127 protein-coding genes and 2 tRNA genes (1 of these 129 running past the window's edge) are annotated in these 105866 nt (G+C 70.8%); 46 read left to right on the top strand and 83 right to left on the bottom strand.

The window, feature by feature from the left end:
- A protein-coding gene (queE, locus tag BM333_RS08920; RefSeq protein ID WP_092310708.1) for a 7-carboxy-7-deazaguanine synthase crosses the window boundary here: on the bottom strand, positions 1–333 show its 5' portion. 303 nt of this gene lie to the left of the window's left edge; the window shows 333 of its 636 coding nt (coding positions 1–333); the start codon lies at positions 331–333; the stop codon falls past the left edge of the window.
- Entirely contained in the window at positions 330–1049 is a 720-nt protein-coding gene (gene queC, locus BM333_RS08915; RefSeq protein WP_092310056.1) for a 7-cyano-7-deazaguanine synthase QueC, read from the bottom strand. The genes queE and queC overlap by 4 nt, the downstream gene beginning before the upstream one ends.
- Positions 1050–1236: 187 nt before the next feature.
- On the opposite strand from queC, the gene BM333_RS08910 reads away from it, so the two are divergent.
- On the top strand, positions 1237–2853 hold the full coding sequence (locus BM333_RS08910) for a response regulator (protein WP_092310053.1): 1617 nt from the start codon (positions 1237–1239) through the stop codon (positions 2851–2853).
- Here BM333_RS08910 and BM333_RS08905 read toward each other — a convergent pair.
- Positions 2832–3881 (bottom strand): ligase-associated DNA damage response exonuclease, encoded by a 1050-nt coding sequence (locus BM333_RS08905; RefSeq protein ID WP_092310050.1) that lies wholly within the window; start codon positions 3879–3881, stop codon positions 2832–2834. The genes BM333_RS08910 and BM333_RS08905 overlap by 22 nt on opposite strands.
- 82 nt (positions 3882–3963) lie before the next feature.
- Between BM333_RS08905 and BM333_RS08900 the strand changes: the two genes are divergently transcribed.
- The 7 genes from BM333_RS08900 to BM333_RS08870 all read left to right on the top strand — a co-directional run bounded on the left by BM333_RS08900 (position 3964) and on the right by BM333_RS08870 (position 7361).
- Positions 3964–4440 (top strand): PaaI family thioesterase, encoded by a 477-nt coding sequence (locus BM333_RS08900; RefSeq protein ID WP_092310047.1) that lies wholly within the window; start codon positions 3964–3966, stop codon positions 4438–4440.
- Entirely contained in the window at positions 4437–4835 is a 399-nt protein-coding gene (locus BM333_RS08895) for a PaaI family thioesterase (protein ID WP_245777207.1), read from the top strand. The genes BM333_RS08900 and BM333_RS08895 overlap by 4 nt, the downstream gene beginning before the upstream one ends.
- A gap of 60 nt (positions 4836–4895) precedes the next feature.
- A complete protein-coding gene (locus BM333_RS08890) occupies positions 4896–5306 on the top strand; it encodes a hypothetical protein (RefSeq protein ID WP_092310044.1) in 411 nt (136 codons plus the stop codon).
- A gap of 33 nt (positions 5307–5339) precedes the next feature.
- Positions 5340–5681 carry a hypothetical protein gene (locus BM333_RS08885; protein ID WP_177221850.1) on the top strand — a complete coding sequence of 114 codons (342 nt, stop codon included), beginning with the start codon at positions 5340–5342 and terminating at the stop codon, positions 5679–5681.
- Positions 5682–5768: 87 nt separating this feature from the next.
- Positions 5769–6221 (top strand): hypothetical protein, encoded by a 453-nt coding sequence (locus BM333_RS08880; RefSeq protein ID WP_092310041.1) that lies wholly within the window; start codon positions 5769–5771, stop codon positions 6219–6221.
- Positions 6222–6231: 10 nt separating this feature from the next.
- A complete protein-coding gene (locus BM333_RS08875) occupies positions 6232–6660 on the top strand; it encodes a hypothetical protein (protein WP_092310038.1) in 429 nt (142 codons plus the stop codon).
- Between the two features lie 65 nt (positions 6661–6725).
- On the top strand, positions 6726–7361 hold the full coding sequence (locus tag BM333_RS08870; protein WP_092310035.1) for a S24 family peptidase: 636 nt from the start codon (positions 6726–6728) through the stop codon (positions 7359–7361).
- Between the two features lie 70 nt (positions 7362–7431).
- Here the strand turns inward: BM333_RS08870 and BM333_RS08865 are convergent, their stop codons facing one another.
- From BM333_RS08865 to BM333_RS08850, 4 genes are all read right to left on the bottom strand, one after another.
- Positions 7432–7917: an SH3 domain-containing protein gene (locus BM333_RS08865; RefSeq protein ID WP_092310032.1), complete on the bottom strand. Its 486-nt coding sequence runs from the start codon at positions 7915–7917 to the stop codon at positions 7432–7434.
- A gap of 118 nt (positions 7918–8035) precedes the next feature.
- Complete coding sequence (locus tag BM333_RS08860) at positions 8036–9706, bottom strand: lysine--tRNA ligase (protein ID WP_092310028.1); 1671 nt, start codon at positions 9704–9706, stop codon at positions 8036–8038.
- 31 nt (positions 9707–9737) lie between these two features.
- Positions 9738–10202 (bottom strand): hypothetical protein, encoded by a 465-nt coding sequence (locus tag BM333_RS08855; protein WP_092310025.1) that lies wholly within the window; start codon positions 10200–10202, stop codon positions 9738–9740.
- A 62-nt stretch (positions 10203–10264) separates the two neighbouring features.
- On the bottom strand, positions 10265–10735 hold the full coding sequence (locus tag BM333_RS08850; RefSeq protein ID WP_092310022.1) for a hypothetical protein: 471 nt from the start codon (positions 10733–10735) through the stop codon (positions 10265–10267).
- Between the two features lie 81 nt (positions 10736–10816).
- On the opposite strand from BM333_RS08850, the gene queA reads away from it, so the two are divergent.
- Positions 10817–11923 (top strand): tRNA preQ1(34) S-adenosylmethionine ribosyltransferase-isomerase QueA, encoded by a 1107-nt coding sequence (queA, locus tag BM333_RS08845; RefSeq protein ID WP_092310019.1) that lies wholly within the window; start codon positions 10817–10819, stop codon positions 11921–11923.
- Positions 11920–13044 carry a tRNA guanosine(34) transglycosylase Tgt gene (gene tgt, locus BM333_RS08840; protein ID WP_092310703.1) on the top strand — a complete coding sequence of 375 codons (1125 nt, stop codon included), beginning with the start codon at positions 11920–11922 and terminating at the stop codon, positions 13042–13044. Before queA ends, tgt begins: the two co-directional genes overlap by 4 nt.
- 121 nt (positions 13045–13165) lie before the next feature.
- Here the strand turns inward: tgt and BM333_RS08835 are convergent, their stop codons facing one another.
- From BM333_RS08835 to BM333_RS08820, 5 genes are all read right to left on the bottom strand, one after another.
- A complete protein-coding gene (locus BM333_RS08835) occupies positions 13166–13708 on the bottom strand; it encodes a hypothetical protein (RefSeq protein ID WP_092310016.1) in 543 nt (180 codons plus the stop codon).
- Between the two features lie 55 nt (positions 13709–13763).
- Positions 13764–14099 (bottom strand): hypothetical protein, encoded by a 336-nt coding sequence (locus BM333_RS08830; RefSeq protein ID WP_092310013.1) that lies wholly within the window; start codon positions 14097–14099, stop codon positions 13764–13766.
- Positions 14100–14164: 65 nt separating this feature from the next.
- A complete protein-coding gene (locus tag BM333_RS15935) occupies positions 14165–14338 on the bottom strand; it encodes a hypothetical protein (RefSeq protein ID WP_177221849.1) in 174 nt (57 codons plus the stop codon).
- A gap of 104 nt (positions 14339–14442) precedes the next feature.
- On the bottom strand, positions 14443–15387 hold the full coding sequence (locus BM333_RS08825; protein WP_177221848.1) for an alpha/beta fold hydrolase: 945 nt from the start codon (positions 15385–15387) through the stop codon (positions 14443–14445).
- Positions 15388–15490: 103 nt separating this feature from the next.
- Positions 15491–15567: transfer RNA gene (locus tag BM333_RS08820), tRNA-Lys, on the bottom strand.
- A 108-nt stretch (positions 15568–15675) separates the two neighbouring features.
- On the opposite strand from BM333_RS08820, the gene BM333_RS08815 reads away from it, so the two are divergent.
- Positions 15676–16758 (top strand): CaiB/BaiF CoA transferase family protein, encoded by a 1083-nt coding sequence (locus BM333_RS08815; protein WP_092310007.1) that lies wholly within the window; start codon positions 15676–15678, stop codon positions 16756–16758.
- Here the strand turns inward: BM333_RS08815 and BM333_RS08810 are convergent, their stop codons facing one another.
- Positions 16759–18492, bottom strand: coding sequence for an ATP-binding protein (locus tag BM333_RS08810; RefSeq protein ID WP_092310004.1), 1734 nt, complete (start codon positions 18490–18492; stop codon positions 16759–16761).
- 175 nt (positions 18493–18667) lie between these two features.
- Here BM333_RS08810 and BM333_RS08805 point away from each other — a divergent pair, with 175 nt between their 5' ends.
- From BM333_RS08805 to BM333_RS08795, 3 genes are all read left to right on the top strand, one after another.
- On the top strand, positions 18668–18931 hold the full coding sequence (locus BM333_RS08805; RefSeq protein ID WP_092310001.1) for a hypothetical protein: 264 nt from the start codon (positions 18668–18670) through the stop codon (positions 18929–18931).
- An 82-nt stretch (positions 18932–19013) separates the two neighbouring features.
- Positions 19014–20801, top strand: a complete 1788-nt coding sequence (locus BM333_RS08800) for an autotransporter assembly complex protein TamA (RefSeq protein WP_092309998.1) — start codon at positions 19014–19016, stop codon at positions 20799–20801.
- Positions 20798–25027 (top strand): translocation/assembly module TamB domain-containing protein, encoded by a 4230-nt coding sequence (locus tag BM333_RS08795; protein ID WP_092309995.1) that lies wholly within the window; start codon positions 20798–20800, stop codon positions 25025–25027. The genes BM333_RS08800 and BM333_RS08795 overlap by 4 nt, the downstream gene beginning before the upstream one ends.
- Positions 25028–25106: 79 nt before the next feature.
- Here BM333_RS08795 and BM333_RS08790 read toward each other — a convergent pair whose 3' ends face one another.
- On the bottom strand, positions 25107–25637 hold the full coding sequence (locus BM333_RS08790) for a hypothetical protein (RefSeq protein ID WP_092309992.1): 531 nt from the start codon (positions 25635–25637) through the stop codon (positions 25107–25109).
- Positions 25638–25742: 105 nt separating this feature from the next.
- Between BM333_RS08790 and BM333_RS08785 the strand changes: the two genes are divergently transcribed.
- The 6 genes from BM333_RS08785 to BM333_RS08760 are packed head-to-tail and all read left to right on the top strand — an operon-like array spanning position 25743 to position 31761.
- Complete coding sequence (locus BM333_RS08785; RefSeq protein ID WP_092309988.1) at positions 25743–26993, top strand: hydrolase; 1251 nt, start codon at positions 25743–25745, stop codon at positions 26991–26993.
- Positions 26994–26997: 4 nt separating this feature from the next.
- Complete coding sequence (locus BM333_RS08780; RefSeq protein ID WP_092309985.1) at positions 26998–28005, top strand: arginine N-succinyltransferase; 1008 nt, start codon at positions 26998–27000, stop codon at positions 28003–28005.
- Positions 28006–28022: 17 nt separating this feature from the next.
- Positions 28023–29441, top strand: coding sequence for a succinylglutamate-semialdehyde dehydrogenase (gene astD / locus BM333_RS08775; protein ID WP_092310701.1), 1419 nt, complete (start codon positions 28023–28025; stop codon positions 29439–29441).
- Between the two features lie 32 nt (positions 29442–29473).
- A complete protein-coding gene (locus BM333_RS08770) occupies positions 29474–29821 on the top strand; it encodes a hypothetical protein (RefSeq protein ID WP_092309982.1) in 348 nt (115 codons plus the stop codon).
- On the top strand, positions 29818–31152 hold the full coding sequence (astB, locus tag BM333_RS08765) for an N-succinylarginine dihydrolase (RefSeq protein WP_092309979.1): 1335 nt from the start codon (positions 29818–29820) through the stop codon (positions 31150–31152). The genes BM333_RS08770 and astB overlap by 4 nt, the downstream gene beginning before the upstream one ends.
- 3 nt (positions 31153–31155) lie before the next feature.
- Positions 31156–31761 carry a DUF998 domain-containing protein gene (locus BM333_RS08760; RefSeq protein ID WP_092309976.1) on the top strand — a complete coding sequence of 202 codons (606 nt, stop codon included), beginning with the start codon at positions 31156–31158 and terminating at the stop codon, positions 31759–31761.
- Positions 31762–31764: 3 nt separating this feature from the next.
- Here BM333_RS08760 and BM333_RS08755 read toward each other — a convergent pair whose 3' ends face one another.
- Entirely contained in the window at positions 31765–32574 is an 810-nt protein-coding gene (locus BM333_RS08755) for a LytTR family DNA-binding domain-containing protein (RefSeq protein WP_245777206.1), read from the bottom strand.
- Positions 32575–32734: 160 nt separating this feature from the next.
- Between BM333_RS08755 and BM333_RS08750 the strand changes: the two genes are divergently transcribed.
- From BM333_RS08750 to BM333_RS08740, 3 genes are all read left to right on the top strand, one after another.
- A complete protein-coding gene (locus tag BM333_RS08750) occupies positions 32735–33979 on the top strand; it encodes an acyltransferase family protein (protein ID WP_092309970.1) in 1245 nt (414 codons plus the stop codon).
- Between the two features lie 419 nt (positions 33980–34398).
- Entirely contained in the window at positions 34399–34857 is a 459-nt protein-coding gene (locus tag BM333_RS08745) for a RidA family protein (protein WP_092309967.1), read from the top strand.
- A gap of 170 nt (positions 34858–35027) precedes the next feature.
- Entirely contained in the window at positions 35028–36179 is a 1152-nt protein-coding gene (locus BM333_RS08740) for a GNAT family N-acetyltransferase (protein ID WP_092309964.1), read from the top strand.
- A gap of 1 nt (position 36180) precedes the next feature.
- Here the strand turns inward: BM333_RS08740 and BM333_RS08735 are convergent, their stop codons facing one another.
- Positions 36181–36537 (bottom strand): phage holin family protein, encoded by a 357-nt coding sequence (locus tag BM333_RS08735; protein ID WP_092309961.1) that lies wholly within the window; start codon positions 36535–36537, stop codon positions 36181–36183.
- A 104-nt stretch (positions 36538–36641) separates the two neighbouring features.
- Here BM333_RS08735 and BM333_RS08730 point away from each other — a divergent pair, with 104 nt between their 5' ends.
- Together BM333_RS08730 and BM333_RS08725 are read left to right on the top strand one after the other, a co-directional pair.
- Positions 36642–37079: an HIT family protein gene (locus BM333_RS08730; protein ID WP_092309958.1), complete on the top strand. Its 438-nt coding sequence runs from the start codon at positions 36642–36644 to the stop codon at positions 37077–37079.
- A 50-nt stretch (positions 37080–37129) separates the two neighbouring features.
- A tRNA-Thr gene (locus BM333_RS08725) sits at positions 37130–37205 on the top strand.
- Positions 37206–37744: 539 nt separating this feature from the next.
- Here the strand turns inward: BM333_RS08725 and feoB are convergent.
- Positions 37745–39613, bottom strand: a complete 1869-nt coding sequence (feoB, locus tag BM333_RS08720; RefSeq protein WP_092309955.1) for a ferrous iron transporter B — start codon at positions 39611–39613, stop codon at positions 37745–37747.
- The gene (locus BM333_RS08715; protein WP_092309953.1) at positions 39613–39882 is read right to left on the bottom strand and encodes a FeoA family protein; all 270 of its coding nucleotides are present in this window, start codon (positions 39880–39882) and stop codon (positions 39613–39615) included. Before BM333_RS08715 ends, feoB begins: the two co-directional genes overlap by 1 nt.
- A 144-nt stretch (positions 39883–40026) precedes the next feature.
- Here BM333_RS08715 and BM333_RS08710 point away from each other — a divergent pair, with 144 nt between their 5' ends.
- A complete protein-coding gene (locus tag BM333_RS08710) occupies positions 40027–40515 on the top strand; it encodes a c-type cytochrome (protein ID WP_092309950.1) in 489 nt (162 codons plus the stop codon).
- A 1-nt stretch (position 40516) separates the two neighbouring features.
- Here the strand turns inward: BM333_RS08710 and BM333_RS08705 are convergent, their stop codons facing one another.
- The 4 genes from BM333_RS08705 to BM333_RS08690 all read right to left on the bottom strand — a co-directional run bounded on the left by BM333_RS08705 (position 40517) and on the right by BM333_RS08690 (position 46558).
- A complete protein-coding gene (locus BM333_RS08705; RefSeq protein ID WP_218151448.1) occupies positions 40517–43750 on the bottom strand; it encodes an efflux RND transporter permease subunit in 3234 nt (1077 codons plus the stop codon).
- A complete protein-coding gene (locus tag BM333_RS08700) occupies positions 43750–44868 on the bottom strand; it encodes an efflux RND transporter periplasmic adaptor subunit (protein WP_092309944.1) in 1119 nt (372 codons plus the stop codon). Before BM333_RS08700 ends, BM333_RS08705 begins: the two co-directional genes overlap by 1 nt.
- A gap of 146 nt (positions 44869–45014) precedes the next feature.
- Positions 45015–45797: a hypothetical protein gene (locus BM333_RS08695; protein WP_245777205.1), complete on the bottom strand. Its 783-nt coding sequence runs from the start codon at positions 45795–45797 to the stop codon at positions 45015–45017.
- Positions 45794–46558 (bottom strand): class II aldolase/adducin family protein, encoded by a 765-nt coding sequence (locus BM333_RS08690; RefSeq protein WP_092309941.1) that lies wholly within the window; start codon positions 46556–46558, stop codon positions 45794–45796. Before BM333_RS08690 ends, BM333_RS08695 begins: the two co-directional genes overlap by 4 nt.
- A 140-nt stretch (positions 46559–46698) precedes the next feature.
- Between BM333_RS08690 and BM333_RS08685 the strand changes: the two genes are divergently transcribed.
- The 3 genes from BM333_RS08685 (at position 46699) to BM333_RS08675 (ending at position 49190) form a co-directional block, all read left to right on the top strand.
- The gene (locus BM333_RS08685) at positions 46699–47832 is read left to right on the top strand and encodes a DUF2336 domain-containing protein (RefSeq protein WP_245777204.1); all 1134 of its coding nucleotides are present in this window, start codon (positions 46699–46701) and stop codon (positions 47830–47832) included.
- 31 nt (positions 47833–47863) lie between these two features.
- Complete coding sequence (locus BM333_RS08680) at positions 47864–48646, top strand: NAD kinase (RefSeq protein ID WP_092310692.1); 783 nt, start codon at positions 47864–47866, stop codon at positions 48644–48646.
- 67 nt (positions 48647–48713) lie between these two features.
- Positions 48714–49190, top strand: a complete 477-nt coding sequence (locus BM333_RS08675) for an Hpt domain-containing protein (protein ID WP_092309938.1) — start codon at positions 48714–48716, stop codon at positions 49188–49190.
- A gap of 49 nt (positions 49191–49239) precedes the next feature.
- Here BM333_RS08675 and spbR read toward each other — a convergent pair whose 3' ends face one another.
- Both spbR and BM333_RS08665 read right to left on the bottom strand, forming a co-directional pair.
- Complete coding sequence (gene spbR, locus BM333_RS08670) at positions 49240–50379, bottom strand: SpbR family protein (protein WP_092309935.1); 1140 nt, start codon at positions 50377–50379, stop codon at positions 49240–49242.
- An 82-nt stretch (positions 50380–50461) separates the two neighbouring features.
- Positions 50462–51259 carry a transglycosylase SLT domain-containing protein gene (locus BM333_RS08665; protein ID WP_092309932.1) on the bottom strand — a complete coding sequence of 266 codons (798 nt, stop codon included), beginning with the start codon at positions 51257–51259 and terminating at the stop codon, positions 50462–50464.
- Between the two features lie 156 nt (positions 51260–51415).
- Between BM333_RS08665 and BM333_RS08660 the strand changes: the two genes are divergently transcribed.
- Complete coding sequence (locus tag BM333_RS08660; protein ID WP_092309929.1) at positions 51416–52150, top strand: TonB family protein; 735 nt, start codon at positions 51416–51418, stop codon at positions 52148–52150.
- On the opposite strand, the gene BM333_RS08655 is transcribed toward BM333_RS08660, so the two are convergent.
- Entirely contained in the window at positions 52151–53158 is a 1008-nt protein-coding gene (locus BM333_RS08655) for an NAD(P)/FAD-dependent oxidoreductase (protein ID WP_218151442.1), read from the bottom strand.
- Between the two features lie 39 nt (positions 53159–53197).
- A complete protein-coding gene (locus tag BM333_RS08650; protein ID WP_177221847.1) occupies positions 53198–55042 on the bottom strand; it encodes a phosphoenolpyruvate carboxykinase (GTP) in 1845 nt (614 codons plus the stop codon).
- Between the two features lie 208 nt (positions 55043–55250).
- Here BM333_RS08650 and BM333_RS08645 point away from each other — a divergent pair, with 208 nt between their 5' ends.
- Positions 55251–55886, top strand: a complete 636-nt coding sequence (locus BM333_RS08645; RefSeq protein ID WP_092309925.1) for a DUF938 domain-containing protein — start codon at positions 55251–55253, stop codon at positions 55884–55886.
- On the top strand, positions 55887–56642 hold the full coding sequence (locus tag BM333_RS08640) for a pseudouridine synthase (RefSeq protein ID WP_092309922.1): 756 nt from the start codon (positions 55887–55889) through the stop codon (positions 56640–56642).
- Positions 56643–56852: 210 nt separating this feature from the next.
- Here BM333_RS08640 and BM333_RS08635 read toward each other — a convergent pair whose 3' ends face one another.
- Positions 56853–57524, bottom strand: a complete 672-nt coding sequence (locus tag BM333_RS08635) for a glutathione S-transferase family protein (protein WP_092309919.1) — start codon at positions 57522–57524, stop codon at positions 56853–56855.
- 58 nt (positions 57525–57582) lie between these two features.
- On the opposite strand from BM333_RS08635, the gene BM333_RS08630 reads away from it, so the two are divergent.
- A complete protein-coding gene (locus tag BM333_RS08630) occupies positions 57583–58044 on the top strand; it encodes a MarR family winged helix-turn-helix transcriptional regulator (RefSeq protein WP_092309916.1) in 462 nt (153 codons plus the stop codon).
- Between the two features lie 3 nt (positions 58045–58047).
- On the opposite strand, the gene BM333_RS08625 is transcribed toward BM333_RS08630, so the two are convergent.
- Positions 58048–58458, bottom strand: coding sequence for a MarR family winged helix-turn-helix transcriptional regulator (locus tag BM333_RS08625; protein ID WP_143105799.1), 411 nt, complete (start codon positions 58456–58458; stop codon positions 58048–58050).
- 299 nt (positions 58459–58757) lie between these two features.
- Between BM333_RS08625 and BM333_RS08620 the strand changes: the two genes are divergently transcribed.
- Both BM333_RS08620 and BM333_RS08615 read left to right on the top strand, forming a co-directional pair.
- Positions 58758–60284 (top strand): methyl-accepting chemotaxis protein, encoded by a 1527-nt coding sequence (locus tag BM333_RS08620; RefSeq protein WP_092309909.1) that lies wholly within the window; start codon positions 58758–58760, stop codon positions 60282–60284.
- Positions 60284–60739: a chemotaxis protein CheW gene (locus BM333_RS08615; RefSeq protein ID WP_092309906.1), complete on the top strand. Its 456-nt coding sequence runs from the start codon at positions 60284–60286 to the stop codon at positions 60737–60739. The genes BM333_RS08620 and BM333_RS08615 overlap by 1 nt, the downstream gene beginning before the upstream one ends.
- A gap of 111 nt (positions 60740–60850) precedes the next feature.
- Here BM333_RS08615 and BM333_RS08610 read toward each other — a convergent pair whose 3' ends face one another.
- From BM333_RS08610 to BM333_RS08550, 13 genes are all read right to left on the bottom strand, one after another.
- On the bottom strand, positions 60851–61360 hold the full coding sequence (locus BM333_RS08610) for a hypothetical protein (protein ID WP_092309903.1): 510 nt from the start codon (positions 61358–61360) through the stop codon (positions 60851–60853).
- A gap of 161 nt (positions 61361–61521) precedes the next feature.
- Entirely contained in the window at positions 61522–62910 is a 1389-nt protein-coding gene (locus BM333_RS08605) for a hypothetical protein (RefSeq protein WP_092309900.1), read from the bottom strand.
- A gap of 59 nt (positions 62911–62969) precedes the next feature.
- Positions 62970–63257, bottom strand: a complete 288-nt coding sequence (locus tag BM333_RS08600) for a hypothetical protein (RefSeq protein WP_092309897.1) — start codon at positions 63255–63257, stop codon at positions 62970–62972.
- A 59-nt stretch (positions 63258–63316) separates the two neighbouring features.
- Positions 63317–63775: a hypothetical protein gene (locus BM333_RS08595; protein ID WP_092309894.1), complete on the bottom strand. Its 459-nt coding sequence runs from the start codon at positions 63773–63775 to the stop codon at positions 63317–63319.
- Positions 63776–63805: 30 nt separating this feature from the next.
- The gene (locus BM333_RS08590; RefSeq protein ID WP_092309891.1) at positions 63806–64159 is read right to left on the bottom strand and encodes a hypothetical protein; all 354 of its coding nucleotides are present in this window, start codon (positions 64157–64159) and stop codon (positions 63806–63808) included.
- 51 nt (positions 64160–64210) lie between these two features.
- Complete coding sequence (locus BM333_RS08585; protein ID WP_092309888.1) at positions 64211–64612, bottom strand: helix-turn-helix domain-containing protein; 402 nt, start codon at positions 64610–64612, stop codon at positions 64211–64213.
- Between the two features lie 89 nt (positions 64613–64701).
- The gene (locus BM333_RS16060) at positions 64702–65109 is read right to left on the bottom strand and encodes an OmpA family protein (protein ID WP_218151441.1); all 408 of its coding nucleotides are present in this window, start codon (positions 65107–65109) and stop codon (positions 64702–64704) included.
- A 519-nt stretch (positions 65110–65628) separates the two neighbouring features.
- Complete coding sequence (locus BM333_RS08575) at positions 65629–66063, bottom strand: hypothetical protein (RefSeq protein ID WP_143105798.1); 435 nt, start codon at positions 66061–66063, stop codon at positions 65629–65631.
- Positions 66060–67592 (bottom strand): acyl-CoA carboxylase subunit beta, encoded by a 1533-nt coding sequence (locus BM333_RS08570; RefSeq protein ID WP_092309879.1) that lies wholly within the window; start codon positions 67590–67592, stop codon positions 66060–66062. The genes BM333_RS08575 and BM333_RS08570 overlap by 4 nt, the downstream gene beginning before the upstream one ends.
- A 52-nt stretch (positions 67593–67644) precedes the next feature.
- Positions 67645–67971 carry a winged helix-turn-helix domain-containing protein gene (locus BM333_RS08565; RefSeq protein WP_092309876.1) on the bottom strand — a complete coding sequence of 109 codons (327 nt, stop codon included), beginning with the start codon at positions 67969–67971 and terminating at the stop codon, positions 67645–67647.
- Positions 67968–68414: a hypothetical protein gene (locus BM333_RS08560; RefSeq protein ID WP_092309873.1), complete on the bottom strand. Its 447-nt coding sequence runs from the start codon at positions 68412–68414 to the stop codon at positions 67968–67970. Before BM333_RS08560 ends, BM333_RS08565 begins: the two co-directional genes overlap by 4 nt.
- A 79-nt stretch (positions 68415–68493) precedes the next feature.
- Complete coding sequence (locus tag BM333_RS08555; RefSeq protein ID WP_092309869.1) at positions 68494–69258, bottom strand: ATP12 family chaperone protein; 765 nt, start codon at positions 69256–69258, stop codon at positions 68494–68496.
- Between the two features lie 46 nt (positions 69259–69304).
- Positions 69305–69796, bottom strand: a complete 492-nt coding sequence (locus BM333_RS08550; RefSeq protein WP_092309866.1) for a flavodoxin family protein — start codon at positions 69794–69796, stop codon at positions 69305–69307.
- Positions 69797–69902: 106 nt separating this feature from the next.
- On the opposite strand from BM333_RS08550, the gene BM333_RS08545 reads away from it, so the two are divergent.
- The gene (locus BM333_RS08545; protein ID WP_092309863.1) at positions 69903–70280 is read left to right on the top strand and encodes a YidH family protein; all 378 of its coding nucleotides are present in this window, start codon (positions 69903–69905) and stop codon (positions 70278–70280) included.
- A 3-nt stretch (positions 70281–70283) separates the two neighbouring features.
- On the opposite strand, the gene BM333_RS08540 is transcribed toward BM333_RS08545, so the two are convergent.
- The 3 genes from BM333_RS08540 to crcB all read right to left on the bottom strand — a co-directional run bounded on the left by BM333_RS08540 (position 70284) and on the right by crcB (position 72452).
- Positions 70284–70961, bottom strand: a complete 678-nt coding sequence (locus BM333_RS08540; protein WP_092309860.1) for an HAD-IA family hydrolase — start codon at positions 70959–70961, stop codon at positions 70284–70286.
- A gap of 100 nt (positions 70962–71061) precedes the next feature.
- A complete protein-coding gene (locus BM333_RS08535) occupies positions 71062–72072 on the bottom strand; it encodes an RluA family pseudouridine synthase (RefSeq protein ID WP_092309857.1) in 1011 nt (336 codons plus the stop codon).
- A complete protein-coding gene (crcB, locus tag BM333_RS08530; protein ID WP_092309854.1) occupies positions 72069–72452 on the bottom strand; it encodes a fluoride efflux transporter CrcB in 384 nt (127 codons plus the stop codon). Before crcB ends, BM333_RS08535 begins: the two co-directional genes overlap by 4 nt.
- Before the next feature lie 209 nt (positions 72453–72661).
- Here crcB and BM333_RS08525 point away from each other — a divergent pair, with 209 nt between their 5' ends.
- Entirely contained in the window at positions 72662–73873 is a 1212-nt protein-coding gene (locus BM333_RS08525) for a hypothetical protein (protein ID WP_092309851.1), read from the top strand.
- 82 nt (positions 73874–73955) lie between these two features.
- Here the strand turns inward: BM333_RS08525 and BM333_RS08520 are convergent, their stop codons facing one another.
- From BM333_RS08520 to BM333_RS08505, 4 genes are all read right to left on the bottom strand, one after another.
- On the bottom strand, positions 73956–74462 hold the full coding sequence (locus BM333_RS08520) for a CC0125/CC1285 family lipoprotein (protein ID WP_092309848.1): 507 nt from the start codon (positions 74460–74462) through the stop codon (positions 73956–73958).
- Between the two features lie 165 nt (positions 74463–74627).
- Positions 74628–75353, bottom strand: a complete 726-nt coding sequence (locus tag BM333_RS08515; RefSeq protein WP_092309845.1) for an RluA family pseudouridine synthase — start codon at positions 75351–75353, stop codon at positions 74628–74630.
- A 39-nt stretch (positions 75354–75392) separates the two neighbouring features.
- Entirely contained in the window at positions 75393–75833 is a 441-nt protein-coding gene (locus BM333_RS08510) for a hypothetical protein (protein WP_092309842.1), read from the bottom strand.
- A 62-nt stretch (positions 75834–75895) separates the two neighbouring features.
- Positions 75896–77215 (bottom strand): replication-associated recombination protein A, encoded by a 1320-nt coding sequence (locus BM333_RS08505; RefSeq protein ID WP_092309839.1) that lies wholly within the window; start codon positions 77213–77215, stop codon positions 75896–75898.
- A 71-nt stretch (positions 77216–77286) separates the two neighbouring features.
- Here BM333_RS08505 and BM333_RS08500 point away from each other — a divergent pair, with 71 nt between their 5' ends.
- Entirely contained in the window at positions 77287–77709 is a 423-nt protein-coding gene (locus BM333_RS08500) for a VOC family protein (protein WP_092309836.1), read from the top strand.
- Between the two features lie 13 nt (positions 77710–77722).
- Here BM333_RS08500 and BM333_RS08495 read toward each other — a convergent pair whose 3' ends face one another.
- Positions 77723–79111 carry a trypsin-like peptidase domain-containing protein gene (locus BM333_RS08495; protein ID WP_245777203.1) on the bottom strand — a complete coding sequence of 463 codons (1389 nt, stop codon included), beginning with the start codon at positions 79109–79111 and terminating at the stop codon, positions 77723–77725.
- A gap of 58 nt (positions 79112–79169) precedes the next feature.
- Positions 79170–80471, bottom strand: coding sequence for a TCR/Tet family MFS transporter (locus BM333_RS08490; protein WP_092309834.1), 1302 nt, complete (start codon positions 80469–80471; stop codon positions 79170–79172).
- 111 nt (positions 80472–80582) lie between these two features.
- On the opposite strand from BM333_RS08490, the gene BM333_RS08485 reads away from it, so the two are divergent.
- From BM333_RS08485 to BM333_RS08470, 4 genes are all read left to right on the top strand, one after another.
- The gene (locus tag BM333_RS08485) at positions 80583–80810 is read left to right on the top strand and encodes a DUF433 domain-containing protein (RefSeq protein WP_092309832.1); all 228 of its coding nucleotides are present in this window, start codon (positions 80583–80585) and stop codon (positions 80808–80810) included.
- Entirely contained in the window at positions 80807–81157 is a 351-nt protein-coding gene (locus BM333_RS08480) for a DUF5615 family PIN-like protein (RefSeq protein ID WP_092309830.1), read from the top strand. Before BM333_RS08485 ends, BM333_RS08480 begins: the two co-directional genes overlap by 4 nt.
- A gap of 72 nt (positions 81158–81229) precedes the next feature.
- Positions 81230–82141, top strand: coding sequence for an ABC transporter ATP-binding protein (locus BM333_RS08475; protein WP_092309826.1), 912 nt, complete (start codon positions 81230–81232; stop codon positions 82139–82141).
- Positions 82131–82997 carry an ABC transporter permease subunit gene (locus tag BM333_RS08470; RefSeq protein ID WP_092309823.1) on the top strand — a complete coding sequence of 289 codons (867 nt, stop codon included), beginning with the start codon at positions 82131–82133 and terminating at the stop codon, positions 82995–82997. Before BM333_RS08475 ends, BM333_RS08470 begins: the two co-directional genes overlap by 11 nt.
- 112 nt (positions 82998–83109) lie before the next feature.
- Here the strand turns inward: BM333_RS08470 and BM333_RS08465 are convergent, their stop codons facing one another.
- From BM333_RS08465 to rpsJ, 29 genes are all read right to left on the bottom strand, one after another.
- Positions 83110–83595: a GNAT family N-acetyltransferase gene (locus BM333_RS08465; protein WP_092309820.1), complete on the bottom strand. Its 486-nt coding sequence runs from the start codon at positions 83593–83595 to the stop codon at positions 83110–83112.
- A 97-nt stretch (positions 83596–83692) separates the two neighbouring features.
- Positions 83693–84112 carry a 50S ribosomal protein L17 gene (rplQ, locus tag BM333_RS08460; RefSeq protein ID WP_092309817.1) on the bottom strand — a complete coding sequence of 140 codons (420 nt, stop codon included), beginning with the start codon at positions 84110–84112 and terminating at the stop codon, positions 83693–83695.
- Positions 84113–84218: 106 nt separating this feature from the next.
- The gene (locus tag BM333_RS08455) at positions 84219–85238 is read right to left on the bottom strand and encodes a DNA-directed RNA polymerase subunit alpha (RefSeq protein ID WP_092309813.1); all 1020 of its coding nucleotides are present in this window, start codon (positions 85236–85238) and stop codon (positions 84219–84221) included.
- A gap of 87 nt (positions 85239–85325) precedes the next feature.
- Complete coding sequence (rpsK, locus tag BM333_RS08450; protein WP_092309809.1) at positions 85326–85715, bottom strand: 30S ribosomal protein S11; 390 nt, start codon at positions 85713–85715, stop codon at positions 85326–85328.
- A gap of 16 nt (positions 85716–85731) precedes the next feature.
- Positions 85732–86100 (bottom strand): 30S ribosomal protein S13, encoded by a 369-nt coding sequence (gene rpsM / locus BM333_RS08445; RefSeq protein ID WP_092309806.1) that lies wholly within the window; start codon positions 86098–86100, stop codon positions 85732–85734.
- Positions 86101–86240: 140 nt separating this feature from the next.
- Complete coding sequence (locus BM333_RS16255; RefSeq protein WP_281246042.1) at positions 86241–86963, bottom strand: energy transducer TonB; 723 nt, start codon at positions 86961–86963, stop codon at positions 86241–86243.
- A gap of 66 nt (positions 86964–87029) precedes the next feature.
- Positions 87030–87590: an adenylate kinase gene (locus tag BM333_RS08435; RefSeq protein WP_092309800.1), complete on the bottom strand. Its 561-nt coding sequence runs from the start codon at positions 87588–87590 to the stop codon at positions 87030–87032.
- 25 nt (positions 87591–87615) lie between these two features.
- A complete protein-coding gene (gene secY / locus BM333_RS08430) occupies positions 87616–88995 on the bottom strand; it encodes a preprotein translocase subunit SecY (protein ID WP_092309797.1) in 1380 nt (459 codons plus the stop codon).
- Between the two features lie 103 nt (positions 88996–89098).
- Complete coding sequence (gene rplO, locus BM333_RS08425) at positions 89099–89692, bottom strand: 50S ribosomal protein L15 (RefSeq protein ID WP_092309794.1); 594 nt, start codon at positions 89690–89692, stop codon at positions 89099–89101.
- Between the two features lie 215 nt (positions 89693–89907).
- Positions 89908–90102, bottom strand: coding sequence for a 50S ribosomal protein L30 (gene rpmD, locus BM333_RS08420; protein ID WP_092309791.1), 195 nt, complete (start codon positions 90100–90102; stop codon positions 89908–89910).
- Between the two features lie 2 nt (positions 90103–90104).
- Positions 90105–90707, bottom strand: a complete 603-nt coding sequence (gene rpsE, locus BM333_RS08415) for a 30S ribosomal protein S5 (protein WP_092309788.1) — start codon at positions 90705–90707, stop codon at positions 90105–90107.
- Between the two features lie 12 nt (positions 90708–90719).
- Entirely contained in the window at positions 90720–91076 is a 357-nt protein-coding gene (gene rplR, locus BM333_RS08410; protein ID WP_092309785.1) for a 50S ribosomal protein L18, read from the bottom strand.
- A 3-nt stretch (positions 91077–91079) separates the two neighbouring features.
- Positions 91080–91613, bottom strand: coding sequence for a 50S ribosomal protein L6 (gene rplF / locus BM333_RS08405; protein WP_092309782.1), 534 nt, complete (start codon positions 91611–91613; stop codon positions 91080–91082).
- 1 nt (position 91614) lies between these two features.
- Positions 91615–92013: a 30S ribosomal protein S8 gene (rpsH, locus tag BM333_RS08400; RefSeq protein WP_092309779.1), complete on the bottom strand. Its 399-nt coding sequence runs from the start codon at positions 92011–92013 to the stop codon at positions 91615–91617.
- A gap of 16 nt (positions 92014–92029) precedes the next feature.
- Positions 92030–92335, bottom strand: coding sequence for a 30S ribosomal protein S14 (rpsN, locus tag BM333_RS08395; protein WP_092309776.1), 306 nt, complete (start codon positions 92333–92335; stop codon positions 92030–92032).
- A gap of 19 nt (positions 92336–92354) precedes the next feature.
- The gene (rplE, locus tag BM333_RS08390; protein ID WP_092309773.1) at positions 92355–92912 is read right to left on the bottom strand and encodes a 50S ribosomal protein L5; all 558 of its coding nucleotides are present in this window, start codon (positions 92910–92912) and stop codon (positions 92355–92357) included.
- Positions 92912–93220 carry a 50S ribosomal protein L24 gene (gene rplX / locus BM333_RS08385; protein ID WP_092309770.1) on the bottom strand — a complete coding sequence of 103 codons (309 nt, stop codon included), beginning with the start codon at positions 93218–93220 and terminating at the stop codon, positions 92912–92914. Before rplX ends, rplE begins: the two co-directional genes overlap by 1 nt.
- 2 nt (positions 93221–93222) lie before the next feature.
- Positions 93223–93591, bottom strand: coding sequence for a 50S ribosomal protein L14 (rplN, locus tag BM333_RS08380; RefSeq protein ID WP_055832151.1), 369 nt, complete (start codon positions 93589–93591; stop codon positions 93223–93225).
- 18 nt (positions 93592–93609) lie between these two features.
- The gene (gene rpsQ / locus BM333_RS08375) at positions 93610–93849 is read right to left on the bottom strand and encodes a 30S ribosomal protein S17 (RefSeq protein WP_056450347.1); all 240 of its coding nucleotides are present in this window, start codon (positions 93847–93849) and stop codon (positions 93610–93612) included.
- A gap of 10 nt (positions 93850–93859) precedes the next feature.
- Positions 93860–94057, bottom strand: a complete 198-nt coding sequence (rpmC, locus tag BM333_RS08370; protein WP_092309767.1) for a 50S ribosomal protein L29 — start codon at positions 94055–94057, stop codon at positions 93860–93862.
- Positions 94057–94497, bottom strand: a complete 441-nt coding sequence (gene rplP / locus BM333_RS08365; protein WP_092309764.1) for a 50S ribosomal protein L16 — start codon at positions 94495–94497, stop codon at positions 94057–94059. Before rplP ends, rpmC begins: the two co-directional genes overlap by 1 nt.
- A gap of 3 nt (positions 94498–94500) precedes the next feature.
- Positions 94501–95256, bottom strand: coding sequence for a 30S ribosomal protein S3 (gene rpsC / locus BM333_RS08360; protein WP_092309761.1), 756 nt, complete (start codon positions 95254–95256; stop codon positions 94501–94503).
- A complete protein-coding gene (gene rplV, locus BM333_RS08355; protein WP_092309758.1) occupies positions 95256–95636 on the bottom strand; it encodes a 50S ribosomal protein L22 in 381 nt (126 codons plus the stop codon). The genes rpsC and rplV overlap by 1 nt, the downstream gene beginning before the upstream one ends.
- Before the next feature lie 3 nt (positions 95637–95639).
- Complete coding sequence (rpsS, locus tag BM333_RS08350) at positions 95640–95918, bottom strand: 30S ribosomal protein S19 (RefSeq protein ID WP_017506055.1); 279 nt, start codon at positions 95916–95918, stop codon at positions 95640–95642.
- A gap of 3 nt (positions 95919–95921) precedes the next feature.
- Complete coding sequence (rplB, locus tag BM333_RS08345) at positions 95922–96755, bottom strand: 50S ribosomal protein L2 (protein WP_092309755.1); 834 nt, start codon at positions 96753–96755, stop codon at positions 95922–95924.
- A gap of 4 nt (positions 96756–96759) precedes the next feature.
- Positions 96760–97065, bottom strand: a complete 306-nt coding sequence (locus tag BM333_RS08340) for a 50S ribosomal protein L23 (protein WP_092309752.1) — start codon at positions 97063–97065, stop codon at positions 96760–96762.
- Positions 97065–97703, bottom strand: a complete 639-nt coding sequence (gene rplD, locus BM333_RS08335; protein WP_092309749.1) for a 50S ribosomal protein L4 — start codon at positions 97701–97703, stop codon at positions 97065–97067. Before rplD ends, BM333_RS08340 begins: the two co-directional genes overlap by 1 nt.
- Entirely contained in the window at positions 97703–98455 is a 753-nt protein-coding gene (gene rplC / locus BM333_RS08330; RefSeq protein WP_092309746.1) for a 50S ribosomal protein L3, read from the bottom strand. Before rplC ends, rplD begins: the two co-directional genes overlap by 1 nt.
- 21 nt (positions 98456–98476) lie before the next feature.
- Entirely contained in the window at positions 98477–98782 is a 306-nt protein-coding gene (rpsJ, locus tag BM333_RS08325) for a 30S ribosomal protein S10 (RefSeq protein ID WP_003164367.1), read from the bottom strand.
- Between the two features lie 540 nt (positions 98783–99322).
- Here rpsJ and BM333_RS08320 point away from each other — a divergent pair.
- A complete protein-coding gene (locus BM333_RS08320; protein WP_092309744.1) occupies positions 99323–100093 on the top strand; it encodes a TonB-dependent receptor in 771 nt (256 codons plus the stop codon).
- 150 nt (positions 100094–100243) lie between these two features.
- Here BM333_RS08320 and BM333_RS08315 read toward each other — a convergent pair whose 3' ends face one another.
- The 3 genes from BM333_RS08315 to BM333_RS08305 all read right to left on the bottom strand — a co-directional run bounded on the left by BM333_RS08315 (position 100244) and on the right by BM333_RS08305 (position 103297).
- On the bottom strand, positions 100244–101125 hold the full coding sequence (locus BM333_RS08315) for a GIN domain-containing protein (RefSeq protein WP_092309741.1): 882 nt from the start codon (positions 101123–101125) through the stop codon (positions 100244–100246).
- A gap of 100 nt (positions 101126–101225) precedes the next feature.
- A complete protein-coding gene (locus BM333_RS08310; protein ID WP_092309738.1) occupies positions 101226–102167 on the bottom strand; it encodes a hypothetical protein in 942 nt (313 codons plus the stop codon).
- Complete coding sequence (locus BM333_RS08305) at positions 102164–103297, bottom strand: GNAT family N-acetyltransferase (protein WP_092309735.1); 1134 nt, start codon at positions 103295–103297, stop codon at positions 102164–102166. The genes BM333_RS08310 and BM333_RS08305 overlap by 4 nt, the downstream gene beginning before the upstream one ends.
- 145 nt (positions 103298–103442) lie before the next feature.
- Between BM333_RS08305 and BM333_RS15930 the strand changes: the two genes are divergently transcribed.
- From BM333_RS15930 to BM333_RS08295, 3 genes are all read left to right on the top strand, one after another.
- A complete protein-coding gene (locus BM333_RS15930; protein WP_177221845.1) occupies positions 103443–103607 on the top strand; it encodes a hypothetical protein in 165 nt (54 codons plus the stop codon).
- Positions 103604–104359: an SGNH/GDSL hydrolase family protein gene (locus BM333_RS08300; protein ID WP_092309732.1), complete on the top strand. Its 756-nt coding sequence runs from the start codon at positions 103604–103606 to the stop codon at positions 104357–104359. Before BM333_RS15930 ends, BM333_RS08300 begins: the two co-directional genes overlap by 4 nt.
- A gap of 67 nt (positions 104360–104426) precedes the next feature.
- On the top strand, positions 104427–105470 hold the full coding sequence (locus BM333_RS08295; protein ID WP_092309729.1) for a L,D-transpeptidase family protein: 1044 nt from the start codon (positions 104427–104429) through the stop codon (positions 105468–105470).
- 149 nt (positions 105471–105619) lie between these two features.
- On the opposite strand, the gene BM333_RS08290 is transcribed toward BM333_RS08295, so the two are convergent.
- The coding region (locus BM333_RS08290; protein WP_483861817.1) for an elongation factor Tu at positions 105620–105866 on the bottom strand (247 nt) is incomplete at its 5' end.

Genomic DNA, 105866 nt, shown 5'->3' with positions numbered 1-105866 from the left:
CCCGCGCGCGTGCAGGGCCTCGATCAGCGGTCCGTCCAGCTGCAGCAGGGGCTCGCCGCCGGTGCAGACGACCAGTTTCGGATCGCCCTCGCGGCCGCGCCACATCGAAGCGACATGCTCGGCGAGGGCGTCGGCGGTCTGGAACTTGCCGCCGCCGTCCCCGTCGGTCCCGACGAAGTCGGTGTCGCAGAAGCTGCACACCGCCGCCGCCCGGTCCCGTTCCAAGCCGTTCCAGAGGTTGCAGCCCGCGAAGCGCAGAAACACGGCCGGACGGCCGGCCTGACCGCCCTCCCCCTGCACCGTCAGGAACACCTCCTTGGCCGCGTAGCTCATGGCCGCGCCGCCCACTCGCCGTAGCCCACGGCGCGCAGCTCGCAGGCCGGGCAGTCGCCGCAGCCGTAACCCCACGCGTGGCGCTGGTCGCGGTCGCCGCGGTAGCAGGTGTGCGACGCCTCCACGATCAGATCGACCAGCGGCGGTCCGCCGATCCGCTGGGCCAGGGCCCACGTCTCCGACTTGGTCAGCGCCATCAGCGGCGTCTCGATGACCAGCGGCTTGTCCAGCCCGAGGCTGAGCGCCCGCGCCATGGCCTCGATGGTGTCGCGGCGACAGTCGGGATAGCCGGAATAGTCCGTCTCGCACATGCCGCCGACCAGCACGTCCAGCCCCCGACGGTCCGCCAGCGCCGCCGCGACGGTCAGGAACACGAGGTTGCGCCCCGGCACGAAGGTCGTCGGCAGGCCCCGCGCGTCCAGTTCGATGGCTCGTTCGGCGGTCAGGGCGCTTTCGGCGATGCGGCCATAGCCGGTGAGATCGACGACGTGATCGGGCCCCAGCCGGTCGGCCCAGTCCTTCCGCAGCGCGGCCATGCGGGCGCGCACCTCCAGCCGGGCCTCCATCTCCACGGCGTGGCGCTGACCGTAGTCGAAACCGACCGTCTCCACGCGCGCGAACCGGTCCAGCGCCCACGCCAGGCAGGTGGCGCTGTCCTGCCCGCCGGAGAACAGGACGAGTGCTGATATTTCAGGGTTCTGGCCGATTTCGCTCATGACAAACCTGCGGTCGGCCGCCGGCCGCGCGCATGGACAGGAAGATGAAGCCGTGTGGATACGGGCCGGCCTTCTACACCACCCTCCCCGCGGGCGCAAAAAGGGAGGAAACGGCGAAGCTGGCCTTAACGCTTCCGAAAACCGTTGGCGGCCAAGGTCGATCCGACCCAGTGGAGTGCCGGCCAGTATGCCGACGATCGAAGTCCTCACCGACCGCGCCGAGGCGATCGCTCCGGAAACGCCCGGCAGCGAGGTCTTCGCGCGCTTCGCCCGTGAGCCCGACACCCTCGTCATCCCCGTCGTGGAGAACGATCGCCCCGTCGGCCTGATCGAGCGGCACGACTTCCTGCTCAAGATCGCCGGAGCCTTCGGCTACGCCGCCTACGCCCACCGCCCCGCCCTTCATGTCATGGACCCCGAGCCGGCCGTCGTCGAGGCGGGGGTCGAGATCGACGCCTTCTGCGACAGCCTGCTCCGCGGCGGCGCCGGCGCGTTGATGCGCGGCTTCATCGTCACCCGACAGGGCCGTTACCAGGGCGTCGGCACGGTCGTCTCCCTGCTCAAGGCGGTCAACGACCACCAGCGGCTCAGAAACGAAGAGCTGGCGGACGAGGCGCGGGTCCTCGCCGATGGCCGCGCCCAGGCCCTCGCCGCGGCCCGGTCCAAGGCCGAGTTCCTCGCCGTCATGACCCACGAGCTCCGCACGCCGATGAACGGGGTGCTGGCGGTCGCCGACCTGTTGCGACGCCAGCCGCTGAACAAGCAGGCCCAGGCTCACGTGTCGACGATCATGGAGTCGTCGGAGGCGCTCCTGCGGATCCTGCAGGACGCGCTGGATCTCGCCCGGGCCGAAGCCGGGGAGCTCGAACTGGTTCCCGAAGCGACCCCGTTGCGCGCCCTCATGGACGACATCCAGGCCACCTGGGCCGGGCGCGCCGCGCAGGACAACGTCAGCCTGATGGTGAGCTACGAGGGCGACACGGAGCTGACCGCCCTGATCGATCCCCGGCGGCTCACCCAGGTCTTCGACAACCTGATCGGCAATGCGCTGAAATTCGCGCGCAACGGCATGGTCGAGGCGGGGCTGAAGGCCACCGCCAGCGGCGACGTCGTCCGTCTCGAGGCGCGGGTGCGCGACGACGGGCCCGGCATCGATCCGACCCGGGTCGACATGATCTTCGAACCCTTCGTGCACGGCTCGGGCCCGGATGGCGCCGGGCTGGGCCTGTCGATCTGCCGCCAGATCGTGGACCGGATGGGCGGACGGATCCGCGCCGGAAACAACCACGGCCGCGGCGCCACCTTCAGCTTTACGCTGGAGGCTCCCCGGGGCGAGACGGCCGAAACCCAGGCCTCCAACGTCGAGGAACTGCCCGATCTCGACCTGCAGGACAGCCCGCACGTCCTGATCGTCGACGACAACGCCACCAACCGCGTGGTCGCCCAGGCGCTGTGCGAGATGTTCGGCTGCACCTCAGAGACCGCCGAGGACGGCGTCGAGGCGGTGGAGTGCGTCAAGGAGCGCCGCTTCGACCTGGTGCTGATGGACATCAAGATGCCGCGCATGGACGGCGTGCAGGCGACCCAGGCGATCCGCGCCCTGCCCGGCGCCGAGCGCGCCATTCCGATCGTCGCCCTGACCGCCAACGCCGACCCGGAGGACGCCAAGCGCTACCTCGCCATCGGCATGGCCGCCGTGGTCGAGAAGCCGATCAAGCCCGAGCGCCTGCGCATGGCCATGAATGCGGCGCTCGAGCAGGCGGCGACCACCGCCGCCGCCGCTCAGGACCGCTCGGTGGCCTGATCCTCCCCCTCCGGGCCGGACTCCTCGTCCTCCTCGTCGTAGCCGACCAGCCGCAGCGCCCGCGCCGCCTGCCCGTTCAGCTCGCACCAGCGCAGCAGCCCCTCTTCCCGCCCGTGGGTGATCCACACCTCCTCCGGCCTCAGCTCGGCGAAGGTGGCGGTCAGTTCCGGCCAGTCGGCATGGTCGGACAGCACAAGCGGAAGCTCAACGCCCCTCTGGCGTGCCCGGGCGCGCACCAGCATCCAGCCCGAGGCGAAGGCGCGCACCGGGTCGGCGAAGCGTCGGGACCAGCGGTCCTGCGTCGCCGACGGGGGCGCGATCACCACCTCGCCGCCGAGGCTGTTGGGCGGCAACCCGGTCGCCGGCGCCAGCGGCCCGAGCTCCACCCCTTCGCGTTTGTACAGCCGGTTCAGTCGCTCCAGGGCGCCGTGGACGTAGACCGGTCGCTCCCAGCCTGCCTCCCGAAGCAGCCGGATCACCCGCTGCGCCTTGCCCAGCGCGTAGGCCCCGACCAGGTGCGCCCGCTCCGGAAACTGGCGCAGCGACTGCACCAGCCGCGCCACCTCGTCTTCGGCCGGGGGGTGCACGAACACCGGCAGGCCGAAGGTCGCCTCGGAAACGAAGACATGGCAGGGAACCGGCTCGAACGGCGCGCAGGTCGGATCCCGGCGCCGCTTGTAGTCGCCCGACGCCACCATGGTCAGCCCGCGCCAGCGGATCACCGCCTGGGCGGAGCCCAGCACATGCCCGGCGGGAACGAGGCTCACCTCGACCCCGTCCCGCTCCGTCCGTTCGCCATAGGCCAGCGCCTCCCGCCGCCCGGCGAAATCCTCGCCATAGCGCTCGGCCATGATCGCCAGCGTCTGGGGCGTGGCCAGCACCGTCCCGTGCCCGGAACGCGCATGGTCGGAATGCCCGTGGGTGACCACCGCCCGCGCCACCGGCGCGACGGGATCGATGTGGAAGTCCCCCGGCGGGCAGTACAGGCCTTCCGGCGTCGGCCTGAGCAGGTCCTCGTAGCGGATCATCCAGCCTCCTGCCCCTCCGGTCGGATCAGGAACGCACGACGGGCGCTTGCGCTCAACCGGCCGGCCGGACGATAGCTGGCGCATGACCGCCTCGCCCCTCGTCGACCTCCTGCCCCAGCTGGCCTCCGGCGCGGCGCATACGCATGCCCTGGGCTTCGCCTTCGACAGCCTGACGGGAGATCGCGTCCGGATCCGCGCGCCCTGGCGGGAGGAGCTGGTCGGCGACCCCGACACCGGCGTGCTCGCCGGCGGCCTTGTCACGACCCTGCTCGACCACGCCGGCGGCCTCGCCGTGTGGGTGGCGCTGGACCGGTTCGAACCGATCGCCACCCTCGACCTGAGGGTCGACTACATGCGGGCGGCCCGGCCGCGGGCGGATCTGATCGCCGAGGCGCGCTGCTACCGCCTGACCCGCTCCATCGCCTTCGTCCGCGCCTGGGCGTTCGAGGACCATCCGGACGATCCGGTCGCCGCCGCCCAGGCCGCCTACATGCTCGACTCCAGCCAGGGTCGTCCGGTCGGAGCCAATCTGCGGACGCGTCAGGGAGACGAGGCGTGAGCGACCTGCTGGAGACCATCCCCTACGCGCGCTTCCTCGGCCTGACGTCCACGGCCACGGGCGACGAACTGACGGTGACCATGCCCTTCGCCGACCGGCTGATCGGCAATCCCCTCCTGCCCGCCCTGCACGGCGGCTCCACCGCCGCCCTGCTCGAACTCACCGCGGTCGCCCAGGTCGCACGGCTCTACCCGAGGCTGCGCCTGCCGCGGCCGATCAACGTGACGGTGGCCTACCTTCGCTCCGGCAAGCCGCTGGATGTGCAGGCGCGGGCCCGCATCAGCAAGGCCGGCCGCCGCGTCGCCCATGTCGAGGCCCGCGCCTGGCAGGAGAACGAGGACCAGCCCATCGCCACCCTCGCCGCCCATTTCCTGATCGCCGAACACGACTTCTAGTTGCGCGCCAGCACAACCTGTGTTTACCTTTTGTTCCGTGGATAACCACGGAGCAGAAGGATGAACAGACTGATGATCGGCGCGGCCCTTTCGGCCCGCCTGCACGCCGCCGAGGCGGCGATCGACCAGGCCATGGCCGACACCGCTGGACTGGCGGCCGCCCTCCCCGCCGCGCGCGTCGAGGCGGCCCTGTCGGCCACCGCTGGACAGAAGGCGTTCGACGAGGCCGCCGCCAGCCTCAGCGCCCTCGCCGACGCCCGCTCCCACATCGTTCGCACCCACCTGGCGCTCGCCGCGCTCGCCCGCGTGCTGGGGCTGGAGATCCTCGCCGTCGGCCAGCTCGACAAGCCCGGCGACCGCCCGCCCGTGGGGGGCGACGGCGACGATTCGGCTGTCACGCGAATTCTGGTTAACAAATCGTGCGAAAACACCCCTAACAAACCCCTACCTGAGCAAGCGGCGCTGTGTTAAGGAGCTGTTTACCTGTTCAGTTCGGAGGGTTTCATGGACAAGGCCCAAGTCATCGCCAGCGTCGCCGGCGATCTGCACGCTAGCGAGAAGGCCCTCGATGAGGCGATCGTCCGCGCGACCACGCTGGTTCAGTCAATGGTCGGCGGCCGTGCGGCCCTGAAGGTCTCTCCGGTCGTCGGCGCCGACGCCCAGGCGAAAGCGCTTGAAGCGATCGCGGCCCTTGGGGCCGCCCGTCAGGCCATGGTGACCTGCCACGAGGAGCTGGCGAAGGATCACCGTCGGATGGGGTACGGTGTGTACGCTCACGGCGACAGCAAGACCCCAGAGACAACCCGTCCGCCGACCACTGGCGAGCACCGCCTCCGCGCGGTTTAATTCGGCGTAATGTCAGCCAGCGGTCATTTCCGCTGTCCCTGACTTAAGGCAGTATCGCCTCCATGCCAGCAGCGTGGGGGCGATTCTGTGTTCGGGGACATCTACGCCCAAGCGGTCATGGTGGCGGCTGTGATAACCGTCACCTTCGCATTCTGGAAGGGCGACGAGCCGGAACGCATGAGCGCCGCCGCCTACGCTCTCGTTTTCCTGGCGGCGACGATGATCAAGGGAGGGGCCGCCGCCAACGTCCCACGCTGGGGCGTCACGGCGTTGGAAATCATACTGTTGATCGTTTTCATCGTGATCGCTCAACATAGTCGTCGCGCCTGGCTCGTGTGGGCGGCAAGCTTCCAAGGGCTCATTGTCACAAGTCACGTCCTGGTCGCGGCGAGTCTGCGACCACCATTGGTCGGAGCGGCCACGGTGACAAACATGTCCGCCTACGCGCTCCTCATCTCCATGGCCGTTGGCACCTTCTGGGCGTGGCAGGAGCGGCGGGCGGCGAGCATGGCATCGTCTTCCGACCCGCGTCTCCTCTGACCCGCCAGCCATGCTGGACACCGCACCCTCCCAGATCGGCTTCCTCCTCGCGGCGCTGGTCGCGGCCTTCGCCTTCCTCAAGGGCGACGAGCCGGAGCGGATCGGGGCCGGGGCCTTCCTGCTCGGGGTGTTCGCCGCCCTGCTGCTGCACGACCGCACCGCGTTGACGGGCGTCCAGTGGGGGGTGCTCGCCGTCGACCTGGTGTTTCTGGGCGTCTGCGCCGCCCTGGCGTGGAAGAGCCGGCGCTCATGGCCCGTATGGGCCTGCGGCTTCCAGTCCCTGGTGGTGATGAGCCACCTCCTCGCCCTGGTGGACCTGCGGCCGGCCTTGGCCGCCTTCTACGTCGTCATCAACCTGGCCGGTTACGCCGTCCTCGCGGCCATCGCCATCGGAACCTGGCAGGCCTGGCGGGACCGGCGGGCCGAAGGCCTCGCCTGACCGGGATTGACGCGGCTGGCATATAGGCGGATATTCCTATATCCCCGACTCGCCGCCGCATCCCCGTGCCCCTGTCCCACGCCCAGCTCTGGAAGGCCTTCGACCAGCTCGCCCGACGCGAGGGGCTGAGCGCGTCCGGGCTGGCGCGCCGGGCGGGGCTCGATCCCACCGCCTTCAACCCGTCCAAGCGGTTCGGCCCCGGCGATCCGCCCCGCCCGCGCTGGCCGTCCACCGAGAGCCTGACCCGGGTGCTCGAGGCGTGTGGCGTCTCACTGGCGGAGTTCGCGGCCATGGCGCACGACGCGCCGGAGCGGCCGGCGGTGATCCCCCTGCTCGGCATGGCCCAGGCCGGCCAGGAAGGCTTTTTCGACGACGCCGGATTGCCCACCGGCGAAGGCTGGGAGCAGACCGAGCTGCCGCGGCCGCGGGACAGCCTGCTCAGCCTGCGCATCACCGGAGATTCCATGAGTCCGATCTACCGCGAAGGCGACAAGGTGATCGTCGACCGGGAAGCGGCCGACGTGCGCAGGGGCGACCGCGTGGTGGTCCGCACCACCGGCGGCGAGACCATGGCCAAGGAGGTGGCGGCGCTGACGCCGAAAGCCGTCACCCTGGCCTCGATCAACCCCGCCTATCCGCCGCGCGTGGTGCCACGGCGGGACATCGTCTGGATGGGCCGGATCCTCTGGGTCAGTCAGTAGCGGCCGCCGCAACGTGAAAAGCCGCCCCTCGCGGGGCGGCTTTCCTGTCCGTGGACGTCGAACGGATCGATCAGTAACCGCTGACGTAGTGGGCGTTGACCCAGCCGCCGCCGGCGATCTGCACCCATTCGCCCTGCGAGCCGACGGCCGTGAAGGGCTGGCCGGCCGACAGGCTTCCGACCTGGCGATAGCCGGTGCCCGGGCCCGAGCGGATGCGCAGGTTCGAGGTGGCGCGATACTGGGCCGAGCCCTGCACGCTGGCGGCGCGGGCGCGCTGCTGGTTACAGCCGATGTAGGAGCCGGCGGCGGCGCCGGCGCCGGCGCCGACCACGGCCCCGAGGGTCCGCTCGTTGTCCGAGATCTGGCTGCCGGCGAGGGCGCCGAGCACGCCGCCGATCAGGGCGCCGGTGCGCTGGCGGCCGCCCGGGGCGTCGCAGTTGGTGATGCCGTTGGCCTGCTGCGCGGCGGCGGCGGTCGGCAAGGCGACGGGCGCCAGCAGCCCGAGGCTGGCGGCGGCGGCGAGGGCGACGGTGATCTTGTTGTTCTTGGTCGACATGGCTCTGCTCCTGTCATCGAGTTGGTCGATGACGGGCAGAATGCGCGGACCAGTCTGAAGGCTCCCGGAGCCGCGCCGTTATCGGGCGTTCATGTACGTTACCCGACGGGCGCCGGGCTCAGGCGGCCAGTTCCCCCCGGGCCCCCGCCTCGATGAGCTCGATGGTCTTCGGCAAACCGTAGATGGCCGCGAAGGAGCCGAAGCGCGGCCCCTGCGACTGGCCGAGCAGCACCTCGTAGAGGCCCTGGAACCAGGCCCGCAGCGGTTCGAACCCGTGTTCCTTGCCGACCGCATAGACCTCGTTCTGGATGGTCTCGCCGTCGGTGGTGTCGGCCGGCAGCGCCTTCAGCCGCCCCGCCAGGTCCTCCAGCGCAGCCTTCTCCTTCGCGTCCGGCGCGCGGTAGGCCTTCGTGGGCTTCACGAAGTCCTCGTAGTAGTTCAGCGCCCGGTCCATCAGCTGGTCCAGCAGCGGTTCGTTCTCCGGCGTCGCCTCCGGCAGGTAGCGGGCGAAATAGGCCCACAGCTGATCCTTGGTCGAGGCGTTGGCCACTCCGACGAGGTTCAGCAGCAGGGCGAAGGACACCGGCGAGGTGTGGCTGGGCGGGTTCCCGGCGTGGATCGACCAGACGGCGTTGTCGATCCGCTTGGCCGGCTCCTGGGTCTTGTACGCCTCGATAAAGGCCAGATAGTCGTCGATGGCGCGCGGAATGACGTTGAAGTGCAGGCTCTTGGCCGACTTCGGCGACTGGAACATGTACCACGACAGGCTCTCGGGCGTGCCGTAGCGTAGCCACTCCTCCATGGTCAGGCCGTTGCCCTTGGACTTGGAGATCTTCTTGCCCTCGATGTCGAGGAACAACTCGTAGTTGAAGCCCTCCGGCGGCACGCCGCCCAGCGCCCGGCAGACCTTGGAGCTCTCGCGCACGCTCTCGATCAGGTCCTTGCCCGACATCTCGTAGTCGACGTCCAGCGCCGTCCAGCGCATGGCCCAGTCGGGCTTCCACTGCAGCTTCACATGGCCGCCGGTGACCGGAACCTCGGTGCGCCCGCCCGCCGGATCGTCGAACACGATCGTGCCCTTCGACACATTCCGCTCCAACGTCGGGACCTGCAGCACATGGCCGGTGACGGGGCTGATCGGCAGGAAGGGGGAATAGGTCGCCCTCCGCTCCTCGCCCAGGGTCGGCAGCATGATGGCCTGGATCGCGTCGAAGCGCTCCAGCAGGCGCAGCAGCACCTCGTCGAACCGGCCCGAGCGGTACTGCTCGGTGGAGGACAGGAATTCGTAGTCGAAGCCGAAACCGTCGAGGAAGGCCCTGAGCCGTGCGTTGTTATGGGCCCCGAAGCTGTCGTGGGTCCCGAATGGATCGCGCACCTCGGTCAGAGGCCTGTGCAGATCCTCGCGCAGCATCTCCGGATTGGGAATGCCGTCCGGCACCTTCCTGAGGCCGTCCATGTCGTCCGAAAAGGCCACCAGCCGGGTCGGCCAGTGGTCGCCGGTGAGGGCGCGGAAGGCGTTGCGCACCATGGTGGTCCGCGCCACCTCGCCGAAAGTGCCCATGTGCGGCAGGCCGGACGGCCCGTAGCCAGTTTCCAGCACGACGGGCTTCTGCAGCGCCTCGAAGGTCGCCAGCGCCTCGTCCGCCTTGCCGGCGTCGATCAGCAGCTTCGCCGCGTCCCGCTCGGCGTCGGACAGCCGCTTCTTCAGAACGTGGTTCAGAAGGTTGCGGGCCTGTTCGAACGGCCACGACCGGGCGTCGCGCGCGAGGGTTTCGAGGTTCTGCAGCATGAGGGGGCTTTGCAGGCTCAGGTCGCTGCGGTCAACGACCGACCGCGCTTCGGCGCCGCGAACGGCCCAGCACCCACCCCCCGACGGCCATGGGCCAGACCGCAACGTACAGGGCGAAGATCGGATTGATGAGGCCGACCCCGAGGGCGAGGCCGACATAGAAGATCAGGGCCGCCAACGCACATGATCCGGCGTAGACCCACGGATTGCGCCAGCCGAGCGCCCGAAGAGCCAGATCGACCAGCAGCATCAGGACCGCCGCGACGGCCGTCACATTCAGGAGCGCGAGCGCCGCTGGCGCCGCCAGCGTCGCGAATGTCGCCCCGTTGAGCCTGAACTGGGAAATGAATGGCAGCAGCCCCAGCGTGATCGTCGAAGTCGCCAACTGGGCCAGCAGGCCGAGCCAATAGCCGCCCCGCCGGGGCCTGGACGGCTCAGCTCCGATCGCCTGCGGGTCGCCGCTCGCCGGCGCCCCTGTCCGTATTCCGAAAGTCATCGCGTCCCTCCGTCCGGAGGCACGCTAGCCGCCGGGATGTGAATCCCGTCTTTCGCCGGCCGTCAGCGGCGTCTGCACACCGCCCACGCCACGATCGCGGCGCCGGCGCCTACGATCAGCGCGTCCTCGATCAACCCGCTCCGGGTCTGGCCGATCGCCCGCATGGCGCGCTTGCGGGCGGCCAGCGTGGCATAGGCCAGCGGCACGGCGGTCGCGACCGCCATCCCCGCCCCGGTCCGCTCCCGGCCGTGCGGGGCCAGCGCCGATCCCGCGATTCCGGCGCTCATCACCCGGGCCAGCAGGCCGGGAAAGACGGTCCGGTCCGGGGCCGACTTCATCTTGTCGCCGAGCAGTTCGCCGACGCCCATGGCCAGGGCCCCGGCGGTGAACAGCGGATGGGTCAGCAGGCGCAGGCGGCCGGGCGTCTCCCGCCCGGCGACGTGGGCGGCCGCCAGTGCGGCCATGGGCGTCATCGACCGGGCGCTGGCGACGGCGCCGATGAGGGCGGAGGGCAAAAGATCGGGAATGCGCATAGGGCATCAACACCGCGCCGGTCCGACGGTTCACGGCCGCGGCCTTGACCCCGCCCCGCCCTCGTGGCCACTGCCCGCGCCATGAAGACCGCCGACTTCGACTTCGACCTGCCGGAAGACCGGATCGCCCTGCGCCCCGTCGAGCCGCGCGATTCCGCCCGTCTGCTCGTGGTCCGGCCGGGCGGCGGCCTCGAGGACCGCATCGTCCGCGACCTGCCCGACTTCCTGCGCCCGGGCGACGCCCTTGTGTTCAACGACACGCGGGTGATCCCCGCTCGCCTGTCCGGCGTCCGCCAGCGCCCCGGCCCCGAGGGGGAGGTCCTGACCGTCGCGGTCGAGGCCAACCTGCACCACCGCGACGCGCCGGACGTCTGGTCGGCCTTCATGAAGCCCGGAAAGCGAATCAAGGTCGGCGACCGCATCCGCTTCGGCGCGCCTTCCAGCGGGGTTCTCGGCGACGCCGCCTGCGAACTCGGCCGGCTCGACGCCACCGTCGAGGCCAAGGGCGAGGACGGCCTCGTCACTCTGCGCTTCGACCTGTCGGGCCCCTTCCTCGACGAGGCGATCCGCGACGTCGGGGTCATGCCCCTGCCGCCCTACATCGCCGCCAAACGGCCCGAGGACGAGCGCGACCGCACCGACTACCAGACCGTCTTCGCCGAGCACGACGGCTCGGTCGCCGCACCGACCGCCGGCCTGCACTTCACGCCCGCCCTGCTGGAGGCGATCCGCAGGCGAGGCGTTTCGACCCACGCCGTCACCCTCCACGTCGGGGCCGGCACCTTCCTGCCGGTCAAGGCCGAGGATGTCGCAGGGCACCGTATGCACAGCGAATGGGGCGAGGTCTCTGCGGAGACGGCGGCGGCGCTCAACGCCGTCCGCGCCGCCGGCGGCCGCGTCGTCTGCGTCGGCACCACCTCCCTGCGCCTGCTGGAGAGCGCCACAGGCGAGGACGGCGTGGTCCGCCCCTTCCACGGCGACACCGCCATCTTCATCACCCCCGGCTACCGCTTCCGCGCCGTCGACGTGCTGATGACCAACTTCCACCTGCCGAAGTCGACCCTGTTCATGCTGGTCTCGGCGTTCGCCGGGCTGGAGACGATGAAGGCCGCCTACGCCCATGCGGTGCAGACCGGCTACCGCTTCTATTCCTACGGCGACGGCTCGCTGCTATTCCGCGCGGCCTGATGCCCTTCCCCTTCGACATCTCCGCCACCGACGGCCGCGCCCGGACCGGCCTGCTCAGAACGCCGCGCGGCGACATCCGCACGCCCGCCTTCATGCCGGTCGGCACCGCCGCCACGGTGAAGGCGCTGACGGTCGGGCAGGTCGAGCAGACCGGCGCGGATATCCTGCTGGGCAACACCTATCACCTGATGCTGCGCCCCGGCCCGGAGCGGATGGAGCGGCTGGGCGGGCTGCACAGGTTCATGCGCTGGGACAAGCCGATCCTCACCGACAGCGGCGGCTTCCAGGTCATGTCCCTGTCGGGCATCTCGAAGCTGACCGAGGAGGCGGTGACCTTCTCCAGCCACGTCGACGGTTCGAAGCACGTCCTGACCCCCGAACGGTCGATCGAGATCCAGGCCGACCGACTGGGTTCGGACATCGTCATGCAGCTGGACGAATGCGTCGCCTGGCCGGCCGAGGAGAGCCGCGCGCGCGAGGGCATGGAGCTGTCGGCGCGATGGGCGAAGCGGTCGAAGGCCGCCTTCGGCAGCCGCGACGCCCAGGCCCTGTTCGGCATCCAGCAGGGCTCGACCTTCGAGCACCTGCGCCGCGAGAGCTCGGACCGCCTGCAGGACATCGGCTTCGACGGCTACGCCATCGGCGGCCTCGCCGTCGGCGAGGGCCACGCGGCCATGTGCGAGGTGCTGGACTACGCGCCGGAGATGCTGCCCGCCGACCGGCCGCGCTACCTGATGGGGGTCGGCAAGCCGGTGGACCTCGTGGAGGCCGTCTGGCGCGGCGTCGACATGTTCGACTGCGTCCTGCCCACCCGCGCCGGCCGCCACGGCCAGGCCTGGACCTGGGCCGGGCCGATCAACCTCAAGAACGCCCGCTTCGCCGAGGACGAGGAGCCGTTGGACCCCGAGGTCCCCTGCCCCGCCTCACAGGACTACTCAAAGGCCTATCTGCATCATCTTGTCAGGACGGATGAAATCCTCGGCAAGGTGCTGCTCAGCTGGCACAACATCGCCTTCTTCCAGGCCCTGACCGCCGCCATGCGCGCGGCGATCGCCGAGGGCCGCTTCGAGCAGTTCCGCCGCGACTTCCACGCGCGACATGTGTCGAACGGGAGAGGTTAGGAAGTAGGCAACAGGCGCGCCGCGAGCTGCCCAAGGTCCCCGCGACCGAGGCAGCAGGCCCCCCGCCTATTCCTCCTCCACTGCTTCTGCCTGCTGCCTTCTGCCTGCTGCCGCCTGTCGCTTACGACCGCCTCGGCCGAAACCACCGGGGCGCCGCCGGCGGGGCGCAGTTGCGCTGCATGCCGACGCCCTTGAGGAAGGCGCGCCGCATCCGCCCGGCCTGGATGGCCGACTGCACGTGCCGGCTGTGCTGCTCGGCGCCGCTCAGGCGCCGGATCCAGCTGCGGCCCGGGATGAAGTCGGTGGTGGTGTCGCGAACGACGTCCAGCGCCGCCGCCGACGCCGCGTCCGCGGCCCGTTCGCTGACATAGGACCCGTCCGGCGCCGGCGGCTCGTCGGTGTCGGGCCCCAGCGCCTCGTCGAGGCGCGCGATCTCGGCCCCGATGGTCGCACACTGGTTCAGGTTGCGCAGGTCGTACGGATTGCTCTCGGCCTGCAGCAGCACCGTCGGAATGTGGTCCCGGCGCAGGTTCAGGTCCTCAAGCGGCGCCGTCAGGGCGTCGCCCAGCCCTGCCCCGAAGTCGCGCCCGCCCTGCGCCGCCGAGGCGCCGGCGTTGCAGCCCATCAGGGCGAGAACGGGCAGGAGCAGGATCAGGCGGCGCATGGCCGCACTCAACCACGTCGCCGGACGCGGCGGAAGCGCGACCGGAGCGCGCGGCTCAGCTCGCCGAGCCGGTCTTCAGGCGCTGCTGGTTGCCCGCCCGGGTCTTCGGCCCCTGGCCGCTGTCGATCTCGGTGTTGCGCGGCCGGTTGCGGTTGGTGCTCCCCAGCTGGACGTCGTCGGCGCCGAGCGCATCGCCCTCGTCCATGTAGTCCGCGACCTCGCCGGCCGCGGGCGGCGCGAGACTGGAGTCGGCGACATCCGGCGCGGCGTAGCTGCGCGGCTCCGGCCGCCGGGCCTCGCCGCCGGCTTCGGTCTGGTCGCCGGGACCGACCGGATCGGTGGCGGCGTTCTGGGCGGTGGCCTTGGAGGAATCGACGTTCTGGTGCGGCATGGCGGGCTCCTTGCGGGGACAGTGACTGGAGAACCCGCCCGCTGGCGGCCTGTTCCGGATCGCCGTTAGCGATCGAGACTGGCGTAGAAGCGCTCGTAGCGGGTCGGATCGGTCCCGTTGCTGGTCTCCAACAGCCGCGCCGCAACGTAGCCGGAGGCGAGAACCGAGCCGACCATGCAGGCGAGGACGATGATCAGGTCCCGATCCGTCCGGCGCGTCCGACCGCGATCACGCTTCATGCTCCCGACTCCCCAGGCCGCGCCCCGGCGCCGCCGGCGGCCCGCAGATAACAACCGCGACGGGTGAGAGTTCCCGTTCTCCCTCGGACTGCGGGTCGCCCCGGTCAGCGCCCCAGAAACTCCGCCACGTCGGCGGCGAAGCGCGCCGGTTCCTCGACGAACATGAAGTGGCCCCTGCCCGGGTATTCGACGATCCGCGCGTCCGGGAGGTCGTGAACCAGGTCGCGCTGCGGCTCGACCACGGTCTGGAAGTCGGCCAGGCCGGCAATCACCAGCACGGGCATGGTGAGCCGCGCATGCCGATCGAACCGGTAGTCCATCAAGCCGCCGGCGCCGAACAGGGCCTGTCCGATCTGACCGGTGTTGCGCAGGCCGTCGACGGCGTCGCTCTCGTCCACCAGCCGCTGCGTCGCCGGCTCCGGGAACATGGCGCCGTCGATGAACGCGCGACCGGCGGCGAACGGGTTGCAGCGGGCGCGGGAGCCGTCCGGCCGCGCCTCGACGGCGCGGAGGTAGGTTTCCGGCTCCAGGCGTTCCAGTCGCAGGCATTGCAGGTCCATCGCCGCCGGCAGGTCGGGCGCCGCGGCGACCAGCGCCAGCCGCTCGACCCGTTCCGGGTGCGCGGCCGCGTACTCGAGCGCGAGGATCGTGCCGAAGCTGTGGCCGATCAGCGAAATGCGCTCCACGCCCCACGCCTGTCGCAGCTGTTCGAGGTCGTCGACCAGCAGTTCGAGGCTGTAGGCGTCGTTCCACGGCCGCTCCGAGCGCCCGCTGCCCCGCTGGTCCAGATAGACCATACGCAACCGCGGCTCGAGCGCCGGCCCCGCGTAGCGGGCGAAGGTCTGGCTGCCCTGGCCCGGCCCCCCGTGCAGGAAGACCACCGGCGTCCCTTCCTCGCGGCCCGCCACCCGATACCAGAGCCGCACATCGTTGATGACGGCGTGATGGGCGCCGGGCGCGAGGGAGGCCTCGCTCGAGGCCCGGACGGCGGTCGCCGCGGCCAGAAGCGCGAGGGCGGCCAGACCGGACAGAAGCGGACGCAGGAACACGACAGGAGAACTCCGGGAAGATGCAACCCCGGCATGAGGCCGGCGACCGGGTCCATGGATGCACGACGAGATGGATTTCACGGCGGGCCCGCCGCCGGGGCGATGGTACGTCCCCTGGGACTCGAACCCAGGACCCCCTGATTAAAAGTCAGGTGCTCTAACCAGCTGAGCTAGGGACGCACGTCGCGGGCCGGCCGCAGGGGCCGGCGACGCGCCTTCTCCGACAGGACGCCGCCGGGGTCAAGCCGGCCGCTCGACCGCATCGAACGGAGCGGTTAGGCAGGAGCCATGAAACCTCTCGCCGGCGTGCGCATCCTCGAGTTCGACGGCCTGGGTCCGGTGACCTTCGCCGGCATGTGGCTGGCCGACATGGGGGCCGAGGTGCTCCGCCTGACCCGCAGCGCCGCGGCGGGGGCGCCTGTGTTCGCGGACGTGGGCGGCGAGGTCCTGCACCGGGGGCGGGCGTCGGTGGAGGTCAATCTCAAGGATCCCGCCGACCTCGCCCGCGTCCTCGATCTCGTCCGCGCCGCCGATGCGGTGATCGAGGGCTTCCGCCCCGGGGTCATGGAACGTCTCGGGCTCGGGCCCGCCGAGTTGCAGGCCCGCAACCCCCGGCTGGTCTACGGCCGCGTCACCGGCTGGGGCCAGTCCGGACCGCTGGCGCAATCCGTCGGCCATGACCTCAACTACATCGCCCTGTCCGGCGCCCTGCACCCGACGGGGGAGCCGGACCGGCCGCCGCGGCCGCCGCTGAACCTCGTCGGCGACTACGGCGGCGGGGCGATGTTCCTCGTCGCCGGCCTGCTGGCCGCCGTGCTGGAGGCGCGGACCACCGGCCGCGGCCGGGTCGTGGACGCCGCCATGACGGACGGCTCGGCCCTGCTGACCAGCCTGTTCCACGCCTTCCGCGCCCGCGGTCTCTGGACGGACGCCCGCGGGGCCAATCTGCTGGACGGCGGCGCGCCCTTCTATCGCTGCTACGCCTGCCGCGACGGCGGCTTCGTCGCGGTGGGTGCGCTGGAGCCGCAGTTCTACGCCGCCCTGCTGGCCGGACTGGGCATCGCCGCCGGGGAGGCGCCGCAGTTCGACCTCGCCGGCTGGCCGGCCCTGCACGCCCGTCTGGAATCCGTGTTCGCGACCCGCGACCGAGACGCGTGGACGGCGCTTTTCGCGGGCACCGACGCCTGCGTCACGCCAGTGCTGACCCTGGGCGAGGCTCCGTCCCATCCTCACAACGCCGCGCGCGGAACCTTCGTCGAAGCCGGCGTGGTCCAGCCCGCGCCCGCGCCCCGTTTCGATGGGTCCGTTCCGGATCCGGTCGAGCCGCCCGGGTCGCTCGCCCTCGCCGCCGCCGTGGCGCGCTGGGCCTGATCAGGCGACGGCGCTCTCCGGCGTTTCCGCCTCGGGCCGGCAGGCCCCAGCCAGGGTCGAGGCCAGCAGCTCCGGGTCTATGGGCTTAGTCAGGAAGGCGTGCACCCCGACCGCGTCCCACGCCGCCTTGTGGGTGTCGAGCGCGTTCGCCGTCAGGGCGATGATCGGCGTGGCGGCGTTCAGACCCTCGCGTCGCAGCCGCCGCGCCGCCTCCAGTCCGTCCATGACCGGCATCTGCATGTCCATCAGCACGGCGTCGAACCGCTCCAGTCGGGCCGCTTCCACAGCCTCGGCCCCGTTGGCGACCAGCGTCAGACGGCAACCGTGCGGCTCCAGCAGCAGCGCCAGGATCCGCCGGTTCACCTCGTGGTCGTCGGCGGCCAGGATGGCGCGGCCCTCCAGGGCCCCGGTATCCTCGCCGCTCGGCCGCGATGCGGCGGCGTCCTCGGCGGCGACCTCGACCGGCAGCGAGAGGGTGAAGGTGGAACCCTCCCCTTCCCGGCTCTCGACCGACAGGGTTCCCCCCATGATCTCGGCCAGCTTGCGGCTGATCGAAAGACCCAGCCCGGTGCCGCCGTAGCGGCGGGTGGTGCCGGCGTCGGCCTGTTCGAAACTGTTGAACATGTGCGGCAGGCGCTCGGCGGGAATCCCGCAGCCGGTGTCGACAACCGCGACCGACAGATGCGCGCCGTCCCAGCCCGCCCGCACGCGGATCTCGCCCGTGCTGGTGAATTTCACCGCATTGGACATCAGGTTGAACAGGATCTGCTGGAATCTCAGGGGATCGGTCCGCACGAACGCGGGCACGCTCGCGTCGATGTCCATCGTCAGCCGCACGCCGGCGGCGTCGGCCCGGGGCTCCCACAGCCGGCAGAGCGCGGTGAGCCGGTCGCGCACATTCATCGCGGCGCTCTCAAGCTCCATCTTGCCCGCCTCGATCTTGGAGAAGTCGAGGACGTCGTTGAGCAGGCCCATCAGCACGTCGCCGGCGTCGGTCAGCATGGCCACGTGCTCGCGCTGCGCCTCGTCCAGCCGCGTGCGGCGCAGCAGGTTTGCGGCCGAGATGACCGCGTTCATCGGCGTACGTATCTCGTGGCTGATCACCGCAAGGAAGTCGGACTTGGCGTCGCTGGCCACCTCGGCCCGCCGCCGCGCCTCCTGGGCCGCGTCGCGGGCGGACTGAAGTTGTTCCGTGGTCGAGGTGCTCTGCCGAACCGCCACGCCGAGGTGACTCATGTAGAGCAGGCAGCCGATGGTGATGAGCAGTTCATGCCAGCGGCCGCCCGAGATCGCGCTGACCACCGGGAGGCCGAGGAAATAGGTCCCGTGGGTCGCCACAGCCGAGATCAGCACCGGCCGCGCCCGGTGCATGTGCAGGCTGACGTGCAGCAACCCGCCCGCGATCTGGATGAGGGCGAAGACGCGCCCGACCTCGCCGCCCCGGAACCACAGGTAACCGGCGATCCCCGAATAGATGACCACGCAGCCGGCGGTGACGGCGCAGGCGACGGCGATCATCGTCCGGGACGGCTCGACTCCCGGGCGCTGGAGGAAGCGCCGGAAGACCAGCCAGTCCACCGCCTGGCTGGCGCAGACCGCCACGAACCAGACCAGCGGCCATACGCTCGGGGCCACGAACCAGGCCGTGGCTCCGATGAAGGCGGCCAGGGCGATCCGGGTCTTCAGCTCCCGGCGGCGCACCTGCGCGACGAGGGCATAGGCGGTTTCGGTCATTCACAATCTCCGGTTCGAGATTGTGCGCGTGGAAATCGAAAGGATTGGTTGTCGCCGTTGCGGGCCGTGGAGAAGGCTTGACCGGCGACCCGGCCGGTGATGTTTGCGGCGAGGCGCAGCATGGAACAGCCGGAAATCCTGCGCGTTGGAAGGCCGATCCGGGGGAGCTTCACCGATGAGACGAATTCTTGCCTTCGCCGCCGCCGTCGGAGCCCTGACGGTCGCCGCCTGCGACGACCCCTACGCGGACGAAGACCTGGAAACCGCCCAGCCGCCGCTGGAGGAGCCGGTCGCGCCGGCGGCCGAGGACGCCGCCGCCGACGCCGCGGCCGCCGCGCCCGAAGACGCGCCGCCGCCTGTGGACCAGAGCGCCATTCCGGCCGACAAGCGCACCTCGGAAGAGTCCGTCCAGCCGGAGAGCGAAACCCTCTTCTACTGACCGCTGTCGAAGCCGGGGAACGCGACGGTCGGCGAGCGCCGTCTGGAACGAGGGCCGTCGGCCCGCTGATCAAGGTTCGAGTTTGACGTCACGCTCCGCCCTGTTTCTCATCAGCGTGGCGGGTCTCGCCGTCGCGGCCCCAGCCGTGGCCGACCCGCGGGCGCAGATTCGCGGCGAGATGGACGCCGAGCTCCGCGCCCAGCTTGAGCGGGCGGTCGGCGAGGTTGATGCGCCGCCGTCCAACCGCTTCGAGGCGCGGCGGCGCGCCCGCGGCGCCATGGAGGCCGCCGAGGCGCTGCTCCGTTCGGAGGGCTATTACCAGCCGGTTCTCGAGGACGTGGTCGAGGGCGAGGAGACGCCGGTGGCCATCGTCGACGTCACCCCCGGCCCCCGTTTCGAACTCACGCCCCCCGCGATCAACTGGCTCTCCCCGACACCGGACCCGGACGTGGCGGCCGAGGTCAGCGCTGGCCTCGAACTGTCCGCCGGCGATCCCGGGCGGGCGGTCGACGTCATCGCCGCCGAAGGCCGCATCGTCGCCGGCCTGACCCGCCGCGGCCACGCCGACGCGCGCGCCGAGCCGCGCCGCGTCGTCGTCGACCACGCCACCTTCACGGTCCAGCCGACCTACAACATCGCCGCCGGTCCGCTGGTGCGCCTCAACGGCGTCCGGCTCGAGACCAGCGGTCCGACCCGGCCGAACTGGGTCGCCGGGCTGGCTCCCTGGTCCGAGGGCGAGGTCTACGATCCCGAAGACGTGGCCGAGCTGGAGCGCCGCCTGCTCGAGACCGGCGTCTACGACGGCGTCGGGGTGGCCCTCGCGCCGGCCGACCAGACCACGCCGGAGGGTCATCGGCCGATCATCGTCACTCTCACCGACCGGCCGCGGCGCATCCTCGAGGCCGGCGCAACCTTCTCCACCGCCGAGGGATCGGGCGTCGATCTGCTCTGGACCTGGCACAACCGGTTCGGCCGGGCCGACACGCTGGTCTGGCAGGCGCGCGCCGCCGACATCGACAGCCGGCTGGGCGCCGATCTCAGCCTGCCCCACTGGGGGCGGCCCGGACGCACCCTGCGGCTCTCCGGAGCCGTGCTGAACGAGGACACCGACGCCTACCGTCGCACCGCCGTCGCGCTCGCCGCCGACCTGCGCCAGCGGCTCGGCAAGACCTCCTGGTTCAGTTACGGACTCGGCCTCGACGCCGGCCGCTACGACGAGAACCGCTTCGACCCTGTCACCCAGGCCCCGATCAACTTCGAGCGCGATCTGGTCATCCTGACCGGTCGCGGCAGCGCCTATCTGGATCGCTCTGACGACCCGCTGGATCCGACCACCGGCTGGCGTCTCTCGGGCTCCGCCCAGCCCACCCTCGTCGGGGGCCAGGGCAGCTCCGTCTTCGTTCGCGCCGAGGCCCAGGCGACCGCCTACCTGCCGCTGCAGGACAACGCCACGACGGTGCTCGCCGGCCGGGTCCGCCTCGGCTCGATCATCGGCGGAGAGGAGCTGACCGTCCCCTCCGACCGCCTGTTCTACTCTGGAGGCGGCGGCTCGGTGCGCGGCTACGAGTACCAGGGCGTGGGCCCGCGCCTGCCCGACAACACGCCGCGCGGCGGCCTCAGTCTGTTCGAGGCCGCCGTCGAGATCCGCCGCGATGTGTGGCGCAACTTCCAGGCCGTCGCCTTCCTCGACGCCGGCGCGATCGGCTTCCAGGAGACGCCGAACTTCAACAACCTGCGCTACGGCGCCGGCGTCGGGGTGCGCTACCGCCTGCCCTTCGGCCCGATCCGCGCCGACATCGCCTTCCCGATCGATCGCCGCGAGGGCGACGCCGACTTCCAGATCTACGTCAGCATCGGACAGGCGTTTTGACCGACACGCCGCCCCCCGCCGAGACGCCGGAAGCGCCGGAGACGCCCGCCGAGGTCAAGGCGAAGCGCACCCTGTGGCAGGCCGTCGCCTTCTTCGGCGGCATGGGGCTGGCGATCGTCGCCGCCCTGCTGATCCTCGTCCTCGTCGGCGGGCGGATGTACATCGTCTCCGACCCGGGCCGCGAACTGGTGACCACCTTTGTGGCCGGCAAGAAGATCGGCCGCTACGGCCGCATCAACGTCGAGGGGGTCAAGGGCGACCTGTTCGACGACTTCACCATCGACCGGGTGACCGTCACCGATGCGAAGGGCGTCTGGCTGGAGGCGCGGGCGGTCCACGTCGACTGGAACTGGTGGCCGCTGGTGTTTCGCCGCTTCCACGCCACCGAGGTCGAGGCGGAGGTGATCCGCCTGATCCGCCGCCCGGAGGTCGAGCCGCCCACCGAGCCGCCCGGGCCCCAGCCGCTGTCCGTCGACATCGACCGCTTCGCCGCCGACGTGGAACTGCTGGAGGGCTTCAGCAAGGAGTACGGCCGCTGGAACCTGGCCGGCGAGGCCGACGTCCCCCGCCGGGGCGCCAGGGACGTGCGCCTGCTGGCCCGCAGCAACAGCCGGCCCGGCGACTACCTGCGCCTCGCCGCCACCTTCGGCGGCGACATCGCCGCCACCCGCCTGAACCTGCGCGCCGAGGAAGCCCGCGGCGGCCCGATCGCCGGGGCGCTCGGCTATTCGCCGGACCAGCCGTTCTTCGCCACCGCCGTGGTCGACGGCGAGGTGGTCGACGCCGTGGTGCGCACCGGCGGCTTCACCCCCCTGACCGTCAAGGGCCGCTACGGCGACCAGCAGGCGCGCATCTCGGGCTATTTCGACTTCTCGGGCTCCGACCTGCTCGCCCCCTTCGCCGAGCGGATCGGCCGCACCGCCCGCTTCGGCTTCGCCACCCTGCCGGACCACGACCGCGACGGCCTGCAGGGGGTCGCGTGGCGGCTGATCTCCGACAACCTCAACTCGTCGGCCCGCGGCCTGATCCGCCTGTCGGACCGCAGCAGTCCCGACGGCATCCGCCTCAACGTCTCCACCCCCTCCCTCAGCCGCCTCGCCGGACGTCCCGCCGCCGGCCGCGCCGCCTACGCGGGCGTTTTCACCGGCGACGCCGATGCGTGGAGCCTGCGCGGCTCGGCCGCCGTGCTCGGCCTCGACGCCTCCAGCTATCGCGCCGACCGCCTGCGCGGGCCGCTCAACATTGCCGTGCGGCGCGGCCGCATGCGCGTGGACGGGGACCTGTCCGTCGCCGGCGGCTCCAGCGCCGGCATCGTCGGCGGCCTGCTCGGCGCCGCGCCCCGGCTGCGCTTCGCGGCCTTTCGTCAGGCCGACGGCGCCATCCTGCTGGAGCGCTTCGACCTGCGCGGCCAGGCGCTCGAGGTCGAAGGGACCGGCGGCCGCAACCTGCTGGGCGGCCTCGGCTTCCGCGGCCGCGCCGAGATCACCGACGCCTCGCGAATCTACGGCAAGGCCGACGGCGCCTTCGGCGGTCCCATCGCGGCCTCGATGCCCCGCTCGGGCGCGCCGTGGAGCGTGACCTTCGACGGCCGCGGGCGGGGCCTGGCCATCGGCCTCGGCGAACTCGATCGCCTGCTCGGGACCACGCCGCGGCTGCAGCTGACCGGCAACCTCGCCGGCGGCCGGGTGGCGGTCGAACAGGCCCGGCTGACCGGCGCCCAGGGCTCGGCGACGGCCCGCGGGCTGGTCGAGGGCGACGGCCGGCTGCGTCTGGCCCTGACCTGGGGCGCGCGCGGCCCGTTCGGCGTGGGGCCGCTGGAGATCGACGGCGCCATGACCGGCGAGGGCGCCCTGACCGGCACGCTGGCGCAGCCTCGGGCCGACCTCCGGGCCCAATTCGCCGAGGTCGCGGCCGGTCCGCTGAACCTGACCGACGCCGACCTGGTCCTCAGCTTCCGCCGGGGCGAGGACGCCTCCGACGGCCGCATCGCCGTCACCGCCGGCTCGAACTACGGCCCGGCCCGGGCCAGCGGCGCCTTCTTCCTCGGCGGCGACCGCATCCGCCTCACCGATGTCGATCTCGACGCCGGCGGCGTCGTCGCCCAGGGCGCCATCGCCCTGTCGAACCGGGTTCCATCGAGCGCGGACCTCGCCTTCGCCGCCCGGCCCGGCGCCTTCCTCGCTTCGGGACGGGCCGAGGGCCGCATCCGTCTGACCGAGGGCGCCGGCGACGAGACCGCCGTGCTGCAGGTGACCGGCCGCGACGTCCGCCTGTCCGGCTCCGGCTACGTCATCCGCAGTCTCGACCTGAACGGCCGCGGCACGCTGCAGCGCCTGCCCTTCACCCTCGTCGCCGACGTGGGCGGGGCCACGCCGGTGTCGTTCGACGGGTCCGGCGTCTACTCCCGCGATGGCGCGGCCCAGTCGGTCGTGCTCGAAGGCTCGGGTCGGGTTCGCGAGATCGCCTTCAATACCCGTGCGCCCGCCGTCATCGCCCTCGCTGGCGGCGGACGCGTCGCCCGGGTCGACCTCGCCGTCGGCGGCGGCGTGCTCCTGGGCGAACTGAGGCAGGACGAGCGCGCCGCCATCGTCGAGGCCAACCTGACGAGCGTGCAGCTCGGCTCGCTGATGCCGGACATGCGCGGCCGCGTCACCGGGCGGCTGTCGTTGCGCGGCTCCGGGGAGGACCTGTCCGGCTCGGCCAACCTCGACTTCGCGGACATCCGCAGCATCGACGCGCCCAACGCCCTCTCGGTCGACGGGACCCTCAACGCCATTCTGGTCGGCGACCGGTTGCGCCTGCAGGCCCGGGCGTCGGACGACGGCCAGGTCCAGGCCGCCGCCGACCTGACCCTGCCGGTCGAGGCATCCGCCGCCCCCCTCCGGCTCGCCGTGGTCCGCACCGGATCGATGTCGGGCGAGGCCTCCATCCAGGGCCAGATCCAGCCGATCTGGGATCTGCTCGCCGGCGGCGAGCGCTCCCTGTCGGGCCAGGTGGACGGTCGCGCGACGATCGCCGGATCGCTCGCCGCCCCGCGCCTGAACGGCCGGCTCGATCTCCAGCAGGGGACGTTCCGCGACAGCGCCACCGGCCTGCGCCTGGAACAGGTCGTCCTGAACAGCCGCTTCGACGACGCCGTCGGGGTGGTCGAGACCTTCCGCGCCGTCGACGGCGCGGGCGGATCGGTCACCGGCAGCGGCCGGCTGGGCCTGACCCAAGGCTCGGGCTCCAGCTTCCAGCTGCTGCTCAACCGCTTCCGGATCATCGACAACGACATCGCCGAGGCGCGCGCCTCGGGCCCGCTGACCGTGATCCGCGCCGCCGACGGCAACATCACCCTCAGCGGCCGGATGGACATCGACGAAGCCCGCATCGAGGCCAATCCGCCCGGCTCGAACGGCATCGTCCGCATGGACGTGGTCGAGATCAACAAGCCCGGCGGAGACGTCCCCGAGGAGGAGCAGACCCGCCCGCGCGGCCTGCAGATCGGGCTCGACCTCACGCTGCGCTCGCCCGGTGGGGACGTGCTGGTGGTCGGGCGCGGCCTGAACGTCGAGATGAACGTCGACGCGCGGGTGCGGGGCACCATCAACCGTCCCGTGCTGACCGGGACCGCCCGTGTCGTGCGCGGCGACTACGACTTCGCCGGGAAGCGCTTCGTCTTCGACGAGCGCGGGACGGTGACGCTCTCGACCCGCCCGGAGCAGATCCGTCTCAACCTCAGCGCCACCCGCGACGACCCCGCCCTGACCGCCACCATCCGGGTCACCGGCACGGCGGCGCGGCCCGAGATCGCCCTTACCTCGAGCCCGGCCCTGCCCCAGGACGAGATCCTGTCCCAGGTGCTGTTCGGCCGTTCGGCCTCCCAGCTGTCGGCCTTCGAGGCGGCCCAGCTGGCCGCCGGGGTGGCGGCGCTGGCCGGCGGGGGCGGCTTCGACGTCATCGGCAATCTGCGCGAGCTGGCCGGTCTCGACCGCCTGTCGTTCGGCGGCGAGGCGTCCAGCCTCACCGTCGCCGGCGGCCGCTACATCACCGACGACGTCTATCTGGAGGTCATCGGCGGCGGCGAAGGCGGCGCGGCGGTGAAGGTGGAATGGCAGGTGCGCCGCAACGTGGCCATCAGCTCCACCGTCGGCGGCCAGGGCGAAGCCAGTCTGTCGATCCGCTGGCGTCGGCAGTCGCGCCAGCCCGGAACCGGGCGGGAGGACCGACGCCCGAACCGCTGAAACGAAACGGGCCGCGTCGGACGACCCGACGCGGCCCGCAGGGCTTCCAGGGCAGGTGAACCCCGCCCGGGCCCCGACGTCAGTAGTTCTGCGCCGCTTCCATGCGCACCTTGTCCAGCTTCGCGGCGCCGCGCACGCCGGCGATGTGCAGGACCAGCTGGACGATCATCACCACGAAACCGGCGGCGACCAGCCACAGCGGGCCTTGGGACCCTTCCGGCACGCCCATCTGATCCGCCATCAGCTGGCTGAGAGCGGTCGAGCCCAGGCCGTAGACCACCAGAATGATGAACAGGATCGGGATCACCTTGTTCGGCTTGGTCCACTGCACGAAGCCGAGGATCGCCTGGATGACGACCATCCCGATGGACATGTACAGGGCGACCTGCGCCATCGAGCCCGCCATGCCCGCCGTGGCCTCGTCGCCCCCGGCCGCAGCCATGGCGGCCGCCATGGCCTCCTGGCCGGCGGTCATCAGATAGATGACGCCGACGATGCCCCAGATCACGCCCAGGAAGATGGCGATCGCGCTCGCGCGCGCCGCCGCGAGCGCCTCCGCCTCGGTGTTCAGCGGCGCTGTCGGATTCATCGCCTTGGCCCAGTCAGTCATAAGTCTAGCCTCCCTCTATGAGGCGCGCAGCGTAACCCCGGCCCGGCCGAGTCGAAAGTTGCTTCGCCTTCACCTTTGCGGTCGGCGCCGCTAGGGTCCGCCCGCATGCGGATTCTGCCCCCCGACCAGACCGTGCTCGACCACGTCGAAGCGCGCGGACCGGCCATCGTCGCGCGCGCCGTCGAGTGGGCCAACGTCAACTCCGGCAGCCGCAACGCCGCGGGCCTTGAAGCCGTGCTGACCCTGCTCGAGGCCGAGGCCCGCCGCCTCGCCGCCGATGTGGTGCGCGTGCCGACCGCCGGCTCCACCACCGTCGCCGACGACGGTTCGGTGCGGGCCGAGGCCCACGCCGACGCCCTGCGCATCACCGCCCGGCCCGACGCCCCGGTCCAGGTCGTTCTGACCGGCCACTACGACACCGTCTTCCCGGCCGAGAGCGCCTTCCAGAGCGTAACCACGCGGCCGGACGGGGCCCTCAACGGCCCCGGCATCGCCGACATGAAGGGGGGCATCAGCGTGCTGCTCGCCGCCCTCGAGGCGTTCGAGCTGCACCCCGATCATGACCGCGTCGGCTGGACCGTCCTGCTCAGCCCCGACGAGGAGATCGGCTCGCCCGCTTCCGCACCCCTGCTGGCCGGGCTCGGCGCCCGCGGCCATCTCGGCCTGACCTACGAACCGTCACTGCCGGACGGCACGCTGGCCGGCGCCCGCAAGGGCAGCGGCAACTATCACCTCGTCGTCGCCGGCAAGGCCGCCCACGCCGGTCGCGCCTTCCACGAAGGCGCCAACGCCGTCGCCGGCGCGGCCCTCCTCGCCGTGCGCCTCCACGCCCTCAACGGCCAGCGCGACGGCGTCACCGTCAACGTCGCGAAGATCGCCGGCGGCGGGCCGCTGAACGTCGTCGCCGACAATGCGGTGGTCCGCTTCAACGTCCGCGTCCCCGACGCCGCTTCCGCCGCGTGGATCGAGGCCGAGGTGCGGGCCCTCGCCGCCGAGCCGCCCTTCCCCGGCCTGACGCTGGCGCTGCATGGCGGCATGACCCGTCCGCCCAAGCCGATGGACGCCAGCCAGACCGCCCTGTTCGAGGCGGTGCGCGAGGCCGGCGCCCTGCTCGGCCAGTCGATCGCCTGGAAGCCGTCGGGCGGGGTCTGCGAGGGCAACAACCTGCACGCCGCGGGGCTGCCCAACATCGACACCCTCGGCGTCGTCGGCGGCGACATTCACTCCGACCAGGAGTTCGCCTGGCCGGCCAGCTTCGTCGAGCGGGCGCAGCTCTCGGCCCTGATCCTGTGCAAGGTCGCCTCGGGCGACATCGACGCCCTCAAACTGAAACAGCTCCGCCTGGAGACCGCGTAACCGCATGCTCGTCGTCCGTCCCGCCGGCCCGTCCGACCTCGACCACCTGCTGGAGCTGGCCATCCTGTCCGGCCCCGGCTTCACCAGCCTGCCCGAGGACCCGGACCAGCTGGCCGAGCGCCTCGACCTCAGCCGCGACAGCTTCGCCGGGACCATCCCGCCGCAGGAGCGCTGGTACACCCTGATGCTGGAGGAGTCGGACACCGGCGACGTTGACGGCGTCGGCTCGGTCAAGGCGGCCGTCGGACTCAAGCGGCCGTTCTTCTCCTTCCGGGTGGTCAATCACACCCAGTCCAGCCCCTCGCTGGGCATCCGCCTCGACCAGAAGACCCTGGTGCTGGTCAACGAGTGCACCGGCTGGTCCGAGGTCGGCTCGCTGTTCCTCAAGGCCGACCGCCGCAAGGGCGGCGCCGGCCGCCTGCTCAGCCAGTCGCGCTACATGCTGATCGGCGCCGAGCCCGAGCTGTTCGCCGACACCGTGCTGGCCGAGCTGCGCGGGGTCTTCACCCCCGACGGCGCCTGTCCCTTCTGGGACCACGTGGCGCACAAGTTCTTCCCGATGGAGTTCGAGGAGGCCGACCGGATGACCGGCTCGACCGACAAGCAGTTCATCCTCGATCTCGCCCCGCGCCATCCGATCTACATCGAGCTGCTGCCCGAGCCCGCCCGCGCCGTGATCGGCAAGGTCCACCCCCAGGGCGTTCCGGCCATGGCCCTGCTGGAGTCCGAGGGCTTCCGCCCCAACGGCCTGGTCGACATCTTCGACGCCGGCCCCACCGTCTGCTGCGACCGCGACAACATCCGCACCGTCCGCGACGCCCGCCGCCTGGCCGCCGTCCTCGCCGACGAGGTCGAGGCCGAGCTGCCAGCCCTGATCTCCACCGACCACGTCCACGACTTCCGCGCCGTCCGCCAGCGCGCCCTGGTCGAGGGCGACACCGTGATCATCGCCCGCGAGACCGCCGACGCCCTCAAGGTGAAGGCCGGAGAGATCGTGCGGGTGAAGAGCTGAGCGCCCATCTGATGACCATGACCCAGTTCCACTCCACCGACCCCGCCACCGGCGAAACCAACTGGCAGGGCGAGGCCGCCTCCCCCGCCGAGGTCCAGGCTGCGGTCGACAGCGCCCGCGCCGCCTTCCCTGACTGGGCCGACCGCCCGCGCCAGGACCGCATCGACGCGGTCAAGCGCTACCAGGCCGTGCTGAAGGAGCGCGCGCCGCAGTTCGCCGAGGCCATCGCCCGCGAGACCGGCAAGCCGCTGTGGGAGACGAAGACCGAGATCGCCGCCATGCAGGGCAAGGTCGACATCTCGATCCGCGCCTATGACGAGCGCACCGGCGAGCGATCCAGCGACACCGCCTTCGGCCGGGCCGTCCTGCGCCACCGCCCGCACGGCGTCGCCGCCGTGCTCGGCCCGTTCAACTTCCCCGGTCACCTGCCCAACGGCCACATCGTCCCCGCCCTGCTGGCCGGCGACACCGTCGTGTTCAAGCCGTCGGAAGAGACCCCGCTGGTCGGCCAGCTGATGGCCGAGGCTTTCGCCGCCGCCGACCTGCCCGAAGGCGTGGTCAATGTCGTGCAGGGCGGCCGCGACACCGGCGCGGCCTTGCTCGACTCCGGCATCGACGCCCTGATGTTCACCGGCTCCGGCGCCGCCGGCGCCCACTTCCGCCGCAAGTTCGCCGACGACCCGCACGTCATCCTCGCGCTGGAGCTGGGCGGCAACAATCCGCTGGTCGTCTGGGACGCCGCCGACGCGGAGGCGGTGGCCGGGATCGTCGTCCAGTCCGCCTTCATCACCACCGGCCAGCGCTGCTCCTGCGCCCGCCGCCTGATCGTGCCCGAGGGCCCTCATGGCGACGCCGTCGTCGAGGCCGTCGCCGCCCTCTCGGACCGACTCGTCTTCGGCCGCTGGAACGACGAGCCCGAGCCCTACGCTGGTCCGCTGATCTCGCAGAAGGCGGCCGAGGCGGCGCTGAAGGCCTTGCAGGAGCGCATCGACGCCGGCGCCCGGGTGATCCGCGCCTCCGGCCCCGTCGGCAACCTGCCCGGCGCCTTCGTCAGGCCGGCCATCATCGACGTCACCGGCGTCGACGTCCCCGACGAGGAGATGTTCGCGCCCTTCCTGCAGGTCCGCCGCGTGGCCAGCTTCGAGGCCGCCGTCGCCGAGGCCAACGCCACCCGTTACGGCCTCTCCGCCGGCCTCGTCTCCGACGATCCGGCGAACTGGGAGCGCTTCATCCGCCGCATCCGGGCGGGCGTGGTCAACTTCAACCGCCCGACCACGGGCGCCGCCGGCGACATGCCCTTCGGCGGCCTCGGCGCCAGCGGCAACCACCGCCCCTCGGCCTACTACGCCGCCGACTACTGCGCCTATCCGGTGGCCAGCTTCGAGGCCGGCGAGGTGAAGAACATCGAGAGTGAAATCAAGGGGCTGCGCCCGTGATCTCGTGGGGCCCAGCGCCAGTAGACGATCACATGATCGCTCACCTGTCGCTGCTGGTCAGGTCGGTCGGCTGGGCGGCGCTGGTAGCGCTCGCAGTCACCCTCCTCAACGTGCTGGCGTTCACCTTCACGACCCGCGGCAACATCGTCCCCGGCTTTGTGTTCTGGTTTTTCGTGTACGCGAAGCTGTACTTGAGCGTCGAGGACTTCCGCCGCGAGTCCCGATCCGCCGAGGCCAAGGGAGGATTGGTCCTCATGGGGCTTCTTGCGCCAGTCGCCTTTGTGACGGCGATTCCGCTCAACGGACTGCTGCTCTCTCTCAGCATCGGGACCGCCCTGATGATCTCGCCCGCTTCCCCCATGGCGGAGATGTTCCAGTGAAGGCCGTCGAAGCCAACGCCGACGGCCTGATCGGGCCGACGCACTCCTACGCCGGCCTCAGCCCCGGCAACCTCGCCTCCAGCCTCAACGCCGGCGAGGCGTCGAACCCGCGCGCGGCGGTGCTGCAGGGCCTCGACAAGATGAAGCGGCTGGCCGACCTCGGCCTGCCCCAGTTCGTCCTGCCGCCGCACGAACGGCCGCACATCCCCTTCCTGCGCAGCCTCGGTTTCGCCGGCTCCGACGGCGAAGTCCTCGCCGCCGCCTGGAAACAGGCGCCGACCTTCGCCGCCGCCGCCTGTTCGGCCTCTCCGATGTGGGCCGCCAACGCCGCCACGGTGACGCCCTCCGCCGACGCCGCCGACGGCCGGGTGCACTTCACGCCCGCCAACCTCGTCACCAACCTGCACCGCTCGCTGGAGGCGCCGCAGACGAAGCGGGCGCTCGACGCCCTGTTCCCCGACCCGGCCCGCTTCGCCGTGCACGACGCCCTGCCCGCCGTCGGCCACCTCGCCGACGAGGGCGCCGCCAACCACGTCCGCCTGTGCGCCGACCACGGCGAACCCGGCGTCAACCTGCTGGTCTGGGGCCGCGAGGCGTTCGAGGCCTGGGACGCGCAGTACCCGGCCCGCCAGACCCGCGAGGCCTCCGAAGCCCTCGCCCGCCGCCACGGCGCGACCGGTGTGGTGCTGGCCCGCCAGTCGAAGGCCGCCATCGCCGGCGGGACCTTCCACAACGACGTGGTCTGCGTCGGCGCGCTGCAGACCCTGTTCTTCCACGACCTCGCCTTCGAGGACACGACGGGCACGCTCGACGCCATCCGCCGCGCCGCCGACGGCCGCTTCGACCCGATCTTCGTCGAGGTCGCCTCGGCCGACCTGCCGCTGTCGGACGCCATCGCCAGCTACCTGTTCAACTCCATGCTGGTGCGGCTGCCGGGCGAGGACCGCCTGACCCTGATCTGCCCCACCGAGACGCGCGACAACCTCAACGCCCACGCGGTCGCCGAAGGGCTCGCCGCCTCCAACGGCCCCATCGGCCGGGTCGAGTACGTCGACGTCCGCCAGTCGATGCGCAACGGCGGCGGCCCCGCCTGCCTGCGCCTGCGCGTCGCCCTCACAGAAGACGAGCTGGCCGCCACCAACCCCGCCATGCGGATGACGGACGAGCTGCACGCCCGCCTGTCGATCTGGGCCGCGGCCTGGTACCGCGACACGCTCAGCCCCGCCGACCTCGCCGACCCGGCCGCCCTCGACGAGAGCCGCGGCGCGCTCGACGCCCTGACCGACATCCTCGGCCTCGGCGGCGCCTTCTATCCCTTCCAGCGCGCCTGACCGATGCGCGCCCTCGCCTTCGCCTGCGCCGTCCTCGGCCTCTCGATCCTGCTCGTCGCCGCGGTCGCCGGCGGCCTCGCCACGCCGGGCTACGACCACGCCCGCCAGTACATCAGCGAGCTGGGCGCGACCGGCGCCGCTACCGGCCCGGCGGTCAGCGCCGCCTTCATCGTCTCCGGCGGGCTGCAGGCGGCCTTCTGGCTGATGTGCATCCGCCTCCTGCCCGGCTCCCGCCTCGTCGCGGCCGGCTTCCTCCTCAGCGCCCTCAACGGCCTCGGCCTGCTCGCCGGCGGCGTGTTTCCCTGCGACGCCGGCTGTTCGCTCAGCGACCCCAGCCTGTCGGCCGTCCTCCACGACGTGCTGGGCGGCCTCGGCTACCTGTGCGGCGTGGCCGGCATCCTGCTCGTGGCCATGTCCTGGCGCACCCGCCCGGAGTTCCGGCGCCTGTCCGGCCTCGCCCTGCTCTGCGGCATGCCCGGCGTCATGCTGATCTGGATGATCCACCCGGGGTTCGAACTGTTCGGCCTCGCCCAGCGCGGCCTGGAGCTGGCCATCGCCGTCTGGACCCTCGCCGTCGCCTTCGCGATCCGGCGGGCGCCGGCCGGCTGAGCCTCAGCCGGAGCTGCGCAGCCGCTCCAGCGCCTGCGGATAGCGGCGCGACACCGGCGCCTCCAGCGCCCCCAGCTCCACCGTCCAGTCGCCCGAGCCGTCCGGCCGCAGGCCCGTCACCGCCCCCGCATTGACCAGCCACGAGCGGTGCGCCCGCACGAAGCCGAAGCGCTCCAGCTCGACCTCGATCGCCGCCAGCGTCGCCCGCATCAGCGGCCGCCGCCCGTCGGCCAGCCAGAACTCGACATAGTTGCCCGCCGAGGATACGGCGACGATCTGCGACAGCGGCGTGCGGATGATCCGCCCGCCGTCGCGGATGTCGAAGCTCACCGGCCGCACCGGCTCGTCGCGCCGCCGACGCAGCACGCCGATCAGCCAGAACAGGCCGACGAAGACGGCGTAGCTGATCAGGTCCTTGCGCAGCTCGTAGATGAAGCGGTCGCCGAACACGTACGGCTCCGCCCGCATGGCCGCATAGGCGAGTTTGCGCAGCCACACGAAGCCGGCCACATGCAGGCCGGAGTAGGCCAGCAAGGCCGCCAGATGGACGGCGGCGAAGCGCAGCCTGGGCCGCCAGCCCTCGGCCACGACCTCCTCGGGCGGGGCGGCGGCCGTGGCCAGCCACGGAATCCACAGGGCGAGCCCGACGATCGCCACGGCGCTCGTGCCTTCCCAGACCCACGGCTCCCAGGTCGCGACCTGCGCCATGTCCGCCAGATTGGTCAGGGCGTTCACCGCCACCACCACAAACGCCACGGGCGCGACCATCAGATAGCCCGCCCGCAGGTCGCGGCCGTCGGCGCGGGTCAGCATACCCGGCCACCGCCTTCGGCCGTTCGCCCCGCGTCCGTCGCCGTTCGTCCCGGCGCCGCGGCGAACGTCCCCGCCAGCCGCCCGCACGGCCCCCGACGCTTGCCGCCCGGGGCGTCGCCCGGCCAGCGTGGGCCGGTCCTCGTCCTCATGGAGTCCGGCCGTGTCCGACATCGCCCCCGTCCCGCCTGGCCGCCGCTACGATCTCGACTGGATCCGCGTCGGCGCCTTCCTGCTGCTGATCTTCTACCACGTCGGCATGTTCTACGTGCCGTGGGACTGGCACGTGAAGAGCGGCTACGAGCTGCCGTGGCTCGAGCCGGTCATGCAGCTCACCAGCCCGTGGCGACTGACCCTGCTGTTCCTCGTCTCCGGCTGCGCCACCCGCTTCCTCGCCGACAGCTTCGCCGCCCGCGGCAAGGGCGCCGGCGCGCTCGCGGGCTCGCGGCTCCTGCGCCTGCTGCCGGCGCTGCTGTTCGCCATGTTCGTGATCGTGCCGCCGCAGAGCTACTACGAGGTCTTCGAACATCTCCGCGGGCTCGGCGTCGCCGAACCCGGTTCCCACCCCGGGCTGAGCGACTTCTGGCTCCGCTACGCCACCGCCTCCGGCGGCTGGTGCGGGCCCGACGGCTGCCTCATCACCCCCACCTGGAACCATCTGTGGTTCGTCGCCTACCTGCTCGTCTACAGCCTGCTGCTCGCCCTTCTCCTCGCCGTCCCCGGCGTGCAGCGGACCCTGCAGGCCGGCGCCGACCGCGTCTTCCGGGGCTGGGGGCTGTTCGTCTGGCCGCTGCTCTGGCTGTTCGCCATCCGCCTGTTCCTCGCGCCTGCGTTTGAGATCACCCACGCCCTCGTCGACGACTGGTACAACCACGCCCTCAGCTTCGCCGCCTTCCTGTTCGGCTTCCTCGTCGCCCGCTCCGAGCCGGCCCGTCGGGCCTTCATGGCGGCGCGCTGGCCGGCGCTGGTCCTCGCCCTGATCAGCTGGGCGACGTGGGCGGGCTACGCCTGGAGCTTCCGGGCTGACGACGCCGTCCCGCCCGAGGCGCTGCGCCTGGCCATGCGCCTCGTCTACGCCGCCGACCAGTGGGCCTTCATCGTCGCCATTCTCGGCTTCGGCGCCCGCTGGCTCAACCGCGGCGGCCCCGTGCTGCGCTACCTGACGATCGGGGTCTTCCCCTTCTACATCGTCCACCAGACGGTGATCGTCGTGGTCGGCCACCACCTGGCCGACCTCGGGCTCCCGCTCTTCGCCGAGGCGACGCTGCTGATCGCCGCCACCTTCGCCGGCTGCTTCCTCGCCTACGAACTCGCCCGGCGGACCGGCTGGCTCGGCCTGCTGCTGGGCGTCCGCCCCGCGCGTCGCCCCCCGCCCGCCGCCCTCGTGGCGGCGTCGCAGGAGGGGTGACGGAACGCGCTGACGGCGTTGGAGCCGGGGCGGCTCCTCCCTCGATCCTCCCCCCGCCGGGGGAGGGGGACCACGCGAAGCGTGGTGGAGGGGGGAAATCACCCCGCCCCCGCCTGCGGCCGGCATCGCCGGTTCATCACAACGGGCACGAAGGAGGCACGAAGAACACGATGGGCGGCGCGGGGGGTTGATGTTCAAATCCCCTGTCTCGCGCCCATCGCCCGCTGTTTTCATTGAAGAAACAGTGGCCGCAGCGTCATTTTCCCGCCGGGGGGAAAAAGCTCCCCCACACTGCTCCCACCCCGTCGATGGGGAGGGCGTCGGATCCACGACCTCGACGACGGCGGGCCCCGCCGGAGGACGATGACTCGCGCCCGCGCACGGGTTAAACCCCGCCCCGAACCTTCGAGGAGCCCTTCATGACCGTCGCCGCCCGTCTCGCCGAACTCGGCATCCAGCTGCCCGCGCCCGCCGCCGCCGTGGCCAACTACGTGCCCTTCGTGCGCGCCGGCGACCTGCTCCACATCTCGGGCCAGCTGTCGAACGACGCCTCCGGCGGGATCAAGGGCACGGTCGGCGCCGACGTCTCTCCCGAGCAGGCCCAAGCCGCCGCCCGCATGTGCGGCGTCAACCTGCTGGCCCAGATGTCGGCGGCGCTGGACGGCGACCTCGAGCGCGTGGTCCGCGTCGTCAAGCTGGGCGGCTTCGTCCAGGCCGCCGGCGACTTCGAGGCCATTCCCGCGGTGATCAACGGCTGCTCCGACCTGATGGTCGAGGCGTTCGGCGACAAGGGCCGCCACGCCCGCTCCGCCGTCGGCGTCTACCGCCTCCCCCTCGGCTTCGCCGTCGAGGTGGACGCCATCGTGGAAGTGCGGTGATCGTGAGCGGGCGCCTTTCCTTCTCCCCTTGGGGGAGAAGGTGGGCGGCGGAGCCGCTCGGATGAGGGGTAAGGTTCAGCGGGCACGCAGGTCGGCGACGAGCGAGCGTCCCGCAGCCCCCTCAACCGTCTCGCTCCGCGAGCCACCTTCTCCCCCGAGGGGAGAAGGCCATGTCTGACTTCACCCTCCACGTCCATCCCGCCGTCGCCGACATCGGCCGCGCCGCTTGGAACGCCTGCGCCGCCCCGACCGGCGACCCGTTCGTCTCGTTCGACTTCCTCGACGCCTGCGAGGCCTCCGACAGCGCCGTCCCGCGCCAGGGCTGGGTCGGCCGCCACCTGTCGCTGCAGGACGAGACCGGCGCCGTCCTCGCCGTCATGCCGCTCTGGCTCAAGGGAAACAGCCAGGGCGAATACATCTTCGACCACGGCTGGGCCGACGCCTACGAGCGCGCCGGCGGCCGCTACTATCCCAAGCTGCTGTCCGCCGTTCCCTTCACCCCGGTGACCGGCCCCCGCTTCCTGGCCCGTCCCGGCGCGGACGCCGCTGCGGTGCGGGCCGCCCTGTTGCAGGGCGCGCGCGAACTGGTCGACCGCCTCGGCCTGTCCTCCCTGCACGTCAACTTCCCCACCCGGATGGAATGGGAGGCCATGGGCGAGTCCGGCCTGCTGCTGCGCCAGGACATGCAGTACGTCTGGCGCAACGACGGCTATGCGAGCTTCGACGACTTCCTCGCCGCCCTCTCCTCCAGCCGCCGCAAGACCATCCGCCGCGAACGTCGCGAGGCGCAGGCCGGTCTCGACATCCGCGTCCTCACCGGCGCCGCCATCGAGGAGGCGCACTGGGACGCCTTCTTCGCCTGCTATATCGACACCGGGTCGCGGAAGTGGGGTCGACCCTACCTGACGCGCGACTTCTTCAGCCGCATTGGCGCAACCATGGCTGACCGCATCGCCCTGGTCATGGCCTTCCGGGAGGGTCGCCCGATCGCCGGAGCGCTGAACCTGATTGGCCGCGACGCCCTCTACGGCCGTCAGTGGGGCGCGCTGGAGGATGTTCCCTTCCTCCACTTCGAGCTCTGCTATTACCAGGCCATCGACTTCGCCATCGCCCGCGGCCTGTCCCGGGTCGAGGCCGGGGCGCAGGGGGAACACAAGATCGCCCGCGGCTATCTGCCGACGCTGGTCTACTCGGCCCACCACATCGCCGATCCCGCCCTGCGGGGCCCGGTCGCGGATTATCTCGCGCGCGAGCGGCCGGCGGTCCAGGCCGAAATCGCCGCCCTGACCGAGGAGCTCTCGCCGTTCCGGCGGGACCGGTGACTCAGTCGCGCCGCCGCTCGTCGCCGATGAACCAGCCGGCCACCCAGCTGACGAAGCCCGTGACGATGGCCGCGCCGATCCCGGCCCAAAGACCATCGACCACGAAGCCGCCCAGCAGGGCCGCGACCAGGCCGATCACCGCCGCGTTCACCACCAGCAGGAACAGGCCGAAGGTCAGGATGGTCAGCGGGAAGGTCAGGATGGTCAGGATCGGGCGCACGATCGCGTTGGCGACGCCCAGCAGCACCGCCGCCAGCAGCAGCGTCGGCGTGTCGCTGAAAGCCACCCCCGGCACGACCTGCGCCGCCAGCCAGAGGGCGAGGCAGGTGACGAGGAACTGGACGATGAAACGCAGCATGCGGGGACTCCCTTCGAACCTTCAGCATAACACTCGCGCCGCCGCGGGGCTCCCCTCCTCCGCCGCGCGTTGCTAGCCTGCCGACCGCCATACCGGAGCCGCCGATGACCCTGCACGCCGCCTATGACCCCGACAACATCTTCGCGAAGATCCTGCGCGGCGAGGTTCCCTCGGTGAAGGTGTGGGAGGACGACGCGGTCCTCGCCTTCATGGACGTCTTCCCCCAGTCCGAGGGCCATGTCCTGGTCATCTCGAAGACCTCGCGGGCCCGCAACCTGCTGGAGGTGGAGCCCGAGACGCTCGCACGGCTGGCGGCGGCGATGCAGCGCACGGCCCGCGCCGTGGAGAAGGCCCTGCGCCCCGACGGCTTCCAGATCATGCAGTTCAACGGCGCGGCCGGCGGACAGACCGTCTTCCACCTGCATTTCCACGTCATCCCGCGCTGGACTGACCGCCCCCTCAAGGGCCACGCCCAGGCGCCCATGGCTGACGCGGAAACCTTGCGGGCGCTGGCCGACCGCATCGCCGCCGAACTCGACTGACTTGCGAGGGCCCCGCGACATCCGCATAAGGGCCCGCCAAGGGCGAGGCGGCCGGCTTAGCTCAGCTGGTAGAGCAGCGGTTTTGTAAACCGAAGGTCACGGGTTCGATCCCTGTAGCCGGCACCATCGCCTCCCCTCCGCTCCCCGCCGGACCCGCCGGCCGGCGTTCGCGCCGCGTGCAGGCGGGCGAACTCCGCCGCCGCCTTGCTTCCGAACAGGACCGGATGCGCCGAATGGGCATCCTCGATCACCGCGAGGACCGCGTCGATGGCTTCCTCGCGCGTGGGACGCTCCGCCCTGACCAGCGCATCGAGCAGGACCATCAGCCGCTTCCTGCGGGCGCTGGCCTCGGTCCGAAGGTCGCTGTCGGCTCCCGGTCGCCGCAGGGGCGGCGGCGTGGCCGGGGTCGATATCACGGGGGTTCTGGGCGTCGCCGACGGATCCTCGGCCCCCGTCCCGGTGGACGCCTTCCGGGCGGCCCTTTCGAAGAGTCGGCCGCAACGGCGACAGCGCTCAGACTAATGTCGCTCCGACCAGTAGTAGACGTGGCGGCAGAGCAGAGGCTTCAAGGGTGACAGCATGATCCTTCCCCCCGATCCTCCAAGACTCGCTCCGACGGCAAGGTTTTGTCAACCATTGTTCGGCCAGACGGCCGGAAAAGCCGCCTAGCCGCCGCCGAGGGCCACGGCGACGCGGTAGGTCGCGAAGGCCGCCAGATAGGCCAGGCCGAACATGTAGGCGATCATCACCCACATCCACTTGGCCGAGTTGGTCTCGCGCCGCACCACGCCCAGGGTCGCCACGCACTGGGGCGCGAAGATGTACCAGGCGAGGAAGGCGAGGCCCGTGGCCAGCGACCAGTGCGCCGCCAGCGTCGTCGCCAGCACGCCCGTGGCGCTCTCGGCGTCCGCGACGGCGTAGACCGTGCCCAGCGCCGCCACCGCCACCTCGCGGGCCGCCATGCCCGGCACCAGGGCCACGACCATCTGCCAGTTGAAGCCGATGGGTGCGAACAGCGGCTCGAGCGCCCGGCCGATCATGCCGGCGAAGGAGTATTCGATCGCCGGAGCCGTGGCGCCTTCCGGCGGATAGGGGAAGGTCGACAGCGCCCAGACCACGATCATCAACGGCAGGATGATCCGCCCCGCCCGTTCCAGGAAGATCCGCGCCCGGAGCCACAGGTTGAAGAGCACGCTCTTCAGGTCCGGCATCTTGTAGGCCGGCATCTCCATCATGAAGGGCTCGACGGCGCTGCGCCAGAACAGCTTGCGGATCACGAAGGCCACCGACAGGGCGCTGACCACGCCGGCGACATAGAGGCCGAACATCACCAGCCCCTGCAGATTGGCGAAACCCCACACCGTCTGGTTCGGGATGAAGGCGGCGATGATCAGGGTGTAGACGGGAATGCGCGCCGAACAGGTCATCAGCGGCGCGACCAGGATCGTGGTGAGCCGGTCGCGCCTGTTGTCGATCACCCGCGTGGCCATGACCCCGGGGATGGCGCAGGCGACGCTGGACAGCAGCGGGATGAAGGCGCGCCCGTGCAGCCCGGCCACGCCCATGATCCGGTCCAGCAGGAAGGCCGCCCGGGCCATGTAGCCGAAATCCTCGAGCAGGATGATGAACAGGAACAGGATCAGGATCTGCGGCAGGAAGACCAGAACGCTGCCGACTCCCGAGATCAGGCCGTCGACGATCAGGCTCTGCCAGATGCCGTCCGGAATCGCCCCGGCGACCATGGCGCCCAGGGCGGTCAGCAGGCCTTCGATCCCGTCCGCCGCCGGCGTCGCCCAGGCGAACACCGCCTGGAACATGACGAACATGACGGCGCTCAGGATCACCAGCCCGCCGACGGGGTGCAGCAGGAAGGAATCGACCCGGCCGGTCAGGGTGTCCGGCCGCTCCGGCGGCCGCACGCACGCCTTCATGATCCGCTCGGCCTCCGCCGCCTTGCCGCGCAGCGCCTCGGCGTCGGGCGGCGTCCAGCTTCCGGCGACAGCCGGAGCGGCCGAGGCGGCGGCCGCCTCGACGGCGGCGACCAGTTCCTCGATCCCGCGCTTGCGCGTGGCCACCGTGGTGACGATCGGCACGCCCAGTTCGGCCTCCAGCCGATCCAGATCAATCCGCAGCCCCGTGCGCTGGGCGATGTCGTACATGTTCAGCGCCAGCACCATCGGCCGGCCGACCGCCTTCAGCTCGAGGATGAGCCGCAGCACGAGGCGCAGGTTGGTGGCGTCGGCGACCGCCGCGATCACGTCGGGCGGCGTCTCGCCGGCCAGACGCCCGAGGATGGCGTCGCGCGTGACCTCCTCGTCGGGGCTCCGGGCGCGCAGCGAGTAGGTGCCCGGCAGGTCGAGCACCGACAGCGTCCGCCCGGCGTTGCGGATGAAGCCTTCCTTCCGCTCCACGGTCACGCCGGCGTAGTTGGCCACCTTCTGGTGGGCTCCGGTCAGGGCGTTGAACAGGGCCGTCTTGCCGCTGTTCGGATTGCCCACCAGCGCCACCCGCACGCTGCGCACCTGCATGTCCATCAGGCAGCGACCTCGACGCGGACGGTGATGCTGGCGGCCTCGTGGCGACGCAGGGCGACGCGCATGTCGTCCACCTTCAACGCGATCGGATTGCGACCGAACAGGCCCTCGTGGAGCAGTTCGACCCGCGCCCCCTCGACGAAGCCGAGCTCCAGCAGGCGGCGCTCAAGTTCGGCGGTGTGCTCATCCTCGCGGTGGTGGCAGCCCACGCGGACGATGACGCCGCGCGCGCCCTTGCGGGCTTCGCTGAGCTTGAGGGTGTCGGACATGGTTTTCGGACCGCTCGGCGCGATGGCGCCTCTTGCTGACACTGATTATCAGGTGCGAACCCTCAGCGTCCAGCCCGACAAGGCGCCGCAGGTGGCGTCCACCCCGGCGCTTCGGCTATCACGGAGGGCTTCCCGGAGATCGTCATGCACCGCCCAGCTCTCGCCGCCGCCCTCCTCCTGCTGACCGCCTGCGGCGACGGCGGCGGGACCGCCGCAGAGCCGTCGGCCGCCCCCGGCCGGCCCGCGCCGACCGACGCGGAGAAGGCCGCGCTGCTGGCCTCGCTTCCGGCGCCCTATGCCGGCGCCGACCTCGACAACGGCCGCCGCGTCTTCGCCCGCTGCCGCGCCTGCCACACCATCACCGAAGGCGGGCCGAACATGACGGGTCCGAACCTCTACGGCGTCTTCGGCCGCGAAGCCGGCGACAAGGACGGCTACAACTACTCGACCGCGCTGCGCGAGGCCGAGTTCACCTGGGACGCCGAGCGGCTGGACCACTGGCTGGAGAACCCGCGCGAGTTTCTGCGCGGGAACAAGATGTCCTTCCCGGGCATCGCCGACGCCGCCGACCGCCGCGACCTGATCGCCTTCCTGAAGGTCGAGACGGGATACGCCTCCGCCCCGGAGGAATGACCTATTCGGCTGCGGCCGGGACCGGGTCGTTGGCGGTCAGCTCCTTCGCCTCCCACGCCTCGATCTTGCGGGCGGTGTACTCGGGCGACTTCGTGAAGCGCGCCAGCACGCCATAGATCACCGGCACCACGAACAGGGTCAGCAGGGTGGCGAACATCGCCCCGGCGAAGATGACCACGCCGATGGTCTGGCGGCTGCCGGCGCCCGCTCCCTGCCACAGCACCAGCGGCAGGGCCCCGAAGGCCGTCGCGATCGAGGTCATGATGATCGGCCGCAGGCGCAGGGTCGAGGACTCGATGATCGCCTCGCGGATCGACCGGCCCTGGTCGCGCAGCTGGTTGGCGAACTCGACGATCAGGATGCCGTTCTTGGCCGCCACCCCGATCAGGATGATCAGGCCGATCTGCGAATAGATGTTCAGGCTGGAGCCCGCCATCACCAGGCCGAACAGACCCCCGGCCGCCGCCAGCGGGACGGTCAGCATGATCACCGCCGGGGTGATCCAGCTTTCGAACTGGGCCGCCAGCACGAGGAACACCAGCAGCAGGGCCAGCGCGAAGGCCCAGGCCACGGCCCCGCCCGCCTCCTGCTGGTCGCGGGCCGCCCCGCCCCACTGGGTGGTCACCACGCCCTGCGGCTGCTGCGCCGCCACCGAGCTCAGGAACTCCGTGGCGTCGACAAGGGTGACCCCGGGATTCAGATCGGCGCTCAGGGTGATCGCCCGCTGCCGGTCCAGGCGGCGGCGTTCCGGCGTGTCACCGCTGGTTTCGGTCGTGACCACCGCCGACAACGGCACCAGGGCTCCCGAACCGGTGCTGACATAGAGGGCCTCCAGATCGCCGACGCTGCGCCGGTTGTCCCGTTCGGTCTGCAGGATGACGTCGTACTCCTGGCCGCCCTTCAGGTAGGTGGTGGCCCGGCGCGAGCCGAACATGGTCTCGAGCGTGCGTCCGATCGACTGCGACGACACGCCGAGCGCCGCAGCCTTCTCCGGATCGACGTCGACCAGCAGGCGGGGCGCGTTCGGCTCGTAGTTCAGGCGTGGCCGCGAGAAGCCGGGATTCTCCAGCGAGGCCGCCAGCACCGGCTGCAGCCACTGGTAGATGTCCTCGTACTCGGCCCCGGTGACCACCATTTCGATGGAGTTCGAGTTGCCGCCGCCGCGCTGGAAGGCTCCAGGGGTCGAGGCGTTGACCTGGGCCCCGGTCTGGTTGCGCAGCTTGCCGTTCAGCTCCTGGGCGATCTCGTCGGCCGAGCGGTCGCGCGCCGACCAGTCGGCCAGCGTCAGCACGGCGTTGCCGGAGTTGAAGCTGCCGCCGCCGAAGCCGGGGGCGGAAACGAGGTAGGTCTCCGCCTCGCCGCTGGCGACATATTCGGCCAGCGTCGGCTCCAGCCCCAGCATGATCTCGCGCGTGTAATCGAAGCCGGCGCCTTCCGGCCCCTGCACACGAACCACGACCCGGCCGCGGTCCTCGTCCGGCACGAGGGTCTCGGGCAGGTTCAGGAACATCACTGCGGCCCCCGCCCCGATGAGGACGACGACCCCGGCCACGCCCGCCACGGCGGCGCGACGCCCCAGGAGGGCGTTCAACGAGGCGCCGTAGGACGCCTTGAGCTGGTCCATGGCCCAATCGACCCGACGCGCCACCCAGCCTCCGCTGGCGGCCGGCCTCAGGATCTTCGAGGCCAGCATCGGGGAAAGCGTCAGCGCCAGGAAGGCGGAGAAGGCCACCGCCGCCGCGATGGCCGCGGCCAGCTCGACGAACAGACGGCCGACATAGCCGGGCAGGAACAACAGGGGCGCGAACACCGACAGCAGAACGACGGTGGTGGCCACCACCGCGAAGAAAACCTGCCGCGCGCCCCGCTCGGCCGCCACCAGCGGCGGTTCGCCGTGATCGAGGCGGCGCTGGATGTTCTCGGTCACCACGATGGCGTCGTCGACCACCAGCCCGATGGCGAGCACCAGGGCGAGCAGGGTCAGCAGGTTGAGGGAGAAGCCCAGCGGCGCCAGCACGATGAATGTCGACAGCAGGCAGATCGGGGCCACGATCGAGGGGATCAGCGCCGCCCGCAGGGTGCCGAGGAAGATGAAGTTGACCAGGGCCACCAGCACCAGCGAGATGCCGATGGTGATCCATACCTCGTCGATGGCGTGCGAGGTGAAGACGGAGTTGTCCGAGCCGACCACCAGCTCGACCCCTTCGGGCAGGCTGGGCCGGATGTCCTCGATCATGTCGCGCACCCCCGCCGAGATGGCGAGGTCGTTCGACTGGGCCTGACGGGTGATGGCGAGGCCGATCTGGTCCAGGCCGTTGCCCCGGAACAGGCGGCGATCCTCCTGCGGCGCCTCCTCCACCCGGGCGATGTCGCCCAACCGGGTGACGTAACCGGTCTGGCCGAGGATGGCCCCGCTGGCCCCGCTCGGCAGGCCTCCCGTCGCGACGGAGCCCGCCGTCGAGGCGGCGGCGCCGGTCGCGGCGGTGGCCAGCCCGCGTGCGCCGATCGGCAACTGCCGGAAGTCCGTCGCATTGGCGTAGGTCCGCGCCACGCGAACCGTGTAGTTCTTCTGCCCTGACTCCAGGGCGCCGGCGGGCAGCTCGACGTTCTGGGTGGTGAGCGCGTTCTCGACGTCGGTGACGGTGATGCCCCGCGCCGCCATGGCCGCGGCGTCCAGCCAGATGCGCATGGCGTAGCGCTGCTCGCCGTAGATGTTCACCGCCGCCACGCCCGGCACGGTCGCCAGCCGGTCGAGCAGGTACCGGTCGGCGTAGTCGGTCAGCTCGAGCCGGTTCATGTTCGTGGCGCGCAGGAACAGGATCATGATCGGCTGGGCGTCGGAGTCCGCCTTGCGCACCTCGGGCGGGTCCGCCTGGTTCGGCAGATTGCCGACGACCCGGGACACCCGGTCGCGCACGTCGTTGGCGGCGTCGTCGATGTCGCGGTCCAGCGAGAACTCCACCGACACGCTGGAGCGGCCGTCGCGGCTGGTGGAGTTGATCCGCTCCACCCCCTGGATGCCGGCGATCTGCTGCTCGATCGGCTCGGTGATCCGGCTCTCGATCACCTCGGCCGAGGCGCCGGCGTAGCTGGTGTTCACCGACACGATCGGCGGGTCGACGTCGGGCAGCTCACGAACCGGCAGGAAGAAGAAGCTGGCCGCGCCGATGACGCACAGCACGATCGCCGCCACCGCCGCGAAGACGGGACGCCGGACGGCGATATCGGACAGCATCATCGAGCTGCGCCCTTTTCGGCCGCGCCCCGGGCGGCGACCCCTGCGACGCGGATCGGCGCCCCCGGCTGGATGCGGTTCAGGCCCGAGCCCACCACGCGATCTCCGGCGTTCAGGCCGGACACGATCTCGACGAAGCCGCCCTCGACCGCGCCGGTCTCGACCTCCACCCGCTGGGCGGTGGCTCCGCGTTCGCCCGCGGCGATGCGGTACACGAACGCCCCTTCGCCCTCGTACTGCACCGCCGATTCGGGGACGGCCGGGGCGGTCCGCTCTCCCTGGGAGACCGTGACCCGTACCGCCATTCCGGGGCGGATACGCCAGCCCGGGTTCGGGATCTCGGCCCGGGCCGTAACGGCGCGTGTCTGCTCGTTCACGCGTGTGTCGATCAGGGCGATCCGGCCGCCGAACGGCTGATCGCCGTAGGCGTCGACCGTCGCCGTGATCGGCTGGCCGGTGCGCAGCACGCCGAGGTAGCGCTCGGGGATCGGGAAGTCGACGCGGACCACATCGATGTCGTCCAGGGTGGCGATCACGGCTCCAGGGTTCACCAGGGTGCCGGGCGTCACCGTGCTGAGACCGAGGACGCCGGAAAACGGCGCGCGGATGACCCGGTCGCCCTGACGCGCCTCGGCTGCGTTCAGGGCCGCCTGGGCGCTCTCAAGCTGGGTTTCGTACTGCTCTACCATCATCGGCGACGCAAAGCCGCGCTCGCCAAGCTCGCGATAGCGCTCGTACATCGACCGCGCCTGGAGCACCCGGGCCCGGGCCTCCCCGACCCCTGCGTCCTCCTCCCGCGCCTGCAGTTGCACCAGCGGCGTGCCGGCGGCGACCCTCTGCCCGTCGGTGAACAGGACGCGGGTGATCAATTCGCTGGTCGAGGAGGTGATGTTCACCGACCGCCGCCCCCGGGCGACGCCAAGCACGCGGATCTCGTCGCTGAAGGGGCGTGGCGTGGCGACCGCCTGCGACACCTGCTGTCCCCCGCCCCGTCCGCCAGGACCGCCGCGGCCGCCGCCCGTCTCCTCGCCCGCAAAGGCCAGGCGGAGAACCACCGCTACGACCATCAGGCCGAGCAGCACGCCGGCCGCGACAAGGAGGAAATGGCGTCTGATCACGCGGGAGGCACTCCGGAGTGGGAAGGCGCCGGATTAGCGACTTCGGGCAGCGGCGCAAATTCAAGTTGATGTAACGGAGGCGGTTTCGGTTTCCGTCGCGACGAGTCCCCGTTTACGTCCTGTCGCCGGCCCCGGATCATCCGGCCTCAGAAGCGGCGCCAGAGGCCGATCACCGGCCCTGCCGAGCGGGGCGTCTCCCGACCGTACACGGCTTCGCGCCAGCCGACCTGCACGCTCCACGCCCCGAGGCGCCGCACCACGGACGCCTCAAGGGATAGCCAGCGCGGTCCGTTGCCCTCGGCCTCGCCGGCATAGGCCTGCGCCAACGCCATCCAGTCCTCGCCGAAGTGCGCGCCGAGGGTCGCGTCCACCCGCGTCTCGTCCGGCAGCCCCTCGCGCATTCGCCGGGCGGCCTGCAACTCGACGAATCCGCCGGTGAAGGCGCCGGTCTCTCCGCCCGGGGCGGCGAACGAACGGCCGACGGACGCCCGGACCTCCCAGTCCCGATCCCCTTGCCCCGGAGCGGCGTAGCCGGCGTTCCGCCCCTCGCCGCCGTCGGCGACGCCGCCGTAGAGCGAGACCGAGGTGCGATCGTCGCCCCAGGCGTGCCAGTTCACCCCGACCTCGAGCGGCCCGCGCCCCTCGTAGTCGACGAAGGCGTCCTCCCCCGACTGCCAGTCGCCCTTGAGAACAAGCGTCACCCGGTCGGTCAGGCCATACTCGACGAAGGCGCCGAGGATTCGCTCCCGGCGTTCCGCCGGCAGGGGCGCGAGCTCGCCGGAGGGATCGAAGCCCTCGACGGCCCGCATGTCCTCGAACTTCAGGATGACCTGCCCACGACCCTTGCTACGGGGCCATGCGCCGGCTTCGGCCGCCGTCGCCAACGCGGCGGCCACGAGGGCCAGAGCCAGCCCCCCGGCCCGTTTCACACGTCGTAGCCCGGCGACTTGCGGTCGAGCATGCGCAGCGCGCCCGGCCACGCGAGCGCCGAAACGAAGCCGATGCCTCCGCCCTGCTGCCGCGTCTCTTCCTGCGCGGCGTCGGGGGCGAACAGCACGTGATCACGCCCGCCCGAAAGGGCCGCCACCTGCTGGGCGCAGGCGCGTTCGAGGAAGAACATCCCGACCCAGGCCTGGGCCGCCGTCTGGCCCACCGCGAGCGTGCCATGGTTGCGCAGCAGCATCAGCGGCTTGTCGCCCAGATCCGCCACCAGCCGCTCGCGCTCCTCATGGTTCAGGGCCAGTCCCTCGTAGCCGTGGTAGGCGACCTGGTGCTGGAGCAGACAGGCGTTCTGCCCGATCGGCAGCAGCCCCTCCTTCTGCGCCGCGACCCCGACCCCCGCGACCGTATGCAGGTGGATCACGAAATGGGCGTCCTCGCGCGCCCCGTGGATCGCCGAGTGGATCGTGAAGCCGGCCGGATTGATGAAGTTGGCGGTCTCCTGCACGATGGCGCCGTCGAGATCGACCTTCACCAGCGACGAGGCGGTGATCTCCTCGAAATAGTAGCCGTACGGGTTGATCAGAAAGTGCTTTTCCGGGCCGGGAACGCGCGCCGATATGTGGGTGAAGATCATGTCGTCCCACCCGTGGAGGGCGACCAGCCGGTAGAGCGCCGCGAGCTCCACCCGCGCGTTCCACTCCGCCTCCGACACCTTCGACCTGAGGGAAGTGATGGCCCCGTCCGCCATGGCAACGTGCTCCTTATGTTCCGCCGGCACGCTCGCGCCGTCAGGCTTCCGCGTCAAGATTCAGGATCGATTAACCCTGCTTTAGGGACCCACGGCTACGGTCGCCTTCGCCGCATCGAGCCGGCGCGTCGGAGACGTCCGTGACCGTCCTCGTCCAGCTTCCGCTTTCCTCCCGCGGCGCGCCGCCCCCCGGCGAACTGCTCTCGCTGGCGCGGAACCCCAGCCCGGACGCCCGTCAACGGCTGTTGCTGGGCGTGATGGCCCTTTGCGACGCCAGTCCTCCGGCCGGCGAACTGTCGCCGGTCCTCGGGGAGATCTTCCTGACCCTGGCGAAGCAGGCGGAGCGCGAGGTGCGCCGCGCCCTGGCCGAACGACTGGCGGCCGCCGAATGGGCTCCCGCCGCGCTGGTGAACGTGCTGGCGCTCGACGAGATCGAGATCGCCCGGCCGATCCTGCTCTCGAGCCCGGTCCTGCAGGACGACGACCTGCTGCGCGTGTTGATCGAGGCCTCGCTGGAGCACCAGATCGCCGTCGCCCGGCGTCCGCGGATCAGCGGTCGGGTGGCCGACGCCGTCATCGAGCGTGGCGAGCCGGCGGTGCTGACGGCGCTCGCCACGAACCGGACCGCCGAGGTCAGCGCCGAGGGCCTGAGACGTCTGGTCGAGCATTCCCGCCGGATCGCCGCCCTGCGTGGTCCTCTCACCCGCCACCCGCGCCTGACCCAGGCCCTGGCCCAGGAAATGTACCACTGGCTCGGAGAGGCCCTGCGACAGTCGATCAGCGCCCGCTTTGAGGTTGATGAGCCCCGTCTCGCCGCCGCGGTGTACGACGCCGTGGCCGGCGTGCTTCGGCCGGTCAGCCCGGCGCCGGTCGAGACCCCCGAACGCGAGGAGATGGAGCGCCGTCTCGCCGGAAAGCTTCACGCCGCCGGCCAGTTGCGGCCCGGCGTGCTCGTCCGCGCCGCCCGCGAGAAGCGGATGAGCCTGTTCGTCCATGGTCTGGCCATGCTGGGCGGCTTCACCGCCGGACAGGTCAGGGCCGCGCTCGCCGGCTCGACCCCCGAGGCGCTCTACTACGCCTGCGCCGCCGTCGGCATCGACCGCGCCGTTTATCCGAGTCTTCTCGCCGAGCTCCGCAGCATGAACCAGGGCCTGCCCGGCGATCAGGGGGCGGCCGTCTGGCTGAGAGGCGCCATTTCCCCGGCCTCAGCCGCGCGCGCCTTCCGTGCGATCGTGGCCGACGACCGCGCCGCGCCGGAGCGCCTCGCCGTTTGACTTCGCCGACGCCGTCGGCTTGCGTGCTGGCGTGAGCGCGCCCTTCCCTTCCCTCCCCCGCATCGCCTTCGCCGCCTCCGACCGTCCGGAGGCTCGGGCGGCGCGCGGCCGTCTGGCCGAGCGGTACGGCTCGGTCGACAGGGAGACCGCGGACGTGATCGTCGCCCTGGGCGGCGACGGCTTCATGCTTGAGACCCTGCACACGGTGATGGACCGCGGCACGCCGGTGTTCGGCATGAACCGCGGCTCGGTCGGCTTCCTGATGAACGACTATAGTGAGGACGACCTTCCCGAACGCATCGCCCGCGCCGGGCGCACCGTCATTCACCCCTTGCAGATGGACGCCTGGACCGAGAGCGGCCAGGTCCAGAGCGGCCTGGCGATCAACGAGGTGTCGCTGCTGCGCCAGACCCGGCAGAGCGCCAAGCTGCGCATCAGCGTCGACGACCGGGTGCGCCTCGAGGAACTGTCCTGCGACGGCTGCCTCGTGGCCACGGCGGCAGGTTCGACCGCCTACAACCTGTCGGCGCACGGCCCGATCATTCCCCTCGATTCCCAGGTTCTGGCGCTGACCCCGATCAGCGCATTCCGGCCTCGTCGCTGGCGGGGCGCGCTGCTGTCGCATCGGGCGCGCGTCCGGTTCGAGGTGCTGGAGCCGGACAAGCGACCGGTCAGCGCCACCGCCGACAGCTTCGAGGTCAGACGGGTCGCCCGGGTCGACGTCCACGAACGCCGCGACATCGCCCTGACCATGCTGTTCGACGCGGACCGGTCGTTCGAGGAGCGCGTCCTCGCGGAACAGTTCGCCGCCTGACCCGGCGTGCACCGGTTCTTAAGGTCGCGCGTGCCACCCTTCGCCGGTTCACTTTCGGGAGCGCGCCGTGAGCAATTCGGCCCAGGTCATTCGTCCGCCCAACACTCTTCGACTGAAGGTCGGCGGCGGCTTCGGCGGGATCGACGCCAGCGCCATCGCCAAGGCGGAAGAGGCTCTCAAGGCCATGTCGGCCCAGTTCGGCCAGTGGCTGCAGGACGAGATCGTCAAGCTCGACAAGGCCCAGTCCGACATCCGGAGCCAAGGCTACAACGACCAGACGGCCGAGGCCCTCTACTTCCGCGCCCACGACCTGAAGGGTCTCGGAACCACCTACCAGTATCCGCTGGTGACCCGGCTCGCCGGCTCGCTGTGCAAGATGATGGACGAGCCGGCCAAGCGCATGGCCGCGCCCCTGGTGCTGATCGACGCCCACGTCGACGCGATCAAGGCCGTGGTCCGCGACCAGATCCAGACCGACGATCACCCGACGGGGAAGGCGCTGGCCGAAACTCTTGAAGCCCGGGTCGCCGAACACCTCGGCTGATAGACCATCCTGCCAACCTGCGGGGCGGTCCTCGCTTCGCGGGGATGCCTCAGGCGGCGGCGCCGATCTCGTCCGGTTCGGCCGGATGGCGGTCGAGCCGCTCCATCAGGTACGAAAGGTCGTCCCGCCCGACATTCGGCCGCTGGGTCAGGAACCGCTCGAGCATCTGCTGACGGAAGGCGTCGCCCGAGGTGTCGGCGCCCTCGGCCTGCAACGCCCGCCAGGTGTCCACGCCGGCCCGGAAGGCCTGGAACAGGCGCGGCGGCAGGCCGGCCCGGTCGTAGATGGCCTTCAGTCCCAGCGGCCCCGCGTCGTGGATCATCAGCCAGGCGCGCTGGTGCGGCGTCCCGGCCAACTCGGCAAGGCCGTGCTCGAACAGGGCCATCTGCCCTCGCGCCAGCGCGCGCAGGAGCAGCGATGCGGTCAGCGCCTTGCGTCCGTTGAGGGCGGCTGCGAACTGACCCAGATCTGCGTGGCTGGAAGCCTGATCCACAAGATCGACTGTGGCGCGCTCACGCGCAAACGTCGCCAGCCGGATCGCCGTCTCGGGGGCCACGGCATGCCGGGTGACCAGATGCTCGCGGACCGCATCGGATGCGAGTTCAACGAGCCGTTCCGTCACTGACAGAGGCAGCGCCTGGCGGTAGGCTATCGCCGCGACCACCTCGGGTGAGGAACCGAACCGGTCGATACAGCGCCCCAGGGCTGGTTCGGCGATGTCGGCATTGTCGTTGGCGGCGAGGGTGCGGACCGCCTGCTCGCAACCGACATCCGCCACCACCGCAGCGACGTCGCGGCTCACGACCGGACGAGCCGCCACCGCGCTCTGACGCACCGCTGAACCGGCTCGGACGATCTCGATCAGGTCCGCATCCTCGAAGACCGGCGAGAAGTTGATGATCGGCAGGGCGACGCTGTCCACGTCGGCCGCCAGTCGGCGCGCCACGTCGCGCGGAACAAGGTCGGAGGACTTCAGGGTCACGGCCATGGCGCGCCGCACCAGTTCGGCGGCGTCCTCGGCCAGCATGCGCAGGATCTTGTGGGCCGCCGCCTGGCCGGCCTCGTCCAGATCGGCGCGGTCCATGCTGCGGCACAGCTTGTGCGCAGCCGCGGCGCGCTCGTCGTCGTCCGCCGCCTTGATCAGCCTGCGGATGTCCAGTTCGGTCAGGCGGGCGCGATAGGCGGTCATGGGCGAGGCTCGAACTCCAGCTGCGCCGGCAGCATCGACCCGTCATCGTTAACGGACGGTTCACCATGACGGGATTCGGCCGTCAGGCTTCGCTGCTCTCCCCCGGGGCGAACGCGCCGCCGAAGCCGCTGCGCCCACCCTCTCCGTCCTGCCCGAGCAACAGGGCCAGCAGGCTTTGATCCTGCCTCAACCGATCCAGTCGGGCCGCCAGCATCTGGTCGCGGGGCGAAAGATCCGGCGCGCTCGCCGGCGCCCCCGTGGTCGCCGCGGGCGCTCCGCCGCCGGCCGAGCGCTGAAGGTTGGCGTGCACTTCGGCCACCGTCGCCGGTCGACCTTCACGATAGAAGATCGAGCGATTGGCGGCCGCCGCCTCGGGGAACAGCGCCGCGGCGCTGGAAGCGGGCCGCCGCGCCATGGCGTCCATCAGTTGCGCGGCGCCGGCCGGGCCGAGGAAGTGGGCCGCGTACAGATCGCCGGCGCCCGGCTCCCGACCGGTCCGACCGCGCAGATAGGCGGCGTTGGACGCCGTCAGTTCGGCCGCCATCACCGAGGCGGCGCGGGGATCGAAGCGCAGGTCAAGCACCACGTTGCGGGCCGAGCCGCCGACGCGCCAGCGCCCGTCCGAGCCGCGATGGATCAGGTCGGCGTACTGGCCGTAGCCGTGCTTGGCCCCGTGCGCCTTCACCGTCGCCAGCCAGGTCTGTTCGATGAACTGGAACAGGCCGGCCGCCGACGACGTCGGGGCGCGCGCCGAGGGGTTCATCGCGCTTTCGCGTCGCGCCGTGCGCACGAGGAAGTCGGCGTCCACGCCGGTGGCGCGGGACGCCTGCCGGATAGCCGCCTCAACCCCGTTCGACGATGGAATCGCCCCGATGGTCATAATCGTTAACGCTGGCGAACTCTGGTTAACGGAAGCCTAACGGACCCCGGTGGCGGCCGTGACCATTTCGCGGCGAAGCTCGCCCAAAACTTGCCGTAACGTCAGCGCTCAACTTCCGCATGGGCGCTGTGGGGACAGCAGCAGGGATGAACGGCCATGATGATCAGAACCGCAGGCGGGCCCGGTCTGGTGAGCCCCATAGACTTCCACGAGCGCCGGGGGCCGGGCCTCTCGCGCAACGCCTGGATCGCCATCGGCGTGGTCGCGGCGGCCCACATCGGGGTCGGGGCGGCCTTGTATTACCAGCGCTTTGAGCTCGAGATCCCCCCGGCTGCGCCGGCTCCTGCCGATCCGTTCCGGATCACGCTCGACCCGCCGCCCAAGCCGGCGACGACCGAGGCGAAGCCGGCGGCGCCCAATCCTCCCATCCACAAGACTCCGGCGCCGACCGTCGACACGCCGGTGATCACCGTCCCCGACCTCGATGCGCCGACAGTCCCGGCAGGACCGGCCATCACCCTGACCGTGCCCGTGCCGAATCCTGTGGACGACGCCCCCCCGGCCGCCGAGCCGGCCCCCGAACCGGCGCCGGCCGTGATCCGCAACCCCAGCTGGGAGCGACAGCCGAGCGCCGAGGAGATGATGCGGGCCTATCCGGACCGCGCCCTGGAACGTGGCGTCGGGGGCTCGGCGGTCCTGAACTGCCTCGTGCAGGCCAACGGCACGATCGCCGGCTGCGATGTCGCGCGGGAGACGCCGGCCGGCCAGGGCTTCGGCCGGGCGGCGCAGAGCCTCTCGCGGCACTTCCGGATCAATCCCCGGACGGTCGACGGCGCCGCGACCGGCTCCCGGGTGATCATCAACCTGCGCTTCGTGCCGCCGGCGGAGTGATCAGGCGAACCTGAGCGGATCGAGGGCGGCGGCGTCGGCGACCGGCGCCCCGCCTTCGATCCCGTCGGCGACCACGCGCGCTACGAGCGGTCCCAGCAGCCAGCCGTTGCGCAGGGGGGCGAGGGCGAGGTGCAGCCCGGCTTCGCGGGACGGCCCGGCGAGCGGAAGGCCGTCGACCGTTCCGCCGCGTATCCCGACCCGCGGCGTCTCCGGACGTCCCTCCAGGCCCGACAGCGCCCTGCCCGCCTCGACCTGTCGTCGCGAGACCTCGGCGTCGGCTTCGAGGTCGCGTCGACCCCGCTCCATGGTGGCGCCGACCACCATCCCGCCGGCCGTCGGAACGACGTAGACGCCGGGCGCACGGAGGGTATGCGCCGGCGCAGGGCCGCTGACCGGCGTCAGCTGCCCGCGCCAGGGTTCGATGGCGGAGACCAGATCTGCGACCGGCCCCGGCAGACCGGGCACCGGCGCGGCGGCCCCGGTCGCCAGAACCAGCGTCGGCGCGAACCACACCCGCCCGTCCGAAGCCTCCACGCGCCAGCGAAGGTCCTCCGCCGCAAGGCGCGACGCGGTCGCATGCACCGGCGAGACCCTGTCGGCGCGGGCCAGCGCCTGCAGGGCCAGACCCACCTCGACCCGCCAGTCGTCCGGAGTGAAGACGCCTGTCGGCGTGCGCCGCACTTCCACGCCGAAGGTCGCCAGCCGGGCCAGGGCGGCGTCCGGATCGGGTCCGCGCCAATCGACGCCGTCGCGATGCAGCTTCAGGCCGAAGCGGCCGGCGAAGTCTGGCCACAGGTCGCGGGCGCGGGTCAGCAGGGCGGCCCGCTCGGGCGTGGCTGCATCGGACAGGCACTCGAGGGCGGGAGCCAGCATGCCGGCGGCGGCCGAGCTGGCGTTGGGGCCGCCGGGGTCGATCACGGTCACCGCATGACCGCGCGCGCCCAGCTCCGCAGCGGTGCAGAGGCCGAGCACGCCGGCGCCGATGACGATCACGTCGGGGGAAGACACGGACGGTCAGATCGACCGCCCGGCTTCGGAATGCAAGTCCTACTCGGCCGCGATGGCGGCGGCGCGGGCTTCCTCGATGCGACCGGCGAGCGCCGCGTGCTGATCCCACAGCGCCTTCGGCAGGCGGTCGCCGAACTTCTCGTAGAAGGCGGGGATCAGGGCGGCCTCCTCGGCCCAGACATCGGCGTCGACGTCGAGCAGGGTCGACAGATCCGTCTCCGTCAGGTCGAGTCCCGACAGGTCCAGGGCCTCGCGGGTCGGCACGCGGCCGACCGGCGTGTCCACGGCCTGGGCCTCGCCATCGATCCGTTCAGCGATCCACTTCAGCACGCGGGCGTTGTCGCCGAAACCCGGCCAGACGAACTTGCCGTCCTCGTTCTTGCGGAACCAGTTGACGAAGTAGAGGCGCGGCAGCCTGGCGGCGTCCGTCTTGCCGCCCATAGACAGCCAGTGGGCGAAGTAGTCGCCCATGTTGTAGCCGCAGAAGGGCAGCATGGCGAACGGATCGCGACGCAGCTCGCCGACCTTGTTCTCGGCCGCGGCGGTGCCTTCCGAGGCGACCGTCGAGCCCATGAACACGCCGTGCTCCCAGTCGAAGGCCTCGGTGACCAGCGGCACGGCCGAGGCGCGGCGGCCGCCGAACAGGATGGCGTCGATCGGCACGCCCTTGGGGTCTTCCCATTCCGGCGCGATGGCCGGGCACTGGCCGGCCGGGGCGGCGAAGCGAGCGTTCGGATGGGCGGCGGGCTCGCCGGAAGCCGGATCGTGCGGCTGGCCCTTCCAGTTGGTCAGCCCCTCCGGCGCTTCCTTCGTCAGGCCTTCCCACCAGACGTCGCCGTCGGCGGTCAGGGCCGTGTTGGTGAAGACGGTGTTCGTCGCCAGGGTGGCCAGGGCGTTCTGGTTGGTGTTGCGGCTCGTGCCCGGGGCGACGCCGAAGAAGCCGGCTTCCGGGTTCACCGCGTAGAGGCGGCCGTCGTCGCCGAAGCGCATCCAGGCGATGTCGTCGCCGACGGTCTCGGCCTTCCAGCCCGGCAACGAGGGCTGCAGCATGGCGAGGTTGGTCTTGCCGCAGGCCGAGGGGAAGGCGGCGGCGACGTACTTCACCCGGCCCTTGGGGTCGGTCAGCTTGAGGATCAGCATGTGCTCGGCCAGCCAGCCCTCGTCGCGGGCCATGACCGAGGCGATGCGCAAGGCGTAGCATTTCTTGCCCAGCAGGGCGTTGCCGCCGTAGCCGGAGCCATAGGACCAGATCTCGCGGGTCTCGGGGAAGTGGACGATCCACTTCTCCTCGTTGCAGGGCCACGGCACATCGGCCTGACCCTCGGCCAGCGGGGCGCCGAGGGTGTGCACCGCCGGCACGAATTCGCCGTCGGTCCCCAGCACCTCCAGCGCCGCCTTGCCCATGCGGGTCATGATGCCCATCGACACGGCGACGTAGCCGCTGTCGGTGATCTCGACGCCGAGGGCCGAGATCTTCGAGCCCAGCGGGCCCATGGAGAACGGCACGACGTACATGGTGCGGCCGGCCATGCAGCCGTCGAACAGGCCGTTCAGGCGGGTGCGCATCTCGACCGGATCGGCCCAGTTGTTGGTCGGGCCGGCGTCGCCCTCGTTGCCGGAGCAGATGAAGGTGCGGCTCTCGACCCGCGCGACGTCCTTGGGGTCGGACGCGGCGTAGTAGCACCCGGGGCGCTTCGTCTGGTCGAGCTCGCGCAGGGTGCCCTTGCCGATCAGGTCGGCGACGATGGCCGACTTCTCGGCCTCGGAGCCGTCGCACCAGTGGACGCGCGCCGGCTTCGTCAGGGCGGCGATCTGCTCGACCCAGGCGACGAGGCCGGCGTGGTTGGTGGGGGCCGGGTGCAGGCCGGGGATGGACTGGGTCACGCGAACTCTCCTGAAACGTCGGCCCGGCGATCTCCGCCGCCGCGGCGCCTCCCGAATGCGTGCAGATCACGCAATGTTTCAGGGACATGGCATCCAAGGCGACGCGAGGTCAACCGCTGCACGTTTCAACCTCCCGCGAGGCGGCGCCCGTCGGCCGCCTGCACATTTCCGGTCGCGGACCGGCCTCCGGCGGGATATCGAAGCGGTCGTGCAGACGCTCGATCCCCAGACTCGCCGCCCCGACGGGGCCCTCGCCTCCCCCGCCACGGCCCGCAACACCGGCCCGATTCTGGAGGTGCTGAAGGCGCATCTGCCGGCGCAGGGGCGGGTGCTGGAGATCGCCAGCGGGGCGGGCGAACACGCCGTCGCCTTCGCCGGGGCCCTGCCGGGTCTGGAGTGGACGCCGAGCGATCCCTCCCCCGAAGCGCAGGCCAGCATCGCCGCGTGGACCGGGGCCGCCGGCCTGCCCAACCTGCGGGCCCCGCTGGCGCTGGACGTGCGGGACGAGGCGAGCTGGCCCGGGGGGACGGTAGAGGTCGTGGTCTGCATCAACATGATCCACATCAGCCCGTGGGCGGCGACGGAAGGGCTGATGCGGCTGGCCGGGCGCGTCCTGCGGCGGCCGGGCGGACTGCTGGTCCTCTACGGCCCCTACCGCGAGGCGGGGGTCGAGCTGGCCCCGTCCAACGCCGCCTTCGACGAAAGCCTGAAGGCCCGCGATCCGGCCTGGGGCCTGCGCGAGCGCGAGGCGGTCGCGGCGGCGGCCAAGGCCGAGGGGCTGGCCTTCACCCTGCGGGTGGAGATGCCGGCCAACAATCTCATGCTGCTGTTCCGGGCGATCTGAATGGCCGTGGCGCGCACCTGGGACGGCGACGAACCCGTCCGGCTGAACAAGTTCATGGGTCAGTCGGGCCTGTGCTCGCGGCGCGAGGCCGACGCCCTGATCGCCGAAGGACTGGTCGCCGTCGACGGCGAGACGGTGCGTGACGCCGGCCGCAAGATCCAGCCGGGCCAGACGCTGACCCTCGCCGACCGCGCCGAAGCGCAGCTGGCCGAAGGCGTGACGATCGTGCTGCACAAGCCGGTCGGCTACGTCTCGGGCCAGCCGGAGCCGGGCAAGGTCCCGGCGGTGCGCCTGCTGACCGCCGCCAACCGGATCGGCGACGGCGCCGTGCCGGCGAAGGACACCTCCCTGCCCCCGATCGGACGGCTGGACGAGGATTCCCGCGGCCTGCTGCTGCTGTCCTCGGACGGGGTCGTCGCCAAGGCGGTGATCGGGCCGGAGTCGGATCTCGACAAGGAGTACCTGGTCGAGGTGGCGGGCCAGGTCACCGAGGCGAAGCTGGACCGGCTGCGTCACGGGCTGGAGCTGGACGGCCGCAGGCTGAAGCCGGCGCGGGTGACGCGGGTCGAGCCGCAGCGGCTGCGTTTCGTCCTGCGCGAGGGCCGCAAGCGGCAGATCCGGCGCATGTGCGAGCTGGTCGGGCTGGAGGTCGTCGACCTGCTGCGCATCCGCATCGGACCGCTGGAGCTCGGCGACCTCCTGGAAGGCCGCTGGCGGGTGCTGACCGCGGCGGAGCGGGCGGCGCTCGTCGGCTGAGCGGACGAAAAAAACAGTCCGATGCGTCCGCTGTCGTCAGCGGTGCGGACTCAAAAACGCCGTCCGATGCGTCCACTGTGTCCGCATCGCACCCGCCGAAGTCAGGCGTGCATGACCGGCGCCGGTGGGAACCGGCGAAAACTCATTCAGTTGTCAAAGACCGATCCCCGCAGCCTGGACCGCTGGTACGTCAGTATCGGTCGCAGCAACTCAGGCCGCGGTCAGGGCGGGGTCAGCCGCCTCGGCCGCCTTGAACGGCTTCAGCTGGTCAGCCAGGGCGCGACGGAAGGCCGGACGCGCCTCGGCCCGGGCGACGTAGTCGGCCAGCGCCGGATAGTCGGCGAGGATGTCGGTGTGGCGCAGGTCGCGCAGCACATGGACCATCAGGATGTCGGCGGCGCTGAAGCGGTCGCCGGTGAACCAGCGGCGCGGCCCGAGGGCGGCCTGCAGTTCGCCCAGGCGCTTGCGCAGCTGGGCCTCGACCGCCGGCCGGCGCAGCGGCGCCCAGGGCTCGTCGGCGTGGAAGATGTCGATGCCGGCCAGTTCGGCGACCACCGGCTCGATGGTGTTCATGGCAGCGAACAGCCAGGTCAGCACCAAGGCCCGTCCGGCGGCGTTGTCCGGCATCAGAGCCTCGGAGTCCTGGGCGATCCACAGCACGATGGCCCCGGACTCGAACATCTCCACCTCGCCGTCGCGGTAGGCCGGCACCTGTCCGAAGGGCTGACGGGCGCGGTGGGCGGCGCTGTCGCGCTCGTCGAGGTCGATCAGCCGGTCGTCGTAGCCGAGCCCGGCCTCCTCCAACGCCCAGCGGACGCGGATGTCGCGCACCGAGCCCTGGGCGAAGGGGGGCACCCACTTGAAGGCGGTGACCTGGCGCATCGGGCTTCTCCGGCAAGCTGTCGTTGACAGTTATGTTGATATCAAAGTATTTTGGATCATGTCAAACGCCGCCGCTTTCGCCGCTACCCTTCAGGTCCGCGACACCTGCCTGTGTCTGCACGCCCAGCGGGCCGCGCGGGCGCTGGCGCGGCGTTTCGACGAGGCCTTCCGTCCGCTCGGCATCACCAGCGGCCAGTATTCCCTGCTGCACAGCCTGAACCGCCCCGCCCCGCCGACCCTCGGCCAGGTGGCCGAGGTGCTGGCGATGGACCGCTCGACGGTGACCGCCAATCTCAAGCCGCTGGAGCGCAGGGGTCTGGCGGCCGTCGCCGTCGATCCGGACGACCGCCGCGGCCGGCGCGCGGCGCTGACCGACGCGGGCCGCAATCTGCTGGCCCGGGCCACGCCGATCTGGGTCGAGGAGCATGCGCGGGTGGAGCAGGAGCTCAAGGCGGACCCGGAGCGCCTGCGCGATGACCTGCGGCGCCTGGGACGGAGCGCAGCCCCGACCCCGGGCTGAGATCTATGCCGGCGTCCTGATCTGCACCCCGTCGAGCTCTTCGTCAGGCGCGACGGCGGCCAGACGTTGCAGGAGCCGGTCCATGAGATCGGACAGCTGGGCAAGACCCTCGTCGGACACGCCCTCGAACACCTCGTCACGAAGCTGGTCGGCGACGGCGTCCAGTTCGCGGACGGCCGAGGCGCCCGCCGGCTGCAGGCGTATCAGATTGGCGCGCCGGTCCCCGACCATGGCCTCCCGACGAATCTGGCCCTGGGTCTCAAGAAGATCGAGCAGGCGCACGAGCGAAGAGCCGGTGACGCCCATGCGTTCGGCCAGCTCCGTCTGGTTGAGTCCCGAGGGCGCGCTGGCCAGGGCGTACAGGGCGCTGAAGGTGGCGTCCGTATGGCCGGCTCCCACCATTCGCTCGCTCAACCGGGCTCTCCATCTCCGACCAACGATGACCAGTTTGTAGACAAGGCCGAACTGTGCACGAGACCGCGCACTGCGGTGCTCGAGAACGGAACCCAGAGACGAAAGCACTACTCACCCTCCACAACCTGCAATCCACAGATACTGCCGAGCTCGCCTACCGGATTTGTCTGCAAGCAAAATACCACCGTTCGCATCAAAACAATGCGAAGCCCGACCATCAGGGCCCCTGCCAGTCGCGTGCATTGCGTCAACGCCTGCCCGCTACTGAGATCGGCGATATCCCACAGGGGCCAGAAAGAATGTTCGGACCTTCCAAAGCCAACCAGGCGCTGCAGGAGCGCATCCACCAGCTCGAGGCGGTGGTCGCCGCCATCGGCCGTTCACAGGCGGTGATCGAGTTCGAGCTCGACGGAACCATCCTCGACGCCAACGAGAACTTCCTGCAGGTGCTCGGATACCGCCTCGACGAGGTTAAGGGCCGACAGCACAGCCTGTTCGTCGACCCGACGTTTGCACGCAGCGAAGCCTATCAGGAATTCTGGCGGCGGCTGCGGGCGGGCGAATTCCTCGCGCAGAAGTACGAGCGGCTCGGCAAGGGCGGCAAGCGGGTCGTGATCGAGGCCTCCTACAATCCGATCCTCGACGCCGCCGGCAAGCCCTTCAAGGTGATCAAGTTCGCCACGGACGTCACCGCGGTGGAGGTCGAGCGCGAGCGGCAGGAAGCGGAGCGCAAGCGCGCCGCGGATGAACTGTCCGACGTGGTCCAGCGCACGGCGGACGCCCTGTCGCGCCTGTCGGAGGGCGACCTGATGGTCCGGCTGGAGGCGGACTTCCCCGCCGACTACCGCAAGCTCGCCGACGACTTCAACGCGGCGGTCAGCCGGCTGGAGGCGGTGGTCGGCGAGATCGCCACCCACGCCAGCACCATGCGCACCGGCGCCGCCGAGATCAGCCACGCGGCCGACGACCTGTCGCGGCGCACCGAGCAGCAGGCGGCGAGCCTCGAGGAGACCGCCGCCGCGCTTGACGAGATCACCGCCACCGTCAACCGGACGGCCGAGGGCGCCCGGCGCGCCAGCGAGTCGGTGACCGCCGCCCGCTCCGAGGCCGAACGGTCGGGCGAAGTGGTCGAGCGGGCCGTGGCCGCCATGGGCGACATCGAGCGTTCGGCCGGCCAGATCGGCCAGATCATCGGCGTCATCGACGAAATCGCCTTCCAGACCAACCTGCTGGCGCTGAACGCCGGGGTCGAGGCCGCCCGGGCCGGCGACGCGGGCCGCGGTTTCGCCGTCGTCGCCTCCGAAGTTCGGGCCCTGGCCCAACGCTCGGCCGACGCGGCCAAGGAGATCAAGACCCTGATCTCGGCCTCGTCGACCCAGGTGGCGACCGGAGTCGGCCTGGTCGACCAGACCGGCAAGGCCCTCAAGGCCATCATCGAGGGGGTCTCGGGCATCCATGGCCTGATGTCGGAGATCAGCGCCTCGGCCCAGGAACAGGCCACCGGGCTCCAGCAGGTCAACACCGCGGTCAACCAGATGGACCAGGTGACCCAGCAGAACGCCGCCATGGTCGAACAGTCGACCGCCGCCAGCCACAGCCTCAGCCGCGACAGCGAGGAGCTGTCGGGCCTGGTCGGACGCTTCAGGATCACCCGGGCGACCGCCGCCAGCGCGCCCGCGGCTCCCGCCGCGGCGGAACGGCGTCCGGACGCGCGCCCCGGCTTCCACGGCGCACAGCAGCAGCGCATCGCCCGCTTCGCGCGGGCCGGGGCCGGCGGCGCCGCCCTGGCCGTGGTCGAGCCGGCCGAGGGATGGGAGGCGTTCTGATGCGCGCCGACAACCCCGACCTGCGCGAACTGGTCGCCTTCCGAATCGGCGAGGCCCGCTACGCCATCGACATCCAGTCGGTGCGGGAGATCCGCGGCTGGAGCCCCGCCACGCCCCTGCCGAACGCCCAGCCCTTCATGCAGGGCGTGGTCAACCTGCGCGGCATCGTCCTGCCGGTGATGGACCTCGGTCGACGGCTGGGCGGCCCGCCGTCGGAGCCCTCGGCCCGGCACGCGGTCATCGTCATCGAGCAGGGCGGCCGTCTGGTGGGCCTGCTGGTCGACGGCGTCTCCGACATCCTCGGGGTCGAGCCCGGCTCGGTGCAGCCCGCTCCAGAGCTCGGCGCCGGCGGAAGCGAGCCTCTGCTGGAAGGCATCGTCGCCGGCGAGGACGGGATGATCAGCCTGCTCGACCTGGCCTGCCTGGTTCCGGAGCCGGTCGCGGACGCCGCCTGACCAAACACCGCGGTGCAGCGGCCGCCGCGCTGGATGATCCGCGCGCGGTCGCGTCCCGGGCCCGGAACGACGCGGGAGCGACGGGACGATCCCGCCGCTCCCGCGCGACGATCAGTGGATGCGGCCGGCGGCGGCGCCCAGCGCCTCGGCGTCGGCCAGCGGCTGGACGTCGTCGCCCGAGACGACCACGGCCGGGGCGTCGGCGAAGGGACCGGCCGGGCGGCCCAGCGCGCGCAGGGTGGCGGCCACGCCTTCGCCGAAGGCCAGCACCGGCGCGCCCTTGGCGCAGGCGCGCGAGATGGCGTCGGCCAGGGCGGCGTCGCCGGCTTCGTCGGCCGCGCCGGCCGGCACGACCAGGCCCTTCAGGGCGCCGCTGTCGAGGTCGGAGGCCTGGGCGGTGGGCAGGACGCTGGTCCCGCCGAGGCTGAGGCCGCCTTCGCCGACCGCCATCGGGGCGAGCGACAGACCGTGGGCGCGCATCACCGACTCGGCGTCAGGCATGGAGCCGAAATTCATCGAGCGGCGCATGGCGAGGCCGACCCGGGCGCGGATCGGCGCCGGGCGGAAGCCGCGGCCGGCATGGGAACGGGGGGCGTGCGGGGCTTTGCGTTGGGCGTACAAGACGTCTCCTTCAGGGTTGTCGAGGTCCCGGGATCCGCCGCGCCGAAACGCCATCGCCGCCTGCGCGGGGCGCGGGCGGGTCGATCGGACGGATTTCAGGATGAGGGCAATGTGGGGGCGAAGGGCCGGAATTTCAACCCGCAGATCGACCTCCGGGTCGTTCACTGGCCCGGAGGCAGCCCTCCGGCGGTGTCGGCCGACGCCAGCGGCGCGATCCGCGGCCTGGCCCCGATGGACACCGTGGTGGTCGTGGTCGCGGCGTCATAGGCGAAGGTCAGATAGTCCGCAGACGCGGCTCCGGAGAGTTCGCCGGCGACCCGCAGCTCGAAGGCCTGCCGGGCATGCCGTACCCTCAGCCCCTCGGCGAGGTCGCGCAGGGTCGTGATCTGCGCGTTCACCTCGTCCGGCGCGTCGGGCCGGCCGAGCGCCAGGGCGGCTTCGGACAGCGGCGCGATCGCCGGCGCCGCGGCCGGCAGCGGCGGCAGACCGATGGTGGCGAGATTGCGATTCAGCCCCGAGAAGGCGATCTGGGTCTTGAGACTGTCGATCGCCGCCTTGCTGTTCTCCCCCGTGAGCAGCATGTCCGCGGCCCGCAACGGGCTGGCCACCAGCGCGCTCAGGGTTTCAGACGGCGAATAGCGCAACTCGTGATCCTTGCCGACAATGGCATGGTCCAGCTGGAGCACGTCGGCGGCGTACTCGGCGGCCAGATAGGGGCGCAGGTGCGCGGCGTAGCTGGTCGCGAACCCCAGCTCCTCGGCCCGGCGCTTCAGGTCGAGGCAGGCGCCGTTCAGGCGGCGCGCCTCGGCCAGCAACAGGCGGTCCGCATCGTAGGCGCGCGTGGCGGCGGGGGCGTCCGTTCTCGACCAGCGCTGGATCGTCGCCAGCGCCTCGGCATGCGGGGCGCAGTCGACCGTCCGCCCCACGCCTTCCAGCAGCCCCAGCGCGCGGTTGTAGCGGTCGTAGCGCAGGGTGATCAGCTGCAGCGCCAGAGCCCCGCCGTGGAACAGCTCCCGGGTGGGCTCCCAGGCGTTGAACTGGCTGAACACCACCGGCACGAAGGCGGCGATCGCCCAGGCGCGGCGGGTCGAGTCGCTGATGCCGCCCTCGAAGGCGCCGGCCGCTCCGATGACGGAAACGCCCGAACCGAAATCCATGAAGGCCTGCTGCCGCTGGGCGCGGCGGTTGTAGAAGCCGTGCAGGCGCATCACATCGCGACGGACGGCCAGATAGCTGGGCGTCGAGGACAGGTCGCCCGACCCCTCCAGCGCACGCACCGCGCATTCGCGGGCGCCGAGGTCGCCGAGCACGAAGGCGTCCCACTGCGCCAGCACCGGCAAGGTGCTGGCGTGGTCGGCGCTGCAGGCGCCGAGCGCCGGGGCTCCGCGGGCGACGCTGAGCTCGGTTTCGGAGACGCCCGCGCGGCGCAAGGTCTGCAGCGAGAGACGGATGTCGTCGGCGTCGTCGGATCGCCCCAGCGAGGTGCTGGTGCAGCCGGCGGAGGCGACCACGCCTGCGGCGAGAGCAGAAGCGATCAGGTGTCTGGACATCGACGAAGCGCCTCCCCGCGCGCGTCTCCGGAGTCAGTCGGCGCGCAGGCGCCGACGGGTCATGCGACGTCTCTCAGCGAACCGGCGGCCGCGGCCTCGAGCCGGGCGAGTTGCAGCAGGAAGCGGCGGACCCGCGAAACGGCCTCGACGTCGCGGCCGTCCGAGCGCCGGTCGGCGCCCTGGTCGACCAGGACCGCGAGCACCTGGGCCGCCTCCTCCGCCGTGCGCGGAGCATGGTCGAGCAGGCGACGCTCGGCCGCCTCGAAGTCGGCCCAGGCGGGTTCGGGATTGCTTCGCGTGCGTCGCCAGAAGGCGGCGGCGCTCTCATAGGTCCAGGCTTCGGTCACGACGGCCTCCTCCGGCGGATGAATGCGCCCCGCCAGGCCGGCACGGCCGGAGGCGGGGGCTAGAGAGATGCGGCCCAGCGCTCGTAGCGGCGGGCGAAGGGCGCCTCGACCACGCCGAGCAGCAGGGTGGCGACCAGGGCGGCGCTGAAGCACCAGCGCAGGCCGACGTAGGCCCGCCACCAGATCGAGGCGTCGGCCATGGCGACGAAGTGCGCGACGAAGCCGAGCAGGGCGAAGGCCGCCGCGCCATGCGCCCACCAGCGGCGGCTGCGCCAGGCGAGAATGGCGAGGCCGGCAAACAGGGCGCCGTCCAGAACGGCGACGCCGGCGCGGATGGTCTGCCAGACCCAGTGATCGACCAGGCCGCTGAGCCCGAAATTGACCAGCACGAGGCCGACGCCGAGGCGCACCGGGCGGTCGCCGAAGGCGAGGCCGAGGCCGGCGGTGGCGAGGGTGGCCAGCCAGAAGACCTGCTGCACCGGAGTTCCGAGGACGGCCAGGATGTCGCCAATGTTCATTCCCCGACGATCAGCGCTTTCCGCGGCCGGTCAAGCGACCTGGCGGAGACGCCCGACGGCGCCGACGCGCGGGCCGTCCTCGGCGGGCTTGGTCTCTCCGGGCCCGCCAAGCGCGGTCCAGGCGATCTGCATCGCCCGGGCGTCGCGGGCCAGTTGCCGGTGGCCGTCGACGAGGGCGCGGCGCGCGCGGGTCAGGACGCCGCTGCATTCGACAACGCGTTCCAGCGCCTCCTGCCCGACCACGGCGGCGATGCCGTGCTCCATCCGCCCCCGCGTCATCATGGCCGCAAGGTCGCTGACCTCGGCCACGGCGAGGTCGACGGCCCGCTCGGCGGCGTAGAGCTGTTCGGCCATGCGGCGGCCGAGTTCGTGTCGATCGGACATGCGCGCGCCCTCCTCCGCGATTGCGGGACGTTCGACGAGATTCCGGTTCGGTCAGCCCAGGGCCTGGAAGGCCCGGGAGGTCAGCAGGCCGAGCACCGACAGCACGCCGATGACCGCGAACACCGCGATGAGCACGCCCGTGTTGACGAGGCCGGGCGGCGTCGGACGGTAGCGGGTCGGCGGTAGCGGAGCCCGTCCCGGGACCCCCTCAGACAAGCCGCTTTCGGCCCCCGACGGGATGCTCAATCGATGACCGGTTTCTGACCAATTCCGCCTGAACTCGGCGACGGCGTCCTGCCGGTCGCGCACGCCCAGCTTGCGGTAGGCGGAGTGGAGCGTGTTGCCGACGGTCCGTTCGGCGATCCCGAGGCGGGCCCCGATCTCCTTGTTCCTCAGCCCCTCTCCGACGAGGAGGAGACAACGAACTTCCCGCACCGTCAGTCGCACAACCATCAACCCCGCTCCCGAACCGCAGCATTCACCGCAATCCGGGCGTGCGTCCAGAGGGTTAACGGCAGGGGCCTGCCGCGGGGCCTCGCGCCCTACCAGCCGCTGCCCGGGCCGAAGGTGATCTCGACGCGACGGTTCGCCGGCTCCGGTTCGTCGACCTGGACGGCCGGGCGCGACTGTCCGAACGCCTGGGTGGTCATCACCCCGCCCGGCACGCCCTGGCTGGCCAGATAGTCGCGCACCGCGTTGGCGCGCCGCTGCGACAGACCGACGCCCTGCGTGCTCGAGCCCTCGTGCGGATCCGCGTGGCCGGCGAGGATCACCATGCCGGGGCCGTGCTGGCGATACTGCGCCACGGTGGCGTCGAGGAGCTCCTGGGCGCTCGGGACGAGCGCGTCGGACTTGGCCTCGAAGTAGACGATGACCGGCGTCATCTGCGGCGCGGCCGCGACGGGCCCGGCGATGACGGCCGCAGCGGCCAGGACGGCGATGAAGCGCATGACGTCTCCCGTCGGTGATGCAGCCGCAGATTGCGACGGATGGCGGCGGCGCGCAACTGACGGGGGCTGACGGGAGGGGAACGGCGCTCCCCGGAGGAGCGCCTTCAACCTCATGAAGGATCGTCGCCGGGCGGTTCGGCGCGCGTCAAGGACCGCGCGACGCGCGGCCGCGCCGCGGCGGCCCTGCGGGCCGTCCTGCTCACCTCTCCATCGCCCGCCAAGGCGATGGAGAGGACAGGTCGGCGCGCCAGCGACGACCAGGAGAGGGCGGCGCGGACGGCGGGCCATTGGCGCGCAACGCCAACGGCCGGCGCCGCCCTCACCCGACCGCTGCGCGGTCTGTCCTCTCCATTCGCCTTCGCGAACGGAGAGGTGATCAGGCGCGTTCGGACGTGACCGGCTCCTCCGCATCGGGCGCCAGGCCGGCGGAGGCGGTCTCGACGCCGGGGCGCGAAGCGAACACCCGCTCGGCCGTGGGGGAGCGGAGGCGGTTGCGGGCGCAGAGGAAGAGGAGGTTGGTCAGATTGACCGCGCCTTCAGCCAGTTTCTCAGGACTGCATCGTCATCAGCGCTATCGGTGATGTCACCCGCGTGGAGGCGCGACCAAGCATTCGCCCAGTTGTTCAACATGGCCAAAGCCGCCCTCTGCTGATCGGCGGGCCAATTGTCGAAATGGGCGTAGTCCAGCTTGCTGACGAGGTCGTTGGAGTCCGTCATCCAACCCCTCTCTGGATTGGCGAGACACCGATCGAGAAAGGCCGGCAGGATCCACTTGAAAGTTTCGGGCCCGCCGATTGTAGTCTGTGTGCGCGACATGACGACATCGACGTCCTCGTCCGACCAGTTTTGCGGATTGGCCGCCAGCATGCGGTCGATCCGCTCGTGATCTTCAGCCCGCGCAGCCCGGAGCGGCGTTTCCGGACGAATGGCGAAGAAGAGTTCTGGCGTGGTCACAGCGGAATATTATCGTGCTTCTTCCAAGGGTTCTCGGCCTGCTTGTTCTTCAGCGTCCGTAGCGCACGGATCAGCCGCCGTCTTGTCCCGTGCGGCATGATCACGTCGTCGATGTAGCCGAGGCCGGCCGCCACGAACGGATTGGCGAAGCGTTCCTTGTACTCGGCCTCGCGGGCGGCGAGGGCCTCGGGGTCGCCGGCCTCCTTGCGGAAGATGATCTCGACCGCGCCCTTGGCGCCCATGACGGCGATCTCGGCCGAGGGCCAGGCGTAGTTGACGTCGCCGCGCAGGTGTTTGGAGCTCATCACGTCATAGGCGCCGCCGTAGGCCTTGCGGGTGATGACGGTCAGCTTGGGCACGGTGGCCTCGGCGTAGGCGAACAGCAGCTTGGCGCCGTGCTTGATCAGGCCGCCGTACTCCTGGCGCGTGCCGGGCATGAAGCCGGGCACGTCGACGAAGGTGACCAGCGGGATGCCGAAGGCGTCGCAGAAGCGCACGAAGCGGGCCGCCTTGCGCGAGCTGTCGATGTCCAGCACCCCGGCCAGGGTCTGGGGCTGGTTGGCGACGACGCCGACGGTCTGGCCGTCGAGGCGGCCGAAGCCGGTGACGATGTTCTTCGCGAAGTCCGGCCCGATCTCGAAGAACTCGGCCTCGTCGACGACCTTCAGGATCAGCTCCTTGATGTCGTAGGGCAGGTTCGGATTGGCCGGGACCAGGGTGTCGAGGCTGGGCTCCTCGCGCTCGGGGTCGTCGTAGCTGTCGCGGACGGGCGGCGTCTCGCGGTTCGACAGGGGCAGGAAGCCGATCAGGCGGCGGACCTCGCTGAGGGCCTCCAGATCGTTCTCGAAGGCGCCGTCGGCGACGCCCGACTTGCCGGCGTGGACGCGCGCCCCGCCGAGATCCTCGTGGCTGACCACCTCGTTGGTGACGGTCTTCACCACGTCGGGCCCGGTCACGTACATGTACGAGGTGTCCTTCACCATGAAGATGAAGTCGGTGATGGCCGGGCTGTAGACGTCGCCGCCGGCGCAGGGGCCCATGATGACGCTGATCTGGGGGATGACGCCCGAGGCGAGGGTGTTCTGCAGGAAGATGTCGGCGTAGCCGGCCAGGCTCTCGACCCCCTCCTGGATGCGCGCGCCGCCGGCGTCGAACAGGCCGATGACCGGGGCGCCGTTGGTCAGGGCCATCTTCTGGATCTTGACGATCTTGGCCGCGTGGGCGCCCGACAGCGAGCCGCCGAAGACGGTGAAATCCTTGGAGAAGACATAGACCAGCCGGCCGCCGATGGTCCCCCGGCCAGTGACCACGCCGTCGCCCGGGATGCGCTGCTTGTCCATGCCGAAGTCGTGCGAGCGGTGCTCCACGAACATGTCGGTCTCCTCGAACGAGCCCTCGTCCAGCAGGACGGCGATGCGCTCGCGGGCGGTCAGCTTGCCCTTGGCGTGCTGGGCCTGGATGCGCTTTTCACCGCCGCCCTGGCGGGCCTGTTCGCGGCGCTTTTCGAGCTCTTCGAGGATGTGTTGCATGCGGCGTCTCCTTGAGCGCGAGGCTTAGGGAGGCGCGGGCGCGGTGGCAAGATCAGCCGGAGAAGCCCTGCCCCAGCGGCGCGGACGCCGTCATCGCCGCCAGCCGCTGCAACTCGGCGACGTGGGCGGCGAAGGCCCGGCGGCCTTTGGCGGTCAGGCCGATCCAGGTGCGCTGGCGGCCCTCGAATGGCGCCTTCGTCAGGGCCACGTAGCCGGCCTCCTCCAGCTGTTTCAGGTGTTTGGACAGCACCGAGTCGGAGACGCCGATGCGGTCGCGGATCAGGCCGAACTCGGCGTCGTCGACGCCCGACAGGATGGCGCAGATCTGCAGCCGGCCGGGGGCGTGAATGACCGGGTCGAAGACAGGGACCGGGCTCATCGCGCCGCCTCGGCAAGCTCACGGCGCCACACCCGCATCCACAGCCGGCTGCCGACGATGGCGGCGACAAAGCCGATGCCGCCCGAGACCATCCACAGCCAGTCGGGTCCGACGTAGCGCCCGTAGGCCGACAGACCGATCAGGCCGAGAAGCAGGCCGGCCATGGCGAAGGCCACCCAGCGGGCCTTCTTCGGCGAATAGCCGCTGACCCACCAGCCGAACTTGCGGCGCCACGACGTGACCATCAGGCCGAGTCCGGCGAGGGCCAGGGCCAGGGCGATGAAATCCCACGGCCGCGGCATGCCCTGGGCTGCGACCAGCAGGCCGCAGGCGGCGCCGTACAGCAGGTCGTAGTGCAGCGGATAGTCGATGGAGCCGGGGAAGTCGGCGCGGGCGGCGCGGATCGAGGCCAGGGCCTCGCGGGGGTCGGGGTCTTGCGTCATGGCGAACTCTCACTTTCCAATATGGAAAGAATAGCGCGACTTTCCATGATGGCAAGTAAAAACTTTCCGACGTGGAAAGTTATCCCTGGAGCGCCCGGAACCAGCGCTCCAGCAGCTCCGCCTCGGCGCGGCGGGCGGCGGTGCGCTCGGCGGCCTCCTCGTCGATCCCCCAGCGGCTCTCCTGGAAGGCCTCGTCGAGGCGCGACAGCTCGAAGGCCTCGGCGCCGGAGACCGCCCCGCGCTGCAGGGCGAGGGCGAGGATGGCGGAGCCGAGCAGCGGCGTGGCCATGGCGAGGCCGGCGAGGGCGAAGTCGTCCAGCCGCAGGGCCAGCTCCCGCACCCGGGCGACGGCGGCCGGATCCTGCGGCCGGTGGATGATGCCTTCGGCCGGTTCAAGATGGACGCCGAGCTCGACCGAGGCCCAGGCCCGCCACGGGGCCCACTGGCGCGCCTGCTGCTCGACCAGCGAGGCCGGGTCTTCGGCGAGGTAGCAGAGCAGGTCCGAACCCGCGAAGGCGGCGATCTCGTCGGCGACGGGCTCGCGCGCTTGCGACACCCGATCGATGGCGGTGGAGGCCAGGCGGGTGGCCGGCATGGTCGCCGGATCGAGAAACTCGCCCTGGGCCGCCCATTCGTCGGCGGCGAGACGGGCGGCGGCCTCGGTCGGCAGGGCGAGGGCCGCGCCGGCCGGGGTCTTCGGGCCGCGCCCGTCGAGTCGCACGGCCCAGCCCCCCTCGCCTTCCGCAACGTCGACGGCGGTCCAGAAACGCTTCAGCCGCTCCTCGGACTCGCGAAAGCCCTTGCGGGCGGCGACGTTGGGATCGAGCGGCGGGATGTGGGGCATGGCGCGGCCCTCTACCCGGCGGGTCGAAAGGCGTCCAGCGTGGCGGTCAGGCCGCGGCGACCTGGGTTCCACGCAGCTCCCGGACGAACTCGTCGAGGATCGGCCCGGCTTCGCCCGACAGCGCCTCGGCCTGCGAAAGGCAGAGGCGGGCGGCCAGACGACTGCCGGCGAGATCCTCGATCTCCGCGAAGGCGGCGGGGTAGGCGCCGCCGCTGCCGGACACGCAGACGGCGGCGATCGACTTCGCGCGGGGCCCGTACCGGCGCAGGAAGGACCGCAGCGGGGCCGCGGGCTTTCCCGCCCAGATCGGCCCGGCGACCACCACGAGCCGGTAGGCGGCCGGGTCGGCGTCCGTCTGAATGGCCGGAGCGCGGCGGCGAAGGGAATCCCAGACGCCGCGGATGAAGCCGCCCGCCCCGCCATAGGAAGCCGACGTCAGGATGGGCGCGGCGTCCCCGCCCAGCCGCTCGGCCAGCGCCCGCGCCACCGCCTCGGTCGAGCCCGAGCGCGAGTACCAGGTCACCAGAATGTCGGCCATGCTCCACCTCCCAAGCGTGGAAAGCCTGCCCGCTCCCACGGGGTTTGCCTTGATCCCGATCAACGGCGGCCGGAACGGAGGTCGCAGCGTGGCGGTTACTCAGGCAATGGACGACCGTGGAGACACCCGCCGAGGCCTCGCCGAGGACCGCACCGACCTGGCCGAGGACCGCACCGCCCTCGCCAACGAGCGCACCTTCGCCGGGTGGGCGCGCACGGCGATGGCGGCGATCGGCATCGGCCTGGCCTTCAACGCCCTGTTCAAGGCCATGGATCCGGCCTGGGTCCCCAAGGCCATCGCCACAGTTTTCATCCTGCTGGGCCTGTTCCTGACGGTCATGGCGGAGCGGCGCGCCTGCGCCGTGGCCGCCCGGCTGGACACCCATTCGGTCAAGGAGATGGCGCAGATGAACCTGCGCGTGATCGCCATCGCCATGGGCCTCGGCGGCGCGGCCCTGATCGCGGCGATCTGGATGCTGGTCTGAGGCTCAAGCGGCCAGCGCCGAGGCGGCGAAGCGATCCAGCGCGGTCTCCAGATCCGGGAAGTCGGACGCGACGTGCGCGGCGCCGGCGGCGATCTGCTCCTCGACCGTGTGAAATCCCCAGCCGACGCCGAGCGGGTGGGTCCCCGCCGCCACCGCCATGGCGATGTCGTGGGCGGTGTCGCCGATCATGGTCGTGGTCCGCGGGCACGCGTCGCAGGCGGCCATGGCGGCGCGCAGCATGGCGGGGTCCGGCTTGCCCGGGCCGTCCTCGGCGCAGTGGCTGGACAGGAACAGGTCGGCCCAGCCCTCGCGGGCGAGGTTGCGGGCCACGCCGCGGCGGTTCTGGCCGGTGGCCAGGGCCAGCCGCCAGCCGTCGCGGTGCAGCCGGCGCAGGTGCTCCATCACGCCGGGATACAGCGGCTCCTCGTGGCCGGCCTCGTACATGCGCCGGAAGCTGGCCTGGAAGGCCGCGACGAAGTCGGCCAGCTCGGCGTCGGTCAGCTGCGGCTCCAGCGTGTGCAGGGCCCTGGGCAGGCTGAGGCCGACGATCATCCGCACCCGGTCATAGGCCGGCTCGGGCAGGCCGAGGACCTGCGCGGCCTCGCAGGCGGCGCGGTGGATCGAGGCGCGGCTGTCGACGAGGGTGCCGTCGATGTCGAACACGGCGAGGGGCCGGGTCATGCGAGTTCCTCCCCCCCAGGGGGAGGGGGACCATCCGAAGGATGGTGGAGGGGGAAAAGGAGGGCCGCCGATGAGCCGGCGACGAGGTGCGGCTGCGCCCTCATCGCATCCTCTTCACGCCGTGGAAGGGGTCCGGGTCGGCCTCGTCCTCGGAGAAGCCGAAGTGGGCGAAGCCGGCCTTCATCTCGGGGCCCAGCGGGGCCTCGACGATCAGCTTGCCGCCGCCGGGGTGGTCCAGCTCGATGCGGCGGGCGTGCAGCTGCAGCTTGAGCGGGCCGGACAGCTCGGCGGACTCGGGGGTGCCGTACTTGGGATCGCCGAGGATCGGGTGGCCGATGGCGGCCATGTGGGCGCGCAGCTGGTGGGTGCGGCCGGTGAAGGGGCGCAGCGCCATCCAGGCGGCGCGATGGGCGGCGCGGCTGAGCATGACGTAGGCGGTCTCGGCCGGTTCGGCGCCGTGCTCCTTCGGATCGGCGGGACGCATGATCTCGAAGTCGTTGATGCCGGACTTCTTGAGCGCCAGGTCGATCTGGCCGGCGGCGGGCTTGGGGTTGCCGATGACGATGGCCCAGTAGGTCTTCTTCGCCTGCCGCCGGGCGAAGGCCCCGGCCAGCCGCTTCGCCGCCTCCGGCCCCTTGCCGAGCAGCAGGACGCCCGAGGTGTCGCGGTCGAGCCGGTGGACCAGGCGGGGCCGGTCCATCCCCTCCCCCCAGGCCGAGAGCAGGCGATCGACGTGCTTCGTGGTCTTGGTGCCGCCCTGCACCGCCAGTCCCGCCGGCTTGTTCAGGGCAATGACCAGGTCGTCCTCGTAGAGCACCAGCGACTTCGCATAGGCGGCGTCCCGGTCGCTGATCCTCGGCTTGTCGGCCGGGTCGCGGACCCTTGGGTCCGGGATCGGCGGCACGCGCACGGCGGCGCCGGCGGTGAGCCGATCCTGCGGCTTCGCCCGGGAACCGTCGACGCGAATCTGGCCGGAGCGGGCCAGCTTCTCGATCTGGATGTGGGACAGGTGCGGCCAGCGGCGCTTGAACCAGCGATCCAGCCGGATGCCGTCCTCGGCCTCGGCGACGTAGAGGGTCTTCACTTCGCGGGGCGGAGCGGCGTCGGTCACAGGGCGGCTCCGAAGGCGCGGCGAGCGATCATCAGCCCGAGGAACAGGGCGGCGATCGACAGGACCACCGAGGCGGCGACATAGCCCGAGGCCAGGGCGAACTGGCGCTTCTCGATCATCAGCGCCGTCTCCAGCGAGAAGGCCGAAAAGGTGGTGAAGCCGCCCAGCAGGCCGACCGCGGCGAACAGCCGGATGGTCTCGCCCTGCCCCCCGCCGCGGAAGGCCAGCCACCCGGCCAGCAAGCCCATCAACAGGCCGCCGACGACGTTGACCGTCAGCGTCGGCCACGGCCAGCCGCTCGCGGGCAGCAGGCGGCCGACGCCGTAACGGGCGACCGCGCCGAGCGCCCCTCCGGCCGCGACGATGAGAAGACGTGTCATGATGCGCGGCTTATACCCGCGAATGCGGCAAAGCGAAGGGAGGCGGGGTCTTCCCGCGCAGTCTCCTGACCGAAACTTCACTTGCCGGACGACAGGGTTAACGGCGATACCCGAACGGTGGCGCTTCGCGCCGCGGGAGAACGCCGTCGGCCCGGCGGCGCGCTCGCGCCATAGTGACGGGTCACGTTCGCAGGAACCGCCGAAGCGCCATGTCGCACGACGATCATCATCCCGCCCCCGCGCCCCTCGGCGACGGCGGTCACGGCGGCCAGGGCTTCGACCAGCGGCTGGGCGGCGGCCTCGACGCGCACGCCAATCCGCCGCCTGCGGGGGCCGCCGACCTGCACGAGCGCGCCATCCCGACGGCGACGCCGACCCGGCGCAGCGGCCCGCTGCGCAATCCCGAGGGCATCCTGAACCCGATCCAGGACAGCGAGTATTTCTCGGAGGATCCGGAGGCGGTCGAGCGGGTCTCGGCTCACATCGACGAGTATTTCAACCAGCCGCTCGACATCTTCCCGTTCTGGGAGACCGAGGGCAAGCCGGACCGCTTCCACGTCCTGTTCGCCCGCCAGATCGAGGAGCGTTTTCCGGTCGATTCCGATCTGCGCGCCGACATTTACGCCTATGGCCGGCGGGTATTCGACGCCCTGCGCGTGCACGTGCTGGTCAAGCGGCTGAACCAGGCCCTGGCCATGGCGGCCTTCGGGGTGCTGGCGGTGCTGGGGCCGACCTGGTTCAGCCGCTGGACCGGGACCGACATGGCCGGCGCGGGCCTCGCCGCGGGAGCGATGCTGGTCGCCTTCGGCCTGTGGTGGGGCGTGCAGCAGATCCTGTTCATCCAGTACCGCTTCCGGCTGGAGAACGACTCCTACCAGCTGTCGCGCGAGATCGTGCAGCGCACCCGCGAGCTGCAGAACCTGTTCACCTCCGGTCGCGCCATGGCCGACCAGGCCGAGACCCGCTACCAGCAGGACGGCAAGGCCTGGGGCCAGCGGGCGCTTTACCTGACCCGGCTGACCATGTGGCTGGGCGCGCGCATGGAGTACCTCGAGAAATACGTCCAGATGGAGCTGTGGCGGGTGCGCCGCGAGCGCTACTGGATGCGCTGGCTGGCTCGCATCCTGACGCCGCTGGTGTTCCTCGCCGGCGCGATCGCCATCGCTCTCGAGACCGCCCCGCCCGGCCACGACGTCGCCTTCCGCGGCCTGCAGGCCCTGGCCATCGCGCTGTCGGCCGTTGTCGGCCTGCTGTCCTACTTCCGCTGGCAGACCCCGACCTCGGCGGTGCAGGACAAGCTCGGGGTCGAGAACTGGGTCCGCTACGCCTCGCTGGACGTCGACAACGCCGTCGCCGACCAGGTGCGCCGCGACAAGGAGCGGCTGGTCGAATACCGGGCGCTGACGCGCGGGGGGCGGTAGGGACTGGGTGCTAGGTTCTAGGGGCTAGGGGCGAGAGATGAAGCGCCAAGGCTCCCAAACCCTGGAACCTAGAACCTAGAACCTAGAACCTCGCCCCGATGCTGTCCCGCACCCCGGCCGCGTCATAGGCGTTGGGCCGGTCGGGTCGCGCGCCGTCGCCCATGATCACCTCGAGCGTGGTCGAGGTCGGCGAGGGCCCGCTGAAGTTCAGGCCGACCCCCACGCCCACGCCCGAGCTCGAATATCGGCCGTAGGGGCTGGAGTAGCGGCCGGAGCCGTAGCCGACGCCGACGCTGGGGCGCAACCCGCCGGCGCTGTCGGGTCGGCCGTCGGTCCAGCGCTGGGTCACCTCAAACCAGTCATGACCCTGGGCCAGGGTCAGTTCGGCGGCGCGCAGCAGCGCCAGATCGGCCACCGGCCCGGCCGCGCCGACGCCGTAGTAGGTCACCCGGTAGCGGTCGGATTCGATGCGCTGCTCGGTGTAGCCCTGCCCGCCCGGCGATTGCTGAGGGCCATAGGGGGCGAGGCTGGCGCAGGCCGACAGCGCCAGGCCGGCGGCGGCGATCAGGGGCAGGGTCAGGCGTTTCATGGCGGGCTCCGGGGCTTTGGGGGAAAGCGTGGCGGAGCTTTCCGGGTTCCCCCTCCACCGCCCTCCGGGCGGTCCCCCTCCCCCTGCGGGGGAGGAATGGCGGGTACGGCTGCAGAAATCCTTCCCGCAGGGGGAGGGGGACCATGCGAAGCATGGTGGAGGGGGCTAGAGCCCCGCCGCCTCGACCAGGGCCGCGAAGTCCGCCGGCAAGGGCGCCTCGACGATCATCCGACCGCCTTCGGGACGGGGGAAGGTCAGCTTCGCCGCGTGCAGCATCAGCCGCGGCGCGGGGCGGCCGGCGAAGGTCAGGGCGCCGCCGTAGCGGGCGTCGCCGACCAGGGGGCGGCCGATCGAGGCCATGTGCACCCGCAGCTGGTGCATGCGGCCGGTCTTCGGCTCCAGCTCGACCAAGGCCCCCTCCTCCGAGGCGGCGACGGTGCGGTAGCGGCTGACGGAGGGCTGGGCGCCGGGCGCGTCCGGGGCGGCGACGCGCATGTAGCTCTCGCGCCCGATCTCCTGACGGACCAGCGGCGCGTCGATGGTCCCCTGCCGCGGCTCGGGGGCGGCGGAGACCAGGGCCAGGTAGGTCTTGTCCAGCTTGCGCGCCTGCAGCGCCTTGCCGAGGAAGCCGGCGGCCGGCTTGGTCTTCGCCGCGAGAATGACGCCCGAGGTGTCGCGATCCAGCCGGTGCACAAGTTCGGGCCGCTTGCCGTTGGAGCGCATGAAGGCCCACAGCAGGTCGTCCAGCGTGTGCGCCTTGATGCGTCCCCCCTGGCTGGACAGGCCAGACGGCTTGTTCAGGGCGAGCACGTGCGCGTCCTCGTGGATCACCCACGACCGGACGGCGGCGATCTCGTCGTCGGAAAGGAAAACGGGCGGCCGGGCTGTCACCGGGCGTGCATACCCGGCGCGCGGCCGCCCGTCAGCCCGTCAGCGCAACACGCCCTTGCGGCTCATGACCCGGCTGTACATGACGAAGCCGAGGCCGAGCAGGAAGATCACCGCGCTGAAGATCAGGCCGGTGGATCCCATGAGCTCATTGCCGCCAGACATCTGGCCGTAGACGACGCTGACCGCGAAGGCGACCAGCGAGGCGAGAAAGGCGTGGAAGGCCCACTTCATGCGCAGCAGCAGGAGCACGGCGCCCAGCACCCCGCCCCAGACGCCGATCGCCCATACCGCCTCCATCCACATCGGGAAGCTGTCGAAATACGCCCGCTGCTCGGCCGTGAACTGGGCCAGGTAGGCGGCGTTGTCGGTCTGGGTCATCACATAGTCGTAGCCGCCGTAGCCGTTCCACAGCAGGCTCACCAGCCCCACCGCCCACAGGTGCCACAGCGTCGACGTCGTCATCTTCATGGTGTCGGTCATCTTCCCCTCCCAAGGAATCCGATGTCCCGGAGGATGCGCCGAAACCAGCGTTACGGCAACGCTCAGTCGCCGCCTGCGCCCTCCGCCTGCGCCTTCGCCCGCAGCGTCGCCCAGCGCTCCAGCCGCTCGCGGATCTTCGCCTCGTGCCCCTCGCCCTTGGGCCGGTAGAAGGTGCGGCGCTCCATCTCGTCGGGGAAGAAGTTCGCGCCGGAGAAGCCCTCCGGCGTGTCGGGGTCGTACTGGTAGCCCTTGCCGTAGCCCAGCGACTTCATCAGCTTCGTCGGCGCGTTGCGGATGTGGGCCGGGGGCATGAGCGAGCCGGTCTCGGCCGCCGCCCGTTTCGCCGCCTTGAAGGCCTCGTAGACGCCGACGGACTTGGGGGCGGTGGCGAGGTGGACCACCGCCTGGGCCAGGGCCAGCTCGCCCTCGGGGCTGCCGAGGAAGTCGTAGGTATCCTTCGCCGCATTGGCGACAAGGATCGACAGCGGATCGGCCTCGCCGATGTCCTCGACCGCCATGCGCACGATGCGGCGCGCGAGGTAGAGCGGATCCTCGCCGCCGTTGAGCATCCGCGCCAGCCAGTACAGAGCCGCATCCGGGTCCGAGCCGCGCACCGATTTATGCAGCGCGGATATGAGGTTGTAGTGCTCTTCTCTCGACTTGTCGTAGGCGGGCGCACGCCGCTGCAGGATTCCGGCGAGGCCCTGCACGTCCAGCTCCGTTCCCTCCGGAAGAGCGAACAGGGTCTCGGCCATGGTCAGCAGGTAACGGCCGTCGCCGTCGGCGAGCGCGGTCAACGCCTGCCGGGCCTCCGGCGTCAGCGGCAGCGGGCGCGCCTCCTGCGCCTCGGCCCGGATCAACAGTTGATTCAGGGCCGCCTCGTCGAGCCGCTTGAGCACGAACACCTGGCTGCGCGACAGCAGGGCGCCGTTCAGCTCGAACGAGGGGTTCTCGGTGGTGGCCCCGACGAGGGTGACGATCCCCTCCTCCACGAAGGGCAGGAAGCCGTCCTGCTGGGCGCGGTTGAAGCGATGGATCTCGTCGACGAACAGCAGCGTCGACTGGCCGGCGGCGCGGCGCATGCGGGCCGCCTCGAAGGCCTTCTTCAGGTCGGCGACGCCGGAAAAGACGGCGCTGATCTGCTGGAACTGGTAGCCGGCGGCCTGGGCCAGCAGGCGGGCGATGGTGGTCTTGCCGGTGCCCGGCGGTCCCCACAGGATCATCGAGCCCAACCGCCCGGCCTCGACCATGCGCCGGATCGGGCCGCCCTCGCCCAGCAGGTGATCCTGCCCCACCACCTCGTCGAGGCTCTTCGGCCGCAGGCGGTCGGCCAGCGGGGCGTCGGGAGGATGGATGCCGGAGGCTTCGAACAGGTCGGTCATGCGAGAAGCAGAGATAGGCGTTCGCACCGCCCTTTTCACGCGCTAGTGTGGGCTTCAGGGAGGAGAACGCCATGGCCGAAGATCGCACCCAGCAGGGACCGACCGGGGGCGTCGCCCCGCATCTGACCATCCCGTCCCGCGGCGGACAGGCGGCGGTCGAATTCTACCAGCGCGCCTTCGGGGCCGAGGTGCTGCGCACCATGCCGGCCGAGGATGGCGAACGGTTGATGCACGCCCACCTCCGCATCAACGGCGGCAGCGTCATGCTGCACGACGAGTTTCCCGAGATGAACGGCGAGCAGGACATCGTGCCCAAGGGCGTGGTCCTGCACCTGCAGGTCGACGACGCCGACGAGTGGTGGAACCGGGCCATCGTCGCCGGGGCGGTGCCCGTCTATCCGCTGGCCGACCAGTTCTGGGGCGACCGCTACGGCCAGCTCCGCGACCCGTTCGGCCACAGCTGGTCGATCGGGGCGACGATCCGGAAGGGCTGACGCGGAGGCCGGATCAGCGCACCAGCAGCGTCGCCTGCTGGCCCCGCCGCTGGAGCGTGATCTGGGCGCCGCGCGGGATGTTCTCCAGCTGCTGCGGGTTCGTCACGGCCCGACCATTCACCGCCAGGATCAGGTCGCCGCGGGCCAGGAACCGGGCCGCGTAGCCACGGGGGTTCACCGATCCGACGATGACGCCGCTCGTGAACGGGTCGCCGCCGAGGCTGTCCGCAAGGGCCGGGTTCAGGGCCAGAACCTGGGCGCCGGTGAGCACGCCCTGCCGGATCAACAGCGCCTTGTCCGGATCGGCGTCGCCCGGGAGTCGCTGCACCCGCGCATCGACGCTCTGGACCCGACCGTCGCGGAGGACCGAGATCTGGACGGTTTCGTTCGGCTCGCGCGTGCCCACCCGGAAGTTCAGACCGCCCTGGTCGTTGATCTCGGCGCCGTCGATGGCGGTGATGACGTCGCCCTGGCGGATGCCGGCGCGGGCGCCGGGACCGTTCGGCCACACCTCGGTGACCACCAGACCCTGCGGCCGCTCGAGGCCGAGGCTGCGGGCGATGTCGGCGGTGACGGTCTCGCCCTTCACTCCAAGCCACGGACGAACCACCGCGGTGGCCCCGCCGACGGCCGAGTCGACCACCCGGCGCACCATGGTCGCCGGCACGGCGAAACCGACGCCCGACGACGAGCCCGAACGCGAGAAGATGGCGGTGTTGATGCCGATCAGGTCGCCGTCCATGTCGACCAGCGCCCCGCCCGAGTTGCCCGGGTTGATGGCGGCGTCGGTCTGGATGAAGGAGCTGGAGTCGGAGATGCCGGTCTCGGTCCGGTTCAGGGCCGAGATGATGCCGTTGGTCACCGTCTGGCCGACGCCGAAGGGGTTGCCGATGGCCAGCACCAGGTCGCCGACCTGCTGCTCCTCGCGATCGTCGATGTTCAGGATCGGCAGGCGCTCGTTGACGCCTTCCAGCTGCAGCACGGCGATGTCGGAACGCTCGTCGGCCAGCACCACCCGCGCGGGGAACTCGCGGCGGTCATTCAGGGTCACGCGGATCTGCTGCATGTTCTCGACGACGTGGTTGTTGGTCACCACCACCCCGTCCGGACGCACGATGACGCCCGAGCCGATGGAGCCGGTCTGGCGCTGGCCTGGAATGCCCCAAAAGGGATCGCGGACCTGCTGGACGCCCCGCGCCGAGATGTTCACCACCGCCGGCGCCGCCTCGCGCACCACGGGGGCGAAGCTGGCCTTCATCGAGGTGGCGTCGCCGGGGACCACCCGGTTGTCGGCGAACACCCCGTCCTGGGCCTTGGAGCTGTCGGGCTGGCCGCAGGCGGCGAGCGTCAGGGCGATGGCGATCGCAAGCGAGCTGGTCTTCATCGTGGTCCGGTCGATCATGGATTCCGTTGCGCCTGATCCTGCCCGCCAATTCGACGGCATCAAGGCGTCAGCCGGGTCAAACGGTTACGCTTTCCTCACGTTCCGCCCGTCGCGCCACCCCCCAGCCGATCACCGCCGCCAAACCGAGAATGCCGGCGGCCAGATAGAAGGCGAGGCCCGGATCATAGAGGGCGCCGATCAGCGGCGCCGTCCACTCGCCCAGCCCCGCCACCCCACGCGCAACGCCGCCGAACTCGCCGCCGGCCGAACTGGCGTAGATCCAGCCGAAGAACAGCGGCGAGGCCACGCCGGCGATCGAGGCCACGCTCATGTTGGCCCCCTGCAACTGGCCCTGCTCGTCGTCGCCGACGCGGCGGGTCATCAGCGCCTGCAGGGTCGGCATGGCCAGTCCCCACAGCGCGTTCGGCAGCATGGCCGCGACGAAGATCCAGCCCGACGGAGCCCAGCCCATCAGGGCGATCCCGACCGTGCCCCCGGCGAGACCGAGGATCATGGTGGCGCGGTCGCCGAAATGCTGCACCACCCGGCCGGTCAGGCCGCCCTGCACCCCCATGTCCAGCACGCCGACCATGGCCAGCAGCAGGCCCACCTCCTTCGGTCCCCAGCCGTAGCGCAGGGCGGCGTAGAGCACGAACACCGCCGAAAAGACGTGGTGGGCGAAGTAGAGCAGGAAGTTCACCACCGCCAGGCCGCTGAGCTCCGTATGCCGGCGCAGCAGCACCAGCGCCCCGACGGGATTGGCGCGCCGCCAGCTGAAGCGCATGCGCTTCTCCACCGGCAGGCTCTCGGGCAGCACCAGCAGGCCGTAGAGGAAGGCCACGCCCGACAGGCCGGCGGCGAACCAGAAGGGCACGCGCGGGCCGAACTCGCCGAGGAAGCCGCCCAACACCGGCCCGAGCACGAAGCCGCCCGAGAAGGCGGCCCCGATCAGGCCGTAGGCCCGCGCCCGCCGTTCCGGCGCGGTGATGTCGGCCATGTAGGCGTACACCGTCGTGAAGCTGGACGAGGTGATCCCCGCGATGATCCGCCCTGCCGCCAGCCACCACAGGTTCGGGGCCGCCGCCATCAGCACATAGTCCAGCGACAGGCCCGCGCAGCTGATCAGGATCACCGGCCGGCGGCCGTACTGGTCGGACAGCGAGCCGATGATCGGCGAGCACAGGAACTGCATCCCCGCCCACAGGGCCACGAAGACGCCGTTGATCCAGCCGGCCTCGGCGTTGGAGCCGACGAACCCGACGATCAACTGGGGCAGGACGGGGATGATGATCCCCATGGCCACGATGTCGAGCACCGCCGTCACGAAGATGAAGGCGAGCGCGGCGCGCTTGGTGCGGAGGCGGGTGAGGATGGACATGGCGAGGCTCGGAAGGGAGCGCCTTCTACCCGAGCGGGGGCGGCACGTCACCGCGGACCGCTCTGCGCTCGCCGAGTTCTTCCCCCGGGCGATCTGGTGTAGTCTGCCCCTATGAGCGACCTGCTGACCCGCGTCACCATTGATCCCGCTGTCTGCGGGGGCCGCCCTTGTCTCCGGGGCACCCGGGTTCGCGTGCAGGACATCCTCGATATGCTCGCGGGCGGCGCGACCGCGGAAGAGATTCTTGGCGATTTTCCCTACCTGGAGCCGGATGATATCCGCGCCAGCCTCGCCTACGCCGCCGCCGCAATTCGCGACACGGCCGTCATTGCGGCGTGAGGTTCCTCGTCGATGCCCAACTGCCGCCCGGCCTGGCGGCCTGGTTGCGGTCCCGGGGTCACGAAGCCTCCCACGTAATGGATGACGTGGGGCTCCACGCTACCGACTCGGACATCTGGGAGTTCGCGCGCCGCGACGGACGAATCATCATCAGCAAGGACAAGGACTTCGCCATCCGCGCAACCTCGCGGTCGGACGGGCCGCAGATCGTCTGGGTCAGGCTCGGCAATACGACGAGCCGAACCCTGATCGCCTGGCTGGAGCGGCACTGGTCTGAGATCGAGAGGCACCTCGGAGCGCAGGTTCGCGTGGTCGAAGCCGGACGGCCGCGTTTCGAAGGCCGCTGACCGGCCGTGCCCTTGTGGAGGTTGCGAAAGCGTAAGTTGCGCTTCCTCGCGACACGCGTTCAACCTCCCCCCATGACCGCCGTCATCGAAACCCGTGGGCTGACCAAGACCTACGGAGCCGTGCGCGCCCTCGACGGGCTGGACCTCAGCATTCCGCGCGGCGGGGTCTACGGGGTGCTGGGACCGAACGGGGCCGGCAAGTCGACCCTGTTCCGCATCCTGCTGGGCCTGATCCGGGCCACCCAGGGCGAGGCGCGGGTCATGGGCGGGTCGGTCAACGAGATCAGCCATATGCGCCGCATGGGCTCGATGATCGAGACGCCGCGCTTCCCGCCCTACATGACGGCGCGACAGGTGCTGCGCTGGCTGGCGCTGGAGCACGGCATCGGCGGCTCGGCCGACATCCCGCACTGGCTCGCACGGGTGGGCCTCAGCGAAGCCGCTGACCGCAAGGTGCGCGGCTTCTCGGTCGGCATGATGCAGCGGCTCGGGGTCGCCGCCGCCCTGATGAGCCGGCCCGAGCTGGTCATCCTCGACGAGCCGACCAGCGGCATGGACCCGCCCGGCATCCAGGAGATGCGCGCCCTGATCCGCTCGCTCGCGACGGACGACGGCGTCACCGTGGTGCTTGCCAGCCACCAGCTGCTGGAGGTGCAGCGGGTCTGCGACCGCGTCGCCATTCTCAACAAGGGCCGGCTGGTGCGCGAGGGCTCGGTCAGCGAACTCACCGCGGTCGGCGAGCGGCTGCGCCTCGCCGCCGGCCCGGTCGAGCGGGTGCTGGAGGCGCTGGGCGCCAAGGGCAGCCGCGACGGCGACGCCGTGCTGGCCGACGTGTCCCGCGCCGAGGGGCCGGCCCTGATCCGCGCCCTCGTCGAACAGGGCGTCGACATCCACGAGGCCCGCTGGGTCGGCGCCGACCTGGAGTCCATCTTCTTCTCGGAAACGGGCGCGGTGCAGGCTCCGGAGACGATCCATGCTGTTTGACGCGCTCGCCGCCGAAACCCACCGCCTGCTGCGCAATCGCCTGACGGTGTTCTGGAGCGTGGTGTTCGTGCCGCTGATGTTCGCGGTCGGCGGGGTGATCTACCACCTCGTCAACAAGGCCCAGGGCGACGCCGCCGCAGCCGCCGCGGGCCTGCCCACGACCGGGGCGGGGTCGCCCCTCAACCTCGCGGAGTTCCTCACCTTCGGAGCCAACCAGACCGCCAATGGCGCGCTGATGACCTTCATGCTGATCGCCGCCGCGACGGTCTATGCCGGCGACTACCGCTGGGAGACGTGGCGACTGATCAGCGCCCGCAACACCCGCACCGCGCTGATCCTCGGCAAGGTCGGCACGATGAAGCTGATGGCCGTGGCCGCCTCCGTGGCCATGCTGGTCGCGGCCTTCGTCTACTATCTCGCCCAGGCGCTGGTGTTCGAGCGGCCGCCGACCTTCTCCCTCGGCGCCGCCGAGGCCGGAGACGCCGCCCTGATCTGGCTGCTGTCGTTCGTGCGGATGGTCCAGTACGGCCTGGTCGCTCTGCTCACGGCGGTCGTCACCCGCTCGCTGCTGGCCGCCCTGTTCGTGCCCTGGGCGCTGGGGTTCGGCCAGTCGATCCTCGGCGCCCCGCCGGTGATGATGCTGTTGAAGCTGCATCCCGACGGCTGGCCCGCCCAGCTGCTCATGCCCGGCCTCGCCTACGACACGCTGAAGAGCCTCGTCTCGCCCGGCGCGGCGCGGGTCATGTCGACCGAGGCGGCGCTCTGGCCGGCGCTGGCCAGCCTGGCCTTGTGGTGCGTGGTCCCGCTCGGCCTGGCCCTGCTGCTGTTCCGGCGGCAGGACCTGTCGAAAGAGTAGGCGCCTGCTCCGGGGACATGTCCACCATGTCATCCCCGTCCACCATGTCCCCTGCGGACTGTCCCCCAAGTCGCCTCTGCGAAGTCGCGCAAGTCCACCCCGACTTGAGCCTTCAGCCGCCTGGCGTCAGCCGCTTCTCCATCCACACGTCGGCGCGGACGTAGGGGCTGGGGCGCGGCGGCAGGTCGACGAAGCCGAAGCTGCGGTACAGCGCGCCGGCCGGCTTCAGCGTGCTGCTGGTCTCGAGGTACAGCCGCGGCGCCCCGGCGGCCCGGGCCGCGGCCTCGCAGGCTTCCAGCAGCCGGCGTCCCAGCCCGAGACCCCGCGCGGCCGGCGAGACGGTCATCTTGGCCACCTCGAAGCCGCCGTCCTGCATCGGCATCAGCGAGCAGCAGCCGATCGCCTCGCCGTCCCGCTCGGCCATGAAGATCCGCCCGCCGGGGGCCAGGATGGCGCCCTCCGGATCGCCGATCACCTTGCGGTCCTTGGCTTCCACGACGAAGCCGCCTTCGGCCAGCCAGGCCTCGTTCAGCGCCTTCCAGGCGGCGGCGTGGCCGGGCCGGTAGTCGACGATGGCGACGGTTTGGTCAGGGGTCATGGCGGCCTCCTCCCCGATCTGGTGATGTTTCGCGCAGCGAAAAGGGCGGCGGATCGTTCGACCCGCCGCCCTTCCGTTGCCCCGACGAGGAAGCCGATCAGGCTTCGTCGTCGCCCTCGAACGCCTGGACCGGACCCGAGTCCTTGCCCTTGGCGTCCACGTCCCGGTCGACGAACTCGATCACGGCCATCGGCGCGTTGTCGCCGTGGCGGTAGCCCGCCTTCATGATGCGGATGTAGCCGCCGTTCCGCTCCGCGTAGCGCGGCGCGATGGTCTCGAACAGCTTGCCCACCTGGGTCACGTCGCGCACCTGGCTGATGGCCTGGCGGCGGGCGTGCAGGTCGCCCTTCTTGCCGAGCGTGACCAGCTTCTCGACGAAGGGCCGCAGCTCCTTGGCCTTGGGCAGGGTCGTCGTGATCTGCTCGTGCTTGATCAGCGAGGCGGCCATGTTGGCGAACATCGCGGTGCGGTGGCTGGCCGTGCGGCCGAGCTTGCGATAGGCGGCGCCGTGGCGCATCGGGGTCTCTCCTACTCAACCCTGGTTTCCGCGATACCGCCGCGGACCTTGGGCTCTCTCATTCTAACCGCTCCGCGGTCCGGGGACCTTGGGCGGAGGGTTGAAACTAGATCTGGTCGTCGAACTTCTTGGCCAGGTCTTCGATGTTCTCCGGCGGCCAGTTCGGCACGTCCATGCCGAGGCTGAGGCCCATGGTCGCCAGCACTTCCTTGATCTCGTTCAGCGACTTGCGGCCGAAGTTCGGGGTGCGAAGCATCTCGCCCTCGGTCTTCTGGATCAGGTCGCCGATGTAGACGATGTTGTCGTTCTTCAGGCAGTTGGCCGAACGAACCGACAGTTCCAGCTCGTCGACCTTCTTCAGCAGGGCCGGGTTGAAAGGCAGGTCGGGCTTGCCGTCGGCGGCTTCCACAGCCTTCTTCGGCTCGTCGAAGGTGATGAAGATCTGCAGCTGGTCCTGGAGGATGCGCGAGGCGTAGGCCACGGCGTCCACCGGCGAGACCGCGCCGTTGGTTTCGACTTCCAGCACCAGCTTGTCGTAGTCCAGCGACTGGCCCTGGCGGGTCGGCTCGACACGGTAAGCGACACGCTTGACCGGCGAGTACAGGGCGTCGACGGCGATCAGGCCGATCGGCGCGTCTTCCGGGCGGTTGAACTCCGAGGCGACGTAGCCCTTGCCGTTCTGGACGGTCAGCTCCATGCGCACCGAGGCGCCGTCGTCGAGGGTGCAGATCACGTGATCGGGGTTCAGCACCTCGATGTCGGCCGGGACCTCGATCTGGCCGGCGGTCACCGGGCCGGGGCCGGTGGCGCGCAGGGTCATGCGCTTCGGACCCTCGGCGTGCATGCGCAGGGCCAGCTGCTTGATGTTCAGAACGATGTCGACGACGTCTTCCCGCACGCCTTCCAGCGACGAGAACTCGTGGACGACGCCGTCGATCTGGATGGCGGTCACCGCCGCGCCTTGCAGCGACGACAGGAGAACGCGGCGCAGGGCGTTGCCGAGCGTCACGCCGAAACCGCGTTCGAGGGGCTCGGCGACCAGGCGCGCCTTGCGCTGCGGGTCGGTGCTCGCCTCGATCTGCGGCTTCTCGGGACGGATCAGCTCTTGCCAGTTACGTTCGATCATAGGTGTCCCTCGAAACGGGTTTCGCCGATCCCCCTCGCCTCGTCAGGAAAGGCGGGACCGGCGCAGAAAGGTACTCGACGTCGTCGCTTAGACGCGGCGGCGCTTGGGCGGACGGCAGCCGTTGTGCGGCATCGGCGTCACGTCGCGGATGGTCGTGATCGTCATGCCGACCGACTGCAGGGCCCGCAGGGCCGACTCGCGGCCCGAACCCGGACCCGAGACGTTGACTTCCAGCGTCTTCACGCCGTGCTCGGCGGCCTTCCGGCCGGCGTCCTCGGCGGCCATCTGGGCGGCGTACGGGGTCGACTTGCGCGAACCCTTGAAGCCCATGTGGCCGGCCGACGACCAGGAGATGGCGTTCCCCTGCGCGTCGGTGATGGTCACCATGGTGTTGTTGAAGCTGGCGTTCACGTGCGCCACGCCCGAGGTGATGTTCTTGCGTTCGCGGCGCTTAACGCGACCCGGTTCCTTGGCCATCGGTCAGGTCTTTCTCTTACTTCTTCTTGCCGGCGATCGGCTTGGCCGGACCCTTGCGGGTGCGGGCGTTGGTGTGCGTGCGCTGGCCGCGGACCGGCAGGCCCTTGCGGTGACGCAGGCCGCGATAGCAGGCCAGGTCCATCAGGCGCTTGATGTTCATCGAGGTCTCGCGGCGCAGGTCGCCCTCGACGGTGTGGTCGCGGTCGATGGTCTCGCGGATCTGCAGGACCTCGGCGTCGGTCAGCTGGTTCACGCGGCGCGCCGGCTCGATGCCGACCTTCGACGTGATTTCCTTCGCAGCGGCCGGGCCGATGCCGTGGATGTACTGAAGCGCGATTTCGACGCGCTTGTTGGTCGGGATGTTGACGCCAGCGATACGGGCCACGAAGCTCTCCAGATACGCGTGTGCGGACGCAACAAACGCTCCGGTCAACAGACCAGGAGCGTTACGCGCCCTTCGCGGAAGCGCGCCTTATACAGGGGATTCAGCTTCCGTCAACGGGAGACCGGCCCGCGACGCGGACTCTAGCGCCGCGGCGGACCGAACTCCACGCCGAAGACGCCGCGCTGGCCCGCGACCGGCTGCCCGCCCCGGAGCGGGGGCCGCACCCGGAAGTAGCCGGCCGAGCGAAGCGCCGCCTCGCCGAAGCCCATGCCGGCCGGCGTCTCGCGCAGCAGGCGGCAGTTCTCCAGCCGCTGGTCGAGGCGGATCTCGCACGACATCTCGGCCCGGCCCGACTGACGCGCGGCCAGGGCGGCGCGCGGGTGTTCGCGGCGCACCTCGGCCAGGCTGGGTCCGCGTACGATCATGAACGGCATGCCCGAGCCGGGGCCGGAACCCTCGCCCTCGCCGCTCCCCGTGCCGGTCCCCTCCCCGCCCTGACCGAAGCCGGGCGTGGGAGACGGCGCCGGCGCGACGCCGACGGTCAGGTCCGGCGCGGGCGCCTGCACGGGCGGCGCCGGCAGCTCCGGTCGCGCCTCGGGTCGCGGCGGCGGCGTATGGATGCGCGAGGCGGCTGCGGGGGCGCCGCCCCCGGCCTCCGGCGCGGGCCTGGAGGGCGGCGGCGGGGGTTCGGGCGGCGGCGGCCGGAAAAGCACCGCCTCGATCACCGGCGGCAGCATCGCGGGCGGCGACGGCTGGGTGCGCGCGATGACGAGGAAGACGCCGACGTGCAGGGCGGCGATGGCCACAGCCACGCCGAGGTTGCGCACCGGCGGGCGTCTCAGGGTCTGCAGGGCGATGCTCACACGCGGACTGTGCCACATGGGCCATGAACGCGTCGGAGGCCGAAAGGTCAGCCGCCGTTCAGCTGGTCAGGCCAGGGCGGCGTCCAGCGCCTCGGACACCTGGTCGATCGAGCCCATGCCGTCGATCTCCACCAGCTTCCCCTGCGCCTGATAGTAGGGCAGCAGCGGCGCGGTGTTGCGGTTGTAGACCGCCAGCCGCTCCCGGAAGGTGTCGGGATTGTCGTCGGCCCGGCCCTGTTCGGCGAAGCGCTTGCCGATGCGCGCGGTCAGCGCCTCGTCGTCGACGCACAGGCGGACCACGCGGTCGATCTGGCGGCCCCGTCCGGCCAGCATGGCGTCCAGCGCCTCGGCCTGGGCGACGGTGCGCGGGAAGCCGTCGAAGATGGCGCCGCCGGCGGCTTCCGCCTCGGGCAACCGCGCCTCGATCAGGGCGATGACGATCTCGTCGGTGACCAGGTCGCCGCGCGCCAGCACGTCCTTGACCTTCAGGCCCAGCTCCGAGCCCGAGGCGATCGCGGCGCGCAGCATGTCGCCGGTCGACAGCTGGACCATGCCGCGGGTGTCGACCAGACGCTTGGCCTGGGTGCCCTTGCCGGCCGCGGGCGGCCCGAACAGGATCAGGTTCATCGTCGCCCTCCCCGAGCGTAGGTGATCAGCGACGCGCCGGCGCCGTGGTCCCGCGGCCGCGGCCGCGCAGCTTGGCCTTCTTGATCAGGCCTTCGTACTGGTGCGCCAGCAGGTGCGACTGGATCTGGGCCACCGTGTCCATGGTCACCGACACGACGATCAGGATCGAGGTGCCGCCGATGATCGCCGGCCCCATGCCGGAGTTGGCCATCAGCATTTCCGGCACCAGGCAGACGGCGGTGATGTAGGCGGCGCCGATCACGGTCAGGCGGGTCAGCACATAGTCGAGATACTCGGCCGTCCGCTTGCCCGGACGGATGCCCGGCAGGAAGCCGCCGTACTTGCGCAGGTTCTCGGCCGTGTCCTCCGGATTGAAGGTGATCGAGGTGTAGAAGAAGGTGAAGAAGATGATCAGCGCGCCGTAGAAGATCATGAAGACCGGCCGGCCGTGTTGCATCTCGGCCGTGACGACCGGCAGCCAGCTCATCCACGACGGCAGATCGGCGTTGGCGGTCATCTGCGCCACCGTGGTCGGCAGCATCAACAGCGACGAGGCGAAGATCGGCGGGATGACCCCGGCGGTGTTGACCTTCAGCGGCAGGAACGAGCGCTCGCCCCCGGCCATGCGGTTGCCCTCCTGGCGCTTCGGATACTGGATCAGCAGCCGGCGCTGGGCGCGCTCCATGAAGACGATGAAGACCACCACGGCGACGGCCATGGCCACGAAGAACAGCAGGGTGAAGGCCGAGATCTGGCCTTCCTGGGCGAGGCCGAACATGCGGGCGATGGCGCCCGGCAGCACGGCGACGATGCCGGCGAAGATGATCAGCGAGATGCCGTTGCCGACGCCGCGGGCGGTGACCTGCTCGCCGAGCCACATCAGGAACATGGTCCCGCCGGTCAGGACGGTGATGGTCGAGACGATGAAGAACAGGCCCGGCTGGTCGATCAGCCCCGGCTGGGCGTTCAGGCCGATGGCGATGCCGCCCGACTGGAACAGCGCCAGCACCACGGTGAGGTAGCGGGTGTACTGGTTCAGTTGCTTGCGGCCGCTCTCGCCGCCTTCCTTCTTCAGCTTCTCCCACGGCGGATACACCGCGCCGAGCAGCTGCACGATGATCGAGGCCGAGATGTAGGGCATCACGTTCAGCGCGAACACGGCCATGCGCTCGACGGCGCCGCCCGAGAACATGTTGAACATGTCCAGGATGCCGCGCTGGCCGTCGGGGTTCTGGAAGAACTGCAGGAAGGCTTCGGCGTTGATGCCGGGGATCGGCACATAGGTGCCGATCCGGTAGACCAGCAGGGCCATGAGCGTGAACAGCAGACGCTTGTGCAGCTCGGTCGCGCGGGCGAACGAGCCCATGTTCATGTTTGCTGCGAGTTGTTCGGCGGCCGAAGCCATGTGTCGTCACCCCGACTGATCAGAACGCGGCGCATCCGACCCGAAGTCGCCGCCTGCGTCCAGATAGGAGAAGGGCGCCCCCGTGGCGAGGGCGCCCGTCAGCTTATTTCGCCGCCGCGGTCCGGCGGGCGCGGGCCGACACCTTGTTGGCGCCGCCCTTGGGGGCCTTCGGCGCCGGAGCCTTGCCCTTGGCGGCGTTGCGCTTCTCGACGCGCGCCGCGGCCTTGGCCTCGGCCTCGATGCGCTGCTGGGTCACCGTGCCGCCGGCGGCCTCGATGGCCTTCACGGCGCCCGAGGAGGCCGACCAGACCACCAGGTTCAGCTTGGCCTTCAGCTCGCCGGTACCGAGCACGCGAACGCCGTCCTTGACGCGGCGGATCACGCCGGCGGCCACCAGGGCCTCGCCGTTGATCTCCTTCTTGGCGTCCAGCTTCTTGGCGTCGACGGCATCCTGCAGACGCCACAGGTTGACCTCGGCAAGCTTCAGGGCGCCGGGGTTGTTGAAGCCGCGCTTGGGCATACGCATGTACAGCGGCATCTGGCCGCCTTCGAAGCCCAGCAGGCTGACGCCGGTGCGGGACTTCTGACCCTTGACGCCGCGGCCCGAGGTCTTGCCCTTGCCCGAACCCGGGCCCCGGCCGACGCGCATGCGCTTCTTGTGGGCGCCTTCGTTGTCGCGGATTTCGTTCAGTTTCATGTGCCTGATCCTTTCGGGTGCTAGCGCCCGCTCGACGAGCGGACTCGGCTGGTTGGCTTCGCCCTCCCCGTCCGGGGAGGGTGGCCGCGAAGCGGCCGGGTGGGGGCGCCGTAACAGCCACCCCCGGAACGCAATGAAGGGCGGCCTATAGCCGCCCCCACCCGATCGCCGCAAGCGGCGATCTTCCCTCCCCCTGCAGGGGGAGGGAGATTTCGTTACTTCTCGACCACTTCCACCATGTGGGCGACCTTGGCGATCATGCCGCGGACCGCCGGGGTGTCCTCGAGGGTCGTCTCGCGACCCACGCGGTTCAGGCCGAGGCCGACCAAGGTGGCGCGCTGGTCGGCCTTGCGGCGGATCGGCGAGCCCGTCTGGCGGACGGTGACGGTGGCTTGTTCTTTCTTGGCCATGATCAGCTCTCGATGGCTTCGGGCGCCGAGGCGCCGTCGTTGCGACGACCCATCAGGTCCGCGACCTTCTTGCCGCGCTTGGACGCGACCTGGCGGGGCGAGGACTGGACCTTCAGGGCTTCGAAGGTGGCGCGGATCATGTTGTAGGGGTTCGACGAGCCGGTCGACTTGCCCACGACGTCCTGGACGCCGAGGGTTTCGAGGACCGCGCGCATCGGACCGCCCGCGATGACGCCGGTGCCCGGAGGGGCCGCGCGCATCATGATCTTGCCGGCGCCCCAGCGGCCCTGACCGTCGTGGTGCAGGGTGCGGTTCTCGCGCAGCGGCACGCGGATCATCGTCTTCTTGGCTTCTTCGGTCGCCTTGCGGATGGCTTCCGGCACTTCGCGCGCCTTGCCGTGACCGAAGCCGACGCGGCCCTTGCCGTCGCCGACGACCATCAGGGCCGCGAACGAGAACCGGCGGCCGCCCTTCACGGTGGCGGCGACGCGGTTGATGTGCACCAGCTTCTCGACGATGTCCGAGTCCGGACCATCGGCGGCGGGAGCGTTGCGGTTGTCGCGACGGTTGCGGTCGCCGCCGCCGCGGTTGGGTTCACGAGCCATGCTTCTCGTCCCTTAGAAGTTCAGGCCGGCTTCGCGCGCGGCCTCCGCCAGGGCCTTGACCCGGCCGTGATAGATGTAGCCGCCGCGGTCGAAGACGACGTCCTTGACGCCCTTCTCGATGGCGCGCTCCGCGATCAGCTTGCCGATCTTGGCGGCCGAGGCGACGTCCGAACCCTTCGAACCCTTGCCGCCTTCCAGCGACGAGGCCGAGGCCACGGTGACGCCCTGGGCGTCGTCGATGATCTGGGCCGAGATGTTCTTGTCCGACCGGTAGACCGACAGGCGCAGGCGGCCGTTGGCCACGGCCTTCAGGCGGCGACGGGTGCGCTCGGCGCGACGCTTGGCGTTTTGCTTGAGAGTGGTGGCCATGGCTTACTTCTTCTTGCCTTCCTTGCGGCGCACGGTCTCGCCCGCGTAGCGGACGCCCTTGCCCTTGTAGGGCTCCGGCGGACGCAGCTTGCGGATGACGGCGGCGATCTGGCCCACGGCCTGCTTGTCGCTGCCCGAGATCTTGATCTCGGTCTGCTTCGGCACGGCGAAGGTCACGCCCGCCGGCGGATCGATGTCGACCTCGTGCGAGAAGCCGAGCTGCAGCGACAGCTGGCTGCCCTTCATCGCCGCGCGGTAGCCCACGCCGACCAGCTCCAGCGTCTTGTCGAAGCCGGTGGTGACGCCGGTGACCATGTTGTCGACCAGGGTCCGCGACAGGCCCCACATCGCGCGGGCGCGCGGGGTGTCGGAACGCGGGGTCAGCGACAGCTCATCGCCTTCCTGCTTGACCTCGATCTCTTCGGCGACGGTCCAGGTGCGCTCGCCCTTGGGACCCTTCACCGACACGGTCTGGCCGTCGAGCGAGACGGTCACACCCTTCGGGATCGCGATGGTTTTCTTGCCGATACGGGACATCTTAGTAGACCCTGCAGAGAACTTCGCCGCCCACGTTGGCCTCGCGGGCCGCGGCGTCGGACATGACGCCCTTGGACGTCGAAAGGATCGAGATGCCGAGGCCGTTCTTGACCGGCTTCAGGTCGCTGATGGCCGAGTAGACGCGACGGCCGGGCTTCGACACGCGGCTGATCTCGGCGATCACCGGGGCGCCGTCGAAATACTTCAGCTCGATCTCGAACTGCGGAAACTCGCCCGGGTTCTGAACCAGGTTGTAGCCGCGGATGTAGCCTTCGTCCTGCAGCACGTCGAGGACGCGCTGGCGCAGGCGCGAGGCCGGGGTCAGCACCTTCGAACGCTTGCGGGTCGCGGCGTTCTTGATGCGGGCGATCATGTCGCTCAGGGGATCGTTGATCATCATGACTGTCTGTCTCCCCTTACCAGCTCGACTTCGTCAGGCCGGGGATCTGACCCAGGTTGCCCAGCTCACGCAGGGCGATCCGGCTCATCTTCAGCTTGCGATAGTAGGCGCGCGGACGGCCCGTCACCTCGCAGCGGTTGCGGATGCGGTTCGGCGCCGAGTTGCGCGGCAGCTGCGCCAGCTTCAGGCGCGCCTCGAAGCGCTCCTCCAGCGGCAGCGACTCGTCGTTGGCGGTCGCCTTCAGGGCGGCGCGCTTGTCGGCGTACTTCGCGACGAGGGCCTTGACCATCTCGTTGCGGTTCACGGCGGACTTCTTAGCCATTGTTCTCTTCCCTTCCCGCTCAGTTCACGAACGGGAACTTGAACTCGGTGAGAAGGGCCTTGGCCTCCTCATCGGTCTTGGCCGTGGTGCAGACAACGATGTCCATGCCCCACATCTGGTCGATCTGGTCGTAGTTGATCTCGGGGAACACGATGTGCTCCTTCAGACCGGTGGCGTAGTTGCCGCGACCGTCGAACGAGGTGCCCTTCAGGCCCCGGAAATCCTTCACGCGCGGAAGCGCGATGGTGATGAACCGGTCCAGGAACTCGTACATCTGGTCGCCGCGCAGGGTGACCTTGCCGCCGATGACCATGCCTTCGCGCAGCTTGAAGCCGGCGATGGAGTTGCGGGCCTTGGTCGGCACGGCCTTCTGGCCGGCGATCGCGGTCAGGTCCTTGAGGGCGGCGGTCGCCTTCTTGGAGTCGGCCACGGCTTCGCCGATGCCCATGTTCAGGACGATCTTGTCCAGCTTGGGCACCTGCATCTCGTTGGTGTAGCCGAACTTTTCCTTCATCGTCTTGCGGATGCGCGAGACGTATTCGGACTTCAGCCGCGGGGTGTATTTCTCGGTAGCCATCAGATGACGTCTCCCGTCGTCTTGGCGAAGCGGACCTTCTTGCCGTCTTCCTCGCGGAAGCCGACGCGGGTCGGCTTGCCGCTGGCGTCGGCGATCGCGACGTTCGACAGGTGAAGCGACGCTTCCTTGTTCTTGATGCCCCCTTGCGGGTCCATCTGGGTCGGGCGGGTGTGGCGCTGGACCATGTTGATCCCCTGCACCACCACGCGGTTTTCGGTCGGAAGGACCTTGAGGACCTGGCCGGTGCGGCCCTTGTCCTTGCCGGTCAGGACGACGACGTTGTCGCCCTTCTTGATCTTGGCGGCCATGGTTACAGGACCTCCGGAGCCAGCGAGATGATCTTCATGTGGTTCTTGGCGCGCAGCTCGCGCGGAACCGGGCCGAAGATGCGGGTGCCGACCGGCTCGTTCTGCTTGTTGACGATGACGGCGGCCGACTTGTCGAAACGGATGACAGAGCCGTCCTTGCGCATGATGTCCTTGGCGGTGCGCACGACGATGGCGCGAACGACGTCGCCCTTCTTCACGCGGCCGCGCGGGATCGCTTCCTTCACCGAGGCGACAATGGTGTCGCCCACCGAGGCGTAGCGGCGCTTGGAGCCGCCCAGCACCTTGATGCACATGACCCGGCGAGCGCCCGAATTGTCGGCCACCTCCAGGTTAGTTTGCATCTGGATCATGGGATCCGATCCTTCTTCTTACGAAGCCGAGGCGGGCAGGACTTCCCACCGCTTCAGCTTGGACTTCGGGGCGCACTCGACGATGCGGGCCAGGTCGCCGACCTTGAGGGCGTTGGCTTCGTCGTGGGCGTGGTACTTCTTGGACAGACGGACGGTCTTCTTCAGGACCGGGTGCAGCAGGGTGCGCTCGACCTTGACGACGACGGTCTTGTCGCCCTTGTCGGAGACGACCACGCCTTCGAGAATTCGCTTCGGCATCTTCGTTCCCTTAAGCGACGGTCCGCTTCTCACGCAGCAGCGTGGAGATGCGGGCGATGTCCTTGCGCACTTCCGAGACCCGGTGGGTCTTTTCCATCTGGCCGGTGGCGGCCTGGAAGCGCAGGTTGAACTGTTCCTTCTTGAGCTTCAGCAGCTCGTCGGACAGCTGGTCGGCGGTTTGCGACCGGAGATCGGCGATCTTGGTCATCAGGCAGCGGCCTCCGTATGGGCGACGCCGGCGTCGAGGCGGGTGACCACCTTGGTGCGCACCGGCAGCTTGGCGGCGCCGAGGCGCAGCGCCTCGCGGGCGATGTCGTCCGGCACGCCGTCGATTTCGAACAGGATGCGGCCCGGGTGGCAGCGCGCGGCCCAGTGGTCCACGGCGCCCTTGCCCTTGCCCATCCGGACTTCCGCCGGCTTGCCGGTGACCGGCAGGTCCGGGAACACCCGGATCCACACCCGGCCCTGACGCTTCATCTGGCGGGTGATCGCGCGGCGGGCCGCCTCGATCTGACGCGCCGTGATGCGTTCCGGCTCGACCGTCTTCAGCCCGTACGAGCCGAAGTTCAGCGAGAAGCCGCCCTTGGCCGCACCGTGGATGCGGCCCTTGAAGGCCTTGCGGTACTTGGTCTTCTTCGGTTGCAGCATGACTTAGCTCTCACGTCCCCGGTCGCGACGCGGACCGCGGTCGCCGCGGGGGCCGCCGCGCTCGCGGCCTTCATTCGACGACGGACCCGAGGCTTCCTGGGCCCAACGCTTGTCCTGGGCCATCGGATCGTGCTCGAGCACTTCACCCTTAAAGACCCAGACCTTCACGCCGATGATGCCGTACGTCGTCTTCGCTTCGTAGAAGCCGTAGTCGATGTCGGCGCGCAGGGTGTGCAGCGGCACGCGGCCTTCGCGATACCACTCCATCCGCGCGATCTCGGCGCCGCCGAGGCGACCCGACACGTTGATGCGGACGCCCTTGGCGCCCAGGCGCATGGCCGACTGCATCGCGCGCTTCATGGCGCGACGGAAGGCGATCCGGCGTTCCAGCTGCTGTGCGATGTTCTCGGCGATCAGCTGGGCGTCGGTCTCGGGCTTGCGGACTTCGACGATGTTCAGGTGAACCTCGCCTTCGGTCTGGGCCGCGATGTCCTTGCGCAGCTTCTCGATGTCGGCGCCCTTCTTGCCGATCACGACGCCCGGACGGGCGGCGTAGATCGTCACGCGGCACTTCTTGTGCGGACGCTCGATGATGATGCGCGACACGCCGGCGGCCGACAGGCGCTCCTTCAGCCACTCGCGCAGCTTCAGGTCCTGGTGCAGCAGCTTGGCGTAGTCGGCGCCGCCGGCGAACCAGCGGCTGTCCCACGTGCGGTTGACGCCGAGCCGCAGCCCGACCGGATTGACTTTCTGACCCATCAGGCGGCCTCGCCGGCTTCACGGACCACGATGGTGATCTCGCTGAACGGTTTCAGGATGCGCGACGAACGACCGCGAGCACGGCTCGCGAAACGCTTCATCACCAGGTTCTTGCCCACGAAGGCCTCGGCGACGACGAGGTTGTCGATGTCGAGGTTGTGGTTGTTCTCGGCGTTGGAGATGGCCGAGTACAGGACCTTGCGGACGTCGGTGGCGATGCGCTTGCGGCTGAATTCCAGCTCGTTGAGCGCCTTCTGCACCGGCAGGCCGCGGATCGAGGCGGCGACCAGGTTCAGCTTCTGGGGGCTGATCCGGACGTTCACCAGCTTGGCGCGGGCTTCGGTCTGGCCGACCCGACGGGGATTCTTGGTCTGGGCCATCGGTTACTTCCTCTTGGCCTTCTTGTCCGCCGCGTGGCCCGGGAAGTTCCGGGTCGGGGCGAACTCGCCGAGCTTCATGCCGACCATCTCCTCGGAGACGGACACCGGCACGTGCTTCTGGCCGTTGTGGACGCCGAACGTCAGACCGACGAACTGCGGCAGGATGGTGGAGCGGCGCGACCAGGTCTTGATCACGTCCTTGCGGCCCGACGATTGAACGGCGTCGGCCTTCTTGAGCAGATACCCGTCGACGAACGGGCCTTTCCAGGAGGAGCGGGCCATCGGTTAGCGAGCCTTCTTCACGTGACGGCTACGGATGATGAACTTGTCCGTGGCCTTGTTCTTGCGGGTGCGGGTGCCCTTGGTGTCCTTGCCCCACGGCGTGACCGGCGTACGGCCGCCCGAGGTGCGACCCTCACCACCACCGTGCGGGTGGTCGATCGGGTTCATGGCCACGCCGCGGACGTGCGGACGGAAGCCCATGTGACGCTTGCGGCCCGCCTTGCCGAGGTTCTGGTTCATGTGGTCGGGGTTCGACACCGCGCCCACCGTGGCCATGCAGCCGTCCAGCACCATGCGCAGCTCGCCCGAGCCGAGGCGGATCTGGGCGTAGCCCTGGTCGCGGCCGACCAGCTGGGCGTAGGCGCCGGCCGAACGGGCCAGCTGGGCGCCCTTGCCCGGCTTCATCTCGATGTTGTGGATGATCGTACCCACCGGCATCGAGCGGAGCGGCATGGCGTTGCCCGGCTTCACGTCGACGCGCTCGCCGGCCACCACCGTGTCGCCCGCCTTCAGGCGCTGCGGCGCGATGATGTAGGCCTTTTCGCCGTCCTCATAGGTGATGAGGGCGATGAAGGCGGTCCTGTTCGGATCGTACTCCAGGCGCTCGACCGTCGCCGAGGCGAACTTGCGACGCTTGAAGTCGATCTTGCGGTACAGGGTCTTGGCCCCGCCGCCGCGGAAGCGGACGGCCACGCGACCGCCCTGCCCGCGACCGCCCGACTTGGTCAGGCCTTCGACGAGCGACTTTTCCGGACGGCCCTTGTGGAGCTCCGAGCGGTCGATCAGCACCAGGGCGCGGCGGCCCGGCGAGGTCGGATTGTAGGTCTTCAGAGCCATCGGTTCAGAGCCCCGTGGTGACGTCGATCGACTGGCCTTCGGCCAGCGTCACGATCGCTTTCTTGATGTCGACCCGACGGCCCATGATGCCGCGGAAACGCTTGGTCTTGCCCTTCTGGACGAGGGTGTTGACCTTCAGCACGTTCACCTTGAACAGGGCCTCGACCGCCGCGGCGATCTCGTCCTTGGTGGCGTCGTCCGCGACGCGGAAGACGACCTTGTTCTGTTCCGACAGGATCGTGGCCTTCTCGGTGATCACCGGAGCCAGGATGGTGTCGTAGTGACGGGCGGTGGGTTGAGCGCCGGCCATTACGCGGCCTCCTTCTCAGAGAAGCGCGCCTCGATCGCCTCGACGGCGGCCTTGGTCAGCACCAGCTTGTCGGCCCGCAGGATGTCATAGACGTTCAGGCCGGCGTTCGGCAGCACGTCGATGTGCGGGATGTTGCGCGCGGCCAGGCCGAAGTTCGCGTCGACTTCCGGACCCGCGATGATCAGGGCCTTGCTCCAGCCCAGCTTGCCGAACTGCTCGCGCAGCTTGGCGGTCTTGGGCTCCTTGACCGAGACGGTGTCGACGACCACCAGGTCGCCGGCCTTCGCCTTGGAGGACAGGGCGTGCTTCAGGGCCAGGGCGCGGACCTTCTTCGGCAGCGAGAAGCCGTGCGAACGGACCACCGGGCCGAAGGCGCGCGAGCCGCCGACGAACTGCGGCGCACGGCGCGAACCGTGACGGGCGCCGCCGGTGCCCTTCTGCTTGTACATCTTCTTGCCGGTGCGAGAGTTCTCGTTCCGGGTCTGGACCTTGTGGGTGCCGGCGCGGCGCTTGGCCAGCTGCCAGTTGACGTAACGGGCCAGCAGGTCGCCGCGGATGTCGGTGATGCCGAAGACGGCGTCCGACAGTTCAACGTCGCCCGAGGCCTTGCCGTCGAGTTTGATGACCGAGAGTTTCATTACGCTTCACCGCCTTCGGTCGCTTCGACGGCCGGGGCTTCTTCAGCCGGGGTCTCAGCGGGTTGAGCAGCGGCCTTGTTCGACTTGACACCGGCCGGGAACGGGGCGTCGGCCGGACGGGCCTTCTTGATGGCGTCGCGAACCTTGACGTAGCTGCCGTCGTGGCCCGGGACGGCGCCCTTGACCAGGATCAGGCCACGCTCGGCGTCCACGCGGACGACGGTCAGGTTCTGCTGGGTGACGGTTTCCTGGCCGAGGTGGCCGGCCATCTTCTTGCCGGGGAAGGTGCGGCCCGGATCTTGGCGGTTGCCGGTCGAACCGTGCGAGCGGTGCGAGACCGACACGCCGTGGGTCGCCCGCAGGCCGCCGAAGTTCCAGCGCTTCATGCCGCCGGCGAAGCCCTTGCCGATGGTCAGCCCCTGGATGTCGACCTTCTGGCCGGCGACGAAGTGGTCGGCCGACAGCTCGGCGCCCACGTCGACGAGGCCTTCCGCGTCGACGCGGAACTCGGCCACATAGGCCTTCGGCTCGACTTCCGCCTTGGCGAAAGCCTCCCGCTGGGCCTTGTTGGTGTTCTTGGCCTTCTTCATGCCCGCGCCCAGCTGCAGGGCGACGTAGCCGTCCCGCTCCTGGGTTCGCTGGCCGACGACCTGGCAGCCGTCGAGCTGGAGCACAGTGACCGGAACGTGCGCGCCGTCATCGGCGAACACGCGGGTCATGCCCAGCTTCTTGGCGATCACGCCCGTACGCATGTCGGATCCCGCCCTTCTCGATTAAATCTTGATCTCGACGTCCACACCGGCGGACAGGTCGAGCTTCATGAGCGCGTCCACGGTCTGCGGGGTGGGGTCGACGATGTCGAGCACGCGCTTGTGCGTGCGGATTTCAAACTGCTCGCGCGACTTCTTGTCGACGTGCGGCGAGCGGTTCACGGTGAACTTTTCGATCAGGGTCGGCAGCGGGATCGGACCGCGAACGGTCGCGCCCGTGCGCTTGGCGGTGTTGACGATCTCGCGCGTCGAAAAGTCGAGGACGCGGTGATCGAAGGCCTTCAGCCTGATGCGGATGCTCTGATCCATATCGGTTGTTTTTCCCAAGCGGTCGGTGGACCGCGTCCCTGTGAACCATTTCAAAGACCGGAGCCTTTCGGGCTCGAGAGCCCTCAGGGTACGCACGTCCGCAAAAACGATCGGCCCACGCGGAAGCCCGCGAAGGCCGTTGAAGTCCTGAAGCGCTGCAAAGAACAGGTACTCAGGTCGTCCCTGCGAACCGCGTCTGCACCCGGAGGTGCACAGCCGGTCCAACAAGAGTGGGGGCTTATGACCGGCGATTCCGCTTCCGTCAAGCGGCGAAACCGTGGCGGCGTCGGATGCCGGCCTTCCCCGCTCTCAAGGAGACGAGGATGCCGCCCCCGGCCCCAATTCTGACCGCGGCGTGAGACTCCGCCGCTTTCCGTCCGCACGCCTGCCGCTCCGGCGCCACAATGCGTGGCGCGCTCGCCACAACGGTCACAAGCCGTTGTTTCGTGACAGCTTTGTAATAGCCACGCTGGAGACGGCGCTGATAGCCCCGCCGTCCGCAGCGCGACTCCCCGCCGCTGCGAGCAAGGAAAAACAAGAATGAAGTCTCTCTTCCTCGCCACCGCGGCCGTCGCCGCCTTCGCCGCCGCGCCGGCTCTCGCCCAGGACGGCGTGGGTTCGTTCGGCGTCACCTACTCGAACGTGGACCTCGAGCTCGCCGGTCTGGACGGCGAGGCCGAGTTCGCCGCGATCGACGCCGCGGTCGCCACGCCGATCACCGCTGACTGGACCGTCACCCTGGACGGCGCCTTCCTGTACGCCTTCGATGACGCGCTCGGCTCCGACGCCAGCAACGTCAACGGCCGCATCCACGCCAGCCGCACCTTCGGCGCGACCCGCTTCGGCGCCTTCGCCGGCGGCCAGGAGGTCGGCGACGAACAGCTGTGGAGCTTCGGCGCAGAGGCCCAGCACTACATGGACAAGCTGACCCTGACGGGTTCGCTCGCCTATGAGACCATCGACGGCACGGACGCCGACATCTGGAGCCTGGGCGGCGACGCGGCCTACTACGTCTCGCCGAAGTTCCGCGTGAACGGCGGCCTCGGCTACCACACCGCCGATCTCGGCGGCGGCGTCGACACCGACGCCTGGTCGGCCAACGTCGGCGGCGAATACCAGATCGCCGACACCGGCATGAGCGTCACCGGCGGCTGGACCCACAGCGAGCTGGAAGACCTTGACCTGACCGTCGACACCCTGTCGGTCGGCGTGCGCTTCTCGTTCGGCGGCGACCTGCGGGCCCGCGAGCGCGCCGGCGCCGACCTCGGCCGCACGGTGGCCGGTCTGGGCGCGGCCGTCGGCGCCCTCTAGGCCGACGCCTCGCTGATGCAGAAGGCCCCGGCGGAGCGATCCGCCGGGGCCTTCTTTTGTTTGTTGCGGTGGAACCCGGTCGTCGGACGCGAAAAAGGCCCGGGGGGTTCCACGCTCCCGGGCCTTCTCGCTCGCGGCGGCCGAGGCGGATCAACTGCCGATGCGAACGTCCCCGCCGCCGACGATCGAGCGGCTGACGGAACCGGTGGCGCGGGCGATGTCCACGTCCCCGCCGCCCATGATCGACACGTCGACGTCGCCAGCCACCCCGCCGAACTCGACATCGCCGGAACCGGCGATCGAGATGTCCACCGTCGGGGCGGACCCGGCGCGGACCTGCACGTCGCCGGAGCCGCCGATGGACACGTCCATGGAGCCGTCGATGCGGGCGACCACGACATCGCCGGACCCGCCGATCGCGACATCCAGTTCTCCCGTGGAGCCGGCGGCCACCGATCCGGAACCGCCGATGGCGATGTCGAGGCGGGTCGACGTCCCGGCGCGCATGTCGCCCGATCCGCCGATGCTCAGCGACAGCGGCCCGTCCACGTTGGCGATGTCCCAGGCGCCGCAGCCGCCGTTGCCGAGCTCGACCGAGGTCGCGCCCCTGCCCACCGAGCCGAACACGGCGCCCGAGGCGTTCACGTCCACGGCGCGCGGCGTCCGGATGACGATCAGCGGCGCGTCCGCCAGGCTGACCCGACCGACCCCGCGCACCTCGGCCGAGGCGCCCTCGCCCGCCCGGCCCGTGCCCGGACCGGTGTTGCAGCTGCGGATGTTGTCGCCGCCGAACCAGCCGCGGCGGCGCAAGCCGCCGTCGATGCGGATCTCGTCGCGCTCGCGGGTGACGCGGATCGCCGGCAGTTCCGACGTCCCCTGTTCGACCTCGACGGCGATGTCGGTGCGATCCTCGATCACGACGGCGACCCGGGCCACGGCGTGGCGGATCTCGACGCTGGGCTCCTTGGCGAGCGCCGGCCCGGCGAGGGCGGCCGCGGCGACGGCGGATGCGACTACGATCGCGGGCTTCATGGGGAACCTCCCTGTCCGAATGTGAGGGGAAGGTGCGTCCGGCCCACGGCCAAGTCACTTTAAATCGAGGTCATGACCTCGTTGTAAGGATGAGGCGCCGTCAGCGCATCGCCAGCGGCGCGATCAGCCCCTTGTCCGGCGGCGGCGGGGCGTCGCCCAGTTCGAAGGCCCGCTCGTAGGACTCCAGTCGGGTCTTCACCAGCCCCATGCGGCGCAGCGCCGTCGACGCGCCCCACAGCGCCGCGCGCGCCGCCATCGGCGCCCGGTCGGCCGGCAGCACCGGCGCGCCCCAGCGGCGCAGCACCCCGTTGGCGAAGTGGGCGCCGTTGGTGATGCGGGAGGTCCAGGTCTGGTAGTCGCAGGAGAGCGAGACGTTGAAGCTGCCCAGGTTCTCGATCCGGTGCGGCGCGTGCAGCGGCCAGGCCACGGCCATGCCGGGCGTCAGGTCGAACACCTCGGCGGCCGCGTCCATCTCGCGCCGGTAGGGCAGATCCTCGGTTTGCTGCTCCATGACGATGTTCTCCATCGACCGGCTGGGCATGTGCGCCTCGTCGACGGGATAGATCCAGATGCGCTTTTCGCCGCGCAGGTGGAACAGGGTCACGCCCGGCGGATCCGCGTGGAAGGGCACCTTGGCCTGGGGCGCGGACGGGATCAGCTGGCCGGTGACCTGCACGGGACGGAAGCCCGGGACCTGCTCGGACAGCTCGGCGAACACCCGCTTCATCGCCGCGCCCAGCTCGGGCCAGTGGTCCTGGATGCGGCGCATCTGGATCCACACCCGGCCGGCCTTGACCGCCTCCAGCAGGGCCGCGCCGGGCCGGTCGCCCTTGGTCCCGGTCTGCAGCAGCGCCTGGTCGTCGGCGTCGTAGTGGAAGATGTTGATGTCGAACAGCTCGGCCGGATGCCGCTCCAGCTGCGCCGCCAGCCGGTCGTCGCCGAACAGGCCGGTGTCCAGCAGCCGGTGGGCGTAGGTCATCGGTGTCCGCCCGAAGGCGGCGCGCCGGCCGGCGTCGAACTCCGGAATCAGGCGCTCGGTCATGCGGAGGCTCCCAGGGTCTTGCGGGCGGCCGCCGCGGCCGCCCCCGCCGCGCCGGCCCACCAGTCGGCGGCGCGGGTCTCGCAGGCATTGATGATGTCGAAGCGACGGCCGAGGCTTTGCTGGAAGCGCCGCACCGGGGCCGGCCCGGAGGCCAGCATCCGTTCCGCCAGCCCCGCCAGATCCGGGCCGCCGCTCCGGACCGCCCCCTCGAACACCGCCCCCGACGGCTCGGACAGGGCGGACTTGTAGCCCTCCTCGCCGGCCCCGAAGTCGACCAGGCTGTAGCCGTCCTCCGCGGCCTGCTCGAGCTCGCGCCGGGTCAGCAGGGTGCCGGGCCCGTAGGCGCTGAAGGCGGGGTCGTAGGTCGGGAACCACAGGTGCAGGGTGCGGCGGTCGTCCAGCGACGCCTCGGCGGCGACCAGCGTCCCGTCGGCCTTGCGCAACGATGTCACCCGCACGCCGAAGCCGTCCGGATGCATGGCGTGCAGTCGGCGCAGCAGATCGACCGTCCAGCCGCAGGCGAAGACGTCGTGCCGGCGGGTGCGGCGGTACTGGGCCCGCTTGTGGCCCACGATCCACTCCAGCACCGCCGGATCGCGGTCGTCCCACGCGAACACCGGCGCGCCGTGATCACGCTCGAAGCCGCGGCCCAGCCGGCGCATGTTCTTGAAGAAGCGGTGGCTGCGGGCCTCCAGGCGGTCGCACAGCGCCTGCCGACCGCCGGTGACGTCGGTCGCCATGCGGGCCTTGCGCACGAAGCCCGGCGCCTCGACCGGGGAGACGATCCAGCCGCCGACGCGCAGCGTCCCGCCCAGCCGGCGCGCCAGCGCGTCCGGCGTCAGCCGGTCGGCCGGAGCGGCGACGACGCCGTGATAGTCGCTCAGCGGCGCGCCGAGCGGCTGGATCAGCCGGCCGCGCCGCTGGAAGGGAAAGAAGGCGACCGCCGCTTCGGCCCGGCGGAACACCGCCACGGCCGCGCCGGGGACGTCCGCCGCCGCCAGGGCGAACCGCGGGTCCAGATACGGATGGTCCAGCGCGGGATCGGCCGCCCGGATCGCCTCCCAGGCGGCCCGGTCATGCGGGCGCAGGGCGTCCGGCCGGATGATCTCCAGGTCCAGCTGTTCGGTCATGGCTCCCCGGGGGCGACGTCTCGCGACCCGGGCATCCTGCTCCCGGCGCCGTTGCGGTACGGTTTAGGGGATTGGTGAACGAGATGCTGCGGAGCCGGCGCCGCGCCCGGGCGTTGCCCTGGCTGTACAAGAACGGAGCCCCGCCATGTCCGACCGTGACCCCGGCCGCCAGAACGAATACGAGGAGGAGCGCCGCCCGCCCCGCGATGGCGAACCGCCCCGCCCCGCCCAGGAGCCCGAGGGTTCCGAGGGCTCCTCCAACTCCGGCGACACCGCCGTCGATCCCGCCACCGGAACGCCCAATCCTTGAAGTCCGCCCGTCTCGCCCTCGCCGCCCCGCTCAGCGTCCTCGCCCTCCTCGCCGTCGCCCCCGCCGTTGCGCAGACGGCGCCCGCCGCCTGCCCGGTTAGCGCCGCGCACGTCGTCGCCAACGACGGGCTGACGCGCAGCCGCGCCGCGGTCGCCGCCGGCCGGCTGACCGTCCTCGCCATGGGTTCCTCCTCGATCGAGGGCGTCGGCGCCAGCCGGCCCGAGCTCGGCTTCGCGCCCCGGCTGGAAGCCGGGCTCGAGCGCCGGCTGCCCGGCGTCGAGGTGACCGTGGTCAACCGGGGGATCGGCGGCGAGACGGCGAAGGAGACCGCCGACCGGCTGGCCCGCGAGACCGCCGCCGTCCGGCCGGACCTGGTGATCTGGCAGCTGGGAACCAACGACGTGCTGCGCGACCGGTCGATGGACGACGTCTTCGCCGATTTCCGGCGCGGCCAGGGAATTCTCGACGCGGCCGGCGTCGACGTGCTGCTGGTCGATTCCCAGCGCCTGCCCGAGGCGACCGACAACCCCTCGTTCCGCGGCCGCAACCCGGCCCTGGCCGAGATGGCCCGGCTGATCGCCCTGGAAGGCGGCCGCAAGCGCTACGCCGTGCATGGCCGCTTCGCCGCCATGGCGGACTGGGGCGGACTGGAGCGCGGCGGCGTCGGCCCCGACGACCTGCACCTCAACGACGCCGGCTACGCCTGCTGGGCCGAGGTCGCCGCCGAGGGCCTGGCCGCCGCCCTTCGCTGAGGCCGGCCGGGAACGCCTGGCCGCGCGAGGAATTGGCTTGGGGTCTCCCGCAACCGCCCCGGAACCCATGCGTCTGATCCTCGCCTCGACCGCCCTCCTCGCCCTCGCCGCCTGCGGCGCACCCGACCCGGAGGCCTCCCCCGCGGCGTCGGACCGCGCTGCGGCCGCGTCCCCGATCTTCACCGCGGAGGAGATCGACCGGGCCCTGCCCGCAGCGGCGACGCCGGACCCGGCGGCGCCGTCAGGGGAGGCTCCCGACGCCCCCGCCGCGGCGCGCCCCGATCCCGGACTGGTGCGCCTGCAGATCCTCCTCGACCGTTCCCGCTTCTCGCCCGGCGTCATCGACGGCCTGCGCGGCGAGAACACCCGCCAGGCCGTGGCCGCTTTTCGCAAGGCCGAGGGTCTCGAGGGCGACGCCATCGACGACGCCCTGATGCAGCGGCTCGCCGCCGCCGACCCGCGCGCGGCCACGACCAGCTACGTGCTCACCGCCGAGGACCTCGCGGGGCCGTTCAGCCCGCCTCCCTCCGACGACCTCGCGACCCAGGCCCGGCAGGGCGTGCGCTACACCGGCCCGCGCGAACGCCTGGCCGAGCGCTTCCACATCACCGAGGCCCTGCTGCAGGCCCTGAATCCCGGCGTCGACTTCCGCACCCCCGGCCAGCGCCTGCTCGTGCCGGCCGTGGGCGATCCGGCGCTGCCGGCGGTGGCCCGCATCGTCGTCGACAAGACGGAGCGCGCGCTGCGGGCCTTCGACGACGCGGGCCGACTGGTCGCCTTCTACCCCGCCAGCATCGGCTCGGAGACCAATCCCGCCCCGTCCGGAACGCTGCGGGTCAACGGCGTCGCGCCCGAACCCGACTACACCTTTGACCCCGACGAACTGAGCTACGGCTCGGGCGACGAGACCGTCGTCGTGCCCCCCGGCCCGAACAATCCGGTCGGCTCCGTCTGGATCGACCTGTCGCGCGACGGCTACGGCATCCACGGCTCGCCGGACCCGGCGAAGATCGCCAAGACCGCCTCGCACGGCTGCGTGCGCCTGACCAACTGGGACGCCGAACAGCTGGCCGCGGCGGTGAAGCCGGGGGTGGAGGTGCGGTTCATCTAAGGGGGCCTGGGCTCGCGACGCGGTCGCTCGCGGCTCGAGGCCCATAGCGAAACGGCCCCCGGATCGCTCCGGGGGCCGCTCTGTCTTCAGTCTCGCGTCACGCGCTCAAGCAGCGAGCGACCGCGTCGCGAGCGATAGCGCCCTTGGCGTTACTCCGTGATCTTGGAGACCACGCCGGCTCCGACCGTGCGGCCGCCTTCGCGGATGGCGAAGCGGAGCTTCTCTTCCATGGCGATCGGGGTGATCAGCTCGACGTTCAGCTCGGCGTTGTCGCCGGGCATGATCATCTCGACGCCTTCCTTCAGGTGCACGATGCCGGTCACGTCGGTGGTGCGGAAGTAGAACTGCGGACGGTAGTTGGTGAAGAACGGGGTGTGACGGCCGCCCTCTTCCTTG

The organism is Brevundimonas viscosa (genome assembly GCF_900116065.1).
In the GTDB taxonomy this organism is placed as follows: domain Bacteria; phylum Pseudomonadota; class Alphaproteobacteria; order Caulobacterales; family Caulobacteraceae; genus Brevundimonas; species Brevundimonas viscosa.
The sequence above is the reverse complement of the archived record's forward strand: the minus strand, read 5'-3'. Positions and strand labels throughout refer to the sequence as shown.

What these genes read in the sequence shown, in the direction of transcription:
- BM333_RS08595 (WP_092309894.1), bottom strand. Translation starts at nt 63,775, where the DNA reads ATGAACATTGGCGACATCCTGGCCGTCCTCGGAACTCCGGTGCAGCAG.
- secY (WP_092309797.1), bottom strand. Translation starts at nt 88,995, where the DNA reads ATGGCTTCGGCCGCCGAACAACTCGCAGCAAACATGAACATGGGCTCG.
- BM333_RS08780 (WP_092309985.1), top strand. Translation starts at nt 26,998, where the DNA reads ATGCTCGTCGTCCGTCCCGCCGGCCCGTCCGACCTCGACCACCTGCTG.
- BM333_RS08315 (WP_092309741.1), bottom strand. Translation starts at nt 101,125, where the DNA reads ATGAAGCCCGCGATCGTAGTCGCATCCGCCGTCGCCGCGGCCGCCCTC.
- BM333_RS08635 (WP_092309919.1), bottom strand. Translation starts at nt 57,524, where the DNA reads ATGCGCCAGGTCACCGCCTTCAAGTGGGTGCCCCCCTTCGCCCAGGGC.
- BM333_RS08900 (WP_092310047.1), top strand. Translation starts at nt 3,964, where the DNA reads ATGACCGCCTCGCCCCTCGTCGACCTCCTGCCCCAGCTGGCCTCCGGC.
- BM333_RS08295 (WP_092309729.1), top strand. Translation starts at nt 104,427, where the DNA reads ATGCGTCTGATCCTCGCCTCGACCGCCCTCCTCGCCCTCGCCGCCTGC.
- rplV (WP_092309758.1), bottom strand. Translation starts at nt 95,636, where the DNA reads ATGGCCCAGACCAAGAATCCCCGTCGGGTCGGCCAGACCGAAGCCCGC.
- BM333_RS08615 (WP_092309906.1), top strand. Translation starts at nt 60,284, where the DNA reads ATGCGCGCCGACAACCCCGACCTGCGCGAACTGGTCGCCTTCCGAATC.
- BM333_RS08730 (WP_092309958.1), top strand. Translation starts at nt 36,642, where the DNA reads ATGACCCTGCACGCCGCCTATGACCCCGACAACATCTTCGCGAAGATC.
- BM333_RS08455 (WP_092309813.1), bottom strand. Translation starts at nt 85,238, where the DNA reads ATGATCGAACGTAACTGGCAAGAGCTGATCCGTCCCGAGAAGCCGCAG.
- rplP (WP_092309764.1), bottom strand. Translation starts at nt 94,497, where the DNA reads ATGCTGCAACCGAAGAAGACCAAGTACCGCAAGGCCTTCAAGGGCCGC.
- BM333_RS08505 (WP_092309839.1), bottom strand. Translation starts at nt 77,215, where the DNA reads ATGACCGACCTGTTCGAAGCCTCCGGCATCCATCCTCCCGACGCCCCG.
- BM333_RS15935 (WP_177221849.1), bottom strand. Translation starts at nt 14,338, where the DNA reads ATGAAGCGTGATCGCGGTCGGACGCGCCGGACGGATCGGGACCTGATC.
- BM333_RS08590 (WP_092309891.1), bottom strand. Translation starts at nt 64,159, where the DNA reads ATGTCCGATCGACACGAACTCGGCCGCCGCATGGCCGAACAGCTCTAC.
- astD (WP_092310701.1), top strand. Translation starts at nt 28,023, where the DNA reads ATGACCCAGTTCCACTCCACCGACCCCGCCACCGGCGAAACCAACTGG.
- spbR (WP_092309935.1), bottom strand. Translation starts at nt 50,379, where the DNA reads ATGACCGCCTATCGCGCCCGCCTGACCGAACTGGACATCCGCAGGCTG.
- BM333_RS08320 (WP_092309744.1), top strand. Translation starts at nt 99,323, where the DNA reads ATGAAGTCTCTCTTCCTCGCCACCGCGGCCGTCGCCGCCTTCGCCGCC.
- BM333_RS08510 (WP_092309842.1), bottom strand. Translation starts at nt 75,833, where the DNA reads ATGACCGACACCATGAAGATGACGACGTCGACGCTGTGGCACCTGTGG.
- BM333_RS08865 (WP_092310032.1), bottom strand. Translation starts at nt 7,917, where the DNA reads ATGTCGACCAAGAACAACAAGATCACCGTCGCCCTCGCCGCCGCCGCC.
- rpsH (WP_092309779.1), bottom strand. Translation starts at nt 92,013, where the DNA reads ATGATGATCAACGATCCCCTGAGCGACATGATCGCCCGCATCAAGAAC.
- BM333_RS08475 (WP_092309826.1), top strand. Translation starts at nt 81,230, where the DNA reads ATGACCGCCGTCATCGAAACCCGTGGGCTGACCAAGACCTACGGAGCC.
- BM333_RS08830 (WP_092310013.1), bottom strand. Translation starts at nt 14,099, where the DNA reads ATGCCGCACCAGAACGTCGATTCCTCCAAGGCCACCGCCCAGAACGCC.
- BM333_RS08310 (WP_092309738.1), bottom strand. Translation starts at nt 102,167, where the DNA reads ATGACCGAGCGCCTGATTCCGGAGTTCGACGCCGGCCGGCGCGCCGCC.
- BM333_RS08705 (WP_218151448.1), bottom strand. Translation starts at nt 43,750, where the DNA reads ATGCTGTCCGATATCGCCGTCCGGCGTCCCGTCTTCGCGGCGGTGGCG.
- BM333_RS08740 (WP_092309964.1), top strand. Translation starts at nt 35,028, where the DNA reads ATGTCTGACTTCACCCTCCACGTCCATCCCGCCGTCGCCGACATCGGC.
- rpsN (WP_092309776.1), bottom strand. Translation starts at nt 92,335, where the DNA reads ATGGCTAAGAAGTCCGCCGTGAACCGCAACGAGATGGTCAAGGCCCTC.
- crcB (WP_092309854.1), bottom strand. Translation starts at nt 72,452, where the DNA reads ATGACACGTCTTCTCATCGTCGCGGCCGGAGGGGCGCTCGGCGCGGTC.
- BM333_RS08520 (WP_092309848.1), bottom strand. Translation starts at nt 74,462, where the DNA reads ATGAAACGCCTGACCCTGCCCCTGATCGCCGCCGCCGGCCTGGCGCTG.
- BM333_RS08545 (WP_092309863.1), top strand. Translation starts at nt 69,903, where the DNA reads ATGGACGACCGTGGAGACACCCGCCGAGGCCTCGCCGAGGACCGCACC.
- BM333_RS08495 (WP_245777203.1), bottom strand. Translation starts at nt 79,111, where the DNA reads ATGATCGACCGGACCACGATGAAGACCAGCTCGCTTGCGATCGCCATC.
- rplE (WP_092309773.1), bottom strand. Translation starts at nt 92,912, where the DNA reads ATGGCTACCGAGAAATACACCCCGCGGCTGAAGTCCGAATACGTCTCG.
- BM333_RS08905 (WP_092310050.1), bottom strand. Translation starts at nt 3,881, where the DNA reads ATGATCCGCTACGAGGACCTGCTCAGGCCGACGCCGGAAGGCCTGTAC.
- BM333_RS08665 (WP_092309932.1), bottom strand. Translation starts at nt 51,259, where the DNA reads ATGACCATCGGGGCGATTCCATCGTCGAACGGGGTTGAGGCGGCTATC.
- rplF (WP_092309782.1), bottom strand. Translation starts at nt 91,613, where the DNA reads ATGTCCCGTATCGGCAAGAAAACCATCGCGATCCCGAAGGGTGTGACC.
- BM333_RS08885 (WP_177221850.1), top strand. Translation starts at nt 5,340, where the DNA reads ATGGACAAGGCCCAAGTCATCGCCAGCGTCGCCGGCGATCTGCACGCT.
- BM333_RS08850 (WP_092310022.1), bottom strand. Translation starts at nt 10,735, where the DNA reads ATGCGCATTCCCGATCTTTTGCCCTCCGCCCTCATCGGCGCCGTCGCC.
- rpsK (WP_092309809.1), bottom strand. Translation starts at nt 85,715, where the DNA reads ATGGCCAAGGAACCGGGTCGCGTTAAGCGCCGCGAACGCAAGAACATC.
- BM333_RS08630 (WP_092309916.1), top strand. Translation starts at nt 57,583, where the DNA reads ATGTCAAACGCCGCCGCTTTCGCCGCTACCCTTCAGGTCCGCGACACC.
- BM333_RS08340 (WP_092309752.1), bottom strand. Translation starts at nt 97,065, where the DNA reads ATGGCCGGCGCTCAACCCACCGCCCGTCACTACGACACCATCCTGGCT.
- BM333_RS08810 (WP_092310004.1), bottom strand. Translation starts at nt 18,492, where the DNA reads ATGACCGAAACCGCCTATGCCCTCGTCGCGCAGGTGCGCCGCCGGGAG.
- BM333_RS08570 (WP_092309879.1), bottom strand. Translation starts at nt 67,592, where the DNA reads ATGCAACACATCCTCGAAGAGCTCGAAAAGCGCCGCGAACAGGCCCGC.
- rplX (WP_092309770.1), bottom strand. Translation starts at nt 93,220, where the DNA reads ATGGCCGCCAAGATCAAGAAGGGCGACAACGTCGTCGTCCTGACCGGC.
- BM333_RS08755 (WP_245777206.1), bottom strand. Translation starts at nt 32,574, where the DNA reads ATGCTGACCCGCGCCGACGGCCGCGACCTGCGGGCGGGCTATCTGATG.
- BM333_RS08785 (WP_092309988.1), top strand. Translation starts at nt 25,743, where the DNA reads ATGCGGATTCTGCCCCCCGACCAGACCGTGCTCGACCACGTCGAAGCG.
- rpmD (WP_092309791.1), bottom strand. Translation starts at nt 90,102, where the DNA reads ATGGCCAAGAAAGAACAAGCCACCGTCACCGTCCGCCAGACGGGCTCG.
- rplR (WP_092309785.1), bottom strand. Translation starts at nt 91,076, where the DNA reads ATGGCCACCACTCTCAAGCAAAACGCCAAGCGTCGCGCCGAGCGCACC.
- BM333_RS08815 (WP_092310007.1), top strand. Translation starts at nt 15,676, where the DNA reads ATGAAACCTCTCGCCGGCGTGCGCATCCTCGAGTTCGACGGCCTGGGT.
- rplB (WP_092309755.1), bottom strand. Translation starts at nt 96,755, where the DNA reads ATGGCTCTGAAGACCTACAATCCGACCTCGCCGGGCCGCCGCGCCCTG.
- BM333_RS08770 (WP_092309982.1), top strand. Translation starts at nt 29,474, where the DNA reads ATGATCGCTCACCTGTCGCTGCTGGTCAGGTCGGTCGGCTGGGCGGCG.
- rpsE (WP_092309788.1), bottom strand. Translation starts at nt 90,707, where the DNA reads ATGGCTCGTGAACCCAACCGCGGCGGCGGCGACCGCAACCGTCGCGAC.
- BM333_RS08835 (WP_092310016.1), bottom strand. Translation starts at nt 13,708, where the DNA reads ATGCGCCGCCTGATCCTGCTCCTGCCCGTTCTCGCCCTGATGGGCTGC.
- BM333_RS08585 (WP_092309888.1), bottom strand. Translation starts at nt 64,612, where the DNA reads ATGGTTGTGCGACTGACGGTGCGGGAAGTTCGTTGTCTCCTCCTCGTC.
- BM333_RS08550 (WP_092309866.1), bottom strand. Translation starts at nt 69,796, where the DNA reads ATGGCCGACATTCTGGTGACCTGGTACTCGCGCTCGGGCTCGACCGAG.
- BM333_RS08710 (WP_092309950.1), top strand. Translation starts at nt 40,027, where the DNA reads ATGCACCGCCCAGCTCTCGCCGCCGCCCTCCTCCTGCTGACCGCCTGC.
- BM333_RS08860 (WP_092310028.1), bottom strand. Translation starts at nt 9,706, where the DNA reads ATGCTGCAGAACCTCGAAACCCTCGCGCGCGACGCCCGGTCGTGGCCG.
- BM333_RS08465 (WP_092309820.1), bottom strand. Translation starts at nt 83,595, where the DNA reads ATGACCCCTGACCAAACCGTCGCCATCGTCGACTACCGGCCCGGCCAC.
- BM333_RS08760 (WP_092309976.1), top strand. Translation starts at nt 31,156, where the DNA reads ATGCGCGCCCTCGCCTTCGCCTGCGCCGTCCTCGGCCTCTCGATCCTG.
- BM333_RS08640 (WP_092309922.1), top strand. Translation starts at nt 55,887, where the DNA reads ATGGCCGTGGCGCGCACCTGGGACGGCGACGAACCCGTCCGGCTGAAC.
- BM333_RS08305 (WP_092309735.1), bottom strand. Translation starts at nt 103,297, where the DNA reads ATGACCGAACAGCTGGACCTGGAGATCATCCGGCCGGACGCCCTGCGC.
- rplO (WP_092309794.1), bottom strand. Translation starts at nt 89,692, where the DNA reads ATGAAACTGAACGAAATCCGCGACAACGAAGGCGCCCACAAGAAGCGC.
- BM333_RS08620 (WP_092309909.1), top strand. Translation starts at nt 58,758, where the DNA reads ATGTTCGGACCTTCCAAAGCCAACCAGGCGCTGCAGGAGCGCATCCAC.
- BM333_RS08910 (WP_092310053.1), top strand. Translation starts at nt 1,237, where the DNA reads ATGCCGACGATCGAAGTCCTCACCGACCGCGCCGAGGCGATCGCTCCG.
- BM333_RS08735 (WP_092309961.1), bottom strand. Translation starts at nt 36,537, where the DNA reads ATGCTGCGTTTCATCGTCCAGTTCCTCGTCACCTGCCTCGCCCTCTGG.
- queC (WP_092310056.1), bottom strand. Translation starts at nt 1,049, where the DNA reads ATGAGCGAAATCGGCCAGAACCCTGAAATATCAGCACTCGTCCTGTTC.
- feoB (WP_092309955.1), bottom strand. Translation starts at nt 39,613, where the DNA reads ATGGACATGCAGGTGCGCAGCGTGCGGGTGGCGCTGGTGGGCAATCCG.
- BM333_RS08485 (WP_092309832.1), top strand. Translation starts at nt 80,583, where the DNA reads ATGAGCGACCTGCTGACCCGCGTCACCATTGATCCCGCTGTCTGCGGG.
- BM333_RS08790 (WP_092309992.1), bottom strand. Translation starts at nt 25,637, where the DNA reads ATGACTGACTGGGCCAAGGCGATGAATCCGACAGCGCCGCTGAACACC.
- BM333_RS08435 (WP_092309800.1), bottom strand. Translation starts at nt 87,590, where the DNA reads ATGAACCTGATCCTGTTCGGGCCGCCCGCGGCCGGCAAGGGCACCCAG.
- BM333_RS08805 (WP_092310001.1), top strand. Translation starts at nt 18,668, where the DNA reads ATGAGACGAATTCTTGCCTTCGCCGCCGCCGTCGGAGCCCTGACGGTC.
- BM333_RS08715 (WP_092309953.1), bottom strand. Translation starts at nt 39,882, where the DNA reads ATGTCCGACACCCTCAAGCTCAGCGAAGCCCGCAAGGGCGCGCGCGGC.
- rpsQ (WP_056450347.1), bottom strand. Translation starts at nt 93,849, where the DNA reads ATGCCGAAGCGAATTCTCGAAGGCGTGGTCGTCTCCGACAAGGGCGAC.
- rplC (WP_092309746.1), bottom strand. Translation starts at nt 98,455, where the DNA reads ATGCGTACGGGCGTGATCGCCAAGAAGCTGGGCATGACCCGCGTGTTC.
- BM333_RS08855 (WP_092310025.1), bottom strand. Translation starts at nt 10,202, where the DNA reads ATGACTTTCGGAATACGGACAGGGGCGCCGGCGAGCGGCGACCCGCAG.
- BM333_RS08605 (WP_092309900.1), bottom strand. Translation starts at nt 62,910, where the DNA reads ATGTCCAGACACCTGATCGCTTCTGCTCTCGCCGCAGGCGTGGTCGCC.
- BM333_RS08525 (WP_092309851.1), top strand. Translation starts at nt 72,662, where the DNA reads ATGTCGCACGACGATCATCATCCCGCCCCCGCGCCCCTCGGCGACGGC.
- queA (WP_092310019.1), top strand. Translation starts at nt 10,817, where the DNA reads ATGAAGACCGCCGACTTCGACTTCGACCTGCCGGAAGACCGGATCGCC.
- BM333_RS08560 (WP_092309873.1), bottom strand. Translation starts at nt 68,414, where the DNA reads ATGACGCAAGACCCCGACCCCCGCGAGGCCCTGGCCTCGATCCGCGCC.
- BM333_RS08555 (WP_092309869.1), bottom strand. Translation starts at nt 69,258, where the DNA reads ATGCCCCACATCCCGCCGCTCGATCCCAACGTCGCCGCCCGCAAGGGC.
- rplQ (WP_092309817.1), bottom strand. Translation starts at nt 84,112, where the DNA reads ATGCGCCACGGCGCCGCCTATCGCAAGCTCGGCCGCACGGCCAGCCAC.
- BM333_RS08745 (WP_092309967.1), top strand. Translation starts at nt 34,399, where the DNA reads ATGACCGTCGCCGCCCGTCTCGCCGAACTCGGCATCCAGCTGCCCGCG.
- rpsS (WP_017506055.1), bottom strand. Translation starts at nt 95,918, where the DNA reads ATGGCCCGCTCCTCCTGGAAAGGCCCGTTCGTCGACGGGTATCTGCTC.
- BM333_RS16060 (WP_218151441.1), bottom strand. Translation starts at nt 65,109, where the DNA reads ATGCGCTTCATCGCCGTCCTGGCCGCTGCGGCCGTCATCGCCGGGCCC.
- BM333_RS08540 (WP_092309860.1), bottom strand. Translation starts at nt 70,961, where the DNA reads ATGACCCGGCCCCTCGCCGTGTTCGACATCGACGGCACCCTCGTCGAC.
- BM333_RS08490 (WP_092309834.1), bottom strand. Translation starts at nt 80,471, where the DNA reads ATGTCCATCCTCACCCGCCTCCGCACCAAGCGCGCCGCGCTCGCCTTC.
- BM333_RS08660 (WP_092309929.1), top strand. Translation starts at nt 51,416, where the DNA reads ATGATGATCAGAACCGCAGGCGGGCCCGGTCTGGTGAGCCCCATAGAC.
- BM333_RS08690 (WP_092309941.1), bottom strand. Translation starts at nt 46,558, where the DNA reads ATGGCGGACGGGGCCATCACTTCCCTCAGGTCGAAGGTGTCGGAGGCG.
- BM333_RS08565 (WP_092309876.1), bottom strand. Translation starts at nt 67,971, where the DNA reads ATGAGCCCGGTCCCTGTCTTCGACCCGGTCATTCACGCCCCCGGCCGG.
- BM333_RS08500 (WP_092309836.1), top strand. Translation starts at nt 77,287, where the DNA reads ATGGCCGAAGATCGCACCCAGCAGGGACCGACCGGGGGCGTCGCCCCG.
- rpsC (WP_092309761.1), bottom strand. Translation starts at nt 95,256, where the DNA reads ATGGGTCAGAAAGTCAATCCGGTCGGGCTGCGGCTCGGCGTCAACCGC.
- rplD (WP_092309749.1), bottom strand. Translation starts at nt 97,703, where the DNA reads ATGAAACTCTCGGTCATCAAACTCGACGGCAAGGCCTCGGGCGACGTT.
- rpsJ (WP_003164367.1), bottom strand. Translation starts at nt 98,782, where the DNA reads ATGGATCAGAGCATCCGCATCAGGCTGAAGGCCTTCGATCACCGCGTC.
- BM333_RS08890 (WP_092310044.1), top strand. Translation starts at nt 4,896, where the DNA reads ATGAACAGACTGATGATCGGCGCGGCCCTTTCGGCCCGCCTGCACGCC.
- rplN (WP_055832151.1), bottom strand. Translation starts at nt 93,591, where the DNA reads ATGATCCAGATGCAAACTAACCTGGAGGTGGCCGACAATTCGGGCGCT.
- BM333_RS08470 (WP_092309823.1), top strand. Translation starts at nt 82,131, where the DNA reads ATGCTGTTTGACGCGCTCGCCGCCGAAACCCACCGCCTGCTGCGCAAT.
- BM333_RS15930 (WP_177221845.1), top strand. Translation starts at nt 103,443, where the DNA reads ATGTCCGACCGTGACCCCGGCCGCCAGAACGAATACGAGGAGGAGCGC.
- BM333_RS08875 (WP_092310038.1), top strand. Translation starts at nt 6,232, where the DNA reads ATGCTGGACACCGCACCCTCCCAGATCGGCTTCCTCCTCGCGGCGCTG.
- rpmC (WP_092309767.1), bottom strand. Translation starts at nt 94,057, where the DNA reads ATGACCAAGATCGCCGATCTCCGGTCGCAAACCGCCGACCAGCTGTCC.